This is a genomic window from Gilliamella sp. BG3, from assembly GCF_046635605.1.
In the GTDB taxonomy this organism is placed as follows: domain Bacteria; phylum Pseudomonadota; class Gammaproteobacteria; order Enterobacterales; family Orbaceae; genus Gilliamella; species Gilliamella bombi.
In genome coordinates, this window is the sequence record NZ_JBIDFE010000014.1 from 1 (window position 1) to 82096 (window position 82096).

The 82096-nt window shown below is 34.0% G+C and carries 87 protein-coding genes and 5 tRNA genes; 51 read left to right on the top strand and 41 right to left on the bottom strand.

Annotated elements, in window-relative coordinates; genetic code table 11:
• Positions 1-150 precede the first annotated feature (150 nt).
• Both ACGH6S_RS07655 and ACGH6S_RS07660 read right to left on the bottom strand, forming a co-directional pair.
• Positions 151-444: a hypothetical protein gene (locus ACGH6S_RS07655; RefSeq protein ID WP_411578592.1), complete on the bottom strand. Its 294-nt coding sequence runs from the start codon at positions 442-444 to the stop codon at positions 151-153.
• Positions 445-877: 433 nt separating this feature from the next.
• Positions 878-2215, bottom strand: coding sequence for a replication-associated recombination protein A (locus ACGH6S_RS07660; RefSeq protein ID WP_296303043.1), 1338 nt, complete (start codon positions 2213-2215; stop codon positions 878-880).
• Between the two features lie 178 nt (positions 2216-2393).
• Between ACGH6S_RS07660 and lolA the strand changes: the two genes are divergently transcribed.
• Entirely contained in the window at positions 2394-2987 is a 594-nt protein-coding gene (lolA, locus tag ACGH6S_RS07665) for an outer membrane lipoprotein chaperone LolA (protein ID WP_065590503.1), read from the top strand.
• Positions 2988-3100: 113 nt separating this feature from the next.
• Here lolA and smpB read toward each other — a convergent pair whose 3' ends face one another.
• Complete coding sequence (gene smpB, locus ACGH6S_RS07670) at positions 3101-3583, bottom strand: SsrA-binding protein SmpB (RefSeq protein WP_065590504.1); 483 nt, start codon at positions 3581-3583, stop codon at positions 3101-3103.
• 33 nt (positions 3584-3616) lie between these two features.
• Here smpB and ACGH6S_RS07675 point away from each other — a divergent pair, with 33 nt between their 5' ends.
• The 5 genes from ACGH6S_RS07675 to ACGH6S_RS07695 are packed head-to-tail and all read left to right on the top strand — an operon-like array spanning position 3617 to position 5536.
• Positions 3617-4078, top strand: a complete 462-nt coding sequence (locus tag ACGH6S_RS07675) for a type II toxin-antitoxin system RatA family toxin (protein WP_081296689.1) — start codon at positions 3617-3619, stop codon at positions 4076-4078.
• Between the two features lies 1 nt (position 4079).
• Positions 4080-4358, top strand: coding sequence for an RnfH family protein (locus ACGH6S_RS07680; protein WP_411578593.1), 279 nt, complete (start codon positions 4080-4082; stop codon positions 4356-4358).
• A gap of 16 nt (positions 4359-4374) precedes the next feature.
• A complete protein-coding gene (gene zur / locus ACGH6S_RS07685) occupies positions 4375-4809 on the top strand; it encodes a zinc uptake transcriptional repressor Zur (protein ID WP_065590506.1) in 435 nt (144 codons plus the stop codon).
• Positions 4797-5153, top strand: a complete 357-nt coding sequence (locus tag ACGH6S_RS07690) for an EamA family transporter (protein ID WP_034913647.1) — start codon at positions 4797-4799, stop codon at positions 5151-5153. Before zur ends, ACGH6S_RS07690 begins: the two co-directional genes overlap by 13 nt.
• Entirely contained in the window at positions 5153-5536 is a 384-nt protein-coding gene (locus ACGH6S_RS07695; protein ID WP_034913644.1) for a DMT family transporter, read from the top strand. The genes ACGH6S_RS07690 and ACGH6S_RS07695 overlap by 1 nt, the downstream gene beginning before the upstream one ends.
• A gap of 220 nt (positions 5537-5756) precedes the next feature.
• Here the strand turns inward: ACGH6S_RS07695 and ACGH6S_RS07700 are convergent, their stop codons facing one another.
• Positions 5757-5972, bottom strand: a complete 216-nt coding sequence (locus ACGH6S_RS07700) for a DUF4177 domain-containing protein (protein ID WP_065590507.1) — start codon at positions 5970-5972, stop codon at positions 5757-5759.
• A 517-nt stretch (positions 5973-6489) separates the two neighbouring features.
• Between ACGH6S_RS07700 and tcdA the strand changes: the two genes are divergently transcribed.
• From tcdA to nusG, 9 genes are all read left to right on the top strand, one after another.
• On the top strand, positions 6490-7284 hold the full coding sequence (gene tcdA, locus ACGH6S_RS07705; RefSeq protein WP_085165909.1) for a tRNA cyclic N6-threonylcarbamoyladenosine(37) synthase TcdA: 795 nt from the start codon (positions 6490-6492) through the stop codon (positions 7282-7284).
• A gap of 288 nt (positions 7285-7572) precedes the next feature.
• Positions 7573-10254, top strand: coding sequence for a bifunctional acetaldehyde-CoA/alcohol dehydrogenase (adhE, locus tag ACGH6S_RS07710; protein ID WP_174798897.1), 2682 nt, complete (start codon positions 7573-7575; stop codon positions 10252-10254).
• Between the two features lie 164 nt (positions 10255-10418).
• Positions 10419-10494, top strand: a tRNA-Thr gene (locus tag ACGH6S_RS07715).
• A gap of 33 nt (positions 10495-10527) precedes the next feature.
• A tRNA-Tyr gene (locus ACGH6S_RS07720) sits at positions 10528-10612 on the top strand.
• A 55-nt stretch (positions 10613-10667) separates the two neighbouring features.
• A tRNA-Gly gene (locus tag ACGH6S_RS07725) sits at positions 10668-10742 on the top strand.
• Positions 10743-10745: 3 nt separating this feature from the next.
• Positions 10746-10821: transfer RNA gene (locus ACGH6S_RS07730), tRNA-Thr, on the top strand.
• 183 nt (positions 10822-11004) lie between these two features.
• On the top strand, positions 11005-12189 hold the full coding sequence (tuf, locus tag ACGH6S_RS07735; RefSeq protein WP_065639651.1) for an elongation factor Tu: 1185 nt from the start codon (positions 11005-11007) through the stop codon (positions 12187-12189).
• Between the two features lie 134 nt (positions 12190-12323).
• On the top strand, positions 12324-12725 hold the full coding sequence (secE, locus tag ACGH6S_RS07740; protein ID WP_034913628.1) for a preprotein translocase subunit SecE: 402 nt from the start codon (positions 12324-12326) through the stop codon (positions 12723-12725).
• Between the two features lies 1 nt (position 12726).
• Positions 12727-13272, top strand: a complete 546-nt coding sequence (gene nusG, locus ACGH6S_RS07745; protein ID WP_034913625.1) for a transcription termination/antitermination protein NusG — start codon at positions 12727-12729, stop codon at positions 13270-13272.
• A 212-nt stretch (positions 13273-13484) separates the two neighbouring features.
• On the opposite strand, the gene ACGH6S_RS07750 is transcribed toward nusG, so the two are convergent.
• Complete coding sequence (locus tag ACGH6S_RS07750) at positions 13485-14036, bottom strand: HPP family protein (protein WP_411578594.1); 552 nt, start codon at positions 14034-14036, stop codon at positions 13485-13487.
• 180 nt (positions 14037-14216) lie between these two features.
• On the opposite strand from ACGH6S_RS07750, the gene ACGH6S_RS07755 reads away from it, so the two are divergent.
• A complete protein-coding gene (locus ACGH6S_RS07755) occupies positions 14217-14789 on the top strand; it encodes a TetR/AcrR family transcriptional regulator (RefSeq protein ID WP_411578595.1) in 573 nt (190 codons plus the stop codon).
• A 67-nt stretch (positions 14790-14856) separates the two neighbouring features.
• Here the strand turns inward: ACGH6S_RS07755 and ACGH6S_RS07760 are convergent, their stop codons facing one another.
• Both ACGH6S_RS07760 and ACGH6S_RS07765 read right to left on the bottom strand, forming a co-directional pair.
• Positions 14857-16779 carry an ABC transporter ATP-binding protein gene (locus ACGH6S_RS07760; protein ID WP_411578596.1) on the bottom strand — a complete coding sequence of 641 codons (1923 nt, stop codon included), beginning with the start codon at positions 16777-16779 and terminating at the stop codon, positions 14857-14859.
• A gap of 146 nt (positions 16780-16925) precedes the next feature.
• The gene (locus ACGH6S_RS07765; protein ID WP_085163734.1) at positions 16926-18929 is read right to left on the bottom strand and encodes an OPT family oligopeptide transporter; all 2004 of its coding nucleotides are present in this window, start codon (positions 18927-18929) and stop codon (positions 16926-16928) included.
• A gap of 214 nt (positions 18930-19143) precedes the next feature.
• Between ACGH6S_RS07765 and mazG the strand changes: the two genes are divergently transcribed.
• The 3 genes from mazG (at position 19144) to ACGH6S_RS07780 (ending at position 21181) form a co-directional block, all read left to right on the top strand.
• On the top strand, positions 19144-19959 hold the full coding sequence (gene mazG, locus ACGH6S_RS07770; protein WP_065589849.1) for a nucleoside triphosphate pyrophosphohydrolase: 816 nt from the start codon (positions 19144-19146) through the stop codon (positions 19957-19959).
• Positions 19952-20392, top strand: coding sequence for a hypothetical protein (locus tag ACGH6S_RS07775; RefSeq protein ID WP_034913613.1), 441 nt, complete (start codon positions 19952-19954; stop codon positions 20390-20392). The genes mazG and ACGH6S_RS07775 overlap by 8 nt, the downstream gene beginning before the upstream one ends.
• A gap of 96 nt (positions 20393-20488) precedes the next feature.
• A complete protein-coding gene (locus ACGH6S_RS07780; protein WP_296300441.1) occupies positions 20489-21181 on the top strand; it encodes a glutathione S-transferase family protein in 693 nt (230 codons plus the stop codon).
• Positions 21182-21293: 112 nt separating this feature from the next.
• Here ACGH6S_RS07780 and ACGH6S_RS07785 read toward each other — a convergent pair whose 3' ends face one another.
• Positions 21294-21842, bottom strand: coding sequence for a hypothetical protein (locus ACGH6S_RS07785; RefSeq protein WP_411578597.1), 549 nt, complete (start codon positions 21840-21842; stop codon positions 21294-21296).
• Positions 21843-22510: 668 nt separating this feature from the next.
• Here ACGH6S_RS07785 and ACGH6S_RS07790 point away from each other — a divergent pair.
• The 4 genes from ACGH6S_RS07790 (at position 22511) to ACGH6S_RS07805 (ending at position 26174) form a co-directional block, all read left to right on the top strand.
• Positions 22511-23437, top strand: coding sequence for a hypothetical protein (locus tag ACGH6S_RS07790; protein WP_411578598.1), 927 nt, complete (start codon positions 22511-22513; stop codon positions 23435-23437).
• A 392-nt stretch (positions 23438-23829) separates the two neighbouring features.
• Positions 23830-24567 (top strand): carbonic anhydrase, encoded by a 738-nt coding sequence (locus tag ACGH6S_RS07795; protein WP_034914950.1) that lies wholly within the window; start codon positions 23830-23832, stop codon positions 24565-24567.
• A 430-nt stretch (positions 24568-24997) separates the two neighbouring features.
• On the top strand, positions 24998-25486 hold the full coding sequence (locus ACGH6S_RS07800; RefSeq protein ID WP_411578599.1) for an STY0301 family protein: 489 nt from the start codon (positions 24998-25000) through the stop codon (positions 25484-25486).
• A gap of 160 nt (positions 25487-25646) precedes the next feature.
• On the top strand, positions 25647-26174 hold the full coding sequence (locus ACGH6S_RS07805) for an STY0301 family protein (RefSeq protein WP_065589852.1): 528 nt from the start codon (positions 25647-25649) through the stop codon (positions 26172-26174).
• A 118-nt stretch (positions 26175-26292) separates the two neighbouring features.
• Here the strand turns inward: ACGH6S_RS07805 and ACGH6S_RS07810 are convergent, their stop codons facing one another.
• On the bottom strand, positions 26293-26853 hold the full coding sequence (locus tag ACGH6S_RS07810) for a hypothetical protein (RefSeq protein ID WP_065589853.1): 561 nt from the start codon (positions 26851-26853) through the stop codon (positions 26293-26295).
• A 246-nt stretch (positions 26854-27099) separates the two neighbouring features.
• Positions 27100-27666 carry an elongation factor P gene (gene efp / locus ACGH6S_RS07815; protein ID WP_034914965.1) on the bottom strand — a complete coding sequence of 189 codons (567 nt, stop codon included), beginning with the start codon at positions 27664-27666 and terminating at the stop codon, positions 27100-27102.
• A gap of 33 nt (positions 27667-27699) precedes the next feature.
• Between efp and epmB the strand changes: the two genes are divergently transcribed.
• From epmB to nudC, 6 genes are all read left to right on the top strand, one after another.
• Positions 27700-28728: an EF-P beta-lysylation protein EpmB gene (gene epmB, locus ACGH6S_RS07820; protein WP_085163729.1), complete on the top strand. Its 1029-nt coding sequence runs from the start codon at positions 27700-27702 to the stop codon at positions 28726-28728.
• A 210-nt stretch (positions 28729-28938) separates the two neighbouring features.
• Positions 28939-29079 carry a 50S ribosomal protein L34 gene (rpmH, locus tag ACGH6S_RS07825; RefSeq protein WP_025314679.1) on the top strand — a complete coding sequence of 47 codons (141 nt, stop codon included), beginning with the start codon at positions 28939-28941 and terminating at the stop codon, positions 29077-29079.
• Positions 29080-29090: 11 nt separating this feature from the next.
• The gene (gene rnpA, locus ACGH6S_RS07830) at positions 29091-29447 is read left to right on the top strand and encodes a ribonuclease P protein component (protein WP_080702383.1); all 357 of its coding nucleotides are present in this window, start codon (positions 29091-29093) and stop codon (positions 29445-29447) included.
• A 47-nt stretch (positions 29448-29494) separates the two neighbouring features.
• Complete coding sequence (gene yidD, locus ACGH6S_RS07835) at positions 29495-29737, top strand: membrane protein insertion efficiency factor YidD (RefSeq protein WP_034914994.1); 243 nt, start codon at positions 29495-29497, stop codon at positions 29735-29737.
• Positions 29737-31359: a membrane protein insertase YidC gene (gene yidC, locus ACGH6S_RS07840; RefSeq protein WP_296302164.1), complete on the top strand. Its 1623-nt coding sequence runs from the start codon at positions 29737-29739 to the stop codon at positions 31357-31359. Before yidD ends, yidC begins: the two co-directional genes overlap by 1 nt.
• A gap of 58 nt (positions 31360-31417) precedes the next feature.
• Complete coding sequence (gene nudC, locus ACGH6S_RS07845; RefSeq protein WP_065589856.1) at positions 31418-32221, top strand: NAD(+) diphosphatase; 804 nt, start codon at positions 31418-31420, stop codon at positions 32219-32221.
• Here the strand turns inward: nudC and ACGH6S_RS07850 are convergent.
• From ACGH6S_RS07850 to hemB, 3 genes are all read right to left on the bottom strand, one after another.
• The gene (locus ACGH6S_RS07850) at positions 32218-33027 is read right to left on the bottom strand and encodes a hypothetical protein (protein ID WP_174798908.1); all 810 of its coding nucleotides are present in this window, start codon (positions 33025-33027) and stop codon (positions 32218-32220) included. The two genes, nudC and ACGH6S_RS07850, sit on opposite strands and share 4 nt — an antisense overlap.
• A gap of 28 nt (positions 33028-33055) precedes the next feature.
• A complete protein-coding gene (locus ACGH6S_RS07855) occupies positions 33056-33826 on the bottom strand; it encodes an IS1 family transposase (protein ID WP_174798909.1) in 771 nt (256 codons plus the stop codon).
• Positions 33827-34110: 284 nt separating this feature from the next.
• On the bottom strand, positions 34111-35124 hold the full coding sequence (hemB, locus tag ACGH6S_RS07860) for a porphobilinogen synthase (RefSeq protein ID WP_085163724.1): 1014 nt from the start codon (positions 35122-35124) through the stop codon (positions 34111-34113).
• Positions 35125-35309: 185 nt separating this feature from the next.
• On the opposite strand from hemB, the gene rpsU reads away from it, so the two are divergent.
• The 14 genes from rpsU (at position 35310) to ACGH6S_RS07930 (ending at position 51384) form a co-directional block, all read left to right on the top strand.
• The gene (rpsU, locus tag ACGH6S_RS07865) at positions 35310-35525 is read left to right on the top strand and encodes a 30S ribosomal protein S21 (RefSeq protein ID WP_034882800.1); all 216 of its coding nucleotides are present in this window, start codon (positions 35310-35312) and stop codon (positions 35523-35525) included.
• 143 nt (positions 35526-35668) lie between these two features.
• Positions 35669-37450, top strand: a complete 1782-nt coding sequence (gene dnaG / locus ACGH6S_RS07870; RefSeq protein WP_174798910.1) for a DNA primase — start codon at positions 35669-35671, stop codon at positions 37448-37450.
• A gap of 80 nt (positions 37451-37530) precedes the next feature.
• Positions 37531-39372 (top strand): RNA polymerase sigma factor RpoD, encoded by a 1842-nt coding sequence (gene rpoD, locus ACGH6S_RS07875; RefSeq protein ID WP_238786435.1) that lies wholly within the window; start codon positions 37531-37533, stop codon positions 39370-39372.
• Positions 39373-39445: 73 nt separating this feature from the next.
• Positions 39446-40417 (top strand): bile acid:sodium symporter family protein, encoded by a 972-nt coding sequence (locus ACGH6S_RS07880; RefSeq protein ID WP_034914119.1) that lies wholly within the window; start codon positions 39446-39448, stop codon positions 40415-40417.
• Between the two features lie 70 nt (positions 40418-40487).
• On the top strand, positions 40488-42002 hold the full coding sequence (gene pitA / locus ACGH6S_RS07885; protein WP_065589862.1) for an inorganic phosphate transporter PitA: 1515 nt from the start codon (positions 40488-40490) through the stop codon (positions 42000-42002).
• Positions 42003-42067: 65 nt separating this feature from the next.
• Positions 42068-42520 (top strand): universal stress protein UspA, encoded by a 453-nt coding sequence (gene uspA, locus ACGH6S_RS07890; protein WP_065589863.1) that lies wholly within the window; start codon positions 42068-42070, stop codon positions 42518-42520.
• Between the two features lie 180 nt (positions 42521-42700).
• The gene (locus ACGH6S_RS07895) at positions 42701-43456 is read left to right on the top strand and encodes an SDR family NAD(P)-dependent oxidoreductase (RefSeq protein WP_174798911.1); all 756 of its coding nucleotides are present in this window, start codon (positions 42701-42703) and stop codon (positions 43454-43456) included.
• Between the two features lie 139 nt (positions 43457-43595).
• On the top strand, positions 43596-43925 hold the full coding sequence (locus ACGH6S_RS07900; RefSeq protein WP_034914101.1) for a hypothetical protein: 330 nt from the start codon (positions 43596-43598) through the stop codon (positions 43923-43925).
• Between the two features lie 339 nt (positions 43926-44264).
• Positions 44265-46721: a bifunctional aspartate kinase/homoserine dehydrogenase I gene (gene thrA / locus ACGH6S_RS07905; RefSeq protein WP_411578600.1), complete on the top strand. Its 2457-nt coding sequence runs from the start codon at positions 44265-44267 to the stop codon at positions 46719-46721.
• Positions 46722-47660 carry a homoserine kinase gene (gene thrB / locus ACGH6S_RS07910; RefSeq protein WP_065609156.1) on the top strand — a complete coding sequence of 313 codons (939 nt, stop codon included), beginning with the start codon at positions 46722-46724 and terminating at the stop codon, positions 47658-47660.
• A 110-nt stretch (positions 47661-47770) separates the two neighbouring features.
• Positions 47771-49060, top strand: a complete 1290-nt coding sequence (gene thrC, locus ACGH6S_RS07915; protein ID WP_034914088.1) for a threonine synthase — start codon at positions 47771-47773, stop codon at positions 49058-49060.
• 218 nt (positions 49061-49278) lie between these two features.
• Positions 49279-49731 (top strand): transcriptional regulator NrdR, encoded by a 453-nt coding sequence (gene nrdR, locus ACGH6S_RS07920; RefSeq protein WP_065560389.1) that lies wholly within the window; start codon positions 49279-49281, stop codon positions 49729-49731.
• A gap of 8 nt (positions 49732-49739) precedes the next feature.
• On the top strand, positions 49740-50870 hold the full coding sequence (gene ribD / locus ACGH6S_RS07925) for a bifunctional diaminohydroxyphosphoribosylaminopyrimidine deaminase/5-amino-6-(5-phosphoribosylamino)uracil reductase RibD (RefSeq protein WP_174798914.1): 1131 nt from the start codon (positions 49740-49742) through the stop codon (positions 50868-50870).
• 61 nt (positions 50871-50931) lie between these two features.
• The gene (locus ACGH6S_RS07930; RefSeq protein WP_174798915.1) at positions 50932-51384 is read left to right on the top strand and encodes a hypothetical protein; all 453 of its coding nucleotides are present in this window, start codon (positions 50932-50934) and stop codon (positions 51382-51384) included.
• An 80-nt stretch (positions 51385-51464) separates the two neighbouring features.
• Here ACGH6S_RS07930 and ACGH6S_RS07935 read toward each other — a convergent pair whose 3' ends face one another.
• On the bottom strand, positions 51465-52223 hold the full coding sequence (locus tag ACGH6S_RS07935) for a M48 family metallopeptidase (protein WP_174798916.1): 759 nt from the start codon (positions 52221-52223) through the stop codon (positions 51465-51467).
• A gap of 152 nt (positions 52224-52375) precedes the next feature.
• On the opposite strand from ACGH6S_RS07935, the gene queA reads away from it, so the two are divergent.
• Positions 52376-53416 (top strand): tRNA preQ1(34) S-adenosylmethionine ribosyltransferase-isomerase QueA, encoded by a 1041-nt coding sequence (gene queA, locus ACGH6S_RS07940; protein WP_174798917.1) that lies wholly within the window; start codon positions 52376-52378, stop codon positions 53414-53416.
• A gap of 78 nt (positions 53417-53494) precedes the next feature.
• Here the strand turns inward: queA and ACGH6S_RS07945 are convergent, their stop codons facing one another.
• Positions 53495-54169 carry a M48 family metalloprotease gene (locus ACGH6S_RS07945; protein ID WP_174798918.1) on the bottom strand — a complete coding sequence of 225 codons (675 nt, stop codon included), beginning with the start codon at positions 54167-54169 and terminating at the stop codon, positions 53495-53497.
• Positions 54170-54306: 137 nt separating this feature from the next.
• Between ACGH6S_RS07945 and tgt the strand changes: the two genes are divergently transcribed.
• Positions 54307-55443, top strand: a complete 1137-nt coding sequence (tgt, locus tag ACGH6S_RS07950; RefSeq protein WP_411578601.1) for a tRNA guanosine(34) transglycosylase Tgt — start codon at positions 54307-54309, stop codon at positions 55441-55443.
• Between the two features lie 72 nt (positions 55444-55515).
• Positions 55516-55592: transfer RNA gene (locus tag ACGH6S_RS07955), tRNA-Pro, on the top strand.
• A 286-nt stretch (positions 55593-55878) separates the two neighbouring features.
• Here the strand turns inward: ACGH6S_RS07955 and ACGH6S_RS07960 are convergent.
• The 21 genes from ACGH6S_RS07960 to ACGH6S_RS08060 form a co-directional block, all read right to left on the bottom strand.
• Positions 55879-56430: a hypothetical protein gene (locus tag ACGH6S_RS07960; RefSeq protein ID WP_065589873.1), complete on the bottom strand. Its 552-nt coding sequence runs from the start codon at positions 56428-56430 to the stop codon at positions 55879-55881.
• A 19-nt stretch (positions 56431-56449) separates the two neighbouring features.
• Complete coding sequence (locus ACGH6S_RS07965) at positions 56450-56743, bottom strand: hypothetical protein (RefSeq protein ID WP_065589874.1); 294 nt, start codon at positions 56741-56743, stop codon at positions 56450-56452.
• A gap of 52 nt (positions 56744-56795) precedes the next feature.
• Entirely contained in the window at positions 56796-57119 is a 324-nt protein-coding gene (locus ACGH6S_RS07970; protein WP_143421966.1) for a hypothetical protein, read from the bottom strand.
• 667 nt (positions 57120-57786) lie between these two features.
• Positions 57787-58335: a hypothetical protein gene (locus ACGH6S_RS07975; protein WP_065589876.1), complete on the bottom strand. Its 549-nt coding sequence runs from the start codon at positions 58333-58335 to the stop codon at positions 57787-57789.
• Between the two features lie 3 nt (positions 58336-58338).
• Complete coding sequence (locus tag ACGH6S_RS07980; RefSeq protein WP_411578602.1) at positions 58339-58659, bottom strand: hypothetical protein; 321 nt, start codon at positions 58657-58659, stop codon at positions 58339-58341.
• 86 nt (positions 58660-58745) lie between these two features.
• Positions 58746-59045, bottom strand: coding sequence for a hypothetical protein (locus ACGH6S_RS07985; protein WP_411578603.1), 300 nt, complete (start codon positions 59043-59045; stop codon positions 58746-58748).
• Positions 59046-59147: 102 nt separating this feature from the next.
• Positions 59148-60275, bottom strand: a complete 1128-nt coding sequence (locus ACGH6S_RS07990; RefSeq protein WP_411578604.1) for a hypothetical protein — start codon at positions 60273-60275, stop codon at positions 59148-59150.
• 97 nt (positions 60276-60372) lie between these two features.
• Positions 60373-60642 carry a hypothetical protein gene (locus ACGH6S_RS07995; RefSeq protein ID WP_085165008.1) on the bottom strand — a complete coding sequence of 90 codons (270 nt, stop codon included), beginning with the start codon at positions 60640-60642 and terminating at the stop codon, positions 60373-60375.
• 508 nt (positions 60643-61150) lie between these two features.
• Positions 61151-61453 (bottom strand): hypothetical protein, encoded by a 303-nt coding sequence (locus ACGH6S_RS08000; protein WP_411578605.1) that lies wholly within the window; start codon positions 61451-61453, stop codon positions 61151-61153.
• Between the two features lie 130 nt (positions 61454-61583).
• On the bottom strand, positions 61584-61811 hold the full coding sequence (locus ACGH6S_RS08005) for a hypothetical protein (RefSeq protein WP_411578606.1): 228 nt from the start codon (positions 61809-61811) through the stop codon (positions 61584-61586).
• On the bottom strand, positions 61805-62119 hold the full coding sequence (locus tag ACGH6S_RS08010) for a hypothetical protein (protein ID WP_411578607.1): 315 nt from the start codon (positions 62117-62119) through the stop codon (positions 61805-61807). Before ACGH6S_RS08010 ends, ACGH6S_RS08005 begins: the two co-directional genes overlap by 7 nt.
• Positions 62120-62291: 172 nt before the next feature.
• Positions 62292-62777, bottom strand: coding sequence for a hypothetical protein (locus tag ACGH6S_RS08015; protein WP_085165001.1), 486 nt, complete (start codon positions 62775-62777; stop codon positions 62292-62294).
• A 16-nt stretch (positions 62778-62793) separates the two neighbouring features.
• Positions 62794-63177 carry a hypothetical protein gene (locus tag ACGH6S_RS08020; RefSeq protein ID WP_174798921.1) on the bottom strand — a complete coding sequence of 128 codons (384 nt, stop codon included), beginning with the start codon at positions 63175-63177 and terminating at the stop codon, positions 62794-62796.
• Between the two features lie 211 nt (positions 63178-63388).
• Positions 63389-63694 (bottom strand): hypothetical protein, encoded by a 306-nt coding sequence (locus ACGH6S_RS08025; protein WP_085164997.1) that lies wholly within the window; start codon positions 63692-63694, stop codon positions 63389-63391.
• A 78-nt stretch (positions 63695-63772) separates the two neighbouring features.
• Positions 63773-64222, bottom strand: a complete 450-nt coding sequence (locus tag ACGH6S_RS08030) for an SMI1/KNR4 family protein (protein WP_411578609.1) — start codon at positions 64220-64222, stop codon at positions 63773-63775.
• Positions 64223-64290: 68 nt separating this feature from the next.
• Positions 64291-64599, bottom strand: a complete 309-nt coding sequence (locus tag ACGH6S_RS08035) for a hypothetical protein (RefSeq protein WP_194240446.1) — start codon at positions 64597-64599, stop codon at positions 64291-64293.
• A gap of 177 nt (positions 64600-64776) precedes the next feature.
• Positions 64777-65205, bottom strand: a complete 429-nt coding sequence (locus tag ACGH6S_RS08040; RefSeq protein ID WP_176701292.1) for a CPCC family cysteine-rich protein — start codon at positions 65203-65205, stop codon at positions 64777-64779.
• A gap of 179 nt (positions 65206-65384) precedes the next feature.
• Positions 65385-65909, bottom strand: coding sequence for an SMI1/KNR4 family protein (locus ACGH6S_RS08045; RefSeq protein ID WP_411578610.1), 525 nt, complete (start codon positions 65907-65909; stop codon positions 65385-65387).
• 95 nt (positions 65910-66004) lie between these two features.
• A complete protein-coding gene (gene plsB / locus ACGH6S_RS08050) occupies positions 66005-68419 on the bottom strand; it encodes a glycerol-3-phosphate 1-O-acyltransferase PlsB (protein WP_411578611.1) in 2415 nt (804 codons plus the stop codon).
• A gap of 336 nt (positions 68420-68755) precedes the next feature.
• On the bottom strand, positions 68756-69520 hold the full coding sequence (gene aroD, locus ACGH6S_RS08055) for a type I 3-dehydroquinate dehydratase (protein ID WP_411578612.1): 765 nt from the start codon (positions 69518-69520) through the stop codon (positions 68756-68758).
• A gap of 110 nt (positions 69521-69630) precedes the next feature.
• Positions 69631-70503 (bottom strand): shikimate dehydrogenase, encoded by an 873-nt coding sequence (locus ACGH6S_RS08060; RefSeq protein ID WP_411578613.1) that lies wholly within the window; start codon positions 70501-70503, stop codon positions 69631-69633.
• Between the two features lie 185 nt (positions 70504-70688).
• On the opposite strand from ACGH6S_RS08060, the gene ACGH6S_RS08065 reads away from it, so the two are divergent.
• The 4 genes from ACGH6S_RS08065 to radA all read left to right on the top strand — a co-directional run bounded on the left by ACGH6S_RS08065 (position 70689) and on the right by radA (position 75869).
• On the top strand, positions 70689-72032 hold the full coding sequence (locus ACGH6S_RS08065) for a Na+/H+ antiporter family protein (RefSeq protein ID WP_411578614.1): 1344 nt from the start codon (positions 70689-70691) through the stop codon (positions 72030-72032).
• Positions 72033-72069: 37 nt separating this feature from the next.
• Positions 72070-73359 carry a 16S rRNA (cytosine(967)-C(5))-methyltransferase RsmB gene (rsmB, locus tag ACGH6S_RS08070; protein WP_411578615.1) on the top strand — a complete coding sequence of 430 codons (1290 nt, stop codon included), beginning with the start codon at positions 72070-72072 and terminating at the stop codon, positions 73357-73359.
• A 146-nt stretch (positions 73360-73505) separates the two neighbouring features.
• Complete coding sequence (gene serB / locus ACGH6S_RS08075; RefSeq protein WP_065560868.1) at positions 73506-74480, top strand: phosphoserine phosphatase; 975 nt, start codon at positions 73506-73508, stop codon at positions 74478-74480.
• Between the two features lie 9 nt (positions 74481-74489).
• On the top strand, positions 74490-75869 hold the full coding sequence (gene radA, locus ACGH6S_RS08080; RefSeq protein ID WP_065560869.1) for a DNA repair protein RadA: 1380 nt from the start codon (positions 74490-74492) through the stop codon (positions 75867-75869).
• Positions 75870-75969: 100 nt separating this feature from the next.
• Here the strand turns inward: radA and ppnN are convergent, their stop codons facing one another.
• The 3 genes from ppnN to ACGH6S_RS08095 form a co-directional block, all read right to left on the bottom strand.
• The gene (ppnN, locus tag ACGH6S_RS08085) at positions 75970-77346 is read right to left on the bottom strand and encodes a nucleotide 5'-monophosphate nucleosidase PpnN (RefSeq protein ID WP_034913512.1); all 1377 of its coding nucleotides are present in this window, start codon (positions 77344-77346) and stop codon (positions 75970-75972) included.
• 309 nt (positions 77347-77655) lie between these two features.
• Positions 77656-79194 (bottom strand): murein biosynthesis integral membrane protein MurJ, encoded by a 1539-nt coding sequence (murJ, locus tag ACGH6S_RS08090; RefSeq protein ID WP_085164982.1) that lies wholly within the window; start codon positions 79192-79194, stop codon positions 77656-77658.
• Positions 79195-79369: 175 nt separating this feature from the next.
• On the bottom strand, positions 79370-79501 hold the full coding sequence (locus ACGH6S_RS08095; protein WP_208610457.1) for a citrate/2-methylcitrate synthase: 132 nt from the start codon (positions 79499-79501) through the stop codon (positions 79370-79372).
• 218 nt (positions 79502-79719) lie between these two features.
• Here ACGH6S_RS08095 and cobB point away from each other — a divergent pair, with 218 nt between their 5' ends.
• A complete protein-coding gene (gene cobB, locus ACGH6S_RS08100; protein ID WP_085164980.1) occupies positions 79720-80403 on the top strand; it encodes a Sir2 family NAD+-dependent deacetylase in 684 nt (227 codons plus the stop codon).
• A 9-nt stretch (positions 80404-80412) separates the two neighbouring features.
• Here the strand turns inward: cobB and mtgA are convergent, their stop codons facing one another.
• Entirely contained in the window at positions 80413-81108 is a 696-nt protein-coding gene (mtgA, locus tag ACGH6S_RS08105; protein WP_296300412.1) for a monofunctional biosynthetic peptidoglycan transglycosylase, read from the bottom strand.
• A 50-nt stretch (positions 81109-81158) separates the two neighbouring features.
• Complete coding sequence (gene mobB / locus ACGH6S_RS08110) at positions 81159-81653, bottom strand: molybdopterin-guanine dinucleotide biosynthesis protein B (RefSeq protein WP_411578616.1); 495 nt, start codon at positions 81651-81653, stop codon at positions 81159-81161.
• Between the last annotated feature and the right edge of the window lie 443 nt (positions 81654-82096).

Below are 82096 nucleotides of genomic sequence, written 5' to 3' on the forward strand. Positions count from 1 at the left end.
ATTACCCATGTGAGAGTAGGGTGCCGCCAGACTTTTAAATATAGAGAGCCCAGCAGTCATGCTGGGCTTTTTGCTTTTATATTATTATTTTATGATATGTAAAAAATCACTTAGTTGCTTTTGCTTTATTTTTAGTAACTTAACTTTAATCTATCTTATATTTTTATCTATAACTGATATGTATTTAGGTTTCTTTCTTAAATTTTTTAGTAAGTTTTTATCATCATCTTTCCACCAATATTCTTTATATATAGCTGGTTTTTTAAATTCATAAATGCTAATTAAACCTAACAAACCTGATGGTGAATCGGCCATAAAATCCCAACCGTTCTTTTCAGCACAGTACATTTTTAACTTTTCGTCATACCAAATTCGGTATCCTTTTTTATCTAATATATTGAGTACAGTGTTTGATATATTTGAATATTCAAATAATGCCGGCATAAAATTAATCCTGTTTCATAACTTTAATAGTTTACAACTAGCTGATGTGTGATTATCTCATTTTTAATACAAAACTAACGTAGAAAATCATGCTAGTTGTTTTTGTGTTTTGTATTCAATAGGCGTCATATTATTTAATGCCTCATGATTTTTTCAGTATTATAAATGGTAAGTTATTTTCAATCATTTTCTTTGCTTGCTCCAGGTTGTTAAAAAGATACAGATCTAACACGACATATTTTTAGATAAAAAGCACTTTAATTATTTAAAATTTTATACTCAAATACATGGTTTCCTGAAAGTTTTTAACATTATTTTAAGATTTAAAGGTAGGGTACAAAAATAAGTATGTAGAAATAGTATTTTCCATTTTATAATTATTTTGTTAGATCAAATTCTTTCAGAATATTTTTATAAAAAATAAACACAGCCTCTATTTTTTAGACTTATAACGTTGAATAGAGCTTGAGAGGTTTTGTTCTTCTATCCATGCTAATTTTTCAGTATAATTTTTTTCAGCACCACGAGTTGTTGGGCGATAATATTTTGTATTAGCCATTTCTGGCGGAAAATAATTTTCACCTGCTGCGAAAGCGTTGGGTTCATCGTGGGCGTAACGATACTCAGCGCCATAACCTAAGTTTTTCATTAAGCTTGTTGGAGCGTTGCGTAAATGCTCAGGAACATCGTAATCAGGTTTTGATTCGGCATCAGTCATTGCTTGTTTAAATGCAAGGTAAACTGCATTACTTTTTGGTGCACAAGCAAGATAGATGATTGCTTGTGCAATTGCACGTTCACCTTCAGCAGGACCAACTCTTGTAAAGCAGTCCCATGCCGCAAGCGCGACTTGCATAGCTCTAGGATCGGCATTACCAACATCTTCCGAGGCAATGGCTAATAATCGACGTGCAACATAAAGTGGATCTCCGCCAGCTGATATAATTCTTGCATACCAATACAGAGCGGCATCAGGTGCGGAACCACGTATTGATTTATGTACCGCGGAAATTAAATCGTAAAAACGATCGCCTTGATTATCGAATCTCGCACTACGTTCTCCCATAACTTCTTTGAGTAAATCAGGTGTAAGTTCATGCCCATCTGACATGTCAATTAATAGTTCAAGTGTGTTAAGTGCTCGCCTTGCATCACCACCAACGAAGTCAGCAATTTGTTTTTTTGTTTCTTCGGGTAGATTGATGTTTTTATTACCATAACCACGGTTAGGATCGTCCATTGCCTGTTGTAAAATTTGCTCAATGTCATGGTTGGTTAATGATTTGAGCAAATAGACTCTTGCACGAGATAATAATGCAGAATTTAATTCAAATGATGGGTTTTCAGTTGTTGCTCCAATAAACGTAACAGTACCGTTTTCGACATAAGGCAAAAATGCATCTTGTTGACTTTTATTAAAACGATGAACTTCGTCAACAAATAATATAGTGCGCATCCCTGCTTGCTGATTAATTTTAGCACGTTCAATTGCTTCACGAATATCTTTTATGCCAGATGTAACGGCAGAAACTCGTTCAACTTTAGCATTAGCATGATGAGCAATAATTTCAGCTAAAGTTGTTTTGCCCGTGCCTGGCGGCCCCCAAAGGATCATTGAGTGTAAATTTCCAGCTTCAATTGCTTTTGGTAGCGGTTTATCTTTCCCCAATAGATGAGATTGACCTATATATTCAGCTAGATTACGTGGGCGCATTCTAGCTGCTAATGGTTTAAATTCATCAGTAGTAAATTCAAAAGACATACTCGGCATGGCAGGTATTTATCCGCATTTGTAAAATAAAACCTATTATATACTTGTTATTTTGTAAGTGAAAAAAGAAAAGAAAATATCTTCCCCCAGTGGAATAAAAACGGTAATATTTCGATCATATATAGTAATCAAAATATATTTAACATATTTTTATAGAATAAATACATAAGGATTGATTATGAAAAAGTTTTTACTTTTAATTGGAGCATTAGTTAGTTTATCAGCATGGGCTAGTGATAAAGAAGTATTACAACAACGTTTAGATAAAATTGACGGGTTTTATGCAAGGTTTTCGCAAGATGTGAAAACGGCCGATAATCAACAAGTACAAGAAGGTAAAGGCGATTTATGGGTTAGTAGACCTTACTATTTTAATTGGACGATGAATGAACCTGATGAAACATCGATTATTTCTGATGGAAAGAATATGTGGGTATACACACCAGCAGTTCAACAAGTTAGTGTAATGGACTTGAAAAAAGCGATCGATAACCGATTAATGTTACTAATTACTGACAGTCATAACCCAATTTGGAATGTTTATAATGTCACTCGTAAACAAGATTCGTTTACCTTAAAACCAACAGATGGGTCTAATCAAGACTTTATTATTTCGGTATTACCTACAGGTATGATTTCTAACTTTACTATTATAGAAGAAGATGGCCAACGTAGTTTTTATGACTTGTCTCGACAAACACTAGGTAAAGTCGCATTAGACAAATTCAAATTTACTCCGCCAGCAGGCGTAACTGTTGATGATCAACGTTAGTATATTGCAGATTTATAATGTACTAAAAAAGATAGCGCTAGCAAATCTAATTAAAACAGAAATTGAATCGATATCTACTGCTAGCGTTATATTTTACGAAGTGAATCAAAACATTACCGATTTGCGTTTTTCATAATACGTGCTTTATCAACTTGCCATTGGCGTTCTTTAATATCGGTACGTTTATCGTATTCTTTTTTACCTTTGGCAACACCAATTTTTACTTTTGCCCATGCGTTTTTCCAATATAATGAAAGAGCAACAACCGTATAGCCTTGGCGGTTGATCTGACCAAATAATGAGTTGAGCTCACGCTCATTTAGCAGCAACTTACGATTTCGCATCGGTTCACAAATAACATGCGTTGAGGCAACATTTAACGGCGTAATAGTTGCACCAAATAACCATGCTTCACCATCTTTAAGTAAAACATAGCTATCACTAATATTTGCTTTACCTGCACGGAGAGATTTTACTTCCCAACCTTGCAGGGATAATCCCGCCTCAATTTCCTCTTCAATAAAGTACTCATGGCGTGCACGTTTATTTAATGCAATAGTTGCCGATCCCGGCTTGTGTAATTTTTTCTTAGTCATAATGTGCGTTATTATAGAGTTACGTGATACTATATGCTACTAATTTTAACTTTTTATTTTATTATTATGGCACATGTTTTTCACGAAGTTATTGAGCCCTACTCAATTGAGCAAATGTTTGCTTTAGTTAATGATATAGAAAAATATCCAGAATTCATTCCTGATTGTATCGCAACAGGCATTATTAGAAAACAAGATAATATTATGACTGCCTTTATTAAGGTTGAAAAGTTCGGTTTTAAAAAATCTTTTACCACATTAAATAGAGTTAATGAACCTAACTCAATTGATATAACGCTTTTAGAAGGTCCATTTAAACAATTATCGGGTCGGTGGCAATTTGTTAAAATTACTGAAAACCAAAGTAAAATTAGTCTCAATTTAGATTTTGAGTTCAAAAATAAATTATTAGATATGACTTTTACTCCTATATTTAAAGAAATCATGACTAGTATGGTTAATGCGTTTTCAAAAAGAGCAAGGCAGATTTATTAAAATGATCAATATTCAAGTTGTTTATGCGTTACCGAATAATCCAACAGTAATTAATTGTAATGTTGGTGAGCAAACGAATGTCTTGCAAGCAATTACAAAATCCAATATCTTATCGTTATGCCAGATTAAACTAGATGAACATTTAATCGGCATCTATGGAAAACGTTGTGATCTTAATGAATTGGTTAAAAATGGTGATCGTATTGAAATATATCGCCCTTTAATCAATGATCCTAAAGAAATAAGACGAAGAAAAGCTGCACAAAAAAATTATGGCTAAAGGCAAAGGATATTAAATGCATAATCTGTTAATTGAAAAGATTGAAACTTTATGCAAAAAACGTGGTATTAAACTGACAACGCAACGTCGAACAGTTTTAGATATTATGTTAACGGCAAATAAAGCAATGAGTGCCTATGATCTTTTAGATCTACTAAAAGTAAGCGAACCACAAGCTAAACCTCCAACAATTTATCGTGCACTTGAATTTTTACTTGAACAAGGTTTTATCCATAAAGTGGAATCTTCTAATAGCTATATTATTTGTCCACATTTTCAAGATCCTGAACATATTTCAATTTTATTCATTTGCGATAAATGTCAACAAATCATCGAAAAACATTCACAAGATATCGAACATCAATTTAAACAGTTAGCACAACAAAGTGATTTTTTAATCAAACATAGTGTGCTAGAAATACACGGATTTTGCCAGCAGTGTCAACCTTAATTATTGTTCTTTGGTTAATTAATATTGCCTGTGATACTGTTGGGCAAATTGCATTTAAGTATGCCGCAATTACTTCAAAAAATAAGCAGGGTTTACATTATTGGCAAAAATTATTTAGCAATTTTTGGCTTTGGTTGGGGTTTGGCACATATTTTATCGGTTTTATTTTTTGGCTAGCATTTTTAAGTAAAGTGCCTTTATCGCAAGGTATTTTACTAGGTTCATTTAATATCATAACTGTTATGTTAGCTGGCCGTATCTTATTTCAAGAGCACCTTACTTTATTTCGTATCATTGGTATATTTTTTATTACTACAGGCGTAGTTTTAGTGGGGCTTACGTAATGAAAAAATTTTATATTATTGGATTTATTTTACTATTATTTTTTGACACATTTGGTCAAACAAGCTTTAAATTAACGGCAATATCAGCTATGCCATTTGAAGTGAGTATTGATTGGTTAATCCGTATTTTTACTTATGGTTGGGCTTATTTAGTAATGCTTGGCTATACAGGGGCATTTGTCACTTGGATGGTATTATTAAAAAAAGCCCCAGTGGGTCCAGCTTTTGCCGCTTCTCATTTACAGGTGGTTACAGTAATGTTGGTATCGGTTATTGTTTTTGATGAGCAAATTACATTGACACGCATGCTTGGTGGGTTATCTATCATTATAGGTATTGTTTTTTTAGCTCTAGCAGAGCAAAAATTACAGCATAAATCTTAAAGTTGCCTATTTTATACTGAAACATAGTGTTTCCTGAAACTTTTTAACAAAGAATTAATACTTCTAATTTACTAATTTAGCAATTAGCCAGTTTGAGTTTATCTTATTTAGTAGAAATAATATGCCCTAATGAGCATATTGATTTTCAACCTTACAACTATTAATTTAAAATATTATTACCTGTAATGGATTATTTTAATAAAAATTCTTTTGAGGTTGTTTAAATACGGTCACGCTCAAGGATAACAATGTGAGCTTCTCGATTCCAGAATAAGAACAAGCGACGTATCTCTCTTTCCATCGTTACTACACGCCAGCCTGCTTCAGCATTTTTATTTAGTAACTCGGTAAACCTAGCTGGATTAACATTAGCTGATCCAAAAAGAAACGAAGAAAAAGCGTTTTCTTGATAAATAACTACCTTATATTCTTTCATAAAAAATTAAAACTCCAATAATTTATTTAAATTAAGATTAAAAATTTTTAATATTATATACTGTTAAGACTTTAGTATCTAGCGTATAACAATTTTGTTTGATCTAAAAAATAGATATGTTCAATCTATATTAAAATTGTTAACTATTTTAATATATAGCTCTATTTTGCTCGACGTTAGCCTGACTAAGCACGAGGGTATTACGGCCTGATAGGTTATTAGACCCTTTATCTACTTTGTTCAAGCTAAAGGTACAATTGCTTGGTATGAAATGGCAAATTGTAGGAAAAACTAATAAGTTAAACAAATACACATAATATTTTACCGATTACTCATCGTTGATGATGATGTAGCTGACCTTTATAAGAGTTATGAATTTGGTTTTTTATTCGTGAAAGGTATAATATCTCTAATACTTATTGATAAGTTCTTTATATAAAAAATATTACAGTTATAATTTGTAAAAAAGTTTCAGGAGAGTAGTTGTTTTAGTATAAAACACTATTATTAATTATTGATGAATAAAGAATCTTACTTTCAACGTTTTAGCGGTATAGCTAGGCTTTATGGTGAGTCGGCTTTGCAATGTTTTTCACAAGCGCATATTTGTGTAATTGGTATCGGTGGTGTAGGTTCTTGGGTTGCTGAATCGCTAGCGCGTAGTGGTATTGGTCAAATTACCTTAATTGATATGGATGATGTTTGTGTAACAAATACAAATCGCCAAATTCATGCGTTAAAATCCAATATTGGCAAAGCTAAAACCTCGGTTATGGCTGAACGCATTTTACAAATTAACCCTGAATGTATCGTGAATGAAATTGATGATTTTATTAATTCAGATAATGTTGGTGAATATTTAGGAACAAAGCAATCCCCATGTTATCACTATATTATTGAAGCAATTGATAGTGTACATGATAAAGCGGCTGTGCTTGCATATTGTAAGCGACAAAAATTGAAAGTGATTACCATTGGTGGAGCTGGTGGACAAAAAGATCCAACCCAAATTAAAATTGCAGATTTGGCAAAGACAATTCAAGATCCATTAGTAGCAAAGTTACGTGAAAAACTAAAGTATAATTATAAATTAAATAAAGATAGCAAAGGTAAATACGGCATTCCTTGTGTATTTTCGACTGAGCAATTAACGTACCCTTCTAAAAATGGACAAGTATGTTTAACAAAAAGTGAAGCAGATGGACCTAAAAAAATGGACTGTGAGTCAGGGTTCGGCGCAATTACAACAGTTACAGCCACCTTTGGTTTTGTGGCGGTTAGTTATGTGCTAAATAAATTGTGTAACACATAATTTTTTAAAACTAGTCCTTTTTCTTCCATAACAAATTCCATTAATAATAACCATTTTTGAATAAAAATGGTTCCTTTTTTTATATCTATTTCTTTTTTAGTGACTAAATACATAAAAATTAGTTACTTTTCGTAACATGCTTTTTTTTATTCAATATATTATTGTATAAAGTAAAAATCTGATTTACGATAACGTCAATTTCGTTTTGTCATTATGCTTAAGCATTAAATAGTTTCAAGGAAGACGCCAAACGATCCCGATTTATTTTTTAATTTCAAGGAGAAATCTATGGCAGTAACTAACATGAATGAGTTAAATGAGTTAATGGCTCGAGTCAAAAAGGCACAGGAGACTTATTCAACTTATACTCAAGAACAAGTCGACAAAATCTTTGTAGCAGCTGCGACAGCCGCTGCTGCGGCACGTATTCCACTTGCGCAACAAGCTGTTGCAGAGTCAGGAATGGGAATTGTCGAAGATAAGGTCATAAAAAACCTTTTTGCCGCTGAGTATATTTTAAATAAATATCGTCACGATAAGACTTGTGGAGTCGTTGCTGAAAATGAACCATTCGGTACTATTACTATAGCAGAGCCACTTGGTATTATTTGTGGAATTGTTCCAACAACTAACCCAACTTCAACTGCGATTTTTAAATCATTAATTAGCTTAAAAACTCGCAATGCAATTGTCTTCTCTCCACATCCTCGAGCTAAAAAATCAACTATTGAAGCTGCTCGAATTGTATTAGATGCCGCAATTAAAGCTGGCGCACCAAAAGATATTATTGGTTGGATTGACGAGCCATCTATCGAATTATCAAATGCATTAATGCACCACGATGATGTGTCTGCTATTTTAGCAACTGGTGGACCAGGCATGGTAAAAGCCGCTTATAGTTCAGGTAAACCTGCGTTAGGTGTTGGTGCAGGTAATACACCAGTTGTTATAGATGAAACAGCTGATTTGAAACGTGCTGTTGCCTCAGTACTTATGTCTAAGACATTTGATAACGGGATGATCTGTGCATCAGAACAAGCAATTGTTGTTGTTGATTCTGTCTATGATGAAGTACGTCGCTTATTAACTCAATATGGTGCATATGTCTTAAATGCTAAAGAAACTAAAGCAGTACAAGGTATTATTTTAAACGACAAAGGCGCCTTAAATGCCAATATTGTTGGTCAGCCAGCAACTAAAATTGCTGAAATGGCCGGTCTTAAAGTTCCAGCTGGTTCGAAAGTACTTGTTGGCGAAGTAAGTAAAGTTGATTTATCTGAACCGTTTGCTCACGAAAAACTTTCTCCAACGCTTGCTATGTTCAAGGCTAAAGATTTCTCTGAAGCTGTTGATAAAGCAGAAAAATTGGTTGAAATGGGTGGAATGGGGCACACTTCAGTCCTTTATACTGATCAAGATAGCAATCGTGAACGTATTGCTTATTTTGGTAGTAAAATGAAAACTTGCCGTATTTTAATAAATCAACCAGCGGCTCATGGTGGTATTGGTGATTTATATAATTTTGATTTAGCGCCATCTTTAACATTAGGATGTGGCTCTTGGGGGGGTAACTCGGTATCTGAAAATGTTGGACCGAAGCACTTAATCAATAAGAAAACAATCGCTAAGAGAGCAGAAAATATGTTATGGCACAAACTACCAAGTTCTATCTATTTTAAACGTGGCTCACTACCAGTAGCTTTAAGTGAAGTGGTTGAGCAAGGTGCAAAACGTGTATTTTTAGTAACAGATAAATTCCTATTTAATAACGGTTACTCAAAACAAATCACTGATCAATTAGAAGCACAAGGTGTTATTTGTGAAACTTTCTTTGATGTTGAAGCAGATCCAACATTAAGTGTCGTGCGTAAGGGTACTGATTCAATGCAAGCATTCCAACCAGATACAATTATTGCGTTAGGTGGTGGTTCACCAATGGATGCTGCAAAAATCATGTGGGTTTTATATGAGCACCCTGAAACTAAATTCGAAGAGCTAGCATTACGTTTTATGGATATTCGTAAACGTGCTTGCCACTTCCCAAATATGGGGCAAAAAGCAAAATTAATTTGTGTAACAACCACATCAGGTACAGGCTCTGAAGTAACTCCATTTGCCGTGGTTACTGATGATGCAACAGGTCAAAAATATCCATTAGCGGATTATGCTATTACGCCTAATATGGCAATAGTTGATGCAAATTTAGTGATGAATATGCCTCGCTCACTTTGTGCTGCTGGAGGCTATGATGCTGTAACGCATGCTTTAGAAGCTTACGTATCAGTTATGGCAAGTGAGTTTTCTGATGGGCAAGCGCTACAAGCGCTAAGCATACTTAAAGCTTATTTACCAGCAAGTTATAGAGAAGGCGCTAAAAATCCTATTGCTCGAGAAAAAGTGCATAGTGCAGCAACGTTAGCAGGTGTTGCTTTTGCTCAAGCATTCCTTGGCGTTTGTCACTCAATAGCTCATAAAATTGGTGCAGCATTCCATATTCCTCATGGTGTTGCTAATGCGATGTTAATTAGTAATGTTGTCCGTTTTAATGCAACCGACAAACCAACTAAACAAGGTACGTTTAGCCAATATGGTTATCCTAAAGCAGTTAGCCGTTATGCCGAAATTGCTGATCATTTAGGTCTAACCGCAGCTACGGATAATGATGAGAAGAAAGTCGAGAAATTAATTGGTTGGTTAGATCAACTTAGAAAAGATCTTGATATTCCATTTTCTATTAAAGAATTTGGTGTGGATGAAAAAACTTTCTTGGCTCAAGTCGATCAGCTTGCAGTTGATGCCTTTGATGACCAATGTACTGGTGCAAATCCACGTTATCCTCTAATTGCTGAGCTAAAACAGATCCTTCTTGATACTTATTATGGTCGTGCATATCAAGACAAAGGCGATATTAGCGAAGATGTAGCGGTACAAACAGCGGCTAAAGGTGTAGGGACAACTAAAAAAATGTAGTTAAAAAGAAATAACATAAGTTTATTTTGAACTAAATAAAACCCGAAATAAGCATAAATTTCGGGTTTTTTTATGTTTTTGATTTATTTTTAAGCAAACAAAATAAAATTTGTTTTTTTTGCTTGCAAGGTTAAATGTTCTAGTTCATAATGCGCAGCACTTAGGCCGGCTTAGCTCAGTAGGTAGAGCAACTGACTTGTAATCAGTAGGTCGCCAGTTCGATTCCGGCAGCCGGCACCATTTTCCTAAGTAGACAAATTTATAAAGATTCGGGGTGGGGTTCCCGAGCGGCCAAAGGGAGCAGACTGTAAATCTGCCGTGTCACACTTCGAAGGTTCGAATCCTTCCCCCACCACCATCATCTAATATTAGCAATAGCTAATTGAAGCATTTAGGTAGCCGAGTTTGAACATGCGGGCATCGTATAATGGCTATTACCTCAGCCTTCCAAGCTGATGATGCGGGTTCGATTCCCGCTGCCCGCTCCAATTGCTGATATAGCTCAGTTGGTAGAGCGCACCCTTGGTAAGGGTGAGGTCGGCAGTTCAAATCTGCCTATCAGCACCATTCTTGTTAATCTCCTAAACTTCTAAAAATATCAAATTTGCCTGCTTTATAGCTTGTCACTCGGTAACTTTATCTGTTATCATTCAGAGCTAATTTTAAGTTAGTATTATGTTGATATTAAATATGATACTTGGTTAATGTGGTGATTCACCACCGATTTGTATTACATTTGAGGGACGATAAATGTCTAAAGAAAAATTTGAACGTACAAAACCCCACGTTAACGTTGGTACAATCGGCCACGTTGACCACGGTAAAACAACTTTAACTGCTGCAATTACTTCTGTACTTGCTAAAAAATACGGCGGTCAAGCTCGTGCATTCGATCAAATCGATAACGCACCAGAAGAAAAAGCACGTGGTATCACCATCAACACTTCACACGTTGAATACGATACACCAACTCGTCACTATGCACACGTAGACTGCCCAGGCCATGCTGACTATGTTAAAAACATGATCACTGGTGCGGCACAAATGGACGGTGCTATCTTAGTAGTAGCAGCAACAGATGGTCCTATGCCACAAACTCGTGAACACATCCTTTTAGGTCGTCAAGTAGGTGTTCCTTACATCATCGTATTCTTAAATAAATGTGATATGGTTGATGATGAAGAATTATTAGAATTAGTTGAAATGGAAGTACGTGAACTTCTATCTCAATATGATTTCCCAGGTGATGATACTCCAGTAATTCGTGGTTCTGCGCTTAAAGCGTTAGAAGGCGATGCAGCATGGGAAGACAAAATTGTTGAATTAGCAGAAGCATTAGATAGCTACATTCCAGAGCCAGAGCGTGATATCGACAAACCATTCCTATTACCAATTGAAGACGTATTCTCAATTTCAGGACGTGGTACAGTAGTAACTGGTCGTGTTGAACGCGGTGTAATCAAAGTTGGTGAAGAAGTTGAAATTGTTGGTATCAAGCCAACCACTAAAACAACTTGTACTGGTGTTGAAATGTTCCGTAAATTACTTGACGAAGGTCGTGCAGGTGAAAACGTTGGTGTATTACTACGTGGTACAAAACGTGAAGAAATCGAACGAGGTCAAGTACTTGCAAAACCAGGTTCAATCACTCCACATACTGATTTTGAATCAGAAGTGTATATTTTAAGCAAAGATGAAGGTGGTCGTCACACTCCATTCTTCAAAGGTTACCGTCCACAGTTCTACTTCCGTACAACTGACGTAACTGGTACTATCGAATTACCAGAAGGTGTAGAAATGGTAATGCCTGGAGATAACATCAAAATGACAGTATCATTAATTCACCCAATCGCAATGGCAGACGGCTTACGTTTTGCGATTCGTGAAGGTGGTCGTACTGTTGGTGCGGGTGTTGTTGCTAGGGTTATTAAATAATCTAGTATTAGCTACCAATAGAAAGGGTATCAATAGATGCCCTTTCTTATCTAGTCTGTTTAGCAAAATGTTTTTGATAAAAGAGCATTTTGGAAAATAGATATTACTATAAATAACATAATTATGGGTTTTATATGCTAGTAAGTAACGAGAGTCAAGATTCAAATACTATTCTAGACAAATTTAAGTGGTGTTTAGTTTTAGTATTGATTGCATTTGTTGTTTGGGGAAATTTTTATTTTGCTGAACCAAATGATATATATCAACCTAATACAATCGTTCGGATTATTGCAGTTGTTGTAATTTCGTTATTAACGCTGTTAATTGCGATTACAACAAACATGGGTAAGTCATTTTTGTTATTTTTACAAGAATCTAGAAAAGAATTAAGAAAAGTTGTATGGCCAACACGTAAAGAAACAGCACAAACAACTTTACTTGTTGCAGCTATTACACTTTTTGTTGGTTTAGCGCTTTGGGGGATGGATACAGTATTCCGTTTAGTCATCTTTTATTTAACATCAATAGGGCGTTAATATGAGCGAAACACAACAAAAGCGATGGTATGTTATTCAAGCTTATTCTGGGTATGAAGCGAGGGTTGCACAATCATTACGTGAATACATCAAATTACATAATATGGAAGATGCATTTGGTGAAGTTTTAGTACCCACTGAAGAAGTTGTTGAAATGAAAAGTGGTCAACGCCGTAAAAGTGAACGTAAATTCTTTCCTGGTTATGTGCTAGTTGAAATGATGATGAATGATGCAACTTGGCATTTAGTAAAAAGTGTACCAAGAACAATGGGATTCATTGGTGGTACTTCGGATCGACCAGCGCCTATCAGCCAACGTGAAGTTGATGCTATCATGAATCGTTTACAACAAATAGGTGATAAACCACGCCCTAAAACACTATTTGAACCAGGCGAGCTTGTTCGTGTTAATGAAGGTCCATTTGCTGACTTTAATGGTGTAGTAGAAGAAGTTGATTACGAAAAAAGTCGCTTGAAAGTATCGGTTTCTATTTTTGGACGTTCAACGCCTGTAGAGCTAGATTTTAGTCAAGTTGAAAAAAGCTAATCTTTTGATATAGTTTTTCACTGAATTAGCTGTATCTTTTAGAAAACCACAAGAGTCTATCTTGTGGTTTTTGTTTTTATGAAAGAAATATAATGCCTTTAGAAAATTTGAGAATAATAGTTCTATTGCCAATATATTTTATTAAAGTGAATCGCCAAGGTAGATAAAACCACTATAGGATCATAATTTATTATTAATATAATACAGGCAATCTATTCTTTTTTAGATTTTTTTATTCTTTTACCCATATCAAAGTGATATCCCAACCAATAGTTAGGCCAGCGTGCTTCGATTCCTATATTATTAACTATTAAAGCAACCATGACTAATAAAACTGAACCTATAAGTACTGGTGTTATCAAGAATGAATAGTCAGTAATTCCAGACATCATGATTAAAATAGGGTTTGCACCAGCTGGAGCGTGAACTACACGTAGTAACTGCATCAATGCGATAGATGTCCCAACTGCTAATGCTATCGGTATAATTCCATTACTAAATAAATTAATGAACAACACACCTATAAAAGACGAAATAAAATGCCCTCCTATAACACTTCTTGGTTGTGCTAATGGATATTTAGGTGCAGCAAATAACAAGACGCATGTTGCACCAAATGGAGCCATAATTGCTAATGTATCTCCCCACTGAGTGATTACGAGCAAAGTTAAAATCCCTAAAGCACCCCCAATAAATCCTCTCAATATAGCTACTGCGTTAGGTTTAGGTGACATCACCTCTCCTCCTTTTAATTTTTCTAGCATAAATCTCTCCTGTTTGGTTAATGTGGGATTTTAATAAAACTAGTAAGTCTATTAAGTAAACTGTATCGTTTACTTAATGTGTATTTATTAACTATAAAGGTCAAACATTATTTATAATTAACTATATTAGAGTTGTTGTGATAGAATCAAAAATATTCTAGCAATTACAAATAATAAAAAATGAAATTGAAGCCCGAAATTGTTGATATGATACTTGCTGCGGCTGAATCGCTGTTTAATGAATATGGTTATCATCCTGTTAGTTTAGAGCTTATTGCAGAAAATGCAGGTGTATCAAAAAGAACATTATATAAATATTTTGGTGACAAAAATGGGCTTGTAAGTAAAGTGTTACTTAGGCGGAATGATTGTTTTAAAAAATCACTTGCAGATGTTATCGCTGTTTTTTCTGAAAAAAAAGACAAAATCAATGCAATTATTTCATGGCATATAAAATGGTTTAAGAATGATAATTACCGTGGTTGTATGTTTGTACGAGCCAAGTCTGAATATAACAATAAAAGCGAAGAAATATGCGCTATTGTTAGTGAACATAAAAAGTGGATTCAAGATAGGATTTTTGAATGTCTAGGAGGCACAAAGTCATGTGAACAAGCATCTTGCCTAATTATGTTAATACTTGAAGGTATGATATCTTGCACATCCGTTTTTGGTATTGAGGGATATGATTTTGAACAGGCAAAAATGTACATCTATGATATCGTCGATAACATTGGCGAGGATAACCTATGAATTTAAATAGCTGGCTTATAGACAATGGATAGCCATTACCTCAAGCCTATTAACCGAAATGATCAATTTAATCTAAGTTAAACGATTCCAATTGTTGTTGTAATTCTAACCATTGTAGTTCTGTTTCTTCTAATTGATTTTTAAGTTGGCTTTGCTCTAGTAACAAAGTTGTAAGTTCGTTTTTTTTGCTCGCATCATAGATTGCAGGATCAGACAGTTGTTCTTCAATTTGCTTTAATTGATGGGTTAATTTATCAAGCATCTGTTCTTCTTTTTGTAACTGTTTTTTTATTGGCTGCATTTGTGCACGTAATTCAGCTTGTTTACGTTTTTGCTCTTTACGATCTTGAGCTGATATATTACTTGTATTTTCTTTTTTGGGTGAATTTATTTCGTCATTTGATTGGTTATCATCTTTTTGTGCTTCGGCTAACCATTTTTGATAATCATCAAGATCGCCGTCAAATGGTTCAACTTTATGATCATGGACTAAATAGAATTCATCGGTGGTCGAACGTAGTAAATGGCGATCATGTGACACCACAACTAATGCACCATCAAAATCAATTAGCGCTTCAGTCAATGCTTGTCGCATATCTAAATCTAGGTGGTTAGTTGGTTCGTCTAATAAAAGAAGATTTGGTTTTTGCCATACAATTAAAGCCAAAACAAGTCGCGCCTTTTCACCACCCGAGAAAGTTTTAACTGGCTCAGTGACTTTGTCGCCTTGAAAATCAAATCCACCTAAATAATTACGTAGTTCTTGCTCTGTATTTTTCGATTCAGCAAGTTGAGTTAAATGCCAAAGTGGTGACTCATCGGGGCGTAGATATTCTAATTGATGTTGAGCAAAATAGCCTAATTGAACACCTTTAGCGAGATTAATATGGCCTTCTTTAGGTGCAAGTTCACCAGCTAGCAATTTAATCAGTGTTGATTTACCTGCACCATTGCGTCCTAATAAGCCAATGCGTGAACCAGGGACTAAATTAAGCTTAATTTTTTCTAGTATAATTTTATCATCATAACCCGCTACGACTTTGTCCATCATTAACAAAGGGCTTGGTAAGAATTCTGATGGTTTAAAATTAAAATGAAATGGATTATCGACATGCGCAGGTGCAATAAGTTCCATTCTTTCTAGCATTTTTATACGGCTTTGCGCCTGTTTAGCTTTTGTTGCTTTGGCTCTAAAGCGATCGATATAATTTTGTAAGTGTGCAACTTTGAGTTGTTGGCTTTCATAAAGAGACTGTTGTTGTGCTAACTTTGTAGATCGTTGAATCTCAAATGAGGAGTAGTTACCAGTGTATTCAAATAAACTTTTTTGTTCAATATGAATAATTTTATTGACTAAAGGATCTAAAAAATCACGATCGTGAGAAATTAAAATTAAAGTTCCTTGATAGTTGCTTAGCCATTTTTCAAGCCAAATGACAGCATCTAAATCAAGGTGATTGGTTGGTTCATCAAGCAATAATAAATCAGAACGACACATTAACGCTTGTGCCAAATTCAATCGCATTCGCCAACCACCAGAATAGGATTTAACGGGTGACATTAGTTGCTCATTAGAAAACCCCAATCCATGTAATAATGTTGCAGCTCGTGCACGAATTGTCCATGCATCTATGGTATCAAGCTTTTCATGAATGACCGCAATTTGTTGACCATTATTTTGCTCATTGGCAATATTTAACTGCTTTTCTAATTGACGATATTCACGATCGCCATCAATCGCATATTCAATCGCAGGAATATCCAAGGCTGGTGTTTCTTGATTAACCCAAGCCAGTTGCCAGTGAGATGGAACACTCAATGTGCCTGCATCAGCTTGGATTTCACCTTTAATTAGCGAAAAAAGGGTGGATTTTCCGCAGCCATTTTTACCCACTAACCCCACTTTTTGTTGAGGATTAATGGTTGCTGATGCATTATCTAATAGCAGGTTAACGCCACGGCGCACTTGGATCGAATCAAAAACTATCATGATATTTATGTCTATTATTCAAAATAAAGTAGGTTAATAAAAATTGTTTTAATCATCTAAAATCAGGAACGTTATAAAACAATCAATTCAAACAAAAAAGCCCTTTGTTGAAACGAAAAGGGCTTAAATTTAATTATTCAATAGGACTATTTCTTAATTGCTGATAAAGCACGACGGATAAAGAACGTACATATACCAACAAAAACAAAAAGCCCTAAAAGTTGCGGTAACATACCTAAATCGAACGGTATTGCGAGTGGAGCATCATTTCCGCCATTGGTGATACTAATCACAATTACAATAGCCAATAACACGCCAACTAAGCTCTCGCCAACAATCAGGCCCGATGCAATTAGCGCCGCTTTACGATCAACTTTTTTGTATTGTTCTTCTGGATCTAAATTTTGCGCTTGGGCTTTTTTGTACGCATTACGTTTAATTATCCATGATAAAAAAGTACCAATAATAATTGGTGTTGTAATGCTTGGCGGTAAATAAATGCCTAACCCAACAGCAAGAGCAGGTATGCGAAAATTAGATTTATTTTGGGCAAGAATTAAATCAACAATAATAATAGCAGCACCTAAAGCAAGTCCTATTAAAATCATCGTCCAGTCAAGTTGATGAGCAAAAATTCCCTTAGCAATTGTTGTCATCAATGTTGCTTGTGGTGCAGCTAAAACTTGGCTTACATCCATATCTTGGCGAGGTAAAGCACCAGTAAAGCCATAAGCGTTATATAAAATCTCTAAAATAGGCGCAATAACAATTGCACCAACAACACAGCCAAGTAATAATGCGACTTGTTGTTTCCAAGGGGTAGCATTAACCAAATGACCTGTTTTTAGGTCTTGTAAATTATCATTTGAAATACAAGCGATCGCCAATACAGCACTAGTTGTAAAGAGCGCAAGTGCGGTTGCAAAATTAGAACCTTCAATAGAAGATAGCATACCATTAGCTTCGCCTAAACCTAATAAGATCAATGAAATGACAACCACAGCAACAATTGCTATTCCTGATATTGGGCTTGCTGATGAGCCAACAAGTCCAGCCATATAACCACAAGCGGCAGCCACTAAAAAACCCATAATAAAAGCAAATAATACAGCGCAAAAAACTAATGTCCAAGCGACGCCTGCTGATAACCCACTATTGCCAATGAAGCTATAAAATGTCACTAACAAAATAGCTAACATACTGCCCATAATGACTAAAATAGTTTTAGGTGATAAATCCCGCTCGGTTGATGCAATATCACTGTCAGACGCATCTGAACGCATACTTTTAAACGAGATTTTTAACCCTTCGGCCATCGGTTTGATTAACGTGAGTAATGTCCAAACGGCTGCAATTGCGATTACCCCTGCACCAATAAAACGAATATCTTTTGCCCAAAATCCCATAGCAACTTCAGATAACGGTTGACTAGTATCATAATCGGTAATTGCACTTAAAATTGGAACGCCAAATACCCAACCAATAATAGTACCAATTAAAATAGCAATTCCAGACATAATTCCGATTAAATAACCAGCACTAAGTAAAGCTAATGAGAACCCCATAGGCAGTTGAAAAATAGACTTACCAGCAGTAAACCAATAAGCAGTGCTTTCTGATAACGCACGAAAACCATTAGTAAAAAGGCTAACAATGGATGCAATCACGCCACCAAATAAAATATCTTTTAGCCCATCATTAGCTTCATTATTATCGGTTTTAGATCCAGCTTTTAAAATTTCAGCGGCAGCCACACCTTCAGGATAAGGTAAATTACTTTTAACGACCATTACATGACGTAAAGGAATTGAAAATAAAACCCCAAGCATTCCGCCTGCGGCACATATTGCAAAGGTTAGCCAAAAAGGAAAGTGTTGCCAATAACCAATCATTAACAACCCTGGTAGCACAAAAATAATTGAAGATAAAGTGCCAGCTGCTGATGCCTGAGTTTGCACCATATTATTCTCTAAAATAGTTGAACCTGAAAACAGTTTCAATACAGCCATTGAAATTACTGCAGCAGGGATTGCTGACGAAAAAGTTAATCCAACTTTTAAGCCAAGATAAACATTCGATGCAGTAAAAATAACAGTAATAAGAGCGCCGAGAATGGTACCTCTTAAAGTAAGCTCGCGTAAATTATTCATATTGTTTAATAACGTTAAATTAATAAGCAGGTATTATATACTTAATTCACATTTATCGGCTAGAAGTTCCGTCTTTAAGGCTATTTTTACAATTTATATTATTATTTTTGGTGAAATAATTATCAATAATAGCAAAATATATAAGCGCCAATGTTTAAAAGAGTAACCGTTTTGCTATGAAACCATTTACAATAGTTCAATCAATGATTGATTTATGAGAGATATTTTGAACGCATTACAACGCTTACAAGCCATAACCAAACAACTTCGTGATCCTGTTAATGGTTGTCAATGGGATCGGCAACAAACTTTTGCATCACTAAAATCGTATACTTTAGAAGAAACCTATGAAGTTTTAGATGCAATTGATAAACAAGACATGGATGAGCTAAAAAAAGAACTTGGTGATCTACTATTTCACATTGTCTTTTATGCTGATTTAGCCCAAGAACAAGGAAGCTTTAATTTTGATGAGATTTGTTTATCGGTTGTAGATAAATTAGTTTATCGTCATCCTCATATTTTTACTGAAAAAAAGAATGAAAAAACTAACTGGGAACAACTTAAACAAAAAGAACGAGACCAAAAAGCGCAATACTCATTGCTTGACGATATACCCCAAGCAATACCAGCGTTAATGCAAGCAGAAAAAATTCAAAAGCGTTGTGCCTCGGTTGGTTTTGATTGGCATGATATAAAACCTGTGCTTGATAAAGTAAAAGAAGAAATTGGTGAAGTCGAGCAAGAATTAGAACGCACTAAACAAGATCCACAAAAAATTGAGGAAGAACTTGGTGATTTATTGTTTGCGACTGTCAATTTAGCTAGACATTTAAAGGTTAAATCAGAACTCTGTTTACAGCAAGCCAATAAAAAATTTACCCGACGATTTCAACAAGTAGAATCGATACTCAAACAAAAAAACTTATCTTTAATTGATGCAACGCTTGAACAAATGGAAGACGCGTGGCAAAGTGTTAAGCAATTAGAACAGATTAAACTCAATAGCGAAGTGAATAAAAATGACTGAACAAAAAAATGAATTATATCAAGAGATCGAAGCATGGGCACAAAATGCGATATTAAATAGTCCAAAATGGAGCATTAATCAGCTCGATTACTCTGAAAAAAGTATTACGGTTGTTGAAATGATCATCAGTGAGCTGGCTGAAAAAAACTTTAGCATTCCAGAAGAACAACTCAACATGATATCGCAAGAATACGGATGTTATTTATTGCTCACCGCCCATAAAATATACGGAGGTGAATTTTATTGGAACGAAGAATTTCAACAACCCATGTTAATTTGCTGTGAACCTGATGCCATGATAGTCCTCATGACATGGAACAAAGTAAAAGGACGATTAGTAGGGGATAAAGCCGATCATATTGCTTATTTCTTAGATGAATTTGGCAAAGCTACTTTTCAACCCGAAAAAGGCACTCATGTGGTTTATTTGTAATAAAAATAATCATTCTTAAAATTCTTTACCAATAAAACTAAGCAAGTAGATAAATATTAACAAACTTTACATTACTGAATTGGATGGAGATTGAAAGTGAATTACAAACTTTATATAGGTAATAAAAACTATTCAACGTGGTCTATGCGCCCTTGGGTTGTAATGAAACACTTTGGTATTCCTTTTGATGAAAAGTTTGTTAGATTTGATAACCTTGACGATAAATCTGCTTTTAAAGCAACAATATCCTCAATATCGAAATATGGTACAGTACCAATTTTAGTTGATAATGATGTGGTGATATCTGATTCTTTGGCTATTTGTGAATACTTGGCTGAAAAACATCCCAACTTAGCTTTATGGCCGATAGATACTAAAAAAAGAGCTAATGCTCGCAGTTTAGTGGCTAAAATGCATTCAGGATTTTCTGCTATTAGAAAACATTTACCAATGAATATTGAAGCTGAGTTTTTCGAAATTGGGCAAATTATTTTACGTGATCATGCTGATGTCAAAAATGAAATTTCTCTTGTTGATGAATTATTATCTTCTTTCTTAAATTTTAAATTACCTCAATCTAACTACTTATTTGGTGAATTTACTATTGCTGATGCTTTCTATGCACCAATGTGTTTAAGGCTAAAAAATTTCGGTATCAAAACATCGGCAACGTTAACCAACTACATTAACACTATTTGTCAAACTCATAGTGTTAAAGAATGGATAAGTGAGGCAATGCAAGAAAAAGATTTTATTGTGGTGGATGAACCTTATCGTCTACACCGTTAATTAACAAATTCTAAGATATTTTTAAATTACTCGTGTGATAGCCTCGAATCTTTGAGGCTAAACAGATACTTTGTACACTAAAAGCAACGTTATTACTGTCTAAATAACTTAATTATTCATAAATAGTTGTTAATCGAGAAAATCTTGTTCTTAATGAAATATAATCTTTTGAAAAATAATTAAATTTAATTTCTATCTCTTGGTTTATTAATTTAAATTTCATAATAACATAAGGATGAAAATCAAATTCTATAATAAAATAAGAATGAAAATTAAATTTAATAGTAAAATGAGGATGAGAATTAAATTTAGCTGAGAATAAATCATCATAATTAAGCCTTGATACAATTTTATTTGTATCTTTATCTGTAAAGCAGATTTGTTTGTTCATTCGATCAAAATACATAAAATTTTCGTAGGTTTTATCGCAATAAAAATTTGAACGCACAAACTCATCCTTAAACTCACTTTTAAAAATTTTAATATGTTTATTAATAATAACATTTGTGTATTTAATAAATACCAGATAGTAAGCTAAAACGCCAATAATGATAAATATGAGTCCAATATAATAATTTTTGAATAAAAAACTGCAAAAAGAAAAGGCCCCCAAAAGTGGCAAACATCCGCCAGTAATAAATCTTGTAATTGAAAATAACACCTATACCTCCTTTGTATTATGTGTAAATTATATTTTGAAAAAGATATTCAATATAATCAAGCTTTAATTCCTATAGTTAAACGTATAACAGCCTGAACATTTTTATTTTTTATGCTTCTTAAGCTTAGTAGGGTTTAGAACATTTTGGCCTTTTACGCAAGTTAATAATATCAGTGATATTGTCCAAATTAGGTTATTTTTATGCAAAATTTCATAATGCCTAGCGACACCTCCCTGATTGAAATACTAAACAGTTTTAGTTATCGACAGTCGATAATGTGCAAAAAATTCCCTATCCCTAAAGTTGAATTATTTTCATCTTTACATTTCTTTACAAAAAAGTCCGCCAAAAAACTAGCCAACAATTTTTAAAATGATTATACTTTTATCGCTATAGGAAAACAAGCTTATTAAACAAGCAAATAATTATAAAAATATAAATAAAACAAATAATTACTTGACGGGTGAACCATAATGCATTATCATTTTAGACACCAGACACCAGACACCAGCACTGGCAAACCTATGTCTTAAATTTATCAAATAATCTTATTCGACGAGTTTTTTCACGAAACTTATTTATACCTTCCAAATTATTTCTCAACGAATTATCGAAATTATCGTTCAAATCACCTAAAACAGCTTTGCTAGTATTAGCACTGTTATTATTGTCATCGTCATGGAATGTTCAGGCGAATGGTAAAAAGGCTCGAGCGGGTAATCGTAGTGATGCAATAATGCTACCAGAGTCGCCAGTTATCCATTATGCAAGGCCAAATCTAATTTTGGGTTATGGTGAATACGGAGGTCCAGCTGACATATGGAATCAAAATAAAGGCTTCTTAGTTCAATCAACCAATCCTGAATCATACAACCTAAATTTCCCGACCACGGGTGCGCATAATTTATATTTTGATTTACTCATAAGTGGAGTAGATATAAATGAATTAACATGGGAACCCGTTACTTTGGGGGGAATTACTGCAACAGTGGCAAATGTTGAATATCTTGATCACTGGGCTCCTTGGAATAAAGGAAAAACCGTAGCTCGTGTTATGCTAACAGGTCCAGAGGCAAGAAATCAATGGAACAACCCTAATCCTAATCGAATAGCTAAGCCACAGTTACCACAGACGTTTGAGTTAGTGGGTAGAGATATTAATACTGGTGATGAGGTAGTAAAATATGGATTTGTATTAAGGCAGTGGTTCGTCAGTCGGGGAGGTCCCCCCGGGTTTAGCCTTTCTAATCAAACCACATGGTGTAATAGTTTGGGTTATCGAATGCCACGGGTAAGAGATTTAACCAATGCAGTTTGTTCTGGTCGGGGTTCAGGAAGTTGGTGTCAAGGCGCAGTAGGCGCCACACCTAGTTCATCAGGTAATCATTTCCAGCGTCACATAGGCGCTGGCTTTTTCACGGAGTGGGGCGACCTGGGTATCTACCTCACTGATACGCGCTTCATCACCCACGTATACTGGACGAGCGACGCTTCAGGTAGCAACCAGCTCCGTGTCGCCATGTACACCGGCGCCATCCTCACCCGCGATGATGATGACAACTTCTTCCGCCGTGGCGTTTGCACCGCACCTTAGTTTTTAGCGTTTAGTCCTTAATCCTTAGGGCGCGGGGGGAGGTTATGGTGCTTGAGGGGACAATATAGACAAGAATAAAGCCCCCGCGCAAGTTGGGGCGCCGAGCTGGCAGAGCCTGCGAGGCTAGTATTTTAATGACTAAAAGTCAAAAAAGCTTCTGACTGATGATGCCAAAGCAATGATAACTTAATATAATTAAATATTATCATAATAAATATTGAGTAAAATTAGCAACAAATAAAACAGGTTATTTTGTAGCTTACTTTTTTGTTTAAATGTCAAACATTTTTTTTATAAAAATATTAAAAAGTGATGATATACGATTCTAGTAAGGTAATTTTTTGTGGCGTATAATTTGGTTCCATTAATCACTTTCTAGCTGTAAAACCAAGATGAAATTTAATGCAATAATTGTGGCTTTAATGGTTACCAGTCTATCTTGTGCTGCAACAGAACCTGCCCTTCATTGGGGTTATGAAGGCGAAAATAATCCAGAAAATTGGGGACACCTTTCGCCAGAGTTTTCAACCTGCGAAACAGGAAAAAATCAATCACCAATTAACATTGAACATGTTTTTAAAACGCACCACGATAAACTTAAACTGACGTTTAAACTAAGCAAGCAGGAAATCATTAATAACGGTCATACAATTCAAGTTAATGTTAATGATGGCAATACGCTTGAAATTGACAACGAGCTGTTTACGTTACAACAATTCCATTTTCATACGCCAAGCGAAAATAAAATTAAAGGCAAATACTTCCCGATGGAAGCTCATTTTGTTTATAAAAACAAAAATGGCGACTTAACGGTTGTTGCCTTGATGTTTAATAAAGGAAAACCTAATCCTGAATTAGCGAAAGCTTGGCAACAAATGCCAGAAGACGAAGGCAGTACCGCCACATTATCTCAATCAGTCGATATTAAGGCTTTATTGCCAAATAGATTGGATTTTTACCGCTTTAGCGGTTCACTAACAACTCCACCTTGTACTGAAGGCGTTCGATGGATTGTGTTAGAACAAGAAAGCAGTGCATCTGCTGAACAAATCGAAAAATTCCACTCAATCATGCATCACAACAATAATCGTCCAACGCAACCTTTGAATGGGCGAGTGATTGTTGATTAGTGTCTCTAGGCTCTGTTTAGTGTGAATAGAGCCTTGAATTTGTGCATTTATTATCTATCAACAAGTAAGATATATCGCTTATTTTTTAAGTAATTTTCTGCCTTGATAGTCACAACTCATATTCTATAAATACTATTAGTTAGCTTAAATTAGTTCACTTAACTATCGTTGTCTTTCTTAATTGATGAAGGCGATTATATTTAAATTAAGCTAGCAAAGAAAAGTTTTCTAACGATAGGATATTATCTTGTTTGCTAATATAACAATACTAAAAATCCCTAGAATAAACTAAAAATACAACTTAGGTTTGTAATAATACTTAATCAATAATCGATTAGATAATGTAGTTAATTAATGAATTAACTTATTAAAAAAGTTATATTATCTTCCAATAAAAATTATGTTTTATGATTAAAAAGGAATAGTTAACATGAAAGATAAAATTTTTACTATTACAGTAATATTATTAGCTGGGTTTGGCATGTCCTTTTCGGTTAACGCAATTTATGAGATAACTTGCCCCGATTCAGTTCAAGTAAAATCCATTCCGACGGAACTAGAAATATTGCCTGAATGGTGGCAAATATTCGAACAAAAAAATCAGTTTTTGCAGGTTGATGATGGTGAAGTATATTCTGGTAAACCAGTGAATTTAGGACAGATGATACCTTTTACAATTACTATTAACGGTAAAAAATATAAACATTCATGGCATGTTGATACTAGTTATAATACATCCAATGATACTGGCTACTGGTTTAATTGTTCTTATTCATTTAATCGAGTTCGCCTGATAAAACGTATCGATTCGACCATGAAAACTTGTTGGGTAATAACTTCAAAAGATGCAAAAGGTAAAATGAAAGTAAAACTAAATTGCGATAAAAAAATACATGAAGGTCCACAATCTTTTTATTAAACGTGATGATAAAGTTAGTTTAAGTTTTCACAGTGAGTAAATTAGACAGTAAAAATAACCTTGGCTTGGATAGCTAATAGTCAATGCATTTTTTTTAATAAGATGATGTTAATTAGTCAAAATCATCTTATTTTTATACGATTAATTAGGAATAGAAAACGTGAAAAATAAAATTTTAAATTTAGCAACAATAGCCATAATAGGGGCAAGTTTTTGTGATTCAGTTAACGCAAATGAAGAGATAATTTGTCCCGAATCGGTAACAATAAAATATTCTAAACCTGATTTAGAAGTTGTACCTGATGGTTGGGAAGTGTCTGAAGAAGGCTATGATATGAAAAAAATTGATAGTTTAATTTTGCCAGAAGATATTGCTCACAGTACTTCTTTACGTCGACTAAATCAAGTAGAAGTATATTCAGGAAAATCAGCCGATTCCGCAAAACAAATAAAACCTAAGCCAGCGACAATAAATGGGAAAAAATATAAGGCAGTTTGGTTGTTAGATGGTAGTAATGATACCAATAAATTGAGCTTTTGGGCTAGCTGCAATTATAGCTATAATAACAAAGTACAACTGATAAAGCCTATTGATGCCTCGCTGAAAACTTGTTGGGCAATTTATACCCAAGATCAGCAACAAGGAACACTTGCTAAATTAGTGTGTAGCGCTGAAAAGGTAAAATAATTTTAGTTTGGATATTCGGGAATGTGTTCAAATTTACCACAAAATATTGTCCATTAAAGATTAATTAAGATGGTCGGTTGTGCCCCCCCTTACTTTTTTGGGATTAGATCGTTATAGATTACTTTTGTATATGTTGATTTATAAAATGAATGACAGGTCGCCAGACTTCCTGTTCTGGTGCTTGATAATCCCATAAAGGTGTAACCAGATCATCTAATATTTTTAATTTAGTGATAAAATTTTTTGAGTAGGTTTGACGTTGTTCTTCCGAAATGGCTAATAATCTTTCTGAAGAAATATATTTGCGCTTTTGCCGTGGGTTTTCAATAAAATTGGCTAAACTACATAATTCTTTTTCATTTTCACATTCTGAATAGGAAAAGGGATAAGTTTGTTCTACTTGTTCAAAAGCATCTGCAATTTGTGGTAAATTTACCGCTTTCATTGCGGGTACGATATATTTTGCTGTAGCATAATTCCATAAAAGATTACACCAACCATCACTTTGCCAGTGGCTGATGGTATGAATGACAACAAAAGCATAAAAGGCATCGCGATCCAGCTTTGTGCTTAGATCAGATTCGCAAGGTATATATTCATAAATTTTATCAAAGATTTCTATTACATCCTCAAAATCAGATAGCTTTTTATTCTGAGTTAACATATTAATTGTTATCATTCTATTTCCTTATCTTATTTTATTTGAATTTTAACATATTTGAAAAGTAATGATATTTTATTTAGTTGCTGTCTTAAAACTATACTTTTTATTGGGTATGTAAAAATTGTGTTGATAATTAAATTTGGATAGATTTTAAAAGGTTTTAATCATTGGATTGGCGTAAAACAGTAAGATTAAATTTATGCTGCTTAGATGAGCAAGAGAGGTTAGTGCAACCTCTCTTGTTCTGCGATAAATGTTAATTTATTTTACGCGTGATACGTATTCACCTGAACGGGTATCTACTTTAAGGATCTCGCCAATTTGTACAAATAAAGGCACGCGAACAACTGCACCTGTTGATAATGTTGCTGGTTTACCACCTGTTCCTGCTGTGTCGCCTTTTAAACCTGGATCAGTTTCGATTACTTCAAGTTCAACAAAATTTGGTGGTGTTACTGCAATCGGTTGGCCGTTCCATAAAGTTAAAATACATTCCGCTTGATCAACTAACCATTTTGCATTGTCGCCAACCGCTTTGGCGTCAGCCGAAAGTTGCTCAAATGTATCGTTATTCATAAAATGCCAAAATTCACCATCGGTATAAAGATAAGTTAAATTCATATCAACAACGTCAGCGGCTTCAACTGATTCGCCTGATTTGAATGTTTTGTCGACAGTTTTGCCTGAAAGTAATTTTTTAATTTTTACACGATTAATAGATTGACCTTTACCTGGTTTATAAAACTCATTTTCAACAATGACACACGGTTCGCCGTCTTGCATTATTTTAAGACCAGCTTTAAACTCATTAGTACTATAAGATGCCATAAAAGCTCCAACTAAAATTCTGAATTACAAAAAATGAGTCGTATTATACAGCAAAAAGTTGAACTACCAAATAATAAAGATGAGTGGATTTTTGATCTGGCCAATGTTGTGACAGATATCAACGTTTTATACTCCTATTTAGGACTAGATCCCAATACCATTTCAATCCGCATGCAACAAGCAAAAAAGGCGTTTCCGCTTCGAGTTCCTAGGGCTTTTATTAATCGAATGGAAAAGGGTAATAGTAATGACCCACTTTTGTTACAGGTGCTTTGTGATGATAGGGAGTTATTAAAAGTTGAAGGGTATAGTCATGACCCATTACAAGAGCAAGATAATGCCATTCCTGGATTATTGCATAAGTATCACAATCGGGCATTATTGATCACTAAGACCGCTTGTGCAATTAACTGCCGTTACTGTTTTAGACGGCATTTCCCTTATCATGATAATCAAGGATCTAAGAAGAATCTTGCCATTGCGCTTGAATATATTGCAAATCATCCTGAACTTGATGAAATTATTTTATCAGGAGGTGATCCGTTAATGGCAAAAGATCATGAAATGGCTTTTTTGATTAATGCACTTGAAAAAATCCCTCATGTTAAGCGTTTACGGATTCATACGCGTTTGGCTGTTGTTATTCCTTCACGAGTAACGGCTGAACTTTGTCGGTTATTTGTTGAAAGTAGGTTGCAAATTGTAGTAATTACTCACATTAATCATTCAAATGAAATTGATAATGCAGTTGCTGACGCAGTTGGGCTTTTAAAAAAGAGTGACGTGATTGTGCTAAATCAAAGTGTATTACTGAAAAATATTAATGATAATGCCAATGTTTTGGCTCAGTTAAGTAATAAACTTTTTGATATTGGCATTTTGCCTTATTACATTCATTTATTAGATAAAGTACAAGGAGCTGCTCATTTTCTAGTTGATGATAACTCAGCTAAATTAATAATGAAACAGCTTGCCGAGCAAGTATCTGGTTATTTAGTGCCTAAATTAGCGCGCGAAATCGGTGGTGAGAAAAGTAAACAAGTACTTACTTTTTGGAATTAGTTAATTGTTTTTTTAGTTATAACTTATTATTTTATAATCTATTTATTCTATTTTATTTTATCGTATGGTAATTAAGGGTTAATGGGATTTATCTGTAAAAATCTCATTGACGAAAAATAAAATAGGCACTATAATTCCGACCTCTTTAATTAATGCTGTGGAGTTTTTACTCTGCAACCTGTTGATAATTAGATTTGGATATAAATCGTCATGAAACGCACATTTCAACCATCAGTATTAAAACGCAATAGAACTCACGGTTTCCGTGCTCGTATGGCAACTAAAAACGGTCGTCAAGTTCTTGCTCGCCGTCGTGCTAAAGGCCGTGTTCGTTTAACTGTTGCTAGCTGATTTAAAGTTGGGTGATTAAGTTCACTTTTCCTCGGGAGTTGCGGTTGTTAACTCCCTTTGATTTCAATCATGTCTTCCAAGAGTCCATTCGGGCTGGTTCTCCGTTTTTAACTTTAGTTGCACGAAAAAATAACTACAATCATATGCGGTTAGGGTTTGCTATAGCTAAAAAACAAGTGAAACGAGCTCATGAGCGTAATCGTATAAGGCGACTGGCTAAAGAGTATTTTCGGCTTCATCAACATCAATTTCCTAATATTGATTTTATTGTGATGGCCAAACAGCCAGTTATCGACTTAGATAATCAGCAACTCGTTGAAACACTGAATAAATTATGCCAACGAATCATAGCCAAATACGAGGCTTGAATAAATTTAAATTGATTATTAAACAGCATATTTATGCATTTAACTATATGATAGTTAATGTTTTTGTGTTTTTTGTTCGTGTTTATCAACGTTTTATTAGTCCTTTATTAGGTCCTAAATGTCGCTTTACACCGACATGTTCACAGTATGCAATAATTGCACTGAGACGCTTTGGATTAATAAAAGGTGGTTGGCTAACCGTTAAACGTGTATTAAAATGTCATCCTTTACATGAAGGAGGAGAAGATTTTGTTCCTCCAAAAATTAAAACCAATAGAGAAAAACACTAATGGGATCTCAACGTAATATTTTAGTCATTGCTTTACTTTTTGTATCTTTTTTTATTTGGAAAGCGTGGGAAGAAGATCACACACCTAAACCCCCGATCGAAAACCAATTAACACAACAAAGTGATGATGGCTCAATAGCTGGCGCAGTAGGTAAAACAATTACTGTAAAATCAGATGTGCTGTCACTCACTATTAATACTTATGGTGGGGATGTTCAGGCTGCACAATTATTGAAATATGAGCAAACGCTTCATTCTGGTACGCCTTTCCAATTATTAACATCTCGTCCAGATTTTGTTTATGTTGCTGAAAGCGGATTAACAGGTAAGGATGGTCCTGATAATGCAAATCAAGGATCAAAACGTCCAGTCTATCAAACTGAAAAGTCAGAATATGTTTTAGCTGATGGGCAAGATGAATTGCGTGTTCCTCTTACTTATCAAGTTAATGGTGTAAGTTATACTAAATACTATATATTACACCGTGGTAGTTATTCTATTGATGTTCAGTATGATATTAATAACCAAAGCAGTGCACCTGTTGATGTTGCCATGTATGGTCAATTAAAACAAACAATTAAATTACCTGATGATATTCCAACCGAAGGTGGTAGTGGATTAGGACAAAGCGCATTCCGTGGTACAGCTTACTCTAGTTCTAGTTCTAATTATAGTAAATACAGTTTTGATGATATCAAAGATAAAGCTTTATCGGTTGAGACTCAAACGGGTTGGATTGCGATGTTGCAACACTATTTTGCTTCCGCATGGGTACCCGCACAGGATAAAAATAATCTATTTTATTCTCGTGCAACGACTAATAATTCTCAAGCAACAATTGGTTTCAAAAGTGAATCAGCAGTTATTCCTGCGGGGAGTTCACAAATTATTGGTGCAAAATTATGGTTAGGACCAGAAATTCAAAGCCAATTGAAAGAAACAGCCAATCATCTTGATTTAGTTGTTGACTATGGATGGTTATGGTTTTTATCACAACCGTTGTTTTATTTGTTGAAGTTTATTCAGAGTTTTGTTGGTAACTGGGGCTTCTCAATTATTGTTATCACATTTATTGTTCGAGGTATTTTATTCCCATTAACTCGTGCTCAGTATCGTTCAATGGCGAAAATGAAGTTGTTACAGCCTCGCGTACAAGCTTTAAAAGAGCGTTATGGTGATAATAGGCAAAAAATTAGTGTAGAAACAATGGCGCTTTACAAGCAAGAAAAAGTGAATCCATTAGGTGGTTGTCTGCCATTAATTATCCAAATGCCGATTTTTTTATCATTGTTCTATATGTTAAGTAGTACAGTTGAACTACGACATGCGCCATTTGCGCTTTGGATTTATGATTTATCAGCGCAAGATCCATACTATATTTTGCCTTTATTAATGGGTGTCAGTATGTTTTTAATTCAGAAAATGTCACCAACACCTGTTACCGATCCACTACAACAAAAATTAATGACTTATATGCCATTAATTTTTACGTTGTTCTTCTTATGGTTCCCATCAGGCTTGGTTTTATATTATATCGTCAGTAACTTATTCACAATTGCTCAGCAACGAATTATTTACTGGGAACTTGAGAAAAAGGGTCTTCACGAGAAGAAAAAGAAATAGTATTGATTAAAAGGAGGAGTAATCCTCCTTTTTTGTTTTTATCTTTGGTGTTAATAATATGAATATACAGCAACAATTTAATTTGATAGGTAATGAAAACGGTTATTGGTTTGTAAGTGCTAATGGACGATTATGGCTGCCTAATGGTGAAGTTCCTGTTGGGTGTGCTGATGAATTTGGTTTTACCAATAAACTTGCTCAACCAATAGGTGAATGGAATGGGCAAACAGCTTGGCTGATTTGTGATGAAATGAAAAATGCGATGAGTTCAGTTCGTTCATTACTTGATAGAACAGATCAATCATTATTTAATTTAGCTGGTCGGGCTGTGCAACTTTCTGAATTTTATCGTTCCCATAAATATTGTGGATATTGTGGGCATGAGATGTATATTAGTAGCACAGAATGGTGTTGTCTATGCGATCACTGTAAAGAGCGTTATTATCCACAAATTTCGCCATCTATTATTGTGGCAATTCGTCATAATAATAAAATTTTATTAGCAAAACATGTTAGGCATAATCAAGATAACTTATATACCGTTTTAGCTGGTTTTACTGAAATCGGTGAAACAATGGAAACAGCCGTTGAACGAGAAGTATTTGAAGAATCAAAAATAAAAATTAAAAATATTCGTTATGTTGGTTCGCAACCTTGGCCATTTCCAAATTCATTAATGATGGCTTATTTAGCTGATTATGATAGCGGTGAAATAGTGGTAGATAAAAACGAACTCATTGAAGCAAATTGGTACCATTATACAGAGTTACCTAAAATTCCTGAGTATGGCACCATTGCTAGACGCTTAATTGAGGATACAATTATACTTTGCCGCGAATATGATGAATATGGCAATGACTAATTATATTGAATTGTTCTTGTTAGATTAACTGTTTTTGATTCGTCACCTGTTGTAATACACACAGCTTTAGTCCAATCACTGTTTGGATTATAATCTGAATAAGTACAAGTTTCTATTAGTTCTACCTCTTGTTCGTTTTTATCATTAATGATGATGTCTCCATTTGATGATAGTTTAAAGGTTTTGATAATAGTTTTTTCTAATTGATTGTTTGCGTTATATACAAATTCTTTTTCTTGAGCCAACACAGGGAATTTTGTTTTTTCATCTACAGGAATATAGGCATTATATAACACGAGTTCTACACGATTGTTGTCATAAATAATTTTGCTGTTAAAAATGATATTATTTTCTGCAAAATGCGATAGAGTTGTTTCAACTAAACGATCTTGTTCATCGAACTCTGAACTTGCGACGATATCATTTTCATTGTTTTTCATACCTAGTATATTTTGTGAAGAATCAAAAGTAATATCGTAAACGTTTCTGGTATCGCCCATGCCGTAGCTATATTTAGCTGTGTCGTAGTTAATTTCGCCATGTAGCCCTTCTAAATCATAATTAGCTACAAAGCCTTTGTCATTGTAGTTAATTATCTTAGTTGATGAGCCTTGAATATGCTGTTGTTTAATCATTTTACTAAATGGTAAGAGCTCTGGCTCAGTATGGAAAAGGTAGCTATTAATAACTGCTGTTGGTAGTTGTGGTAAGGATTTTTTGTCAGATGTTTTTTTATCATCGCAACCGTTAATTAGTATTGTACTGCTAATTATGCACGTATATAAAAATAAATTATTTTTTCTCATAGTTCTATTTTCCTTTTATCCTGTTTTCTTATTTATTTTTGCACCATACTGCAAGTGCTTCACATTGCCAATCTTTCATCATATAGTACCAAGCAGAGCGCCATTTACGTACTGTATCATTGTGTAAATTTAAAGCTTTTCCTATTTGTGAGTTATTAGCCCCAGAAACAAGTAACTCAATGAATTGTAACCACAATTCAGGTTTGGGTATACGGTTTAAACTAGTGTTGCTTAAAAGACTAAAGCTATGTCGACACCGTTTGCAGCGATAGCAAGTGCGAGAACCAATTTTGGTTGTTTCGTTAGAACCGCAGTGTTTACAAGTTGGATTTTGTTCATTCAATAAGGCAGTTACTTTATCTTTAATGGTATTGTATTGTTCCACTAAAGATGGCATTAGTTTTGTTTGTTTTTGATGTGTATACCAGTTATGTAATGATGGATAATAGCTTTGAAGATAGTTAATAATAGCTCGATCTCGTCGTATAACTTTTTCGAGCGATGTTTCTAGTCGGTCCGCAATTTCTTTATAGCCCATTTTATTTATTCGGTTGGTAAAAATAAACTCTAACCAATTATAGGGCATTAAACGATAGAAAGGAGTATTGGTTGAAACGGTAAAATATTTATGACAGTCTTTACAACGATATGTTTTATTAGGTTTTGAACGAATTATATAGAATTCAGTTTTTTTACAGAAGGGACAAGATTGCACATGTTGCGATGTTATTTCTTCTAGGTCATGATGAAAAGCTTTAAATTCATCATGTAATTCGTTTGGTACGAGTTCATAAATCATTTTTTATTCCCTTATCACTTATCCCCGTAAATATTATCAGATTTTTACATAAACATATAGCTTTCCTGAAACTTTTTTACATTTTCTAGTAAAGTAAAATAATTGTCCAAGTATAAATATGATAATTAATGTTTATCTATAAATTTCTTATACTGGTGAATTAAAAAGAAGTGTAAAAGTGCTATTAAATAATATGATTAATAATGTGATTTGATGAATATGAGATACTAGATAGGTAATTAAATGCTCCTTCCAATTTGAAAAGAGCAGTATTTCAAAAAATATTATTTTTGTTGATGCAACCATTCGGCTACTTGTTTGGCAAAATAGGTTAATATTCCATCGGCACCAGCACGTTTAAAGCAAAGTAAAGATTCCATAATTGCTGATTTTTCATCTAACCAACCATTTTGAATTGCCGCTGTTAACATAGCATATTCGCCAGAAACTTGATAAGCAAAAGTTGGGACAGCAAAGGTGTCTTTAACTCTTCGAACGATATCAAGATAAGGCATACCAGGTTTAACCATGACCATATCTGCACCTTCACTTAAATCTTGATAGATTTCTTGTAATGCTTCATTACTATTAGCAGGATCGAGTTGATAAGTTTTTTTATTACCACCTTTAATATTTTTCGCAGAGCCGACAGCATCACGAAAAGGTCCATAAAAACTTGATGCGTACTTTGCGGAATAAGCCATAATTTGTGTGTTAAAAAAACCGTGCTTTTCGAGTTCGTTACGTATTGCTCCAATGCGTCCATCCATCATGTCACTTGGTGCGATAATATCCACACCTGCTTGAGCTTGCATTAATGCTTGTTTAACAAGCGTTTCAACAGAGATATCATTTTGTACATACCCTTGTTCATCAATAATGCCATCTTGTCCATGCGTGGTATATGGATCAAGTGCGACATCAGTTAATACACCGAGCTCTGGAATTTCTTTTTTTAATGCTCGAACAGCTTTTGGTACTAACCCATTTTCGTTATATGCTTCTTGTGCTAATGAGGTTTTTTTTGATGGTTCAATAGCGGGAAATAGTGAAAGAACAGGAATTCCTAATTTAGCTACTTGTTCCGCTTCTTTTAACAATACGTCAATACTCATTCGATTAACGTTTGGCATCGAGGTAATTGATTCAGTAATATTATTTCCTTCAACAATAAAAACCGGATAAATTAGATCGTTGGCCGTCAAACTATGTTCTGCAACCATACGACGACTAAAGTCATGGGCACGATTACGGCGTAGGCGGCGCTTTGGATATTGACCAGTAATTAATGATGGCATGAAATACTCCTGTTTATTCTCAATTAGATTTGATTTATTATCTGACTCTATATGCTGATTAGCAAATTAATTTGTTATCTTGTAATAATTCTATTTTTTACTTTACAACATATATCGATTGAGGGTAAAATTGCGCACTAATTTTAATCCCTTGTGATATTAAACAAATTTGAGGTGAGAGGCACATGCCAGTAATTAAAGTACGTGAAAATGAACCTTTCGATGTAGCGTTACGTCGTTTCAAACGTTCTTGTGAAAAAGCAGGAGTTTTAGCTGAAGTTCGTAATCGTGAATTTTACGAAAAACCAACTACTATTCGTAAACGAGCTAAAGCAGCAGCTGTTAAACGCCATGCTAAAAAATTAGAAAGAGAAAACGCTCGTCGTACTCGCTTATATTAATATTTTAAGATTATTTATACTGAAAACTAAAATTGATATTAAAAATCAATTTATTATCTTTTTGATATAAAGAATTCTAACAAGCCGTATTTTGATACGGCTTGTTGTCTTTTTATAACACCATAACTGGTTAAAGTTTTATCATGAAAGGTCTTATTCCTCGCGATTTCATCTTGGATTTAACTGCTCGAACTAACATTCTTGATGTGATTGGTAAACGCGTTAAAATGAAAAAAAAGGGGAATAATTATTTTGGTTGTTGCCCTTTTCATGATGAAAAAACAGCTTCGTTTTCTCTTAATGAAAAAAAACAGATCTTTTATTGTTTTGGATGTGGCGCATCAGGATCTGTTGTTAATTTTCTAATGCAATATGAGCGGTTATCTTTTCCTGAAGCTATTGAGGAGTTAGCTAGCTTGCAAGGGATTCGTGTCCCTTATATTGATAACGATAAAAATCAAATTGATCAATCAAAGCACATTGAATCTAGAAATGTACGTCGAGATCTATATACTTTGATGGGCAAAATCACTGATTTTTATCAGCAACAATTAGCATTATCTACATCTACTGATGCTCAAAAATATCTTGGGCAACGGGGACTCAATGCAGAAATTATAGCACGGTATAGAATTGGTTTTGCGCCTAATGAGTGGCGTTTAACTTCACAAAGTGTGGTTAAAACAAAAGCTGAAGAAGCACTTTATGAACAAGCCGGCATGCAAGTCAGCCACGATAGGGGTAATCAATATGACCGTTTTCGTGGAAGAATCATGTTTCCTATTCGCGATAGACAAGGCAATGTTATCGCGTTTGGTGGACGAACTATCATTAATGATTCTGCAAAATATATTAATTCACCAGAAACCCCCATTTTTCATAAAGGCTTTCAACTTTACGGACTTTATGAAACGCTAGAAGTCAATCGTAATCCTCAGCAACTGATGGTGGTTGAAGGCTATATGGATGTGGTTTCGCTTGCTCAATATGGCATTGATTATGCTGTTGCTGCTTTAGGTACGGCTACATCAGAGGAGCATATTAAATTATTATTTAGAGCAACAGATTCGGTAATATTTTGTTATGACGGCGATAATGCTGGACGAAGCGCTGCTTGGCGGGCACTTAATGTTTTATTACCTTGCTTAATCGATGGTAAGAAAATAACTTTTGCTTTTTTACCTCAAGATGAAGATCCTGATAGTTTTGTGCGTAAAGTCGGTAAGGATAATTTTGAAAAATATTTAAATGAATCTTCAAATTTGTCGAAATTTTTATTTGATGAACTTTTGAAACAGGTTGATTTAAAAACGGCTGAAGGAAAAGCAAAATTGAGTTCGCTAGCTTTACCGCTACTTGATCAAATTAAGGCAAAAGCCTTTAGATTAAATTTACTGCAGAAGCTCGGTAATTATTTAGGTTTACTTGATGTATCTCAATTAGAACAATTAATTCAAGAAAATCGTTCCCAACGTGATGAAAAGGCAAATGAAAAAGCGCCTACATCACAAATGAAATTAACAACGATGCGAGTTTTAATTGGTTTATTACTTCAATATCCTAATCTTGCTGAGCAAGTTTCTGATATAAATGTGATTCGCCAGGTTAAAATGGCCGGGATCGAGATTTTTGTTGAATTACTTGAACTATGTCAACGTTATCCCAATATAACTACTGCACAAATATTAATAGAGTGTATGGATAGACCGTTTTATAAGCAGTTGAATCGTTTATCCACCTGGGAGTGTCATTATCAAGATGGCGAAATAGGCTCAATTTTTTCACATACTTTAAAAGAGTTATATGATAATATACTCGCCCAAAGGCAAGATGAACTAATCGCAAAAGAGAGAGTCTCCGGCTTAAGCACCGCAGAGAAAAAAGAATTGGCGACTTTAATACTTGTTTTATCAAAAAAAGACTAAATATATAGAGTACGTGTAGATTCCAGATATTGTTCTACATGCATAATATAAATGACCAAATAACTAAAATGGATACCTTTATGGAGCAAAATTCTCAATCACAGTTAAAACTCCTAATCATTCGAGGTAAGGAGCTAGGATACCTGACCTATGCTGATGTCAACGATCACTTGCCTGAAGAGATTATTGATTCAGATCAGATTGAAGATATTATCCAAATGATTAATGATATGGGGATTCAAGTTCTTGAAGAAGCCCCTGATTCTGATGAGTTATTACTTTCAGATAATGTCCCTGATGAAGAAGCTGTTGAAGCTGCAACAGCATTAGTATTATCTAATGTTGAGTCAGAAATTGGTAGAACAACTGATCCTGTTCGTATGTATATGCGTGAAATGGGAGCGGTTGAACTGTTAACGCGTGAAGGCGAAATCGATATTGCTAAGCGTATTGAAGATGGTATTAATCAAGTTCAAACTTCGGTATCCGAATATCCAGAAGCTATAACTTATCTTTTAGAGCAATATAATTTAATCGAAAGTGGACAAGTTCGTTTATCTGATTTAATTACAGGTTTTGTTGATCCAAATGCTGAAGAAGTTGTTGAAGAGTTACCTGAAGATTTAGACGTTAGTGAAACCGAAATTGAAATCGATGATAGCGATGATGATAGTGAGGATGATGAAAACGAGGCATCAACTGATGATGATGTTTCTATCGATCCCGAAGTTGCTAAAGCTAAATTTGCCGAATTAAAAGAGCAACATGATAAAACGTCTGACGCTATTAAAAAATATGGCCGTGCTCATAAAAAAGCACAAAAAGAGATTGAAAATCTATCAGAAATATTTAAACAATTCCGTTTAGTTGCTAAGCAGTTTGATATTCTTGTTAATAACATGAGAAGCATGATGGAGCGTGTTAGAACTCATGAACGTGTTATTATGAGGATTTGTGTTGAAAAATGCAAAATGCCGAAAAAACTGTTTATGACTTATTTTACCGGCAACGAAAATAACATGGATTGGTTTAAGAAAGCTTTAACATCGAAAGGTGCGTTTGCGGCTAATTTAAAAGATTTTGAAACTCAAATTGCTGCGCAAGTTGATTTGTTACAACAAATTGAAACTGAAACAAGTCTTTCTATTGAGCAAATCAAAGATATTAATCGACGTATGTCTATTGGCGAAGCTAAAGCACGTCGAGCTAAGAAAGAAATGGTAGAAGCTAACTTACGACTAGTTATTTCTATTGCGAAAAAATACACCAACCGAGGATTACAATTCTTAGATCTTATCCAAGAAGGTAATATTGGCTTGATGAAAGCAGTTGATAAATTTGAATATCGTCGTGGTTATAAATTCTCAACTTATGCAACTTGGTGGATAAGACAAGCGATTACTCGTTCTATAGCTGACCAAGCAAGGACAATTCGTATTCCGGTACATATGATTGAAACAATTAATAAGTTAAATCGTATTTCTCGTCAAATGTTACAGGAAATCGGTCGTGAACCAACACCTGAAGAGTTATCTGAACGCATGCAAATGCCTGAAGATAAAATTCGTAAAGTGCTTAAAATTGCTAAAGAGCCAATTTCGATGGAAACACCAGTTGGTGATGACGAAGATTCGCATTTAGGTGATTTTATTGAAGATACAGCTCTTGAGCAACCGCTAGATGCGGCGACTTCTGAGAGTTTACGTAGCGCAACTCGCGATATTTTATCAGGATTAACGCCTAGAGAAGCGAAAGTGTTACGTATGCGATTTGGTATTGATATGAATACAGATCATACGCTAGAAGAAGTTGGTAAGCAATTTGATGTAACTCGTGAACGTATTCGTCAAATTGAGGCTAAGGCGCTGAGAAAATTACGTCATCCAAGTCGATCTGATGTGCTTCGTAGTTTCTTAGAATAAATTTTATCTTTCTTGTATATCGCCACTTTTGTGGCGATTTTTTTATTCTTGTTAATCAAAGATATTAAAAATCATGAATATATTTCAACGTGTTAAGATTGATTCATTCTTATTGATTCTAATTTGTGTTGTGATTACAGCTAGCTTTTTTCCTTGTGAAGGACAGGCTAAAACGGTTTTTGAATACCTTACAACTTTTGCTATTGGCTTGCTATTTTTTATGCATGGCGCAAAACTTTCTTTTCAAGCAATTGTCTCTGGTATAAAAAATTGGCGATTACATTTGTTAATATTTACAACTACATTTGTAATATTCCCAGTTTTAGGCATGATGATGCAGTTATTAGTGCCCACTTTTTTATCACATGATATTTATTTAGGTTTTGTTTATCTTTGTGTTTTACCAGCAACAGTGCAGTCTGCAATAGCATTTACTTCAATAGCTAAAGGTAATGTGGCAGCAGCTATTTGCAGTGCCTCAGCATCAACGTTATTGGGGGTGTTTATTACCCCGCTTTTAGTTGGATTGTTAATACATACTCAAACCTCGGCATCAATGAACATAATTGATGCCATTACCTCTATTATGCTGAAACTGATGTTGCCTTTCGTTGTCGGGCATTTATCTAGACGTTTTATTGGTCAATGGGTAGATAAGTATAAAAATATTATTTCTAAAACAGATCGTTTGTCGATTTTATTAGTGGTTTATGTCGCGTTTAGTGATGCAGTTGTTAATGGTATATGGTCGCAAGTCGGTTTTTTATCTTTGTTAAATATTATATTTTTCTCAATTATTCTGTTAGTTATAGTTTTATTTATTACCACTTATAGTGCAAGATTTTTTGGTTTTAGCAAACAAGATGAAATCACAATTGTATTTTGTGGTTCAAAAAAGAGCCTAGCAAGTGGTATTCCAATGGCAAGTGTTATCTTCCCCATGTCGATGATGGGTATTTTGATCCTACCTTTAATGATCTTTCATCAAATCCAATTAATGATTTGTGCTTTTTTGGCTGCACGTTATGCTAAACGAAAAATGTAAAAAATTGTTTTGCTCATTAGCTTATTCTCAAGGATAATAGTGGCGCTAATTAACAACAGAAAGATATATTATGTTTCATCTATTTGCTGATTTAGAATTTTCAACCATTATATTATTAGTCTTAGCTTTACTTTTTGTACTCTTTTATGAGGCTATTAATGGATTTCATGATACTGCTAATGCTGTTGCCACTGTTATTTATACAAGGGCATTGAAAGAACAACTTGCCGTTTTTATGGCCGGAGTATTTAATTTCTTTGGCGTACTACTTGGTGGGCTTAGTGTGGCTTATGCCATTGTGCATTTGTTACCAACTGATTTATTACTTAATGTAAGCTCTACTCATGGGCTTGCTATGGTATTTTCTATTTTATTTGCAGCAATCATTTGGAATTTAGGTACTTGGTTTGTTGGTATTCCTGCATCAAGTTCACATACTTTAATTGGTTCTATTATTGGCGTAGCACTTGCAAATGCATTGGTTATGGATACATCAATTATTGATGCGCTTAATATTCCTAAGATGATTCAAATCTTTTTATCCTTGATTGTTTCACCAATAGTTGGTCTTGTTATTGCTGGGTTAATGATTTTTTGTCTGCGTAAGTATTGGACACGTAAAGGGCAAAGTAAAAAGAGTAGTAAAAAAAGAGAACGCATCTTTATGACTCCAGAGCAGCGAGAAAAACTTTATGGTAAGAAAAAGCCACCTTTTTGGATCCGAATAATGCTTATTATTTCTGCTGCAGGTGTGAGTTTTTCTCATGGTGCTAATGATGGACAAAAAGGTATTGGTTTATTAATGTTGGTATTGATGGGTATCGCTCCTGCTGGCTTTATTGTTAATATGAATGCGTCTACCTATGATATTACTAACACTCGTAATGCTATTGATAATATTCAGGAGTACTTTGTTACTCACAATGATGATCTAACTACGATAATAGGTAAACAACCTGCATTAGACACAAGTATTCCAGAAGGCGATTTGAATAAGTATCATTGTGACTATTCACATTCATTTATCACACTGGGTATTGCTCATAATTTATTTAATAAAATGAATAATTATGAATCACTCACTGTTGAACAACGTTCACAAGCTAGACGCATATTATTATGTTTATCGGATACTGTTTCGCATGTTGCTAAACAAGCTAATGTAACAGCAGAGGAAAAACAATATCTGAAATCTTTGAATAACGATTTACTTAAAACTGTTGAATATGCGCCGATTTGGATCATTATTTCGGTAGCTTCAGCACTAGCAATTGGAACAATGATAGGATGGCGTCGTGTAGCTATTACTATTGGTGAAAAAATTGGTAAAAAAGGGATGACTTACGCACAGGGCGTGTCGGCACAAATCACTACGGCTTTATCAATTGGGATTGCAAGTTATACTGGTATGCCTGTTTCAACAACTCAAGTTCTTTCTTCATCTGTGGCAGGTACAATGATTGTTGATGGTGGTGGCGTTCAAAGTAAGACCATTAAAAATATTGCATTAACTTGGATTTTAACACTTCCAATTTCAATTTTGTTATCTGGGTCACTTTTTTGGCTTGCTCAAAAATTGATTTAGTAGTAAAAAGAGAGTATCAATTTTGTAGTTTTATCTGACCGTTAAATTGGAAGGAGTAATGTATCATGGCTTATAAACACATATTAGTTGCAGTAGATTTATCACCTGAAAGTGAAGTTCTTGTCGAAAAAGCAGTTTCTATGGCTAGGCCTTATAATGCTCAAATATCTTTGATTCATGTTGGTATTAATTATTCGGATCTTTATACTGGTTTAGTTGATATTAATATGAATGATATGAAAGACCGAATTACTGAAGATGCGCATATTGCATTAAATAAACTAGCCAATGATGCGGGATATCCTATAGCTCATACTCTTTCTGGGAATGGTGAATTTGACCAAGTATTAATCGAAGCAATTCATGAATATGGCGCTGACCTTGTCGTGTGTGGTCATCATCAGGATTTTTGGAGTAAGTTGATGTCTTCTGCTCGTCAACTTATCAATAATACACATATTGATACCTTGATTGTTCCGCTAAAAGATGAAGAACCAGCAGAAGAACCTGCTAAATGAAGTATTAAATATCAACCCGCTTAATTAGCGGGTTTTTTATAGATATTAGATAGTTTTTTGTAAAAAACTTTCAGGTAACTATGTGTTTCAGTATATTTTTATGTACTACTTTTTGTTTATGCATATAGTCGTTTATCGAAATATACTCCAATTTTAACTTAGTTTATAAGGGGATTTAATATGAATATAGCTTTGGTTAGTGGTGCATCCTCTGGTTTTGGGCAAGCTATTTGCCGTAAACTTATAGCAGATGGTTATAAAGTTGTAGGCTTAGCTAGACGTGCAGATAAATTACAAAACCTTGCAGATGAATTAGGTGCTAATTTCTTTTCATTACCATTAGATATAACTAAAAAAGATGCAGTAAATACTATTTTATTGCAATTACCAAATGAATTTAAGCCCATAGATATTTTAATAAATAATGCAGGTCTAGCATTAGGTTTAGAACCTGCTTATGAAGCAGATTATAACGATTGGGAAACAATGATTGAAACTAATATTATTGGGCTAGTAAATCTAACTCGACAAATATTACCAGAAATGGTTGAGCGCAATTTTGGTTATATTATTAATCTTGGATCTGTGGCTGGTACTTATGCTTATAAAGGCGGAAATGTTTATGGTGCATCTAAAGCTTTTGTTAAACAATTTAGTGCTAATTTGCGTACCGATTTATTAGGGAAAAAGGTTAGAGTTACTAATATCGAACCGGGATTATGTGGTGGTACAGAGTTTTCAAATGTTCGCTTTCATGGCGATAACCAGAAAGCCGCACAGGTTTATCAGGGTGTTGAATTTATTACTCCTGAAGATATAGCCAATACTGTCTCTTGGTTAATTAATACACCAAATCATTTTAATGTTAACTCAATTGAAATAATGCCTGTTGCACAAGCATCGGCAGGATTGTCTATTTGTAAAGAGGCCAAATAATATCCCTTTTTTATTAATTTTTCTTCTGTTGATTTTTAGTAGAAATTAAAAAAATTTGTTTGGCAAACAAAATAGACTTGCACTTATGCTAATGGGTTGTTATTCTTTCTTCTTGTGATTTTGATTGAGGTTTATGGCAATGACATTTTCTGAAGTAACGAAAACATTTGCGACAAGTTTGCCTGGTACTGATAGTTATGTAAAGTTAAGAAAGGCAATGAGAGCATTAATTCAAGAAGATCCAAAAAATGCATCGGTTTATTTTTTGATTTTTGGATTTGCTCGTACGTATGTTATGTTATATGAAGATCAAGAAGTATCGCCGCAATTTGCCGAAGATAATCAAAAGCTAATGTTATCGTATCTTAATATTTTAGATGAAGCATTAAAAAAACAAGATGAAAAGTGCATATATCAAGCATTGAATAAAGTTGTTAATGAATACGAAAATAGCAAAAAGGTTTTTTAAAATTACAGCCTGACATGAAAATGTTGGGCTGTTTTGTTTTTTAGTTTAATTAAATATTTTTTAGGGAAAATCATGATAATTTTAGTTAGTATGACAGGAATTATTAGCACCTTAGGTACTATTATGCTATCTAGGGCGGGTTGATTTTTTCAATAAATATTAAAAAACCCGCCCCCTAAAGGCGGGTTTTTTATTTTGCATGGAAATAAAGTAGTTAACCTGTGCAAAAAAATTAAAAACAGAATTAGCATGATAAGACTACAAGATTATAAATAAGTTCTAAAAACTATAATTATAGATAGTAATGGGCATAAACTAAGATAATAAGTAAGGTGTGATATGAAAGTTTTAAAATTTGGAGGAACATCTGTTGCTAACGCAGAACGCTTTTTGCGAGTTGCAGAAATTATTGAAAATAATGCTAAACAAGAGCAAACCGCCACTGTTTTATCGGCACCTGCTAAAATTACCAACCATTTAGTAGCCATGGTTGAAAAAACGGTTGCTGGGCAAGATATCAAAAGTAACATTTATGATGCTGAAAAGATATTTGCAGATCTATTAGCAGGTCTTGCAAAAGCTCACCCTAATTTTGCTTATGAAGAGATGAAGCATTTTGCTCTTAATGAATTAAAGCATGTTAAGCAATTACTTGAAGGTATCCGTTTACTCGGTCAATGTCCTGATAGTATCAATGCATCAATTATTTGTCGTGGAGAAAAGCTATCAATTGCTATTATGCAAGAACTTCTCAAAGCAAGAGGCCATACAATCACGGTAATAGATCCTGTTGCTATGCTTATTGCAGAAGGTGGTTATTTAGAATCGACTGTTAATATACCTGAATCGGCTCATCGAATTGCTGAAATGCACATTCCACAAGACAATTTTATTCTAATGCCCGGTTTTACCGCTGGTAATGAAAAAGGTGAATTAGTTGTGCTTGGACGAAATGGTTCTGATTATTCTGCAGCCGTATTAGCAGCTTGTTTAAGAGCAAATAGCTGTGAAATATGGACCGATGTTGATGGAGTTTATACTTGTGATCCCCGTATTGTACCAGATGCCAAATTACTAAAAACAATGTCTTATCAAGAGGCGATGGAACTTTCATATTTTGGAGCAAAAGTACTTCATCCAAGAACTATTTTACCTATTGCCCAATTTCAGATTCCTTGTTTAATCAAAAATACAAATAACCCTGATGCACCAGGCACATTAATTGGTGCTAATATTGTTGACTCAACCACACCTGTAAAAGGTATTACCAATTTAAATAACATGGCAATGATCAATGTTTCAGGTCCAGGGTTAAAAGGTATGGTTGGTATGTCGGCACGTGTGTTTTCTGCAATGTCTTATGCTGGCATTTCAGTTGTACTTATTACTCAATCATCATCTGAATACAGCATTAGTTTTTGTGTGCCACAAACAGAACTTTATCGTGCAGAAGAAGCTTTAAGTGATGAATTTTTCTTAGAATTAAAAGATGGATTACTTGAACCGATCGAGGTGATGGAAAGGCTTGCTATTATCTCTGTAGTGGGCGATGGTATGCGTACCTTACGAGGTTTATCAGCTAATTTCTTTACAGCATTAGCCAGAGCTAATATTAATATTGTTGCTATAGCACAAGGTTCATCTGAACGTTCAATTTCAGTTGTAGTTGATAATGATGTTGCTGTAATGGGCGTTCGTGTTGCGCATCAGATGTTATTTGGTACTGATAAAATGCTTGATGTCTTTGTTATTGGTGTTGGTGGGGTCGGTGGTGCGCTTGTCGACCAAATTGGACGTCAACAGAAATGGCTTAAAAACAAACAGATTGATTTGCGAGTATGTGGTTTGTTTAACTCTAAACACAGCATAACCAATAGAGACGGTATTGATCTTAGTAATTGGCGTGATCAAATCAAACAGAGTGATACTAAATATTCATTAGATAGTATTATTGAGTTTGCCAAATCTAATCGATTACTTAATCCGATTCTTGTTGATTGTACTTCTAGTAGCGAAGTATCTGACAAATACGCTGATTTTTTAGCTAATGGCTTTCATGTCGTTACACCAAATAAAAAAGCAAATACCAGCTCAATGGCCTACTATTTACGCTTACGCCAAGAAGCTGCAAAAAGTAAGCGTAAATTCCAATATGATACCAATGTAGGGGCAGGGTTACCGGTAATTGAAAATCTTCAAAATCTACTTAATGCAGGTGATGAGTTAATCAAGTTTTCGGGAATTCTATCTGGATCGCTTTCTTTTATATTTGGTAAACTTGACGAAGGCATGTCACTGTCTGAAGCAACTAAATTGGCTAAAGAGAAAGGTTTTACTGAACCTGATCCTCGAGACGATCTATCTGGAACCGATGTAGCTAGAAAGTTACTTATTTTAGCTAGAGAATCAGGTTTACAATTAGAATTGGATCAAATCAATGTCGAATCCGTATTACCTCCTGAATATGCACAAGGTAGCATTGATGATTTCATGACCAAATTACCGCAGTTAGATGCACAGTTTAAAGCAAAATCTGAACAAGCAGCAAAAGAAGGTAAAGTTCTACGTTATGTGGGTAGCATAGAAAACCATCAATGCAGTGTTAGAATTGAAGCTGTCGATAGCGAAGATCCTCTTTATAAAGTCAAAAATGGCGAAAATGCCTTAGCTTTTTATACTCGTTATTATCAACCTATTCCTCTTGTATTACGTGGTTATGGTGCTGGTAATGATGTTACTGCAGCAGGTGTTTTTGCTGATATTTTACGTACAACATCAGGTAAAATCGGAGGTTAAATGAGTCATAAATCTTTAACTGTTTATGCGCCTGCATCAATGGCTAATATTAGCGTTGGTTTTGATATATTGGGCGCAGCAATTAGCCCGATTAGTGGCGCTATGCTTGGTGACTGTATTACTGTTAAATCTGCTAACGAATTTTCCCTTACTAGCAAAGGTCAATTTGTCAAAAAGCTACCACGTGATCCAAAATGTAATATTGTATTTCAATGTTGGCAGCGATTTTGTCAAGCAATGGGGAAAACTTTACCTGTTAGTATGACTCTTGAAAAAAATATGCCAATTGGCTCTGGTTTAGGTTCAAGTGCGTGCTCAGTAGTTGGTGCATTGGTTGCATTAAATGAGTTTTTTGATAAACCTTTTAATGAATTTGAAATGTTATCCATGATGGGAGAACTTGAAGGTCGTATTTCGGGCAGTGTGCATTATGATAATGTTGCACCATGCTATTTAGGTGGGATGCAACTTATTCTTAATGAGATGGGTATTATTAGTGAGTCGATTCCGCATTTTGATGATTGGTATTGGGTGATGGCTTATCCAGGAATAAAGGTATCAACGGCTGAAGCTCGTGCAATTTTACCTGCTCAATATCAAAGGTCTGATTGTGTAGCACATGGTCGCTATGTGGGGGGATTTTTGCATGCTTGTTATACCAAACAACCTAAGCTGGCTGCCACAATGCTTTTTGATAATATTGCTGAGCCTTATCGTAAACAATTATTACCTAATTTTGATGAAACTCAAAAACGGGTTAAGCAACTTGGTGCTTTGTCATCGGGGATTTCAGGTTCAGGGCCAACAATGTTTGTGATTGCAGATAAACTTGAAACAGCTCAGCAAATTGAATTATTACTTAAAAAATATTATTTGCAAAATGATGAAGGTTTTACTCATATTTGTAAAATTGATACTCAAGGAACAAGAGTTATTTAATGTTTACTATAAAAAGTAGAGTTAAATATAACAAAAATGCCAACTATTATTGAACAAGTTGATATTACGAAGAGTGAAATATTACAGCATAAAGATAACCGGAAAATATTATGAAATTATATAACTTAAAAGATCATTCCCAGCAAGTTAGCTTTGCACAAGCAGTTCAACAAGGATTAGGAAGAGGACAAGGTTTATTTTTTCCTCAACAATTACCTAAATTTTCATCATCCGAAATTGAGTCGTTATTAAAACTTGATTTCATTACTCGAAGTGCCAAGATCTTATCTGCTTTTATTGGTGATGAGATTAGCTGTGATGATATGCATAGACTTGTTAAAAATGCATTTCAATTCCCTGCTCCAGTAACTTCTGTGGAAGCAGATATTGGTTCATTAGAACTATATCATGGACCAACATTAGCATTTAAAGATTTTGGTGGGCGCTTTATGGCGCAAGCTTTAGTGCAAGTTGCTGCTGACAAAAAAATTACTATTTTGACTGCTACTTCTGGCGATACTGGTGCGGCTGTTGCTCATGCGTTTTATCATTTACCAAATATTCGCGTCGTGATTTTATACCCAGAAGGTAAAATTAGTCCATTACAAGAAAAGTTATTTTGTACTTTAGGTGATAATATACATACAATTGCTATTCAAAGTGACTTTGATGCGTGTCAAGCCTTAGTTAAAAAGGCATTTGATGATGAAGATTTGAAAAAAACAATAGGTTTAAACTCCGCTAACTCAATTAATATTAGCCGATTATTAGCACAAATCTGTTACTATTTTGAAGCTTTTGCACAACTCACATCAACCCAACGTGAACAGCTGGTTATTTCTGTGCCAAGTGGCAATTTTGGAGACTTAACAGCAGGTCTACTTGCGAAAACAATGGGATTACCTATTAAACGCTTTATTGCTGCAACGAATGCCAATGATACAGTACCTCGTTATTTAGAAACCGGTAAGTGGGAACCTCACACAACCATTGCAACATTATCGAATGCAATGGATGTAAGTCAACCAAATAACTGGCCACGTATCGAAGAGATTTATAAGCGTGAGGGATGGGATCTTAAATCACTCGGTCATGCTACTGTTTCGGATGAAGTTGCTAAGCAAACTGTTTGTGAACTTGATCAAAAAGGTTACTTATCTGAACCTCATGGTGCAATTGCTTATCGAGCACTGCGTGATCAGTTACAAGAGGGTGAATATGGACTATTTTTAGGTACGGCACATCCTGCTAAATTTAAAGAAGTGGTTGAAGATATTTTAGGTAAATCAGTTCCATTGCCTAAAGAGTTAGCAGAGCGAGCTGATATGACATTGCTTTCTCATTGTATGCCTGATGATTTTGCTAAATTAAGAGATTTTCTCATTAAATTAAATTGGTAAGTGTTTTATGCCACCAAATAGGTGGCTAATTTTTGAATGTTTGGTGAATCTTCATCATCATGTATTTTAATACTATCGATGATAAAACTAACATTTAAGGTGAATAAACCATACCTATTTTTCTAGTATAATGATTAACGTCATAACAATTAGACCCTTGTTTAAATCAAAATTTTCAGATATTGTAATGATTATTTTGTTGCCATAAGGATACATTTATGCACTGTCCTTTTTGTAATGCAGATGATACAAAGGTGATCGATTCACGTCTTGTTGGTGAAGGATTTCAAGTCCGACGTAGACGGCAATGTGTTGAATGTAATGAAAGATTTACTACATTTGAAGTTGCTGAATTAATTATGCCTAATGTCATTAAAAGCAATAAAGTTCGCGAACCATTCAATGAAGATAAATTACGTAATGGTATGAAAAGGGCTCTTGAAAAACGTCCAGTGAGTTTTGATGCCATTGAAGATGCGATTACACGTATAAAATCTAAACTAAGAGCAACAGGTGAACGTGAAGTTCCAGCAAAATTAATTGGTGACTATGTGATTGAAGAACTTAAAAATCTAGATAAAATTGCTTATATTCGTTTTGCTTCGGTTTATTTTAGTTTTGACGATATCGAACAATTTAGTAATGAAATTGCTAAGTTACAACAAAAATAATCAACAATATGACTGCAATTTGCAATAAAGATCACTTCTATATGCAACAAGCCATTGATTTGGCTAAGCTTGGTCGTTTTACAACAACACCAAATCCTAATGTTGGCTGTGTCATTGTTAAAGATGATCAAATAATTGGCAAAGGTTATCACCAAAAAGCTGGTGAGCCTCATGCCGAAGTTCATGCACTAAAAATGGCTGGTGATGAGGCAATCGGCGCAACAGCTTATGTGACATTAGAGCCTTGTAGTCATTTTGGTCGAACACCTCCTTGTGCTGATGCGCTTATTAAAGCTGGCATCATTCGTGTAGTAATTGCGATGCAAGATCCTAACCCTAATGTTGCAGGTAATGGTATTAAACGCTTAAAAGAAGCAGGAATAGATGTCACCATTGGCGTTTTAACTGAGCAAGCAGAAGCTATTAATAAAGGCTTTTTAAAACTCATGCGAACAGGTTTGCCTTATATTCAACTTAAACTAGCCGCCTCATTAGATGGTAAAATTGCCATGGCATCTGGTGAAAGCAAATGGATAACATCAAATAAGGCAAGAGAAGATGTGCAACAGTTCCGAGCTCAAGCAAGCTGTATTTTAAGTACTCGTGCGACTGTGCAAGCTGATAATGCAAGTTTAACAGTTAGATATAACGAATTACCTGATGAAATAAAAAAAATCTACCTACCAGAAAAAATCCGGCAACCTATTCGTGTAATTATTGATAGTCAAGCTCAGCTAACAGGTACTGAAAATATTTTCAATCAGCCAGGTGAAACATGGATAGTACGAAAAAAAGATAACCTTATTGCAAAACAAAATACCAAATTAATTATAGAATCATCTAGTTGTAAACAAATAGATTTATCTAAATTGTTTGCATTATTAGCCGAAAAACAAATAAATTCGGTTTGGGTTGAAGCTGGTGCTCATCTGGCTGGAGCTCTAATAGAACAAGATTTAGTGGATGAATTAATTATTTATTATGCACCAAAATTACTTGGTCATAATGCGTTAGATATGTGTATATTGCCAAATCTGCAAAAGCTTTCATTAGCACCACAATTTCAATTTGAATCGATTGCTATGGTGGGCGATGATCTTCGACTTATTTTAAAAAGAAAATTACTTGCAACTTTGTAAAGAGTTAATAACTTTTTTCAGTAACATTCAAAACTAAAAATTTAATAGTAAGTTAGCTGGTATGTATCAAATAACAAGATTCGCCACACTTGATATCGATCTTTTTTTTAATTTAGATGAGTATCGTATTATCGAAGACTTCGGTTATGGTGATATTTCAGGAATAGGAAAAGTCTGTGGTTATCAAATTCTCTTTTTTTATATTTCGGATAATGTTGAGGCATTATCAATTGATGAAGTTATAGACAACACTTTCTTATGTGATAAAGCAAATCAAATTTTAGATTTTCTTGGTTTTGACTTTAAAATTGGTCAGCCGTTTGAGTTAACCAATCAGTTTAATCATAATTATAGATTTAAAGATCATATCTATGAAGAGCACATGCGTTACTATTATGTTTTCGATAACATTTTGATTACTCTAGGTATTAATTTGGAAGGGGTTTTGGTTTCATTTGAAATGGTTAAAGATCAATGTATTATCAATAATCGCCTTGAAACTTTTAAATCTTAGCTTCGTCTTCAAATTTTATTTTATTGGTAACAAATAAAAAAAGCGCCATTAATAGCGCTTTTGATTAAAAATTACTGTGCTTATTTTTTAAGTTCAGCGATTTTTTTACGAATATTATTTGCACGATCTGTTGAAGATGGATGGCTACTTAAGATTGAAGCGTCACCGCCACCTAATTTATCAAATGCAGTTGCAAGACCTACTGGATTAATTTTTTTCTTAACTAAGAAATCGAAAGAATAGTTATCCGCATCTTGTTCTTGTTTTTGTGAAAATTGAGAATTAATCACTGCTGATGCTAAAGCGCCTAAGCTAGATTTAGATAGAGCGGCAATTTTTGCATTACCAGATGCTGCTGCTGCATCACGTGCAATTTCAGTCGCATAAGCAACTTGCATTGCTTTTTTACTATGACCTAAAGCTACGTGACCTAATTCGTGACCTAAAACACCTTGAATTTCGTTATCAGTCATCATATCCATTAGACCACTATATACACGAACACAACCATTAGCCATTGCCCATGCATTAACATCTTTTGTGATGTATACTTTATAGTTGATTGGTGTACCGTTTAGATTATTACCAAGTGTTTTTGCAATTTTATTTAATCGTTTAGTATAAGCGCTTTTTGCTGGAGCAATTCTTGATTGAGCATCCATTTCAGCACATGATTGTTGACTTAATGCTTTAACATCATTATCACTTAGAGTAGCAGCTTGCAAACTTTTCATGCCAAGGCTAGTTAAGTCATCTGCGCTCATATTTTTACAACCAACGAGTGACATTGCTGCAACTAGAGGTAGTGCAACTAACAATGTTTTTTGATGTTTATTCATACTCTTTTCCTTATATTAATATAAATGTCAAATGCCTAATTTCTTTAGACAATTTAAATTTTAACGTAACTTTTATAATAATCAACAAATAATTGCTTGATTAGACAATATCCGGGCTTTAGACTAATGCCTCATTTTTGAGGAACACGATTATGCAACTATCCGATTTTGATTTTTATCTTCCTAAAGAACTAATTGCCAAACATCCTTCAAAAAACAGAAGTGCATGCCGACTTTTATCTCTTGATAGCCATACAGGTAAAGTTGAAGATAATGTATTTACTGATATTATCGATAAAATCAATCCGGGTGATTTACTTATTTTCAACAATACTAAAGTTATTCCTGCTCGCTTATATGGAAAAAAAGCTTCAGGTGGAAAAATTGAAATATTAATTGAAAGAATATTAGATAATAACCGAGCTCTAGCGCATATTAGAGCTTCAAAATCACCCAAAGCAGGTGCTGAACTAATATTAGGTGAAAATGACCCTATTAAGGTTACCATGCTAACACGCCACGATGCTTTATTTGAATTGCAATTTCCTGACGATGTGCTTAGTGTTTTAAATAAGATAGGTCATATTCCATTACCGCCATATATTGATCGCCCAGATAATGAACAAGATCGTGAAGTTTATCAAACAGTGTATAGTAAAGTGCCAGGAGCCGTTGCTGCACCCACGGCGGGTCTTCATTTCGATAAACCTTTATTAGAAAAACTAAAACAGAAAGGCGTCGAAATGGCATTTGTCACTTTACACGTTGGAGCAGGAACATTCCAACCAGTTAGGGTTGAAAACATTGAAAACCATATTATGCACTCTGAATATGCTGAAGTGCCAGAAACTGTTGTGGAAGCGGTGTTAGCATGTAAAGCACGAAACAAAAAAGTTATCGCTGTGGGAACAACTTCTGTTCGAGCTTTAGAAAGTGCAGCACAAAACACAGGAAAAATAGCTCCTTTTTTTGCCGATACCCAAATTTTTATTTATCCGGGGTATCAATTTAAGGTCATTGATTCGCTCATAACTAATTTTCATTTACCTGAATCAACTTTGATTATGCTTGTTTCTGCCTTTGCTGGTTATGAAAACACCATGAAAGCTTACCAACATGCTGTTAAAGAAAACTATCGATTTTTTAGTTATGGTGATGCTATGTTTATTACAGCGAAAAGTAATAAATATTAATAAATATCAAATAAATATCCAATGTAATTAAGCTAAGTTCAAACTTTATGGCTATATTAAGCTTATCTATATAAATACTTATTTATTGCCTAATTGATCTAAAATACGATCAATACGTTTTGTATTTGATGGATGCGATGTTTTTGTTTTTGAATGAATCGGCATTTTTTTTAACATAGTTACAAGCCCGATTGGGTTAATATTACTGCTCATTAATAATTCCAAGGCATAATGATCGGCTTCAAACTCATATTGTTGAGCAATATCTTCTTTAACAAGAACTATTACCTCTTTATTGGTTATCCCAACATAAGGGGCTAGTTTAAATGATTTTATAGCATGCTTAAGAGCAATATGAGCTTGTTCATGAGCTAAAACTGCCTGTAATTCATTATCGTTTAATAATTTTATTAATCCACTGTTTATGCGAATACAACCATTAGCTGTTGCCCATGCATTAGGATCAGTATTTAAATAAACTTTGTAATTTACTTCAATATCATTAATCTTTTTAGGCAACGTTTGAGTTAGTTTTTCAAGTTTTTGGGTAAGCCAACTACTTTCATTAGCAATAACAGATCGTTTATCTGAGTCAGCACACGCTTGTGCTCCAATAGCCTCGATGTCTTGTTCAGATAAATGTTTAATTTTGTCTGATGTAATAATTAGCGCAACTTCATTATTGAAGTTTTGACAACCAACTAATAAACTAATTGAAAAACATGATATTAAAAATAAATTAATATGCTTCAAATGTCTTAAATCCTTTCAAATATTGTTTATTGATGCCTAGCACGATAAACTAACACCGAAAATTAATGATACGGTGACGTATTATAACAATAATTCGCGCCAAACTGTTTATTTGGTCGCAAGAGGTTAACAAAAAAATGAAATTTGAACTAGACAATACCGATGGGCTTGCTCGTCGAGGACGTATGAAATTCGATCGTCGTGGAGTTGAATATACCGTTGAAACACCAGCATTTATGCCTGTTGGTACTTATGGCACGGTAAAAGGTATGACCCCTGAAGAGATTACTGCAACTGGAGCTCAAATATTACTAGGCAACACATTCCATTTATGGTTAAGGCCTGGACAAGAAATCATGCGAAAACATGGTGATTTACATGATTTTATGCAGTGGCATGGCCCAATTTTGACCGATTCGGGAGGGTTTCAAGTCTTTAGTTTAGGTGATATCCGCAAAATCAAAGAGGAAGGTGTCTATTTCCGTAATCCGATTAATGGTGATTCGATTTTCTTATCACCTGAGGTTTCAATGGAAATTCAATATGATCTTGGTTCTGATATTGTGATGATTTTTGATGAATGCGCCCCGTTTCCTGCTGATTGGGATTATGTCAAAAAATCAATGGAAATGTCTTTACGTTGGGCTAAACGTAGCCGAAAGCGTTTTGATGAATTAGGCAACAAAAATGCACTCTTTGGTATTGTGCAAGGCGGAATACATCAAGAATTACGTGATATCTCAATTAAAGGATTGACCGAAATAGGCTTTGATGGCTATGCTGTTGGTGGATTAGCTGTTGGAGAGCCTAAAGCTGATATGCATCGCATTTTGGAGGGTACTTGCCCACAATTACCAGCCGATAAACCTCGTTACCTAATGGGCGTGGGTAAACCTGAAGATTTAGTTGAAGGTGTACGTCGAGGTATTGATATGTTTGACTGTGTGATGCCAACCCGTAATGCACGTAATGGTCACTTATTTGTCACAAATGGTGTAATTAAAATTCGTAATGCAAAATATAAAGACGACACTACTCCGCTTGATCCTCATTGTGATTGTTATACTTGCAAAAATTATACTAAATCATATCTTCATCATTTAGATAAGTGTGGTGAGATTTTAGGTGCACGACTAAATACCATCCACAATTTACGTTATTATCAACGTTTAATGGCTGAAATTCGTGAAGCTGTTGCGAATAAACGTTACGAAAATTTTGTCATTGAATTTTATCAACGAATTGGTAAAACACCAGCACCTTTATCGAAATAAAGACATAGCAGATATAAATTTTTATCGTAGGTATTGACACTTTTTAGGAAGCGCAGTATTATGCGCTTCCAACGGCGAGTAGCGCAGCTTGGTAGCGCAACTGGTTTGGGACCAGTGGGTCGGAGGTTCGAATCCTCTCTCGCCGACCATTTTTTCCTTTCAAAACCCTTTTTTAACATCATTAATACCTTAAAAAATAACATAATTACATTATTTAATAAAAATAAAAAATTAAAGCTAACTTATTATAAAATAAGTTATTTTTTATATTTTAGCAGAAGTGAAATTACTAAAAAATGTAATTTGAAAGAAAAAGAGTATTTATTAAATAAGTTTAAAATTGAAAAAGAAGAAGATATACAACATATACAAAATAAAAAGGTAAAACTCCCAACAATTTTATAAAAAGAGGGAATCCCCTCTTTTTATTATTACTTATAAACCAATTATTTTCTCTCTTGAATTAAAGAGACCGCAATCGTCATAAATTTCTTTATCTTTTGAGTGACATGAACTTTTTGTTTTTTCTGCATTTTTTTTCATTTGCTCATCTGTATCACCTGAAATTTTATAATATACTTTGTTAGTGTTAAAGTTAAATAGATAATTAAAATCATTATCAAGAATATTTTGATCATATGATGATTTTTTACCAACAATTTTCACTTTTACTTTTAAATCACCAACAAAGTATGAATCACAAGTTAAATTAATTGAATCGTCAGATAATATTACTTTATTTATTTCTTCTTTTGAAACTGAGCAATTTTTCAATTCACGATCAATTATAAAAGATGGTTCTTGATTTTTACGAATTGAATAAGTATGATACTGATAGAATTTGTTATTTTTAAAATCATAAAGCATAGCCCATTCTTTTTGATCTTTTATTGCTTCTTTAGCAAATTTTACAAACTCATCATCACCACAACCAACCAACATCATGCTTAAAACACTAATACAAAAAAAACTAATTATTTTTTTCATTATTTAACCCCTTTCTTTTTTACTTAGCATTAATTAATTTGTAAGTAATGCCGTTTTTACAAACTTTTGTTGTGTATTTACCATCAGTATTTAAATTTATAGCAAGTGTTACAGTATCAAGATTACAATTTTTACTAATCTCATTCATTATTTTCATATAACCAACTCCAGTTAAATCTGGAGCTTGAGAATCAAAACCACTTGCTGTTGCTTTACCTGTTTTTAAATCATAAATAATTGTGTTTTTATCACCACATCCCACCAAAACAAAACCTAAAACACTAACACACACAAAACTAATTATTTTTTTCATTATTTTATTCCTTGTAATTAACACAAATAAGCCTCATTATTTAAATAGTTATTTATTTACCAGATAAGTTTTCTAAAATTTTTAAAATTCTTAATGTAAACATGCTTGGAAGCCAACCAAAAATAAAGCTAGTAAAGAAAAAGTAAATAATCAAAATCCCAAACCCTTGTAAACCGCCTAAATTATGAAACATATCGTAAAGTGCCATAAAAACTTTAATAGGATTATCTAGTCCCAAAAATTTATCAAAAATAATTAAAGTAAACCCAATCCAATAAAGCAAAGCTATACCATCTCTAACTAAAGGATTCGTTGTAATATAATAATCTCCGTCAAGATCAGAATAATAACCGTTCAAAATTCTACCAAGCATCATTTTCTCCTTATCTATAAAAATTTATTAAAAGTAAAGTAAAGGTTAAGTTAAAAAGATTGACTATTGTATTATGATCGGTTTCACAGATCAATAAAATATATTATAATAGGTTTTATCTATCACAATTAACCTTACTGATCGTTATAATCTTTCAAAAATTTTTAAAAAGTAACAAGTTAAGTTAATTGCGTGTTTAATTTATATATTTTAATTAATCAATGGGATGGGCGAATGATATATAATGTTTTTCAATAATAAGGATAACGTGGATAATTACATTAGTTAGTTTTCTTATTTTTTCCATTTACAAAAAAAGCATATTAACATCGGCAGGTACGTTCATTTTTGATTTTGTTATTAATTTTATTTTAATTAGCGTTGTGGTATTTCTTTCTAAAAAGATTAAAAATAATTTAAAAAAGAACAAGCCAAATACTAGAGCTAATGCAACAACTTAAAATGGATGAACAAAAACTAAGAAGAATGGTAGCTAGCTGGCTAACAGCATAAAAATGCAGGAGGATTTAGGTAAATTAACGGGTTTTATGAATAAACAGGTAATTGAAACTGCATTAAATGAATAATTGACTGAGCATCCGTCACCTTTAACTTTAAAATACACAAAATTTAGGAAGAGGGCGTTTATAGCTTATGTTTTAAATTAACACTAAAAATAAGAATAAGGTTTAGGTATACGGCGTTTTTTCGGCGTTTTCTTTTTATATGCTTTGGGCTTCCATTGAGAATAATCCGTGACATAAAGTTCATTAAGTTTTAAATCATAGGGGATGTCTTTTATATTGTCAGCGATTTCATCGTAAGGTGAAGGTAGTGTGAAAGATAGACCATAATCATCATCAACAATCAGCATGCCAAGTAAGATAGCTCGAAACTTAGTTAGATAGCACAACTCTTCCATGGTAATGCCAGCATATAACTCGTTTTGATATTTATTTATATATTTGCCTTGGTAATTTTGGTTACATCCTATTCCAATAATGTCTCCGTCAAAAGTGGTAGTGATTGTCAATGTGCCATCGTTTAACGAATAGAAGCACCATCTATTTTGCTCACCAGGTGGAGAATACAATTCACATTCTTGACATTTAACATCAAAACGTTGGTACATTTCATCCAAATAAGTGAGAATGTTATCACCAATTTGAATGTTTCCTATTGATTTATAGCTAATAATGTTAGCATTCAATGCGATCATGACTTACCATCTTGATATTTGCCCATCGTCGTCTAATATTTTAATCTCAGTCTGACTTCTTATCCATGTAAATAACTGCGCTAAATCTTTTTCGATCCTAGGCGGATGAGCACTTATTTCAATAAAAATTTGAGTATCTTCCAAAAATAGTCTGACATCGAACAATCTACTCTTACTATTATCCCAATATGGTGAGCCAGATAAACAGTATGCGTTATTTTTAGCAATATAAGTGGGTAATGATAAAATTTTATTGGCAATATCACAGGCATTTTGCTGATACCATGTGTGATTTATAAACACTAATCTAAACTCGGCTGACATTGAGTGGTGTTATCCCTATCATAATAAGTTTTATTACTAAAACGTATGGCTAAGTATTTGATATCCATTATTCAATAACTAAATAGTTAATCACCAGTAACACGTAATTGTTTAATATTTTTTTGTTGGAGCGTGATGATGATCCGTTGCAGTTCAGGAGTAAAATTTTCAATTTGTGACATAATTTGCGTTAAATCAGTTATCAATATTGCCAAATTGCTAGCATTAAACACAACATTAACGGTGTAATAGTCACGAATTCTTTTTAATTGTTTAAGACTTTTCCAGCAGGTTGATGTACTAAATATTTTTCCATGAAGATCTTCGCTCATGGTAAATATTTCTGATTGCTGATTGTCAAAGTTGATAATAAAATCTAGCGCCATAAATTTAAATACCTATTAGGTAATGAATAGTAAGATATTATCTTACATATTTACAAGATTACTGGATTAATATCTTTGTTTTTACCATAATTATCAGACAGATTAGAGGCTGTTAGATAAAAAAGGCTTATTCAGTTTTTTAGCTAATTTTTCTACACATTCTCTAGCTGCGATTTTGTAATTGATTGCATTTTCATAGGATTCATTTTTATCAACATATTCTTCAAATGTTTTAAGTGCACCTAAAAAACGAGCGGCAACAATAGTAAATTCATTATTGATCCAACAAGCGAAAATTGTTGAAGCAAACCCTTCAAGATTTTTATAATAAACAATATTTTCGATTTTTTCGATATCTAAAATCAGTACATGATTTACCTGTAAACTTTCTGGTAATCGTTTAATCTCTGTCGCATCAATGTATAAAGTTCCGTTTACGGATAAATTTTCGGGCAAGGTGTTAATTTTTTGATTTTGTAAACTTAGATAACCTCCAACTGATAAATTTTCTGATAATTTATTGATTTGCGTGTGAAATAAATCTAAATTACCACCTATAGTAAGATTACGTGGCAATGTTTGAATCTCAGTATATTCAAGTTCTAAACTTCCAGAAACAGAAAGGCCTTCAGGCAGGTTTGTTAATTTAGTGCCACTTAATGCTAAATTACCATTAATAGAGAACTTTTCTGGTAAACTTGTGATATTTGTATAGCTTAAATCTAATCCCCCACCAATTGATAAATATGTTGGTAATACTTCAATTTGAGTATCGTATAAATTTAAATTTCCCTTAACTGTGATATGTTCAGGTAAAGCTTTTATCTTAGTATATTGCAAAATTAAGTTACCAAGTACGGTTAAGTTATCAGGTAACGATTCTATTTTTGATGAGTCTAAATCTAAATTTCCTCCACAAAAAAAAGTGTTAGGTAATGTTTTAATATCGCTGTAAGCTAAATATAAATTACCACCAACTGATAGATTATCAGGCAATGTCTGGATATGGGTATAATTTAAATTTAGATTGCCACCAATCGTTAAATTTTGAGGTAATTCTTCTATATGTGAATGAGCTAAATTTAGATGCCCACTAATTGATAAATTATTAGGAAGTGTCTTAATATTTGTATGATATAAGTCCACATTACCATTAATGGTTATTTTATTGTTTTTAATAAAATAATTTATTCCCTTTTTTTTAAGTAATATGAAAAATTTTTCCACCACTTATTTCCTTTTTTGTCAATGCGTTAATGGATTGTTGTGTACATAACTTGGCTTTTTTCTATACAGAATAGTTTTAATGATTAGTAATGTTTTAGTGCTATTGCTGTTGTCCTGCTTCAAAATGGTAGTGTTCCATTGAGGCACAGGTAAAAGATTCAATAAAGGCAGGTTTTGTATGCCACGTTTGTTTGGCAGTAAACAAATCATTAGCAATCGCCCAATCATACACCCCAGTATTCACAGGATAACGGGTTAATACACCAGATAATTGATGTTTTTCAATCCAAGTTTTAGCTTCAGTTAACGAGGTGAATATACCAGCAGGAAAGTTTGCTCCTTCACCATTAAATACCCATATTTCTTTCATTTTTGCTATCCTATTTAATCAATTCTGGTTGCAACATGGTATTATGCTATAAAATTAATATGTGATTTAAAACATGACAGTAGTTTAAGAGCAATGTTGTCGAAAATAGATAATTCAAAATTATTAAGATTATCTTGATATTCCATTACTTTATCCACACCATAATTTGAATAGACAAGGCAAGTTATATGTATCATATCGTTTGTGATGCAAATATTAACAATATCATTATCAAATAGTTCCATACTGTTAATTGATAATTTGAAACGCAGATAAATTTGTTGTTTCAAGATATTAACATGTACATAACTAGCCATATCAGTTAATTTAAACTGCCTAGCAATATTCGATTGTAAAAAATCCCTATTTGATTAAGTCTATTCGATAAGTGTGATAGCAAATCAACTGTTTTTTTATTGTCAAAAATCATCATACTTGGATACTATAAAAGATTAAAGTACTTACGCTATCGGTGACCAAAAACAAAGTACATAATTTTTTAACTAACTTAATTAGCGTATTGTAAGAAAGCATCGTTTTTAAAATAAAAGACAAAAGAGCTAAATAAATCCTCTAATGTTGGATTATCTAATTCATTGTTAGCCACGCTAATAATATCTTCAATTTCGGCTTTTTCTAGCGTTGGTATCCAACCTTCTTCTATAGCTTGTTTAGGCAGGTTTGAATCATCATCATCTAAAATATCTTCATCCTCAAGACTAAAAACTCCTTGGGTATCAAGTGTCCAAGATGAGTGATCAGCGGGAAGATAAAAAAAACTGTATGGCATGTCTTCTATGTTAGAAAGCATATCTCGTATAGTAATAAAATTCATCATTTTCAAAAAAAAATTAAAAGGTTAAGATACTTTCAATATTCAGACATCAGTATAATGGCATATTAAATGATTGTCAGTATATTTCAATAAGCAATGTATTCATTTAATCACCATCGGCAATAATCACTTCGTCTTCACTCACAGCTTGCTTAAGTAGCATAATTAGTTTTTGGATTTCGCTGTCGTTATGTTTTTGTAACAAGTTGATTAATATTTTTTGATGATCGGGATAGATTCTGTTTCGACCATAGACATCAATCATGATGCCTGTTTTCCGCTTTAAATCGATAAAAGCTTGCTCAAGTAATTGCACTTTTTTATCACTTAACACAAGAGATGGCTTACTGTCTTTTTTCGATAACGTATGCTCTGTTTTAAACCGATGGAGCCTTGCCTTACACATTTTAGCAGATCCTCATCACTAATAATAAAATCACTATCTTCCAGAAAAATATCAATCACTGCTTCGGCAAATGAATCTGGAATATGATTTAAGACAAAGTTAAAAATACGATTTTTTGCGTCGTTGTGTTGTAATATTGATTCAATGATGATCGATGCATTTTGCTGCCAATTTTCGGCAAACCGTAGAAAATCTTGCTCATTGAACGTATCTTGCAGAATGATTTTAGCTACCATTTCGCCTCTTTAGTAATATTGTAAGGTAAATATAATTGTTATTTAAAGATAAATCCTAACTCGCAACAACGATCATCGCTATATTGATTACCAATATTCAAAAAATATATAGATAATTTATTATAAGCAATTTTTCATCTTAACAACTATCTAGTATTTCAATACAAAGATTTTAGTTAAGTGATATTTTATTCTTTTTAATCAAAAAATAGCGTTTGGAAGAAATTGGACGGGAAATGTAAGGTAGATATCTAAGTGCAAACGGAAAGGTTTTTATAGGTTTGTTAAAAAGTTCGAGTAACCAACCATCAGAATCCTTAAACGACATAAATTCAAAACTTATCGTATTATCGGATAAAATTTTAATATCATCAATACCATTCCCAGCAAACCAAGAAGAGTAGCCACCACCAATTCTAGCTCGATCGACAAATTTATTCCTTTTTAAATCAAGTAAATAAATAGATAAAATCTCTTCCCAAGCGTCACCATTTTGTGACAAAAAAAGTAAGATATAATCATCATTATAACTAAAAGCCGCTTCTAAATAGCCCCCTTTCAGTTTTTCATTACAGCAAACACCATCAACTTCAACAAGTGAATAGATTTCGCCAGGTTTCCTGAGAGGTAATCGCTTTACTACAACATTGGATATCATTTTTATCATACTTAATCTAAAAAATGTTATTTAAAATATCAATAGAAAGCCTATCAACACTAAACTTAATAAAATCACCACTTAAGTAAGCAAAATCATAAAATAAATCATCTTGAAAAACAAGATTCGATAGTATTAATCTATTTTCAAATAGATAACCATTAATATGATGAACAAAAGTATCAGCTTGTTGCATAATAGAAAAATGCTTATCTCCAGATTGTTCAGGCTTTATCTTGTCAATAAAACACAAATTAAGTTCTAATAGATAAATATTGCCCTGATTTAGCGCACAAGCGGAAGAATTGATAAAACAGCAAAGTTGATATTGACCAAAATCAAAAGTAGCCTGTTCCTCAATATATGGATCTATAGCAACTAGCTTTGCGTAATATTTCATTGTTTTTTCCATGTTTGATTGTGACTAGTGAGTGATCGCATAATTAGGGGATATAATAACAGAACATCCAGATGCATAAGATCACTAAAATTCAGTTGTATTATCCTATAATTATCTTGGTTTGTGATTGTATGATATTGATTGCATTATTTCGTGAAATGAATGATTTGATATAAAAAATGAATTTAATAACCTTAACACTTTTCCCAAATCAAAATATTATCTTTGATCCTTTTGCTGGCCCCAATTGATCTATATCAATACCAATAGAGCCTAAATAATCTATCATTTGTTGATACAAATTGAATTCATGAATTTCATCAATAATCGTTTCATGTTCGTCGAAAAAATCCACACCATCGACTAGTTTTATAACTTCGTAAAGAACCCTATACTTTTTATTTTTAAAATTTATAGCAATAGTAGTAAATTGTGAAGCATTATTGGGAAGATCATCAATAATTGTTGTTTGTAATGTTCGCCCTAATCGAATATATTCATTTTTAGTATATTTCATATAACCATAACCTTTTTATTCAATATGATTTTAGAGCCTAATAGGTTTGTCATGCACTAAAGCATAAAAACAAATCATTTACTCAGTCTGATACGTTTTATACAATGCTATTTCAGCCGATATGCATTGGCTAAATTTGCAATTTAAATTTTTTATTATGTCACCTTCTGTATAACAATAGACCATAGGATCATCATGTCTATCCATAAAGAATAGACTTGAATAACCTTGATGTAATAAAAAAGCAAAGAAATTAGTGGGAATAGAAATATTGTTCTCGACCAGTAAAACTAAAGAGCCTTGGTTTATATCATCAATTTCATGAAATAATATAGCTGTACCAAGTTTAAAATCACCTGCATTAATGCCTAGTTTTGACAAAAAAATTTTATAATATACAGGAAGCCGACCATATTGGTGTTCAAGTTGAGCCAATTGTTGGTCATTACAGCCTTTGGTAACAAAACCTTTGGAAGTCAATATAGCAATTAATTGATTGAGTTGATGATTAAACTCCCATTTATTCAATGTGATTTTACCTTTATTTTTCTAGTTGGTAGATGTTTTTAGCTTGTAATTGTATTTTAAGACAGTAATTAAAGTACTTCAACAGTTGCCACTTGTTTAGGTCCCTCATAAATAATTATTTTAAACCCTTTATTGAGTAAGTAACTGGGCGCATTTTTCATTAAAAAATGGGCTTCACCAAAACCTATTCTTTCATGAGTATTAATGTTCTCATTATTTTTAACATTTATTACCAATGACCAACTTGTCATATCACCCTGCTTATCTTTAAGCGGTTCAGTGATCGGATAGTATTTTGTATTTATAGGAAGCGTTTTTTTTCCACCTTGTTGTATGGATCGCCAATAAATTTTGACATTAACTGTCGAATGTAGCATTTTTAGATTCCTATTTAGTCATTTGTTATTCTGTTATTTTTTAATGTGTTTACCAATTTATTTAATGGCCTTCTTAATAATAAATTATCAAATTTTATTTAGCCATAAAGATTGTTTTTTGTTTAAAAAATCAGATTTTACATACTTTCATTGTGATAGGAAAATTTATATAGAAAATTACACTTGCTTCAATTTTAAGCTGGTAGGTGAATACCTTCTTATAAATACATCACTGTATTGCTCAATCAATTCTTTTGTGACGATATTATTTTTATAATCTGTTAAGTAACTTTTGTTTAATTTGCTATAACCATTTTTATCCAATGTATCCGTCTGCCAATTGCAAACAGGGCATATTTCAAAAATAGCATCTTCAGCATTTTCGAACACCACAAATTGGCAACAAGCACAAGCTACCCCTGATATTCCACTATCTGGGTGATCTATAATCTTTATTTTATTACCGGTAATTTGCTCTATTTTTGTTTCGAGATAACGATTTTTTAATAACGGTGAGGGTTTATAATTATCAAAAATATCATTATTAAATATTGCTTGTTTAGCATGCTCGCAAGATTGCTGGTTTATTATGCCATTTTCAAACAAATATGTTGTTCTAGCTTGTAAGCTTAAACTAAATAACGCATGATAACTTAAAAAATTGATGACCTCATTACGCAAAAAAGATATACACATAATGTTGCTATGCCTCTATTAAGCTCATAGTTAAATGAACGCTATAATGCTAATTATCTATTTAGCAAAAATATAATTATCACAAACGGTTATTTTTTGAAATAAATGTAAAGCGCAATTGAAGCAATAACCCAAACCCATATAAGAATATCTAGCTGGCGATCTTTCTTATATTTTTTGTCAAGAGATTGTAATACCTCATCCAAAAATAAAATAAAACAGTTAAATGATTCAAATTGGAGTGTTAATTTTTGCTCTACGACTGACCAGTAGTAAACACAACCATTATCTTGAGGCCTTAATGAAAGCAGGTAACAATTCAAGTATAGATCAGAAGCAAAAGGGAGCATATCTTGTAGCTGCGGGAAATCTCGTTTAAACTGCGCATAAATATTTTCTATTGTAAGGCCATATTTTATGCTAAAAAAATTAATCAAAAACTTGTCATCAACATAATTACTCATTTTACTATCAAGTTGTATAAAAGTTCCTCCGTTAAATTGGCGGTAAAAGTTGATAAAATCATCGTGAATTTTATTCCCAACGAATTGACTAAATTCGTTGAGTTCTTCATCAGTTAATTGTTGTTGTGTTTCTTCGAGTTTCAATACCATCTGTTTTTTCTTTTCACCCAAACCATATTAACTAAAAAGCATGATTTATTATTTTTTTGTTTAATAGCTTCATTATGGACTTTTTATTATTTGAGTTATAAATTGATTTCGTCGATAGTTTGCATTACTCGTGCTGTAATTAGAGGCTTAAGTATTGTATTCATGGTTTCAATTTTTCCTAAGTTGGTATCATTCCGATCATCTAAATAACCTTGCTCTCGTAGTGATGCGACTAATGTTGAAAATACACCTTTGTCGAAGAATTCTGGAGCATTAATACCATGCAAAACAGATAACCGTTCAGCAATGAGACGCGCCTCTTTTTCTAGTTTTGCACGGCTAATAGTTGGATCTTTTTGCAATAAAGAAAACGCAATAGCATAACGTTGTAAAGTATCTTTAGAAGATGAAGCAATTAATTGTAATCCCGAAATTTTTAAAGAATTTACTGTCAATTTATCTGTCGAGTCGCTAATTAAATTCAATTTGGCATAAGTTGCTATGATTTGTTGTACATATACAGTTAGCTGTTCATCATTATGATAAAGGAATAGTTCTGATTTTATTAAAGGGAAAAACCGTCTTACTTGTTCTAATATTTCGCCAGATGATATTTGGTTATATTTGAGCACAATTCTAGCTACGATTGCAGGAATAATCAGTAAATGCTGAATATTATTTCGGTAATAGGTCATTAATACTGCTTGTTCAGTTGTAAGTCCAACCATTTCACCAACTTCATCGGTAGTAATAATGAATTTACCCATTTGTTTGGCGTGTTCAAATAACTCTTCAGGTGTTTGATCTGGAATAGTTATCAAATCTGAATAAGGAATATTTTTTAATAATTTTAAAAAATAATCGATATGTTCCAGTAACCTTACTTTGGTTAGTGCGCGTTGGTCTGCGGCCAATAATATTGAACAGCATAAGTTCATCGCATTAATTGCAGCTGAAGAGTTAATATGCTCCATAATTTGTTTAGCAAGTAAATTGGTTGTTGGTGTTAACCAACTAGGGCGCTGTGTACCAGTTGGTTCTATTTCATTTCGCCAATCAGGAACTTGTTGGTTTAAAAATTGATTTAAAGGTATAGGTTGGCCAAAATTAACATAGCCAAACCCTAATTTTTTTAATTTGAAAAATGCTTTAATTGTGCGTCCTAAACTCTCTTTTTCTTTTTTTGCACCACGGAGTTCATTGGCATAAGTTGCAACTTCTAAAACATGTTCATAACCAATATAAACAGGAACAACAGTAATTGGGCGTGCATCACCACGCAATAATGTTTGGATTGTCATCATCAACATGCCTGTTTTAGGATCGAGTAACCGGCCTGTGCGTGAGCGTCCACCTTCAATAAAATACTCAACAGAATAACCACGGATAAATAGTTCAGCCAAATATTCACGAAAAACGGCAGTATAGAGCTTATTTCCTCTAAATGAGCGGCGAATAAAAAATGCACCTAATCGCCTAAAAATAGGACCTGCTGGCCAAAAGTTTAAATTAATGCCAGCAGCAATATGAGGAGGAACTAAACCTTGTCGATAAAGCACATAGGATAATAAAAGGTAATCCATATGACTACGATGACAAGGAGCATACACAATTTCGTGTCCGTTTTGCGCAAGCTCACGAACTGGATCTGCGTTTGTCACTTTAAGACCTTGATAGAGCCTATTCCATGCCCAAGTGAGAACAAAATCAGTTATTCTTAACATACGATAAGAAAAATTTGCGGCAATTTCGTTTAGCATTGCTAAAGCATTTTTTTTCGCTTTATCAATATCAATATTTTTGCTTTTAGCCTCTTCTTGTATTGCTTCTGACAGTCCAGGATTATTTAATAATTTATTAAGCATTTCTTGGCGAATGGGCAGTTTGGGGCCGACAGAAGCTATCCTTTGCTTTGCAAAATGAATACGCGCAACGCGAGCCAATTTATGTGCTAACACTGAAAGATCTTGTTTATCGACATGAATATCTTTAAAGGAAACAGTACGAGAAAAGCGTGTATAACAGTCTCTGCCTGATGTCATTATTTTTAATAATTTACTAGGTGCACCAAGTACTTGCAGTGAAAGTTTTTTTTCTCCTTCTTTATCAGGGCGGCGACCAAACATGACCGAAATAGGTAGCATCTGAATATCAAGATCATGATTTTGTTGATGTGCAGAAATATAATCCCTTAAAATTTCAATCGCTTTACTTTTTTGTTGATTGGATGCAAAAATACCAGGTCCTTTATCAATATAGATATAAGCTGGAATAACTTTACCATTAATATCTATGCCAACTAATGGATCAGGTAAACTATATTGCAAACAAAGAGATCGAACCACCATCAAATCGATTTGAGAGTTATAAGGAAGTACGTATAAAATTGGCTTGTTGGTATCGAGGTCTAATTCTGTTATTGGATCGGTAGGAATTGGTTTGCTTTTAACAAAAAGCTTCACCAAAATTTGGATTAGAAAAAAATAAACTTTAGTCCACCAAGAAAACATAAAAAAATAAACCTCATACGTTTTTATTAATTATCCATTTAACTAACTTAGATTCTGCACTTTCTAACTAAACTGAGAAATGAATGTTTAAATTAAAAATTTAAAGCAGTTTTGTTTTTAGTCTGCAAAAGCATTTAATAGTTAATGCAGTATATACTTCTTACTGCTTATCTGTTAGTAAATTTGCACAATCTTTAGTCCATGTAATTAGCTGATAAAAACAACTTATATAACAATATCCAAGTCTAATATAAAGGTTTATTGATATCAACTACATGGCTCTCTCTGTTTTTTGCCTTCTTTAGCTAATTGATTAATAAAATAGTTTCAGTTGAATTAACTACGACTTTGGTATAATGCATCTAAAATATATCGTAATTGTTTAACATCTAATTGACCTGGTGCCGATGCATTCTTAGCCGCTCCAAAAGTCATTGCTGAACCAAATGTCGAACCAGAAATACGACTAACAGTTCCAAGCCCAGCCATTGACATGGTAATAATCGGCGTGGTTGAGTTTTTTTTGTTCATTTCTGTGGTGGCAGCTAGTAAGGTTAATACATCATCTTCGGTGTTGGGCATAACTGCAATTTTGGGAATGTCTGCGCCAAGTTCTTGCATTTTTTTTAGTCGATAGACAATATCGCTCTTAGATGGCGTTTTTTCAAAATCATGATTTGATACCACAACAAATACCTGATGTTTGTGTGCGACATCGATAATATCTTTTACATAGTCATCACCAATAAACATCTCAACATCAATCAGATCGATAAGCCCACTACAAGCCATTTCTTTATTCAATTGGACATAAGATGTTAATGGCCATGGCTTAGCTCCACCTTCGTTTGCGGTTCTAAAAGTGAATAAAATAGGTTTATTTGGTAGTAAATCTGCTATTTTTTTAGCGACTAACTTTACAGTATTAAGATTATCAACGTGGATAAAGTGATCAACACGCCACTCTAAAACGTCAAAATCAATTGATTGTAAAAACTGTACTTCATCAATTAATTCTGCCTCAGTTTTACCGATAATTGGCACAATAATTTTGGGTGCGCCTGAACCGATTTCAAGTTTTTTGATGGTTAGTGTTTTCATTTTGTATCCTGTTAGCTAAAAATTCCGTTAATAGACCATAATTTTATCTGGTTTTAATTTTGTATTAAATAAGACAGTAGAATGAAGTCATTAGCATAAGAAATTATTTATTAATCATTAAAACCCATTTGCTCTTTCACATATTCAATAGGGGCATCTTCACCTGTCCAAATTTTTATTTGAGCTGCACCTTGCCATAACATCATGCCAATACCATTTAATATTTTACAACCTTGTTGCTCAGCTATTTCAAGTAGTTTTGTTTTACGCGGACTATAAATACAATCTGTAACAACAAGATCGGGGGGGAACATTGTTGGATCTGTAATTAAGCTTTTTCCTTCTAATGGTTTCATTCCTACACCTGTAGCATTGCAAAGTACAACACTATCTGAAATTTCTTTGCGTAGCTTATCTTTATCGGCCAGATCGATAACGCGTACATGACCTTGAGTATTTTGATTTAATTTTTTTGCAATGGCCTCTATTTTTGTATAGCACTCATCCTTTTGATTAAAGACAGTGATCTCTTTTACGCCATCAAGAGCAGCTTGCACAACAATGGCTGTTGCAGCCCCTCCAGCGCCTAGGATGGTTATTTTTTTGCCTATCACATCAATGTTGGCTTCTTTGAGCATGCGCATGTAACCCATTCCATCTGTGTTATAGCCTGTTAAAACACCATTATCGTTTGAAATAGTATTACACGCACCACTCATTTCCACAGCAGGTGTTAACTTATCAAGGTATTGGCAGACTAGTTGCTTGTTGGGCATGGACACGGCACTGCCGCGTAATCCTAATGCTCGAACTCCTTTAATTGCGTCAGGGAGTTTTTTTTGGTCAACTTCAAATGCTAAATAAACATAAGGTATCTTTAATTTAGAATAAATGGTATTTTGCATTTGAGGGGATAAGCTATGGCGAATAGGGTAAGCCATTAAACCAATCAATAAAAAATGTCCGTCGATATTATTTCTCATTAACAACTCTCCACAATAGCCCTACAGTTTAGTTAAGGGTTCTATTTTTAGAATTTTTTATTAACACATTTTTAATTTTATATATATTTATATATAGATGAAAGAGTGAGTATACACTATCGATTGCACTTTCAACATCTATCGCCTAAAATAATAAGTTTTCTTCTTAAATAAGAATTTATTTTATGAATACAGTGCTTGATTTGTTTTCTTCAATAAATGCGGTTGTAGTTGCGGTAATTTGCATGTTAATTTTATCTCTTTGCCGTGTTCATGTCGTTATTAGCTTAATAATTGGCGCATTTGTTGGTGGACTATTTAGCCATTTATCGTTAAAAGAAACCATTGATGCATTTAATACTGGGATCAGCAATGGAGCTAATATTGCACTTTCTTATGCTATGTTAGGTGCGTTTGCAGTGGCAATATCAAAATCTGGCTTACCCGAATTATTGGCTGATAAAGCTATTAAGCAACTTACATCAAGCGATGCCAAAAAACGTATCAAGTGGATTTTGATTGTTATTATTGGGTTAGTAAGTATTTCATCGCAAAATGTTATTCCTATTCATATTGCTTTTATTCCGCTTTTAATTCCACCGCTTTTATACGTAATGTCCCGCTTACAGCTTGATAGAAGAATGATTGCTTGTATTATGACATTTGGATTAATTACGCCTTATATGTTTTTACCAGTAGGATTTGGGAATATCTTTTTAAATCAAATTTTATTAAAAAATATTACCGCATCAGGAATGGATGTTAGCCATGTAAATGTAATGCATGCAATGGCAATTCCTGCATTAGGCATGTTTGCTGGTCTATTATGGGCTATTTTTGTTAGTTATCGTAAGCCTAGAGAATATAAAATTATTCGTGGAGAGGCAAATCAAGATGCTTTAAAAGATGTGAGTAAGCGCTCTCTTATTGTTTCATTATTGGCGATTATTCTATCTTTTACTGTTCAACTTTATACTGGTTCAATGATTTTAGGTGCCTTAATTGGTTTTATTTGCTTTATTGTATCGGGTTCGATTAAATGGGGCGAAGCTGATGGCGTTTTTACGGACGGCATCAAAATGATGGCTATGATCGGGTTTGTAATGATTTCAGCACAAGGTTTTGCCGAAGTGTTAAAACAGACTCATGAAATAGAACCTTTGGTTATCAACAGTGCAGCATTATTTGCTGGTAATAAAGTGATTGCAGCTTTTGTGATGATGCTAATTGGGCTGGTTATTACATTAGGTATTGGATCTTCATTTTCGACAGTCCCTATCATTGCTGCAGTATATGTCCCACTTTGTGTACAACTCGGTTTTTCACCAATTGCCACCGTATGCTTAATTGGTGCATCAGGTGCAATTGGTGATGCGGGATCGCCGCCATCAGATACTATTTTAGCGACCTCTTCTGGGCTAAATAGTGATGGGCAACATGATCATATTCGTGATAGTGTTATTCCAACATTTACCCATTTTAATATTCCATTATTTATTGCTGGTTGGATTGGCTCGTTAATTTTATAAGTTAATCCAATTAAATGAATTAAGGTCGTTATTCATTATGAATAAAAAATCATCCCAAAATATTAGAGCTATTTGTGCGCAAGCTATTTTTAATGTGCTAGAAGAAGGACAGTCATTAAGCGCTACATTGACAACTTTAAACCACAAAATAGCCGATAAAGATAAGGCGTTAGTACAAGAAATCTGTTTTGGTGTGATGCGAGTATTACCTGAACTCAATTTTTATATTCATACTTTGATGAGTAAAGTGTTAACGGGTAAAAATAGAATTTTACATGACCTATTGTTAGTGGGTATTTACCAGATTCTTTATACCCGTATCCCAGCACATGCGGCAGTCGGTGAGACAGTTAATGCGGTCAATACTCTCAAAAAAACACAGCTTAAAGGGGTTGTAAATGGTGTGTTGCGTGAGTTTTTGCGCCAACATACATCATTACAACAAAAATTTACGCAAGACAGCAAGCAACAAAACCAGCAAACATTACACCCAAGTTGGTTGTTAACACGCCTTAAGCAAGCCTATCCAGAGCAGTGGCAAGCTATTGTTCATGCTAATAATCAAAAACCACCAATGTGGTTGCGAGTTAATCTTAACCAATATTCAGTAAGTGATTACCAACAATTACTTGCTGAACAACAAATTGAGTCTGATAGCTTTCCAGAGTTACCTAGTGCTCTGCGATTATTGTCACCTGTCAATGTAAATAAATTACCCTGTTTTGATGGGGGTGCTGTCACGGTACAAGATCTGTCTGCTCAATATGCCGCTTATTTGTTAGCACCGCAAAATGGCGAGCTCATTTTGGATATGTGCGCAGCACCTGGTGGTAAAACCACACATATTTTAGAAGTTGCTCCAAAAGCACAAGTTTTAGCGGTGGATATTGAGCCTAGCCGAGTGAAGCGCATTCACGAAAATTTAACTCGATTAAACTTACATGCCGAAGTTAAAGTTGGTGATGGATTAACCCCAGAACTATGGTGTGAAGGGCAACAATTTGATCGCATTTTACTTGATGCGCCTTGTTCAGCAACAGGCGTTATTCGCCGTCATCCCGATATAAAATGGTTACGCCGAGATAGTGATATCATGCAGTTGACTGAATTACAATACGCTATTTTAACTAAAATCTGGGTTTATTTAAAAACTGGTGGTACTTTGGTTTATGCCACTTGTTCAATCCTACCAGACGAAAATAAATTACAAATTGAACGTTTTTTGCATGAAAACACCAGTGCCAAATTACAAGGTGAACTTAAACAATTTTTACCTACTGAAAATGGTGGTGATGGTTTCTTTTATGCAGTATTAAAGAAAGTATAATTTGCCCTTTTATTTTTGTTAAAAAGTTTCAGGTAACTATGTGTTTAAGTATAAAAAACTAAAAAAATCACACAATCCTAATTTGGACAATCTTTAGTAGTTGTGATAAATTTTGGGCTTGTTTTATCTTATAAAGATGTTCAGATATGGCTTATACTCTCACCTACAATGATTTACCTGAAAATATCCAACATTGGCAAGGTTTACCGCTGTCATTAAATGGCTGTGAAGTGGTTCCTTTAGATTATAATGCAGGTAAAACAGGCTGGATTATTTATGGTAAAAAGTTAAATAAAACAGTCTTATCAAAATTCCAAGATCAACTTGCTATGCCAATGGTGATTGTTTCATCATGGAAAATCAAAACTTATCAGATTGTTCGTATTGCAGGGGTGATACCTAAAAAAGCTAAATCGATATCATTAGCATTAGGTATTGATGTTGCCCCAATCGATAATTTACCCACGCTACGCTCCCCGGGGTTACTTGTTATGGACATGGATTCGACAGCGATTGGCATTGAATGTATTGATGAACTGGCCAAATTGCATGGTGTAGGGCAGCAAGTTGCAGCGGTAACTGAACAAGCTATGCGTGGTGAACTTGATTTTGCCACAAGTTTGCGAAAACGTGTGGCAACCTTAAAAGGCGCACATCAAGCTATTTTAGATCAAGTTAAAGATAATTTACCACTTACTCCTGGGCTTACTTATTTAGTAAAAGAACTGCATAAAAAAAATTGGCATGTAGCTATTGCCTCAGGCGGTTTTACCTATTTTGCGGATCATTTAAAGCAAAAGTTAAAATTAGTTGACGTTTATGCTAATGAATTAGAAATCAAACATGGAAAATTAACTGGTAAAGTTTCTGGTCAAATTGTTGATGCAAAATATAAAGCAAGGACATTACAACAACTAGCAGCATCGTTGGAAATTCCCATTGAACAAACTGTCGCAATTGGTGATGGAGCCAATGATTTGATGATGATTCGTATTGCTGGTCTAGGTGTTGCTTATCATGGTAAACCTAAAGTTGTCGAAAAAGCACGAATTAGTATTAATTATGCAGATTTAACAGGTTTATGGTGTATTTTATCCACTAGTTTATTAAGTGAAGGTTAGGAGATTAAATTGGCAAAAGCAGTAAAACGTGCTTATGTTTGTAATGATTGTGGAGCAGATTACCCACGTTGGCAAGGGCAATGTAGTTCATGCCATGCTTGGAACACCATTACCGAAGTTAGGCTTGCAAGTACCTCTTCACGTAACGACAGATTAACGGGTTATGCAGGTAGCGGGATTGGGCAAGCTAAAATTCAAAAATTGTCCGAGATCAGTTTAGAGGCACTGCCAAGATTTTCAACTGGTTTTTCAGAATTTGATCGTGTGCTTGGTGGTGGTGTCGTACCGGGGAGTGCCATTCTCATAGGAGGGAATCCCGGAGCAGGTAAAAGTACGTTGTTACTGCAAACCATGAGTAAACTCTCATCACAAATGAATACACTTTATGTTACAGGTGAGGAATCCCTCCAACAAGTTGCAATGCGTGCCCATCGATTAGGCTTACCTGCGGATAATATCAATATGTTGTCCGAAACCAGTATTGAGCAAATCTGTTTATTGGCTGAGCAGTCCCAGCCTAAATTAATGGTGATTGACTCTATCCAAGTGATGCACCTTACTGATATCCAATCTTCGCCTGGTAGTGTTGCACAAGTACGCGAAACAGCTGCCTATTTAACTCGTTTTGCCAAAACAAAAGGTATTGCCATTATTATGGTGGGGCATGTTACTAAAGATGGCTCTCTTGCTGGTCCAAAAGTACTTGAGCACTGTATTGACTGTTCAATTTTATTAGATGGTGATGCTGATTCTCGTTTTAGAACTCTACGCAGCCATAAAAACCGTTTTGGAGCAGTAAATGAGCTGGGTGTATTTGCTATGACAGAACAAGGTTTAAAAGAGGTTAGCAACCCATCAGCAATCTTTTTAAGCCGTGGAGATGAAATGCTACCGGGTAGTTCGGTAATGGTATTGTGGGAAGGTACTCGCCCATTACTGGTTGAAATCCAAGCATTAGTCGATCACTCGATGTATGGTAATCCAAGACGTGTGACTGTAGGATTAGATCAAAATCGGCTTGCATTATTGCTTGCAGTATTGCATAGGCACGGGGGATTGCAAATGGCCGATCAAGATATTTTTGTTAACGTTGTTGGTGGTGTAAAAGTTACCGAAACAAGTGCGGATTTGGCATTGATTGCAGCACTTGTATCAAGTTTTCGCAATCGCCCGTTGCCACAAGATATCGTTATTTTTGGTGAAATTGGTCTTGGTGGCGAAATTCGACCAGTACCAAGCGGACAAGAACGAATCTCTGAAGCGGCTAAACATGGTTTTAAAAAAGCAATTGTACCTATTGCCAATATGCCGAAGAAGAAGCCCGAAAATATGCAGATTTTTGCAGTTAAAAAAGTATCAGAAGCACTAGATATTTTAGGTGATTTTTAAAAACCAGATAAAATAGTAATAGTTAAAATTAATCCGCCAATAAGATTATCGGCGGATTAAAGTTGGATTCAATTTCTATTAAATGGGTTAATATTATTGTTTAATAACAAATTTCATAACAAGGTTGATAAGCGCTTCCTCCTGGCAATTTCATTCGGTTTTGTTTAACAAAACTACGCAATAAATTATCAAGTTGCTGCATAATTTCAATATCACCTTGTAATTTGTATCGACCATTTTCGGCAATTTGCTTCATACCAAATTCTTTAACATTTCCTGCAACAATACCAGAAAACGCACGACGCAAATCAGCGGCTAACAGCTCGACAGGTTGCTCACGATGAAGATTTAATGAAGCCATATTAGCGTGAGTAGGTTCGAAAGTATGTTGTAACGATTCATCGATTTTTAATAGCCAATTAAACCCATAAGCATCGCCTGTTTTTAAGCGTGAAGCTTTAACATGCTTAACACCCTCTTTCATAATACGAGCTACTTGTTCAGGTGAATCGATAATAATTTGATAAAGTTTAGTTGCCTCATCGCCTAATGTGCTACGAATAAAATTATCTATTGAAGCAAAATAATCTTCGCATTCTTTAGGTCCAGTTAAAATAAGAGGTAGGGTTTGGTGTTTATTTGCAGGGTTTAATAAAATCCCCAGAATATAAAGCAACTCCTCAGCGGTGCCTGGTCCACCAGGGAAGATAATAATACCATGAGCCATTCGTACAAACGCTTCAAGGCGTTTTTCGATATCGGGCATAATAATCAATTCATTGACTAATGCATTAGGCGGTTCTGCTGCAATAATTGACGGTTCGGTCATACCAATAAAACGGCTTTCTTTATAACGTTGTTGCGCATGACCAACAGCAGCACCTTTCATTGGTGCTTCCATAACACCTGGACCACAACCAGTACAAATGTTAAGTTCACGCAAACCAAGTTGCATACCGACTTGACGAGCATAATAGTATTCATTTTCGTTAATCGAATGTCCACCCCAGCAGACAACCAAATTTGGCTCTTCACCCACATGGAGCGCATTGGCATTGCGTAAAATAGAAAAAACAAGGTTTGTAATATAAAACGAATGATCCCTTTCAAATTTGAAATCGGAAATAAGCTCTTTAACTGCACTGATTTGACTATTCAAAAAAAGGATATCGCGTAATACTGCAAACAAATTAGCTTGAATTGAACGAATAATCCGACCATCAACAAAAGCGCTTTCTGGAGCATTAACCAACTCTAACTTGACGCCTCGCTCTTTACTAATCACATTAATTTCGAAAGACTGGAATCTATCTAACAGATCTTTCGTATTATCGGTTTTACTACCTGCATTTAGTGTTGCTAACGAACAATTTCTATATAATTTATAAAGTTCGCTATTGGCAGATTTTTTCAGAATATCGACTTCTGCCTGAGCAAGTAGATCCATTGATCCTAATGGGCTAATATGGGTGATCATTACAACCTCCATTTGACTATTTTATCAGCAAGGCGACTATTATATACTTAAACTGACTGAATAGGTAAAGTTGATAAATCTTCTTGATAACAGATTAACAGTTTAAAGTGATACAACAAAATCCAAACAGAATTAAACTCACTAAAGTCTTTACCACTAAACTATGAGTAGATTAAATTAGACTACCTATAATGAATAGAGTAAAGAAAGAGACTTTTATCTTATATCTTTATTAATTTTTTACTAAAACACATAGTAACCTGAAACTTTTTGACAAAAAGTCAATTTATCTTTATCCAATGCTTATTATTAATCAATTCGTTTAATAAAGTGTTTTATCTTAAATCCCATGGCAATCAATGATGCAAAATAGACTAAAATACCCACAATAACCAATAAAAATAATCGCCCGATACGAATCAACATTGAACCAGTTGACCAATCAGGTAATAACTGTGAGCCGAACCACAATATTGCAGACATTAGAATTACCGCAATGACGATTTTACTCAAAAAGCAACGCCAACCAGGTTGGGGTTGATAAAGCTGTTTTTTACGCAACTGCCAATATAATAATCCAGCATTAAAGCAAGCGGCTAAGCCAATTGATAGCGAAAGACCAGCATGTTGTAATGGACCAATAAAAGCAAGATTCATTAGCTGTGTTAAAATTAATGTAATAATTGCAATTTTAACTGGTGTTTTAATATCCTGACGTGAATAAAAGGCTGGAGCTAGCACTTTAATCAAAATCAACCCAAGTAGACCTATAGAATAAGCAACTAAAGCTCGCTGGGTCATTAAAGTATCATTTAAGGTAAATTGTCCATATTCAAATAGCGTTGATATAAGTGGGCGAGAAATAACCCCTAATGCAATTGTACTCGGTAGAGCCAATAAAAAACAAAGGCGTAATCCCCAATCTAACAATTCACAATATTGTTTATGATCACCTTTAGAAAAGCTTTTTGCTAATGATGGCAGTAAAATGGTGCCTAATGCTACACCAAGCACCCCAGCAGGAAACTCCATTAAGCGATCAGCATAATACATCCACGAAACCGAGCCTGAAACTAGAAATGAAGCAAAAATAGTATTAATAATTAAAGATATTTGCCCTACAGACACCCCTAAAATTGCTGGTCCCATTTGTTTTAAAACCCGCCAAACACCGCTATCTTTTAAGCTAATACGCGGTAATACTAGCATGCCAATTTTCTTTAAATAAGGTAGCTGGTAAAGCAATTGTAAAATCCCACCAACACCAACAGATACAGCAAGAGCCAATACTGGTGGATTAAAGTAAGGCGTTAAAAATAGGGTAAATACAATCATACTCACATTGAGTAGTGTTGGAACAAAAGCAGGGACAGAAAACCGATTCCATGTATTAAGGATGGCTCCAACAAGTGATGCCAACGATATAAAAAAGATATAAGGAAAGGTTATGCGTAGCATGGTAGTTGCAAGTTCAAATTTTTCAGTTGATTCTTGCATAAATCCAGGCGCAGTTAGCATAATGATAAAAGGCGCAGTGATAACTCCAATTAGCGTGACCAACGCCAAGACTAAAGTTAATAATCCAGCAATATAAGCAATAAATGTGCGAGTTGCCTCAGTTCCTTGTTGATTTTTATATTCAGCCAAAATTGGTACAAACGCTTGTGAAAAAGCGCCTTCTGCAAAAATACGGCGGAGTAAATTAGGAAGTTTAAAAGCAACAAAAAATGCGTCGGTGGCCATACCTGCGCCAAAAAAACGTGCAATAATGGCATCACGCACAAAACCTAATACACGAGACACCATCGTCATTGAGCTGACAGTAGCTAAAGATTTTAAAAGATTCATATTCAAATTATATACAAAGTATACAGCCTAAAACTGATAATGAAGCATAGTCTACAAACTATTACTTTAAATAACCATGCTTTTTTAATAAACTTAATTTTATTGATACCGACAGCAAATACTGGCGAATGTTTGGTTTAACGATCTTCTTAAGGTGTAAACAGCACGAATTCAACTATATCTTTATAGGCATGGCGAATAACTGACAATCATCAAAATTGAGTTCTTCAATCCAATGAGCACACCACCCAATAATACAAGACATTACAAATAATGTCGTATAATCATCTTTTGATAAGCTAATCATGTCATAAACACAAAGCCGGAATAGAAATCAACATTGACACAAACGAGAATAAGCAAATAAAGCGCTATTTGAATATATTGAAATCTATTATAATCAAGTTCATCGACATTCCGCCAATGGTTGAATATTGTCACACAAAAATGAAATTAAGTTATATAAGGTGAATACTGCTTAATATTTGTTTTGGCGAAAATCTGAAAAAAGAGCATATACCAATTATGAAGATACCAAAAATAGTTATTCTAACCGGTGCCGGTATTTCGGCTGAATCGGGTTTATCAACCTTTCGTGCTCAAAATGGATTATGGGAAGGTTATGATGTTAATGATGTAGCAACTTACGAAGGCTATATACGCAACCCAACAGCGGTACATGATTTTTATAATATGTTACGCCGTAAATTACAAAATCCAGATGTTAAGCCTAATGCAGCCCACTTTGCGCTAGCTGAATTAGAACAGAAATTAGGTAGTGATAACCTCTTAATTGTGACACAAAATGTGGATAACTTACATGAACAAGCTGGATCTAAAAATATTATTCACATGCATGGTGAATTATTAAAAGTGCGTAATGAAAAAACAGGACAGATAATTGATTGCTTTAACGATGTGGATTATCAACAAAACAAATTCATTCGCCCACATATAGTCTGGTTTGGTGAAATTCCGCTACAAATGGAACAAATTTATGATGCACTTTCGCAAGCTGATTGTTTTATATCCATTGGCACATCAGGTAATGTCTATCCTGCTGCTGGTTTTGTACAAATCGCTAACCAAACAAGTGCTAAAACGGTTGAACTTAATTTAGAGCCCAGCTTAGGTGAAAGTCTGTTTCAAACCAAAATTTACGGACCAGCAAGTAAAATTGTTCCTGAATTTATCAAAAAATTCATCTAAAGCAAATTGCTACTTTAGTTGTTTAAGATAATTTTTGTTGCCTAAATTACTCATTTGGGCATGAATCCATTTGGTTCTCTTTTTTACTCGTTCACTTGGTTTAATTGGGCTCCAGCGTCTAGGATTAGGTAATACTGCCGCAAGTAAACTTGCTTGCTGTGAAGTTAATTGATTGGCACTTACATTAAAATAATACTGAGAAGCCGCTTCAATGCCAAAAATACCTTCTCCCCATTCTGCACAGTTTAAATAGACCTCAAGAATACGCTCTTTTGACCAAAAAAGTTCTATCCATAATGTAAACCAAGACTCCATTCCTTTGCGAATCCAACTACGAGTTGGCCATAAAAAGATATTTTTAGCGACTTGCTGAGTAATTGTGCTAGCACCTTTAATATTTTTGCTATTTTGATTATGATTTAGCGCTAGGCGGATAGCGTTAAAATCAAATCCCCAGTGCACAGGAAAATTTTGATCTTCTGAAGCGATTACCGCAATTTTTATATTATCTGAAATTTCGTCCAAATCTTTCCAGATTCGTTGCTGTGGTGTATTCCAATGCATTATCTTACGTTCTATCATTAGCATAGAACCGAAAGGTGGATTCACCCAACGCATTACTAAGGTCGAAAAGATAGATAATAGCATAAATCCAATTATCGCTTTTTTAGTTATGTTTAAAAATTTTCTGAATAAGGGCTTCATGCTGATTTAGATAAAATAACGTAAAAAATTAGCAAATAAGATACGATATATTATTGATTAAATAAATAACTTTTTATAAATTCAACAAGTTGAAGTGGGTTGTTTATATCCAAAATGGGTAAAAAAGCATCTAACGGCTCATCACTAGTAATAGCCAAAGTAAAATCATCAATAAAAAACGGTTTTTTAACGGAGCTTCGGTGACAAATAATTTTAGGAATTTGCTCATCTTTAAAGCCCTCAACTAAAATAATATCAACATCAGAAAATTGATTAATTAAAGTCTGCAAATTGGCAGGTTTATTGGGTGTTTCACAAATTAAAGCGTAACGGTTATCACAAGCCACAATTGTTTGTAACGATCCAGCTTTACGCAATTTATAGCTATCTTTTCCTGGAATATCAAATTCAACATCGTGATGCGTATGTTTTAAAGTCGCCACCTTAAAGCCCTGCTCAACAAGTAGCGGAATAACCTTTGCCAACAAGGTAGTTTTACCACTACCACTGTAACCACAAATAGCGAGCGTTTTTTTTATATTCATTATTTCTTGGTTCAAAATGGTTATAATCAATTTAAACCTAATATACACTATTTTCTACCTCGAAAGAGATAAAACCAATGCAAAAGCCGCTAAAATCACAACTCAAACAACACCACAGTCAACTATAACCGTTTGATTTGATTGGAAACAAAACTTCAATAAAATCAATAGTCCACCTGAGCGATTTTAGAGCAAAAAACACATCGATAGCTCCACAATGTTAATAAGTTTGCCTTATCAGAGCGCCAAAATATGCCGATAACGAAGTAAAGCTAGTACGCTAAACTGGGCTGTTGGGTGTGTTTGTGTTTTAGGTGTTATTAGCAATATTAATTATTCAACCAAAGGTCAAAATGTTTGAAATCTGACATCATAATTTAGTTAAAAAATTCACCTATTTTTATAACTGAATCATTTCTATCTTTATGTTTCTTTAAATTTAT

Bases quoted from the DNA above. Each gene is read 5' to 3' on its own strand.
- ACGH6S_RS07775 (WP_034913613.1), top strand. From the start codon at position 19,952: ATGACTGAACAAAAAAATGAATTATATCAAGAGATCGAAGCATGGGCA.
- ACGH6S_RS07700 (WP_065590507.1), bottom strand. From the start codon at position 5,972: ATGAAAGAATATAAGGTAGTTATTTATCAAGAAAACGCTTTTTCTTCG.
- zur (WP_065590506.1), top strand. From the start codon at position 4,375: ATGCATAATCTGTTAATTGAAAAGATTGAAACTTTATGCAAAAAACGT.
- ACGH6S_RS07695 (WP_034913644.1), top strand. From the start codon at position 5,153: ATGAAAAAATTTTATATTATTGGATTTATTTTACTATTATTTTTTGAC.
- rpoD (WP_238786435.1), top strand. From the start codon at position 37,531: ATGGAGCAAAATTCTCAATCACAGTTAAAACTCCTAATCATTCGAGGT.
- serB (WP_065560868.1), top strand. From the start codon at position 73,506: ATGGCTTATACTCTCACCTACAATGATTTACCTGAAAATATCCAACAT.
- ACGH6S_RS08025 (WP_085164997.1), bottom strand. From the start codon at position 63,694: ATGAAATATACTAAAAATGAATATATTCGATTAGGGCGAACATTACAA.
- rsmB (WP_411578615.1), top strand. From the start codon at position 72,070: ATGAATAAAAAATCATCCCAAAATATTAGAGCTATTTGTGCGCAAGCT.
- epmB (WP_085163729.1), top strand. From the start codon at position 27,700: ATGAGTCGTATTATACAGCAAAAAGTTGAACTACCAAATAATAAAGAT.
- yidC (WP_296302164.1), top strand. From the start codon at position 29,737: ATGGGATCTCAACGTAATATTTTAGTCATTGCTTTACTTTTTGTATCT.
- ACGH6S_RS07975 (WP_065589876.1), bottom strand. From the start codon at position 58,335: ATGATCGCATTGAATGCTAACATTATTAGCTATAAATCAATAGGAAAC.
- hemB (WP_085163724.1), bottom strand. From the start codon at position 35,124: ATGCCATCATTAATTACTGGTCAATATCCAAAGCGCCGCCTACGCCGT.
- tuf (WP_065639651.1), top strand. From the start codon at position 11,005: ATGTCTAAAGAAAAATTTGAACGTACAAAACCCCACGTTAACGTTGGT.
- plsB (WP_411578611.1), bottom strand. From the start codon at position 68,419: ATGTTTTCTTGGTGGACTAAAGTTTATTTTTTTCTAATCCAAATTTTG.
- ACGH6S_RS07995 (WP_085165008.1), bottom strand. From the start codon at position 60,642: ATGAAAGAAATATGGGTATTTAATGGTGAAGGAGCAAACTTTCCTGCT.
- ACGH6S_RS07655 (WP_411578592.1), bottom strand. From the start codon at position 444: ATGCCGGCATTATTTGAATATTCAAATATATCAAACACTGTACTCAAT.
- cobB (WP_085164980.1), top strand. From the start codon at position 79,720: ATGAAGATACCAAAAATAGTTATTCTAACCGGTGCCGGTATTTCGGCT.
- murJ (WP_085164982.1), bottom strand. From the start codon at position 79,194: ATGAATCTTTTAAAATCTTTAGCTACTGTCAGCTCAATGACGATGGTG.
- tgt (WP_411578601.1), top strand. From the start codon at position 54,307: ATGAAATTTGAACTAGACAATACCGATGGGCTTGCTCGTCGAGGACGT.
- ppnN (WP_034913512.1), bottom strand. From the start codon at position 77,346: ATGATCACCCATATTAGCCCATTAGGATCAATGGATCTACTTGCTCAG.
- uspA (WP_065589863.1), top strand. From the start codon at position 42,068: ATGGCTTATAAACACATATTAGTTGCAGTAGATTTATCACCTGAAAGT.
- thrB (WP_065609156.1), top strand. From the start codon at position 46,722: ATGAGTCATAAATCTTTAACTGTTTATGCGCCTGCATCAATGGCTAAT.
- ACGH6S_RS07895 (WP_174798911.1), top strand. From the start codon at position 42,701: ATGAATATAGCTTTGGTTAGTGGTGCATCCTCTGGTTTTGGGCAAGCT.
- thrC (WP_034914088.1), top strand. From the start codon at position 47,771: ATGAAATTATATAACTTAAAAGATCATTCCCAGCAAGTTAGCTTTGCA.
- ACGH6S_RS08060 (WP_411578613.1), bottom strand. From the start codon at position 70,503: ATGAGAAATAATATCGACGGACATTTTTTATTGATTGGTTTAATGGCT.
- nudC (WP_065589856.1), top strand. From the start codon at position 31,418: ATGAATATACAGCAACAATTTAATTTGATAGGTAATGAAAACGGTTAT.
- ACGH6S_RS08065 (WP_411578614.1), top strand. From the start codon at position 70,689: ATGAATACAGTGCTTGATTTGTTTTCTTCAATAAATGCGGTTGTAGTT.
- ACGH6S_RS07855 (WP_174798909.1), bottom strand. From the start codon at position 33,826: ATGATTTATGAACTCGTACCAAACGAATTACATGATGAATTTAAAGCT.
- ACGH6S_RS08010 (WP_411578607.1), bottom strand. From the start codon at position 62,119: ATGGTAGCTAAAATCATTCTGCAAGATACGTTCAATGAGCAAGATTTT.
- ACGH6S_RS08045 (WP_411578610.1), bottom strand. From the start codon at position 65,909: ATGGTATTGAAACTCGAAGAAACACAACAACAATTAACTGATGAAGAA.
- nusG (WP_034913625.1), top strand. From the start codon at position 12,727: ATGAGCGAAACACAACAAAAGCGATGGTATGTTATTCAAGCTTATTCT.
- secE (WP_034913628.1), top strand. From the start codon at position 12,324: ATGCTAGTAAGTAACGAGAGTCAAGATTCAAATACTATTCTAGACAAA.
- rpmH (WP_025314679.1), top strand. From the start codon at position 28,939: ATGAAACGCACATTTCAACCATCAGTATTAAAACGCAATAGAACTCAC.
- adhE (WP_174798897.1), top strand. From the start codon at position 7,573: ATGGCAGTAACTAACATGAATGAGTTAAATGAGTTAATGGCTCGAGTC.
- ACGH6S_RS07900 (WP_034914101.1), top strand. From the start codon at position 43,596: ATGACATTTTCTGAAGTAACGAAAACATTTGCGACAAGTTTGCCTGGT.
- rpsU (WP_034882800.1), top strand. From the start codon at position 35,310: ATGCCAGTAATTAAAGTACGTGAAAATGAACCTTTCGATGTAGCGTTA.
- ACGH6S_RS07980 (WP_411578602.1), bottom strand. From the start codon at position 58,659: ATGTCAGCCGAGTTTAGATTAGTGTTTATAAATCACACATGGTATCAG.
- ribD (WP_174798914.1), top strand. From the start codon at position 49,740: ATGACTGCAATTTGCAATAAAGATCACTTCTATATGCAACAAGCCATT.
- efp (WP_034914965.1), bottom strand. From the start codon at position 27,666: ATGGCATCTTATAGTACTAATGAGTTTAAAGCTGGTCTTAAAATAATG.
- ACGH6S_RS07880 (WP_034914119.1), top strand. From the start codon at position 39,446: ATGAATATATTTCAACGTGTTAAGATTGATTCATTCTTATTGATTCTA.
- ACGH6S_RS07755 (WP_411578595.1), top strand. From the start codon at position 14,217: ATGAAATTGAAGCCCGAAATTGTTGATATGATACTTGCTGCGGCTGAA.
- ACGH6S_RS07750 (WP_411578594.1), bottom strand. From the start codon at position 14,036: ATGCTAGAAAAATTAAAAGGAGGAGAGGTGATGTCACCTAAACCTAAC.
- dnaG (WP_174798910.1), top strand. From the start codon at position 35,669: ATGAAAGGTCTTATTCCTCGCGATTTCATCTTGGATTTAACTGCTCGA.
- ACGH6S_RS08020 (WP_174798921.1), bottom strand. From the start codon at position 63,177: ATGAAATATTACGCAAAGCTAGTTGCTATAGATCCATATATTGAGGAA.
- ACGH6S_RS07810 (WP_065589853.1), bottom strand. From the start codon at position 26,853: ATGATAACAATTAATATGTTAACTCAGAATAAAAAGCTATCTGATTTT.
- ACGH6S_RS07795 (WP_034914950.1), top strand. From the start codon at position 23,830: ATGAAATTTAATGCAATAATTGTGGCTTTAATGGTTACCAGTCTATCT.
- lolA (WP_065590503.1), top strand. From the start codon at position 2,394: ATGAAAAAGTTTTTACTTTTAATTGGAGCATTAGTTAGTTTATCAGCA.
- mobB (WP_411578616.1), bottom strand. From the start codon at position 81,653: ATGAATATAAAAAAAACGCTCGCTATTTGTGGTTACAGTGGTAGTGGT.
- ACGH6S_RS08000 (WP_411578605.1), bottom strand. From the start codon at position 61,453: ATGCTTTCTAACATAGAAGACATGCCATACAGTTTTTTTTATCTTCCC.
- ACGH6S_RS08015 (WP_085165001.1), bottom strand. From the start codon at position 62,777: ATGATATCCAATGTTGTAGTAAAGCGATTACCTCTCAGGAAACCTGGC.
- pitA (WP_065589862.1), top strand. From the start codon at position 40,488: ATGTTTCATCTATTTGCTGATTTAGAATTTTCAACCATTATATTATTA.
- ACGH6S_RS07930 (WP_174798915.1), top strand. From the start codon at position 50,932: ATGTATCAAATAACAAGATTCGCCACACTTGATATCGATCTTTTTTTT.
- ACGH6S_RS07765 (WP_085163734.1), bottom strand. From the start codon at position 18,929: ATGAATAATTTACGCGAGCTTACTTTAAGAGGTACCATTCTCGGCGCT.
- ACGH6S_RS07985 (WP_411578603.1), bottom strand. From the start codon at position 59,045: ATGGCGCTAGATTTTATTATCAACTTTGACAATCAGCAATCAGAAATA.
- ACGH6S_RS07970 (WP_143421966.1), bottom strand. From the start codon at position 57,119: ATGATGCTTGGTAGAATTTTGAACGGTTATTATTCTGATCTTGACGGA.
- ACGH6S_RS08095 (WP_208610457.1), bottom strand. From the start codon at position 79,501: ATGATTAGCTTATCAAAAGATGATTATACGACATTATTTGTAATGTCT.
- ACGH6S_RS07800 (WP_411578599.1), top strand. From the start codon at position 24,998: ATGAAAGATAAAATTTTTACTATTACAGTAATATTATTAGCTGGGTTT.
- ACGH6S_RS07760 (WP_411578596.1), bottom strand. From the start codon at position 16,779: ATGATAGTTTTTGATTCGATCCAAGTGCGCCGTGGCGTTAACCTGCTA.
- yidD (WP_034914994.1), top strand. From the start codon at position 29,495: ATGATAGTTAATGTTTTTGTGTTTTTTGTTCGTGTTTATCAACGTTTT.
- ACGH6S_RS07965 (WP_065589874.1), bottom strand. From the start codon at position 56,743: ATGAAAAAAATAATTAGTTTTGTGTGTGTTAGTGTTTTAGGTTTTGTT.
- ACGH6S_RS07935 (WP_174798916.1), bottom strand. From the start codon at position 52,223: ATGAATAAACATCAAAAAACATTGTTAGTTGCACTACCTCTAGTTGCA.
- nrdR (WP_065560389.1), top strand. From the start codon at position 49,279: ATGCACTGTCCTTTTTGTAATGCAGATGATACAAAGGTGATCGATTCA.
- aroD (WP_411578612.1), bottom strand. From the start codon at position 69,520: ATGAAAACACTAACCATCAAAAAACTTGAAATCGGTTCAGGCGCACCC.
- ACGH6S_RS08035 (WP_194240446.1), bottom strand. From the start codon at position 64,599: ATGCTACATTCGACAGTTAATGTCAAAATTTATTGGCGATCCATACAA.
- mtgA (WP_296300412.1), bottom strand. From the start codon at position 81,108: ATGAAGCCCTTATTCAGAAAATTTTTAAACATAACTAAAAAAGCGATA.
- ACGH6S_RS07680 (WP_411578593.1), top strand. From the start codon at position 4,080: ATGATCAATATTCAAGTTGTTTATGCGTTACCGAATAATCCAACAGTA.
- ACGH6S_RS07960 (WP_065589873.1), bottom strand. From the start codon at position 56,430: ATGAAAAAAATAATTAGTTTTTTTTGTATTAGTGTTTTAAGCATGATG.
- queA (WP_174798917.1), top strand. From the start codon at position 52,376: ATGCAACTATCCGATTTTGATTTTTATCTTCCTAAAGAACTAATTGCC.
- thrA (WP_411578600.1), top strand. From the start codon at position 44,265: ATGAAAGTTTTAAAATTTGGAGGAACATCTGTTGCTAACGCAGAACGC.
- mazG (WP_065589849.1), top strand. From the start codon at position 19,144: ATGAGAGATATTTTGAACGCATTACAACGCTTACAAGCCATAACCAAA.
- tcdA (WP_085165909.1), top strand. From the start codon at position 6,490: ATGAATAAAGAATCTTACTTTCAACGTTTTAGCGGTATAGCTAGGCTT.
- smpB (WP_065590504.1), bottom strand. From the start codon at position 3,583: ATGACTAAGAAAAAATTACACAAGCCGGGATCGGCAACTATTGCATTA.
- ACGH6S_RS07660 (WP_296303043.1), bottom strand. From the start codon at position 2,215: ATGCCGAGTATGTCTTTTGAATTTACTACTGATGAATTTAAACCATTA.
- ACGH6S_RS07675 (WP_081296689.1), top strand. From the start codon at position 3,617: ATGCTACTAATTTTAACTTTTTATTTTATTATTATGGCACATGTTTTT.
- ACGH6S_RS07850 (WP_174798908.1), bottom strand. From the start codon at position 33,027: ATGAGAAAAAATAATTTATTTTTATATACGTGCATAATTAGCAGTACA.